Source organism: Winogradskyella pulchriflava (assembly GCF_042434315.1).
Taxonomy (GTDB): Bacteria; Bacteroidota; Bacteroidia; order Flavobacteriales; family Flavobacteriaceae; genus Winogradskyella; species Winogradskyella pulchriflava.
This window is the reverse complement of sequence record NZ_JBHLTQ010000003.1, coordinates 173014-288356: the sequence shown is the minus strand read 5'-3', so window position 1 is coordinate 288356 and position 115343 is coordinate 173014. Positions and strand designations below refer to the sequence as shown.

Annotated in this window: 100 protein-coding genes (2 of these 100 only partly in view); 51 read left to right on the top strand and 49 right to left on the bottom strand. The window is 33.4% G+C overall.

Annotation, left to right across the window (positions count from 1 at the left end):
• Nucleotides 1-1281, top strand: the 3' portion of a protein-coding gene (locus ACFFGA_RS07455; RefSeq protein ID WP_386061897.1) for a serine hydrolase domain-containing protein. Its footprint begins 1677 nt before the window's first position; only the last 1281 of its 2958 coding nucleotides appear in the window; its start codon lies off the left edge, out of view; its stop codon occupies nt 1279-1281.
• A 102-nt stretch (nt 1282-1383) separates the two neighbouring features.
• Nucleotides 1384-2523: an N-acetyl-alpha-D-glucosaminyl L-malate synthase BshA gene (gene bshA / locus ACFFGA_RS07450; RefSeq protein WP_386061894.1), complete on the top strand. Its 1140-nt coding sequence runs from the start codon at nt 1384-1386 to the stop codon at nt 2521-2523.
• On the opposite strand, the gene ACFFGA_RS07445 is transcribed toward bshA, so the two are convergent.
• From ACFFGA_RS07445 to ACFFGA_RS07435, 3 genes are all read right to left on the bottom strand, one after another.
• Complete coding sequence (locus ACFFGA_RS07445; protein ID WP_386061892.1) at nt 2516-2866, bottom strand: ribose-5-phosphate isomerase; 351 nt, start codon at nt 2864-2866, stop codon at nt 2516-2518. The genes bshA and ACFFGA_RS07445 overlap by 8 nt on opposite strands.
• A gap of 1 nt (nt 2867) precedes the next feature.
• Entirely contained in the window at nt 2868-3650 is a 783-nt protein-coding gene (locus tag ACFFGA_RS07440; RefSeq protein WP_386061889.1) for an alpha/beta hydrolase, read from the bottom strand.
• A gap of 112 nt (nt 3651-3762) precedes the next feature.
• Nucleotides 3763-4131: a DUF2200 domain-containing protein gene (locus ACFFGA_RS07435; RefSeq protein ID WP_386061886.1), complete on the bottom strand. Its 369-nt coding sequence runs from the start codon at nt 4129-4131 to the stop codon at nt 3763-3765.
• A 238-nt stretch (nt 4132-4369) separates the two neighbouring features.
• On the opposite strand from ACFFGA_RS07435, the gene ACFFGA_RS07430 reads away from it, so the two are divergent.
• The 3 genes from ACFFGA_RS07430 to ACFFGA_RS07420 are packed head-to-tail and all read left to right on the top strand — an operon-like array spanning nt 4370 to nt 7725.
• Nucleotides 4370-5758, top strand: a complete 1389-nt coding sequence (locus ACFFGA_RS07430) for an alanine/glycine:cation symporter family protein (RefSeq protein ID WP_386061883.1) — start codon at nt 4370-4372, stop codon at nt 5756-5758.
• Nucleotides 5748-6005, top strand: a complete 258-nt coding sequence (locus tag ACFFGA_RS07425) for a DUF4212 domain-containing protein (protein ID WP_386061880.1) — start codon at nt 5748-5750, stop codon at nt 6003-6005. The genes ACFFGA_RS07430 and ACFFGA_RS07425 overlap by 11 nt, the downstream gene beginning before the upstream one ends.
• Nucleotides 5995-7725: a sodium:solute symporter family protein gene (locus ACFFGA_RS07420; protein ID WP_386061877.1), complete on the top strand. Its 1731-nt coding sequence runs from the start codon at nt 5995-5997 to the stop codon at nt 7723-7725. The genes ACFFGA_RS07425 and ACFFGA_RS07420 overlap by 11 nt, the downstream gene beginning before the upstream one ends.
• A gap of 15 nt (nt 7726-7740) precedes the next feature.
• Here ACFFGA_RS07420 and ACFFGA_RS07415 read toward each other — a convergent pair whose 3' ends face one another.
• Nucleotides 7741-8652 carry an AraC family transcriptional regulator gene (locus tag ACFFGA_RS07415; protein ID WP_386061874.1) on the bottom strand — a complete coding sequence of 304 codons (912 nt, stop codon included), beginning with the start codon at nt 8650-8652 and terminating at the stop codon, nt 7741-7743.
• Between the two features lie 173 nt (nt 8653-8825).
• Here ACFFGA_RS07415 and ACFFGA_RS07410 point away from each other — a divergent pair, with 173 nt between their 5' ends.
• From ACFFGA_RS07410 to ACFFGA_RS07395, 4 genes are all read left to right on the top strand, one after another.
• Nucleotides 8826-10325: an aldehyde dehydrogenase family protein gene (locus ACFFGA_RS07410; RefSeq protein WP_386061871.1), complete on the top strand. Its 1500-nt coding sequence runs from the start codon at nt 8826-8828 to the stop codon at nt 10323-10325.
• A gap of 72 nt (nt 10326-10397) precedes the next feature.
• The gene (locus ACFFGA_RS07405) at nt 10398-10754 is read left to right on the top strand and encodes a DUF779 domain-containing protein (RefSeq protein ID WP_386061868.1); all 357 of its coding nucleotides are present in this window, start codon (nt 10398-10400) and stop codon (nt 10752-10754) included.
• 35 nt (nt 10755-10789) lie between these two features.
• Nucleotides 10790-12697, top strand: coding sequence for an acetate--CoA ligase (acs, locus tag ACFFGA_RS07400; protein ID WP_386061865.1), 1908 nt, complete (start codon nt 10790-10792; stop codon nt 12695-12697).
• A gap of 21 nt (nt 12698-12718) precedes the next feature.
• Nucleotides 12719-13120 (top strand): hypothetical protein, encoded by a 402-nt coding sequence (locus ACFFGA_RS07395; protein WP_386061862.1) that lies wholly within the window; start codon nt 12719-12721, stop codon nt 13118-13120.
• A 17-nt stretch (nt 13121-13137) separates the two neighbouring features.
• On the opposite strand, the gene ACFFGA_RS07390 is transcribed toward ACFFGA_RS07395, so the two are convergent.
• Entirely contained in the window at nt 13138-13299 is a 162-nt protein-coding gene (locus tag ACFFGA_RS07390; RefSeq protein ID WP_386061860.1) for a hypothetical protein, read from the bottom strand.
• A gap of 126 nt (nt 13300-13425) precedes the next feature.
• Here ACFFGA_RS07390 and ACFFGA_RS07385 point away from each other — a divergent pair, with 126 nt between their 5' ends.
• Entirely contained in the window at nt 13426-14082 is a 657-nt protein-coding gene (locus ACFFGA_RS07385; RefSeq protein WP_386061857.1) for an HAD family hydrolase, read from the top strand.
• Here the strand turns inward: ACFFGA_RS07385 and ACFFGA_RS07380 are convergent.
• Nucleotides 14079-15563 carry a helix-turn-helix domain-containing protein gene (locus ACFFGA_RS07380; RefSeq protein ID WP_386061854.1) on the bottom strand — a complete coding sequence of 495 codons (1485 nt, stop codon included), beginning with the start codon at nt 15561-15563 and terminating at the stop codon, nt 14079-14081. The genes ACFFGA_RS07385 and ACFFGA_RS07380 overlap by 4 nt on opposite strands.
• A gap of 119 nt (nt 15564-15682) precedes the next feature.
• On the opposite strand from ACFFGA_RS07380, the gene aceB reads away from it, so the two are divergent.
• The gene (gene aceB, locus ACFFGA_RS07375; protein ID WP_386061851.1) at nt 15683-17281 is read left to right on the top strand and encodes a malate synthase A; all 1599 of its coding nucleotides are present in this window, start codon (nt 15683-15685) and stop codon (nt 17279-17281) included.
• An 84-nt stretch (nt 17282-17365) separates the two neighbouring features.
• Nucleotides 17366-18997, top strand: coding sequence for an isocitrate lyase (locus ACFFGA_RS07370; RefSeq protein ID WP_386061848.1), 1632 nt, complete (start codon nt 17366-17368; stop codon nt 18995-18997).
• Between the two features lie 117 nt (nt 18998-19114).
• Here the strand turns inward: ACFFGA_RS07370 and ACFFGA_RS07365 are convergent, their stop codons facing one another.
• The 5 genes from ACFFGA_RS07365 to prfB form a co-directional block, all read right to left on the bottom strand.
• Nucleotides 19115-21643, bottom strand: a complete 2529-nt coding sequence (locus tag ACFFGA_RS07365; RefSeq protein WP_386061845.1) for a TonB-dependent receptor — start codon at nt 21641-21643, stop codon at nt 19115-19117.
• A 105-nt stretch (nt 21644-21748) separates the two neighbouring features.
• Complete coding sequence (locus ACFFGA_RS07360; protein ID WP_386061842.1) at nt 21749-22207, bottom strand: hypothetical protein; 459 nt, start codon at nt 22205-22207, stop codon at nt 21749-21751.
• Between the two features lie 12 nt (nt 22208-22219).
• Nucleotides 22220-22561 (bottom strand): arsenate reductase (glutaredoxin), encoded by a 342-nt coding sequence (gene arsC, locus ACFFGA_RS07355; protein WP_386061839.1) that lies wholly within the window; start codon nt 22559-22561, stop codon nt 22220-22222.
• A 3-nt stretch (nt 22562-22564) separates the two neighbouring features.
• Nucleotides 22565-23098 (bottom strand): HAD family hydrolase, encoded by a 534-nt coding sequence (locus ACFFGA_RS07350; protein WP_386061837.1) that lies wholly within the window; start codon nt 23096-23098, stop codon nt 22565-22567.
• A gap of 85 nt (nt 23099-23183) precedes the next feature.
• Nucleotides 23184-24294, bottom strand: a protein-coding gene (gene prfB / locus ACFFGA_RS07345) for a peptide chain release factor 2 (protein ID WP_386061834.1) whose coding sequence is annotated in 2 segments (ribosomal slippage) — nt 23184-24230 and nt 24232-24294 — 1110 coding nt in all. Because the reading frame shifts where the segments join, the coding sequence is not laid out codon by codon here.
• A gap of 103 nt (nt 24295-24397) precedes the next feature.
• On the opposite strand from prfB, the gene ACFFGA_RS07340 reads away from it, so the two are divergent.
• From ACFFGA_RS07340 to ACFFGA_RS07325, 4 genes are all read left to right on the top strand, one after another.
• Complete coding sequence (locus ACFFGA_RS07340) at nt 24398-26800, top strand: zinc-dependent metalloprotease (RefSeq protein ID WP_386061831.1); 2403 nt, start codon at nt 24398-24400, stop codon at nt 26798-26800.
• Between the two features lie 3 nt (nt 26801-26803).
• Nucleotides 26804-27823 carry a threonine aldolase family protein gene (locus ACFFGA_RS07335; protein WP_386061828.1) on the top strand — a complete coding sequence of 340 codons (1020 nt, stop codon included), beginning with the start codon at nt 26804-26806 and terminating at the stop codon, nt 27821-27823.
• Nucleotides 27824-27910: 87 nt separating this feature from the next.
• Nucleotides 27911-28942 (top strand): glycosyltransferase family 2 protein, encoded by a 1032-nt coding sequence (locus ACFFGA_RS07330; protein WP_386061825.1) that lies wholly within the window; start codon nt 27911-27913, stop codon nt 28940-28942.
• 9 nt (nt 28943-28951) lie between these two features.
• A complete protein-coding gene (locus ACFFGA_RS07325) occupies nt 28952-29962 on the top strand; it encodes a glycosyltransferase (protein WP_386061822.1) in 1011 nt (336 codons plus the stop codon).
• A 199-nt stretch (nt 29963-30161) separates the two neighbouring features.
• On the opposite strand, the gene ACFFGA_RS07320 is transcribed toward ACFFGA_RS07325, so the two are convergent.
• Both ACFFGA_RS07320 and ACFFGA_RS07315 read right to left on the bottom strand, forming a co-directional pair.
• Nucleotides 30162-31352: a hypothetical protein gene (locus ACFFGA_RS07320; RefSeq protein ID WP_386061819.1), complete on the bottom strand. Its 1191-nt coding sequence runs from the start codon at nt 31350-31352 to the stop codon at nt 30162-30164.
• Nucleotides 31353-31635: 283 nt separating this feature from the next.
• Complete coding sequence (locus ACFFGA_RS07315; RefSeq protein ID WP_386062417.1) at nt 31636-31959, bottom strand: YbaB/EbfC family nucleoid-associated protein; 324 nt, start codon at nt 31957-31959, stop codon at nt 31636-31638.
• Between the two features lie 77 nt (nt 31960-32036).
• Here ACFFGA_RS07315 and ACFFGA_RS07310 point away from each other — a divergent pair, with 77 nt between their 5' ends.
• The 3 genes from ACFFGA_RS07310 to capB all read left to right on the top strand — a co-directional run bounded on the left by ACFFGA_RS07310 (nt 32037) and on the right by capB (nt 36682).
• Nucleotides 32037-34103 (top strand): S9 family peptidase, encoded by a 2067-nt coding sequence (locus tag ACFFGA_RS07310; protein ID WP_386061816.1) that lies wholly within the window; start codon nt 32037-32039, stop codon nt 34101-34103.
• Between the two features lie 71 nt (nt 34104-34174).
• Entirely contained in the window at nt 34175-35212 is a 1038-nt protein-coding gene (capA, locus tag ACFFGA_RS07305; RefSeq protein ID WP_386061813.1) for a cysteate synthase, read from the top strand.
• A gap of 210 nt (nt 35213-35422) precedes the next feature.
• Nucleotides 35423-36682: a cysteate-C-fatty acyltransferase gene (gene capB, locus ACFFGA_RS07300; protein ID WP_386061810.1), complete on the top strand. Its 1260-nt coding sequence runs from the start codon at nt 35423-35425 to the stop codon at nt 36680-36682.
• Between the two features lie 47 nt (nt 36683-36729).
• On the opposite strand, the gene ACFFGA_RS07295 is transcribed toward capB, so the two are convergent.
• Complete coding sequence (locus tag ACFFGA_RS07295; protein WP_386061807.1) at nt 36730-37851, bottom strand: GTP cyclohydrolase; 1122 nt, start codon at nt 37849-37851, stop codon at nt 36730-36732.
• Nucleotides 37852-37859: 8 nt separating this feature from the next.
• Nucleotides 37860-38831, bottom strand: coding sequence for a transporter (locus ACFFGA_RS07290; RefSeq protein ID WP_386061804.1), 972 nt, complete (start codon nt 38829-38831; stop codon nt 37860-37862).
• Between the two features lie 125 nt (nt 38832-38956).
• Here ACFFGA_RS07290 and ACFFGA_RS07285 point away from each other — a divergent pair, with 125 nt between their 5' ends.
• The 4 genes from ACFFGA_RS07285 to ACFFGA_RS07270 all read left to right on the top strand — a co-directional run bounded on the left by ACFFGA_RS07285 (nt 38957) and on the right by ACFFGA_RS07270 (nt 44553).
• Entirely contained in the window at nt 38957-39229 is a 273-nt protein-coding gene (locus ACFFGA_RS07285) for a DUF4834 family protein (RefSeq protein WP_386061801.1), read from the top strand.
• A 74-nt stretch (nt 39230-39303) separates the two neighbouring features.
• Nucleotides 39304-41718 (top strand): YfhO family protein, encoded by a 2415-nt coding sequence (locus tag ACFFGA_RS07280; protein WP_386061799.1) that lies wholly within the window; start codon nt 39304-39306, stop codon nt 41716-41718.
• Between the two features lie 30 nt (nt 41719-41748).
• A complete protein-coding gene (locus ACFFGA_RS07275) occupies nt 41749-43041 on the top strand; it encodes a glycosyltransferase (protein WP_386061796.1) in 1293 nt (430 codons plus the stop codon).
• A 51-nt stretch (nt 43042-43092) separates the two neighbouring features.
• On the top strand, nt 43093-44553 hold the full coding sequence (locus tag ACFFGA_RS07270; RefSeq protein WP_386061793.1) for an oligosaccharide flippase family protein: 1461 nt from the start codon (nt 43093-43095) through the stop codon (nt 44551-44553).
• Nucleotides 44554-44719: 166 nt separating this feature from the next.
• On the opposite strand, the gene ACFFGA_RS07265 is transcribed toward ACFFGA_RS07270, so the two are convergent.
• Both ACFFGA_RS07265 and ACFFGA_RS07260 read right to left on the bottom strand, forming a co-directional pair.
• Nucleotides 44720-46042, bottom strand: a complete 1323-nt coding sequence (locus ACFFGA_RS07265) for a hypothetical protein (protein ID WP_386061791.1) — start codon at nt 46040-46042, stop codon at nt 44720-44722.
• A gap of 174 nt (nt 46043-46216) precedes the next feature.
• Nucleotides 46217-46900, bottom strand: a complete 684-nt coding sequence (locus tag ACFFGA_RS07260) for a hypothetical protein (protein WP_386061788.1) — start codon at nt 46898-46900, stop codon at nt 46217-46219.
• A gap of 212 nt (nt 46901-47112) precedes the next feature.
• Here ACFFGA_RS07260 and ACFFGA_RS07255 point away from each other — a divergent pair, with 212 nt between their 5' ends.
• Nucleotides 47113-48183: a DUF3667 domain-containing protein gene (locus ACFFGA_RS07255; RefSeq protein WP_386061785.1), complete on the top strand. Its 1071-nt coding sequence runs from the start codon at nt 47113-47115 to the stop codon at nt 48181-48183.
• 3 nt (nt 48184-48186) lie between these two features.
• Here the strand turns inward: ACFFGA_RS07255 and ACFFGA_RS07250 are convergent, their stop codons facing one another.
• Genes ACFFGA_RS07250 through uvrA form a run of 3 tightly spaced genes read right to left on the bottom strand, consistent with a single transcriptional unit; the run spans nt 48187 to nt 52246 of the window.
• Nucleotides 48187-48759, bottom strand: coding sequence for a hypothetical protein (locus ACFFGA_RS07250; RefSeq protein ID WP_386061782.1), 573 nt, complete (start codon nt 48757-48759; stop codon nt 48187-48189).
• Between the two features lie 18 nt (nt 48760-48777).
• Nucleotides 48778-49455, bottom strand: a complete 678-nt coding sequence (locus ACFFGA_RS07245) for a hypothetical protein (protein ID WP_386061779.1) — start codon at nt 49453-49455, stop codon at nt 48778-48780.
• A gap of 1 nt (nt 49456) precedes the next feature.
• Complete coding sequence (gene uvrA, locus ACFFGA_RS07240) at nt 49457-52246, bottom strand: excinuclease ABC subunit UvrA (RefSeq protein ID WP_386061776.1); 2790 nt, start codon at nt 52244-52246, stop codon at nt 49457-49459.
• A gap of 234 nt (nt 52247-52480) precedes the next feature.
• Between uvrA and ACFFGA_RS07235 the strand changes: the two genes are divergently transcribed.
• Nucleotides 52481-53065: an RNA polymerase sigma factor gene (locus ACFFGA_RS07235; protein WP_386061773.1), complete on the top strand. Its 585-nt coding sequence runs from the start codon at nt 52481-52483 to the stop codon at nt 53063-53065.
• 57 nt (nt 53066-53122) lie between these two features.
• Complete coding sequence (locus tag ACFFGA_RS07230) at nt 53123-53266, top strand: hypothetical protein (protein ID WP_386061770.1); 144 nt, start codon at nt 53123-53125, stop codon at nt 53264-53266.
• Nucleotides 53267-53295: 29 nt separating this feature from the next.
• Here ACFFGA_RS07230 and ACFFGA_RS07225 read toward each other — a convergent pair whose 3' ends face one another.
• On the bottom strand, nt 53296-53847 hold the full coding sequence (locus ACFFGA_RS07225) for a hypothetical protein (RefSeq protein WP_386061768.1): 552 nt from the start codon (nt 53845-53847) through the stop codon (nt 53296-53298).
• Between the two features lie 47 nt (nt 53848-53894).
• Entirely contained in the window at nt 53895-54551 is a 657-nt protein-coding gene (locus ACFFGA_RS07220; protein WP_386061765.1) for an endonuclease III domain-containing protein, read from the bottom strand.
• Between the two features lie 35 nt (nt 54552-54586).
• On the opposite strand from ACFFGA_RS07220, the gene bcp reads away from it, so the two are divergent.
• On the top strand, nt 54587-55042 hold the full coding sequence (bcp, locus tag ACFFGA_RS07215; protein ID WP_386061763.1) for a thioredoxin-dependent thiol peroxidase: 456 nt from the start codon (nt 54587-54589) through the stop codon (nt 55040-55042).
• Between the two features lie 68 nt (nt 55043-55110).
• On the opposite strand, the gene ACFFGA_RS07210 is transcribed toward bcp, so the two are convergent.
• Nucleotides 55111-56565, bottom strand: coding sequence for a TonB-dependent receptor (locus ACFFGA_RS07210; RefSeq protein WP_386061760.1), 1455 nt, complete (start codon nt 56563-56565; stop codon nt 55111-55113).
• Between the two features lie 89 nt (nt 56566-56654).
• On the opposite strand from ACFFGA_RS07210, the gene ACFFGA_RS07205 reads away from it, so the two are divergent.
• Together ACFFGA_RS07205 and ACFFGA_RS07200 are read left to right on the top strand one after the other, a co-directional pair.
• Nucleotides 56655-57416, top strand: coding sequence for an MBL fold metallo-hydrolase (locus tag ACFFGA_RS07205; protein WP_386061757.1), 762 nt, complete (start codon nt 56655-56657; stop codon nt 57414-57416).
• Between the two features lie 3 nt (nt 57417-57419).
• The gene (locus ACFFGA_RS07200; RefSeq protein WP_386061756.1) at nt 57420-57926 is read left to right on the top strand and encodes a thioredoxin domain-containing protein; all 507 of its coding nucleotides are present in this window, start codon (nt 57420-57422) and stop codon (nt 57924-57926) included.
• On the opposite strand, the gene ACFFGA_RS07195 is transcribed toward ACFFGA_RS07200, so the two are convergent.
• The 5 genes from ACFFGA_RS07195 to ACFFGA_RS07175 all read right to left on the bottom strand — a co-directional run bounded on the left by ACFFGA_RS07195 (nt 57923) and on the right by ACFFGA_RS07175 (nt 63319).
• Entirely contained in the window at nt 57923-58567 is a 645-nt protein-coding gene (locus ACFFGA_RS07195) for an alpha/beta hydrolase (RefSeq protein WP_386061754.1), read from the bottom strand. The two genes, ACFFGA_RS07200 and ACFFGA_RS07195, sit on opposite strands and share 4 nt — an antisense overlap.
• Before the next feature lie 4 nt (nt 58568-58571).
• Nucleotides 58572-58904: a magnetosome magnetite crystal formation protein family gene (locus tag ACFFGA_RS07190; RefSeq protein ID WP_386061751.1), complete on the bottom strand. Its 333-nt coding sequence runs from the start codon at nt 58902-58904 to the stop codon at nt 58572-58574.
• Nucleotides 58904-60157 carry a dihydroorotase gene (locus ACFFGA_RS07185; RefSeq protein ID WP_386061748.1) on the bottom strand — a complete coding sequence of 418 codons (1254 nt, stop codon included), beginning with the start codon at nt 60155-60157 and terminating at the stop codon, nt 58904-58906. The genes ACFFGA_RS07190 and ACFFGA_RS07185 overlap by 1 nt, the downstream gene beginning before the upstream one ends.
• Before the next feature lie 89 nt (nt 60158-60246).
• A complete protein-coding gene (locus ACFFGA_RS07180; RefSeq protein ID WP_386061745.1) occupies nt 60247-62172 on the bottom strand; it encodes a vWA domain-containing protein in 1926 nt (641 codons plus the stop codon).
• A 139-nt stretch (nt 62173-62311) separates the two neighbouring features.
• Nucleotides 62312-63319, bottom strand: coding sequence for a glycosyltransferase family 2 protein (locus ACFFGA_RS07175; RefSeq protein WP_386061742.1), 1008 nt, complete (start codon nt 63317-63319; stop codon nt 62312-62314).
• Between the two features lie 84 nt (nt 63320-63403).
• On the opposite strand from ACFFGA_RS07175, the gene ACFFGA_RS07170 reads away from it, so the two are divergent.
• Nucleotides 63404-65296, top strand: coding sequence for a M61 family metallopeptidase (locus ACFFGA_RS07170; RefSeq protein WP_386061739.1), 1893 nt, complete (start codon nt 63404-63406; stop codon nt 65294-65296).
• Between the two features lie 91 nt (nt 65297-65387).
• Here ACFFGA_RS07170 and ACFFGA_RS07165 read toward each other — a convergent pair whose 3' ends face one another.
• Nucleotides 65388-66875 (bottom strand): S10 family peptidase, encoded by a 1488-nt coding sequence (locus ACFFGA_RS07165; protein WP_386061736.1) that lies wholly within the window; start codon nt 66873-66875, stop codon nt 65388-65390.
• 207 nt (nt 66876-67082) lie between these two features.
• Nucleotides 67083-67853, bottom strand: a complete 771-nt coding sequence (locus ACFFGA_RS07160) for a TIGR02757 family protein (protein ID WP_386061733.1) — start codon at nt 67851-67853, stop codon at nt 67083-67085.
• Between the two features lie 164 nt (nt 67854-68017).
• Here ACFFGA_RS07160 and ACFFGA_RS07155 point away from each other — a divergent pair, with 164 nt between their 5' ends.
• Nucleotides 68018-69358, top strand: coding sequence for a serine hydrolase (locus ACFFGA_RS07155; protein WP_386061730.1), 1341 nt, complete (start codon nt 68018-68020; stop codon nt 69356-69358).
• A gap of 204 nt (nt 69359-69562) precedes the next feature.
• Here the strand turns inward: ACFFGA_RS07155 and ACFFGA_RS07150 are convergent, their stop codons facing one another.
• The 4 genes from ACFFGA_RS07150 to ACFFGA_RS07135 form a co-directional block, all read right to left on the bottom strand.
• Nucleotides 69563-69943 carry a RidA family protein gene (locus ACFFGA_RS07150; RefSeq protein WP_386061727.1) on the bottom strand — a complete coding sequence of 127 codons (381 nt, stop codon included), beginning with the start codon at nt 69941-69943 and terminating at the stop codon, nt 69563-69565.
• Nucleotides 69944-70202: 259 nt separating this feature from the next.
• Nucleotides 70203-71060, bottom strand: a complete 858-nt coding sequence (locus ACFFGA_RS07145; RefSeq protein ID WP_386061724.1) for an OmpA/MotB family protein — start codon at nt 71058-71060, stop codon at nt 70203-70205.
• Nucleotides 71061-71165: 105 nt separating this feature from the next.
• Nucleotides 71166-72158: a glycosyltransferase family 2 protein gene (locus tag ACFFGA_RS07140; protein ID WP_386061721.1), complete on the bottom strand. Its 993-nt coding sequence runs from the start codon at nt 72156-72158 to the stop codon at nt 71166-71168.
• A complete protein-coding gene (locus ACFFGA_RS07135; RefSeq protein ID WP_386061718.1) occupies nt 72159-72608 on the bottom strand; it encodes a type I restriction enzyme HsdR N-terminal domain-containing protein in 450 nt (149 codons plus the stop codon). It lies immediately after the preceding gene.
• A gap of 144 nt (nt 72609-72752) precedes the next feature.
• Between ACFFGA_RS07135 and holA the strand changes: the two genes are divergently transcribed.
• Nucleotides 72753-73760: a DNA polymerase III subunit delta gene (gene holA, locus ACFFGA_RS07130; RefSeq protein ID WP_386061716.1), complete on the top strand. Its 1008-nt coding sequence runs from the start codon at nt 72753-72755 to the stop codon at nt 73758-73760.
• 20 nt (nt 73761-73780) lie between these two features.
• Here the strand turns inward: holA and ACFFGA_RS07125 are convergent, their stop codons facing one another.
• Both ACFFGA_RS07125 and ACFFGA_RS07120 read right to left on the bottom strand, forming a co-directional pair.
• Nucleotides 73781-74872 carry a T9SS type A sorting domain-containing protein gene (locus ACFFGA_RS07125; RefSeq protein WP_386061713.1) on the bottom strand — a complete coding sequence of 364 codons (1092 nt, stop codon included), beginning with the start codon at nt 74870-74872 and terminating at the stop codon, nt 73781-73783.
• Nucleotides 74873-74976: 104 nt separating this feature from the next.
• Nucleotides 74977-75501 carry a GNAT family N-acetyltransferase gene (locus ACFFGA_RS07120; protein WP_386061711.1) on the bottom strand — a complete coding sequence of 175 codons (525 nt, stop codon included), beginning with the start codon at nt 75499-75501 and terminating at the stop codon, nt 74977-74979.
• Between the two features lie 398 nt (nt 75502-75899).
• Here ACFFGA_RS07120 and ACFFGA_RS07115 point away from each other — a divergent pair, with 398 nt between their 5' ends.
• The 3 genes from ACFFGA_RS07115 to ACFFGA_RS07105 all read left to right on the top strand — a co-directional run bounded on the left by ACFFGA_RS07115 (nt 75900) and on the right by ACFFGA_RS07105 (nt 77232).
• Complete coding sequence (locus tag ACFFGA_RS07115; protein WP_386061708.1) at nt 75900-76376, top strand: Hsp20/alpha crystallin family protein; 477 nt, start codon at nt 75900-75902, stop codon at nt 76374-76376.
• A gap of 95 nt (nt 76377-76471) precedes the next feature.
• Complete coding sequence (locus ACFFGA_RS07110; RefSeq protein ID WP_386061706.1) at nt 76472-76744, top strand: YodC family protein; 273 nt, start codon at nt 76472-76474, stop codon at nt 76742-76744.
• Nucleotides 76744-77232 carry a hypothetical protein gene (locus ACFFGA_RS07105; protein ID WP_386061704.1) on the top strand — a complete coding sequence of 163 codons (489 nt, stop codon included), beginning with the start codon at nt 76744-76746 and terminating at the stop codon, nt 77230-77232. Before ACFFGA_RS07110 ends, ACFFGA_RS07105 begins: the two co-directional genes overlap by 1 nt.
• Before the next feature lie 45 nt (nt 77233-77277).
• Here the strand turns inward: ACFFGA_RS07105 and ACFFGA_RS07100 are convergent, their stop codons facing one another.
• The 6 genes from ACFFGA_RS07100 to ACFFGA_RS07075 form a co-directional block, all read right to left on the bottom strand.
• Nucleotides 77278-77760, bottom strand: a complete 483-nt coding sequence (locus ACFFGA_RS07100; protein WP_386061701.1) for a VOC family protein — start codon at nt 77758-77760, stop codon at nt 77278-77280.
• A 12-nt stretch (nt 77761-77772) separates the two neighbouring features.
• On the bottom strand, nt 77773-78105 hold the full coding sequence (locus ACFFGA_RS07095) for a DoxX family membrane protein (protein ID WP_386062415.1): 333 nt from the start codon (nt 78103-78105) through the stop codon (nt 77773-77775).
• A 49-nt stretch (nt 78106-78154) separates the two neighbouring features.
• Entirely contained in the window at nt 78155-78661 is a 507-nt protein-coding gene (locus ACFFGA_RS07090) for an SRPBCC family protein (RefSeq protein WP_386061698.1), read from the bottom strand.
• Nucleotides 78662-78717: 56 nt separating this feature from the next.
• Nucleotides 78718-79152 (bottom strand): SRPBCC family protein, encoded by a 435-nt coding sequence (locus ACFFGA_RS07085; RefSeq protein ID WP_386061695.1) that lies wholly within the window; start codon nt 79150-79152, stop codon nt 78718-78720.
• Nucleotides 79142-79474, bottom strand: a complete 333-nt coding sequence (locus ACFFGA_RS07080) for a metalloregulator ArsR/SmtB family transcription factor (RefSeq protein ID WP_386061692.1) — start codon at nt 79472-79474, stop codon at nt 79142-79144. Before ACFFGA_RS07080 ends, ACFFGA_RS07085 begins: the two co-directional genes overlap by 11 nt.
• 191 nt (nt 79475-79665) lie before the next feature.
• A complete protein-coding gene (locus tag ACFFGA_RS07075) occupies nt 79666-80235 on the bottom strand; it encodes a non-canonical purine NTP diphosphatase (RefSeq protein ID WP_386061690.1) in 570 nt (189 codons plus the stop codon).
• A 167-nt stretch (nt 80236-80402) separates the two neighbouring features.
• On the opposite strand from ACFFGA_RS07075, the gene ACFFGA_RS07070 reads away from it, so the two are divergent.
• On the top strand, nt 80403-80702 hold the full coding sequence (locus ACFFGA_RS07070) for an HPF/RaiA family ribosome-associated protein (RefSeq protein WP_386061687.1): 300 nt from the start codon (nt 80403-80405) through the stop codon (nt 80700-80702).
• Between the two features lie 56 nt (nt 80703-80758).
• Here the strand turns inward: ACFFGA_RS07070 and rlmH are convergent, their stop codons facing one another.
• The gene (rlmH, locus tag ACFFGA_RS07065) at nt 80759-81232 is read right to left on the bottom strand and encodes a 23S rRNA (pseudouridine(1915)-N(3))-methyltransferase RlmH (RefSeq protein WP_386061685.1); all 474 of its coding nucleotides are present in this window, start codon (nt 81230-81232) and stop codon (nt 80759-80761) included.
• 114 nt (nt 81233-81346) lie between these two features.
• Between rlmH and nadC the strand changes: the two genes are divergently transcribed.
• The 8 genes from nadC to priA all read left to right on the top strand — a co-directional run bounded on the left by nadC (nt 81347) and on the right by priA (nt 90131).
• On the top strand, nt 81347-82204 hold the full coding sequence (nadC, locus tag ACFFGA_RS07060) for a carboxylating nicotinate-nucleotide diphosphorylase (protein WP_386061682.1): 858 nt from the start codon (nt 81347-81349) through the stop codon (nt 82202-82204).
• A gap of 1 nt (nt 82205) precedes the next feature.
• Nucleotides 82206-83168 carry a YihY/virulence factor BrkB family protein gene (locus ACFFGA_RS07055; RefSeq protein WP_386061679.1) on the top strand — a complete coding sequence of 321 codons (963 nt, stop codon included), beginning with the start codon at nt 82206-82208 and terminating at the stop codon, nt 83166-83168.
• Nucleotides 83169-83344: 176 nt separating this feature from the next.
• Nucleotides 83345-85027: a hypothetical protein gene (locus tag ACFFGA_RS07050; RefSeq protein WP_386061678.1), complete on the top strand. Its 1683-nt coding sequence runs from the start codon at nt 83345-83347 to the stop codon at nt 85025-85027.
• Between the two features lie 60 nt (nt 85028-85087).
• The gene (locus ACFFGA_RS07045) at nt 85088-85639 is read left to right on the top strand and encodes a Riean_0653 family protein (protein ID WP_386061676.1); all 552 of its coding nucleotides are present in this window, start codon (nt 85088-85090) and stop codon (nt 85637-85639) included.
• A gap of 49 nt (nt 85640-85688) precedes the next feature.
• Nucleotides 85689-86285 (top strand): hypothetical protein, encoded by a 597-nt coding sequence (locus ACFFGA_RS07040; protein ID WP_386061674.1) that lies wholly within the window; start codon nt 85689-85691, stop codon nt 86283-86285.
• A gap of 51 nt (nt 86286-86336) precedes the next feature.
• The gene (locus ACFFGA_RS07035; RefSeq protein ID WP_386061672.1) at nt 86337-86885 is read left to right on the top strand and encodes a hypothetical protein; all 549 of its coding nucleotides are present in this window, start codon (nt 86337-86339) and stop codon (nt 86883-86885) included.
• 147 nt (nt 86886-87032) lie between these two features.
• On the top strand, nt 87033-87590 hold the full coding sequence (locus tag ACFFGA_RS07030; RefSeq protein ID WP_386061670.1) for a hypothetical protein: 558 nt from the start codon (nt 87033-87035) through the stop codon (nt 87588-87590).
• Nucleotides 87591-87677: 87 nt separating this feature from the next.
• On the top strand, nt 87678-90131 hold the full coding sequence (gene priA / locus ACFFGA_RS07025) for a replication restart helicase PriA (protein WP_386061669.1): 2454 nt from the start codon (nt 87678-87680) through the stop codon (nt 90129-90131).
• 78 nt (nt 90132-90209) lie between these two features.
• Here the strand turns inward: priA and ACFFGA_RS07020 are convergent, their stop codons facing one another.
• Complete coding sequence (locus ACFFGA_RS07020) at nt 90210-90905, bottom strand: LytR/AlgR family response regulator transcription factor (RefSeq protein ID WP_386061667.1); 696 nt, start codon at nt 90903-90905, stop codon at nt 90210-90212.
• A gap of 202 nt (nt 90906-91107) precedes the next feature.
• On the opposite strand from ACFFGA_RS07020, the gene rpsF reads away from it, so the two are divergent.
• The 4 genes from rpsF (at nt 91108) to ACFFGA_RS07000 (ending at nt 92769) form a co-directional block, all read left to right on the top strand.
• Nucleotides 91108-91446, top strand: a complete 339-nt coding sequence (gene rpsF / locus ACFFGA_RS07015; protein WP_386061665.1) for a 30S ribosomal protein S6 — start codon at nt 91108-91110, stop codon at nt 91444-91446.
• Nucleotides 91446-91745 (top strand): 30S ribosomal protein S18, encoded by a 300-nt coding sequence (gene rpsR, locus ACFFGA_RS07010; RefSeq protein ID WP_386062412.1) that lies wholly within the window; start codon nt 91446-91448, stop codon nt 91743-91745. Before rpsF ends, rpsR begins: the two co-directional genes overlap by 1 nt.
• Before the next feature lie 12 nt (nt 91746-91757).
• A complete protein-coding gene (rplI, locus tag ACFFGA_RS07005; protein WP_386061663.1) occupies nt 91758-92219 on the top strand; it encodes a 50S ribosomal protein L9 in 462 nt (153 codons plus the stop codon).
• Between the two features lie 70 nt (nt 92220-92289).
• Nucleotides 92290-92769 carry a DUF6495 family protein gene (locus ACFFGA_RS07000; RefSeq protein ID WP_386061661.1) on the top strand — a complete coding sequence of 160 codons (480 nt, stop codon included), beginning with the start codon at nt 92290-92292 and terminating at the stop codon, nt 92767-92769.
• A 128-nt stretch (nt 92770-92897) separates the two neighbouring features.
• Here the strand turns inward: ACFFGA_RS07000 and ACFFGA_RS06995 are convergent, their stop codons facing one another.
• Nucleotides 92898-94139, bottom strand: coding sequence for an ABC transporter permease (locus ACFFGA_RS06995; protein WP_386061660.1), 1242 nt, complete (start codon nt 94137-94139; stop codon nt 92898-92900).
• Between the two features lie 317 nt (nt 94140-94456).
• Between ACFFGA_RS06995 and hisS the strand changes: the two genes are divergently transcribed.
• Both hisS and ACFFGA_RS06985 read left to right on the top strand, forming a co-directional pair.
• The gene (gene hisS, locus ACFFGA_RS06990; RefSeq protein ID WP_386061658.1) at nt 94457-96130 is read left to right on the top strand and encodes a histidine--tRNA ligase; all 1674 of its coding nucleotides are present in this window, start codon (nt 94457-94459) and stop codon (nt 96128-96130) included.
• A gap of 136 nt (nt 96131-96266) precedes the next feature.
• Entirely contained in the window at nt 96267-96824 is a 558-nt protein-coding gene (locus ACFFGA_RS06985; RefSeq protein ID WP_386061655.1) for a lipocalin family protein, read from the top strand.
• Nucleotides 96825-96912: 88 nt separating this feature from the next.
• On the opposite strand, the gene ACFFGA_RS06980 is transcribed toward ACFFGA_RS06985, so the two are convergent.
• Together ACFFGA_RS06980 and ACFFGA_RS06975 are read right to left on the bottom strand one after the other, a co-directional pair.
• Entirely contained in the window at nt 96913-103317 is a 6405-nt protein-coding gene (locus ACFFGA_RS06980; RefSeq protein WP_386061652.1) for a DUF8202 domain-containing protein, read from the bottom strand.
• A gap of 192 nt (nt 103318-103509) precedes the next feature.
• Nucleotides 103510-108243, bottom strand: a complete 4734-nt coding sequence (locus tag ACFFGA_RS06975; RefSeq protein WP_386061649.1) for a M14 family zinc carboxypeptidase — start codon at nt 108241-108243, stop codon at nt 103510-103512.
• A 450-nt stretch (nt 108244-108693) separates the two neighbouring features.
• On the opposite strand from ACFFGA_RS06975, the gene ACFFGA_RS06970 reads away from it, so the two are divergent.
• Entirely contained in the window at nt 108694-113343 is a 4650-nt protein-coding gene (locus ACFFGA_RS06970; RefSeq protein ID WP_386061646.1) for a PKD domain-containing protein, read from the top strand.
• Nucleotides 113344-113748: 405 nt separating this feature from the next.
• On the opposite strand, the gene ACFFGA_RS06965 is transcribed toward ACFFGA_RS06970, so the two are convergent.
• Nucleotides 113749-114486, bottom strand: a complete 738-nt coding sequence (locus tag ACFFGA_RS06965) for an SOS response-associated peptidase (protein WP_386061643.1) — start codon at nt 114484-114486, stop codon at nt 113749-113751.
• 19 nt (nt 114487-114505) lie between these two features.
• Nucleotides 114506-115343: the final stretch of a DNA polymerase III subunit alpha gene (locus ACFFGA_RS06960; RefSeq protein ID WP_386061640.1), read on the bottom strand. 2159 nt of this gene lie beyond the right edge of the window; the window shows 838 of its 2997 coding nt (coding positions 2160-2997); its start codon lies beyond the right edge, outside the window; the stop codon is at nt 114506-114508.

Here is a 115343-nt window from a genome sequence, read left to right as displayed (position 1 = left end):
AAAGGTAAATTACCAGTTAGTACTGGTCCCTTTTTTCCTGTAGGAACTGGCGAAACTTATAATTCAATTTTAAGTTTAAGCTATGGTTTGCCAGAACGAGTTGGTATAGATTCTAAATTATTGAGTAGAATTGATTCTGTAGCACACCACGCAGTAAACCAAAGAATGACACCAGGTATTCAGCTTTTGGTAGCAAGAAAAGGCAAGGTGATTTATAATAAAAATTTTGGGTATCACACCTATGAAAAGAAGAACAAAATAGATTTTGATGATGTATTTGATGTAGCCTCGCTTACTAAAATTTTAGCAACACTCCCTATATTGATGGAATTAGAACAACAAGGTTCCGTGTCACTAGATTCTAAATTAGGAGATTTAATTCCTGAGTATAAGAAGTCTAACAAAAAAAATATCACCTTAAAGAGAATGTTGTCGCACTATGCACAGCTAAAACCATGGATTCCATTTTATTATGCTACTCTAGATTCTGTCACCAAAAAGCCAGACCCTAAATATTACAGAACTAAAAAGGAAGGAGATTTTAATGTAGAAGTTACCAATACTCTTTTTATGCGTAGCGACTATCAAGATTCAATTCAGGAAATCATTAAGGAAAGTGAGCTTTTATCAAGATTGCGTTACCGTTATAGCGATTTGCCATATTATATCCTCAAGGACTATTTAGAAGGTTTTTATGATAAATCTTTAGATGAAATCACACAAGACCGTTATTATAAAGCGCTTGGAGCAAATTACACCACGTATAATCCACGGCGAAAATTTAGCCTAAAAGACATTGTGCCAACCGAAGTTGACAACTATTTCAGGTATAAAAAAGTACATGGTTATGTTCATGATATGGGTGCTGCAATGCAAGGTGGTATAGGTGGACATGCAGGAATTTTTAGTAATGCTAATGATGTTGCCAAAATAATGCAGATGTATCTTCAAAAAGGATTTTATGGTGGACGACGCTACTTTAAATCTGAAACTATTAATAAGTTTAACACCTGCTATTATTGCGAAAGTGATAATAGACGAGGTATTGGTTTTGATAAACCACAATTAGGTGAAGACGGACCAACTTGTGGTTGTATATCCATGACTAGTTTTGGTCATTCAGGTTTTACAGGAACTTATGCTTGGGCAGATCCTGAAGAAGAAATTGTCTATGTGTTTTTAGCGAATAGAACTTATCCAGAAGCTGGAAAAAATTTATTGCTAAGAGAAAATATAAGAACCGAAATACAGCGCCTAATCTACGAAGCCATCATTGACTAAAGGGCTTATAGTTGTAAGTTAAAAAGTCTTAAAGTTAAAAAAGAAACCAACAAAAGGTATAACTTTATACGCTCAAAACCTTAAAACACTTATAGAGTAAGTATGAAAATTGGAATTGTTTGTTATCCGACGTTTGGTGGTAGTGGTGTCGTAGCCACAGAATTAGGTATAGAACTTTCCAAAAGAGGTCATGAGATACATTTTATCACCTATAGCCAACCCGTTCGGTTAGAGTTACTGAGTAACAATATTCACTTTCACGAGGTTCACGTACCAGAGTATCCATTATTTATGTATCAACCTTATGAATTAGCGTTGTCTAGCAAATTGGTGGATATGGTAAAATTACATGGCATTCAATTATTGCATGTGCATTATGCTATTCCACATGCTTATGCCGCATATATGGCTCAGCAAATGCTTATGGATGAAGGAATCCTTATTCCAATCGTTACCACGTTGCATGGCACAGATATTACGCTTGTTGGTAGCCATCCGTTTTATAAACCTGCCGTAACATTTAGTATCAATAAATCTGATGCGGTAACTTCGGTTTCTGAAAGCCTAAAGAACGATACCATGCGCCTTTTTGATATTAAAAAGGAGATTCATGTGGTTCCAAATTTTATCGACTTAGAAAAACATCTGCATAGTTTTACAGATTGTCAGCGCGAAATGATGGCAGATGACGAAGAACGCATAATTACACATATTAGTAACTTTAGAAAAGTGAAGCAAATTCCTGATGTTATAAAAATCTTTTATAATATTCAGAAGAAATTACCAGCAAAACTAATGATGGTTGGTGAAGGGCCAGAAAAGGAAGGTGCTGAACGTTTGGTTGAAGAACTAGGAATTTCTGACCGCGTTGTTTTCTTTGGAAACAGTAACGAAATTGATAGAATTCTTTGCTTTAGCGATCTTTTCTTATTGCCTTCACAAACTGAAAGTTTCGGTTTGGCAGCATTGGAAGCTATGGCAAGTAGCACACCTGTAATCTCAACAAATACAGGCGGTTTATCTGAAGTAAATACAGATGGTTTTTCAGGTTATTTAAGCGATGTTAATGCGATTGAAGATATGTCTGAGAACGCCATTAAAATTTTATCTGATGTTAACGTACTGAATCAATTTAAGGCAAACGCTAAAAAGCAATCTCAAAAATTTGATTTGCATAATATTGTACCAATGTATGAAGATATTTATGAGGAAACTCTAAAAAATTTCTTGGTGACTAATTAAACCAAACTGCGTAGCGCGCTCTTCTTAATTCTAGCGCAATTTCTTTTTCAGCAATAAGCGCTTCTTCTCTGGTGAAAAACGGATCAATGTGATTGTATAGGCTGGGACGAAGATACAAGCCGTATTTTTCAACAATATTCGACGATATTTTATGACCCTTTTTATTTCTATGTCCTGTTTTATGTTGCATAAAACGTTCTTTTGGTGTTTTGCTCGTCATGCCTACATATAAGCATTCTAACACTCCATTAAATTGCGGATTGGCTGCTCTAAACATAGCATTTTCAGTATATACGCGTTTTGATAACTCAACAACATAAATACGATAAAGGATTTTTGGCATTTTATTTAAACTGGGATAAAAATGTTTTAACAACATTCCACGTTTCTGCTGAACTACCTTCAATACGGTCTTCATCTAACATTGAAGAGCCATGCACACCATTTTCAGCAATATAGGTTTCATGACCATGTTCTTCAGCTAACTTCATTTGGTTTTGTGAACGTTCGCTTTGCATTTCTGTGGCTGGCTTTAACAATAGCACCGGAATTTCTAATGATTCTATAAACTCATCTGGCTGACAGCCTTCCAAGGGTTGCCCTGATGCAGGTGAAAATGCCAAAACACCATCAACACTATTTTGATTGTTACTTGCAAGTTTTAGAGCTAAAGTAGCACTGTAACTACTTCCCCAAAGTATGGTTTTTCCAGTATAACCTAGGTTTTTTACGTAGTATAGGGCAGCAACCATATCTGGATACGCATCACAATAACCATAGTCGTTTTTAGAAATTTCCGCTACTGTTCTGTTATAGCCTCCGTAATAATATTGTCCACCAACACGCTGGTCTATGGTTAAAATGTTAAAGCCTTCGGCTTTCAACACTGGAATAATAGATTTGTATTCTGCTTTTGTATTAGAACCACCTTGATGAAATATCAATAGGGTTGGAGCATTTTTGTCTTTTACATATAAATCACCATAAACCTTAATACTGTCACTGGCATAAAAGTGAATTTCATTTGCGGTTTTAGTTTCAGTGTTAAGCTGAGTAGTGGTATTATTTTCTTTACAAGAAGTTGTTAGGAGTAACAAGGAGCAGCTAATTATAAAAATAGTTTTCATAATGATTGTGGTTGCATGATTATGCTAAAGGTAAATGTTATAAGAAATGATTTACCAAAAATTAGGAGGCATTTAACACAATTGAAATAGAAGAGGTAAGGGTTTTTGGGAATTATTTAGCAGATCGTAAAATTTTATCCATCTTACGACCTCTGGCCAGTTCATCTATAAGCTTGTCTAAATATCTTACCTCACGTGTTAATGTGTTCTCTATGTCTTCTATTCTGTAGCCACAAATAACACCAGTAATAAGGTGAGCATTAGGATTAAGTTTAGCATTTTTAAAGAATTCCTCAAAAGTTACGTTTTCTTCCATCAACGCATTTACTTTCTCGGCATCATAGCCTGTAAGCCATTCAATAACTTCACTCAATTCTTCTTTAGTTCTTCCTTTTTTTTCAACTTTAGTAACGTAATGAGGATATACTGAAGCAAATTTCATTTTTGCAATGCGTTCATCATGATGGCTAGTTGTACTCATTTTAAGATTTTAATAATTAGTGATTTTTTGTTGCTCTAAGTTAGGAAATAATAATGAATTATGCTGATGAAGTGGCTCTGTGGTTTTTGGAAAACATAGAGGACAAAAAAAAGCTAAAACATTTAAATTATTTATCAAGCTTCCAGTAATTATTAAAATTAACTGCTTAAAATCTCATTTTTAAATTAATTGTAAACAATTAAGCATAAGTTTAAAGGGTTTAGTACATTTATAATCTATGGAAATGCTTAACCAGCTGCTTAAAGATTTTTCATCCCTTGCTTGGGGTTTACCTTTGCTTATTTTGCTTATAGGTGGTGGTTTGTATTTGCTTGTTCGTTCTCAGTTTTTACCCTTCAGACATATTGGCCATGCCATAAGTGTATTAAGAGGTAAGTATGATGACCCAAATGATCCTGGTCAGATTTCACATTTTCAGGCATTGATGACTGCGTTATCCTCAACTGTAGGAATGGGCAATATTGCAGGTGTCGCAGTGGCAATATCTATTGGTGGTCCTGGTGCTGTATTTTGGATGTGGGTTAGTGCAATTATAGGTATGTCAACCAAATTTTTTACATGTACACTTGCTATTCTTTATCGTGGAAAAGATAGTGCAGGAGAAATACAAGGTGGTCCAATGTATTTTATAACTGAAGGATTAGGGAAATCGTGGAGACCTTTAGCTGTATTCTTTAGTTTTTGCGGGCTTATAGGTGCTTTACCAGTATTTAACGTCAATCAATTAACCCAAGCTTTAAATGATATACTATTAATTCCTAATGGAGTAGAAGTTGGGTTGTATAGCAATCTAATTATAGGAATTCTTTTAGTGAGTATCACCGCATTAGTTATTCTTGGTGGTATTAAACGTATAAGTAATGTTGCATCGCGTTTAGTGCCAAGTATGGTGGTGTTATATTTTATTTTAGTGATTATTATTCTGGTTGCACATAGCAATGTGTTGCCTTACTATTTAAAACTGATTTTTACAGATGCTTTTGCAGCAAATTATTATCCCAAAAATGATACCTTTTTGGGAGGAGTTTTAGGAGCTCTTATTTTACATGGCATAAAACGTGGAGCATTTTCAAACGAAGCTGGTATTGGGACAGCACCAATGGCACATGGAGCTGCAAAAACGGATGAGCCTATACGAGAAGGGTTAGTTGCCATGCTAGGACCTGCAATAGATGCGCTTGTTGTTTGTACATTAACGGCTTTGGCTATTTTAGTTACAGGCGTTTGGGAAACAACTTCAGATAATGGAGTCAGTCTTACGGCTTCTGCTTTTGCTGATGTGATGCCAAATTATGGCAAATATGCATTACTAGTTTGTATTGCCGTATTTAGTATGAGCTCGTTATTTTCATATTCGTATTACGGTACTAAATGTATGTCGTTCCTCTTTGGCGCAGATAAAAAACATTATTACAATTATTTCTATATTTTAAGCATATTAATTGGTGCTACAACAAGCTTAAGTATGATGATTAACCTCATTGATGGTGTATTTGCTTTAATGGCTATACCTACAATGTTTGCTACGATAATATTAGCACCTAAGGTTATTATAGAATTAAAAGCTTACTCGAAACGACATAAACTTATTAAACATGAAAATTAGTGATAACGCAAAAGCCTATTGGCGAGAGAATATAAAGTATGTTCTAATCTTATTGACGATATGGTTTATCGTCTCTTATGGAGCAGGAATTTTATTTAAAGAAGAATTAAATATCATTAAAATTGGCGGTTTTAAATTAGCATTTTGGTTTGCACAACAAGGCTCTATGTATGTGTTTGTAATTCTCATATTTGTATATGTAAAGTTGATGAATAATCTAGATAAAAAATATGGCTATGATGAATAAGATATTCTTAGTAGCACAGTTAGATGTACAAACATGGACCTATATTTTAGTCGGAATTACCTTCACGATTTATATAGGTATAGCCATTTGGTCTAGAGCAGGCTCAACCAAAGATTTTTACGTTGCTGGTGGTGGAGTGTCACCATTAGCTAATGGTATGGCAACGGCTGCCGATTGGATGAGTGCGGCGTCATTTATTTCTATGGCTGGTATTATTTCTTTTGCTGGCTATGATGGTGCTGTTTATCTTATGGGCTGGACAGGTGGTTATGTACTTTTAGCTTTACTACTTGCTCCATACTTACGTAAGTTTGGAAAGTTTACAGTTCCAGATTTTATAGGTGATCGTTATTATTCTAAAACTGCAAGAATTGTTGCTGTGTTTTGTGCTTTGTTGGTGTCCTTTACTTATGTAGCTGGTCAGATGCGCGGAGTAGGTATTGTATTTTCTCGATTTTTGGAAGTAGATATCAATACTGGAGTGATTGTAGGAATGCTCATTGTATTATTTTATGCTGTTCTGGGAGGAATGAAAGGTATCACATACACGCAAGTTGCGCAATATTGCGTTTTAATATTTGCCTTTATGGTGCCTGCAATTTTTATTTCTATTCAAATGACAGGAAATCCAATTCCACAATTAGGTTTTGGATCTGAGTTAAATGATGGTTCAGGAACTTATTTATTAGATAAATTAGATGGCTTAAGCACAGAGCTTGGTTTTTCTGAATATACCGAAGGCTCAAAATCAATGATTGATATATTTGCTATTACGTTAGCATTAATGGTTGGTACGGCAGGTTTACCGCATGTTATTGTTAGATTTTTTACGGTGAAGCGTGTTAAAGATGCGAGAAAATCAGCAGGAATAGCTTTATTATTTATTGTCATTTTATATACAACAGCACCTGCTGTAGCAGCTTTTGCAAGAACAAATATGATAGAAACAGTTTCTAAGCAATCCTATGCCAATGTGCCAGAATGGTTTAGAAAATGGGAAACAACAGGTTTAATAAAATTTGACGACAAGAATAATGATGGACTAATAAGTTATGTTGCTGATGAAACTAAAAATGAATTAACTGTAGATAGGGATATTATGGTATTGGCAAATCCAGAAATTGCTAAACTGCCTAATTGGGTAATTGCTTTAGTTGCTGCTGGTGGATTAGCCGCAGCATTATCAACAGCCGCAGGTCTGTTGTTGGTTATTTCTGCTTCTGTATCTCACGATTTAATCAAGAAAATCATAAAACCTTCAATTTCTGAAAAGGGAGAATTAGTGGCTGCACGTTTGTCTGCTGTTGGTGCAGTTTGCGTTGCAGGTTATTTTGGTATCAACCCTCCAGGATTTGTAGCAGCAGTCGTAGCCTTGGCATTTGGTTTAGCTGCTGCGTCCTTTTTTCCAGCTATTATTCTAGGTATTTTTTATAAACGCATGAATAAAGAAGGTGCTATTGCCGGAATGATTGTTGGTATAGTTAGTATGCTACTATATATGATGAAATATAAGTTGGGTTGGTTTGACGATGTATTACCAGATAAAAGTCAATGGTGGTTCGGAATTTCACCAGAAGGTTTTGGTACTATCGCGATGCTACTTAATTTCATAGTGTCGATAACTATAATGAAGTTCACAAAAGCGCCACCTCAAGAGGTTCAGGATATAGTTGAGCATATAAGAATTCCTAGTGGAGCAGGAGAAGCTGTTCAACATTAAATTTAGAACTAAGCTTTAAGCAAGTGAAGCTTTAAATTGTTGAGGAGTTATCATTTCCATTTTTTTAAATTGTCTATTGAAATAACTCGTGTTATTGAAACCAGACTTATACGCAATTTCAGACATTCTCAAATTTTTACATTCTTTAATTAACTTTTTAGAAAACTTAATTTTCTCAGAATTTATATAATCAATAGGTGAGATTCCTAATGTGTTTTTAAACTGCTTATGAAAATGAGATGTGCTCATATGAGCCTTTTTTGCTAATAAATCCACTGAAATGTCTTTATTGGTTAAATTGTTTTTTATGTACTTGATAACTGTCCCAATTCTGGTATCATTAAAAATATGGGTATCATTTATAATTAAAGATTTTGCTTTGGTTTGTAATAATCTTACAATTAATTCTTGTATCATTAAATCTAGCAAGACATCCTTAGACTTATTACTATTAGTAAAGGTATAGGTCAAACGCTCTATTAAATGATTAACATCAACGTTGTTTATGAGATGTGATGCGGTTTCATCTAATTTCCAATTATTATTTTCATTTTCTATAGCTACACTATGGTTAAACTTTTCAACTACTTCTTCAATTTTAAAAGCATCAATTCCTAATGCTAGACATTGGGTCGGTTGGTCTTTGGTTGCTAACGGAAAATCAATAATCATTTCTTTATTTGTTGGCATTACAACAGATTCTCCAGGAAAAAAATCAAAAGCATCAAAGCCTTCTAAGTGCATTACTTTTTTTCCTGTAAGCATGCTTGCTATAATAGGAAAATCGAAAGTTAAAGATACCTTTTCTGCAAAAGCATGGGTTTCATAAATATTAAGTTCTGCATACTCAGCATTATAAGTCGTTCTGTTTTCTACTAATGTAGTGAGCTTTCTATTACTTCTTTTATGATTTAATAATGCTTTCATATTCAATATTACAAAAAATTAAAGTTTAATTTTTCTTAATAATAGTTAATAAGAGATATGTTCAAAAGTATAATAAATATGTTCAATTTATTTAGGATTTGATAAAATAACTTTATCAAAATTATAGAATGTATAAAAATAATACTAATTAAATAAGTAAACAGCAATTTATTATGAGTTACTCAAAACCACAATTTAAAGAGAAATACTCCAATTTTATAAATGGAAAATTTGTACCACCTGTTGGTGGAAATTATTTTGATAATACATCACCTGTTGATGGAAGTCTTATAGCTAAATATCCACGATCCCAAAAAGAAGATGTAGAAAATGCTGTCGATGCAGCAAACGCTGCTAAAGAGGCTTGGGGAAATACATCTGCAACCGAACGTGCAACATTATTAAATAAAGTCGCAGATATTATTGAAGAAAACCTGGAAGAGTTTGCACTTGTAGAAACTTGTGATAATGGTAAACCAATAAGAGAAACGCTTAACGCTGATATACCATTATGTGTAGATCATTGGCGTTATTTTGCGGCTTGTATAAGAGCAGAAGAGGGTAGTGCAACTGAATTAGACCAGAACACTTTATCCATGAATATTAAAGAACCGCTTGGCGTGGTCGGACAAATTATTCCATGGAATTTTCCTTTATTAATGCTATCGTGGAAATTACCTCCAGCTTTAGCAACTGGTAATTGTGTAGTTTTAAAGCCAGCAGAACAAACACCCTCTTCTGCAACGTTGTTAATGGAAAAAATTGCAGATGTTTTTCCGCCAGGTGTCATTAATATTATCCATGGATTTGGCCCAGAAGCCGGTAAACCGTTAGCATCGAGTTCTAAAGTAGATAAAGTTGCTTTTACTGGTGAAACTACAACTGGTCAACTAATTATGCAATATGCCTCGAAGAACCTTAATCCGGTGACAATGGAATTAGGTGGTAAATCACCAAATATTTTCTTTAATAGTGTTATGGATGAGGATGATGCGTTTTTAGATAAAGCTATTGAAGGTGCTGTTTTATTTGCTTTTAATCAAGGTGAAGTTTGTACTTGTCCATCAAGAATTTTAGTGCAAGAGGATATTTATGATGCGTTTATGGAGCGTGTTATTGCTAGAACAGAAGCTATCATTCAAGATAATCCTTATGATACCAATACAATGGTAGGAGCACAGGCATCAAATGACCAGTATGAAAAAATTCAGTCCTATTTTAAAATAGGTACTGATGAAGGTGCTAAAGTTTTAACTGGTGGTGAAGCCAATAAATTAAGTGGAGATTTAGCTAATGGTTATTATATAAAACCAACTTTATTAGAAGGTCATAACAAAATGAGAGTATTTCAAGAAGAAATTTTTGGACCAGTAGCTTGTGTTACTAAGTTTAAAGATGAAGCTGAAGCACTAGAAATTGCAAACGATACTTTATATGGTTTAGGAGCAGGTGTTTGGACAAGGGATGCTCATCAACTTTATCAAATACCAAGAGCTATAAAAGCAGGTCGTGTTTGGGTTAATTGTTATCACGCTTATCCTGCACACGCACCTTTTGGTGGCTATAAAAAGTCTGGATTCGGTAGAGAAAATCACCTAATGATGATGAGTCATTACAGACAAACCAAAAATATGTTAATTTCTTATGATAAGAACAAATTAGGGTTCTTTTAGAAATTGATTAATAGCAGTAAGGCTGAATTATTTTTATTTATAGTTCAGCCTTATTAATATATTTAAATTATTATGACACGAGTAGATATTACAGAAAGAGCAGCAGAAATAGTAAAACAATTAAAAGCCAGGCATGGGGATTTAATTTTTCATCAAAGTGGAGGCTGTTGTGATGGTTCTGCTCCAATGCTTTTTGAAAAAGGTGATATGTATTTAGACGAAAGCGATATACTTTTAGGAGAAGTTGAAGGTGTTAAATTTTATATGAACCAAGACCAGTTTGAGTATTGGAAACATACTCACTTAACCATAGATGTTACAGAAGGTCGTGGAGCAAGCTTTTCTTTAGAAATACCTCTAGGTCTTCGGTTTTTGATTCATTCTCGTTTATTAACTGAAGCAGAATCTTCTTTTTTTAATTCAAAATAACTACCTTTTTAAACTGAAAATAACTAAGCAAAAAAATGAGTAATTACCACATAAAACAGTTTGAAGAATACTTTCAGGTTTATCGAAAATCCGTTAGAAATCCTGAACAATTTTGGGAAGAAATAGCAGAAGAGCATTTTGTATGGAGGAAAAAATGGACTAATGTTCTAAGTTGGGATTTTAAAAAACCAGAAGTTAAATGGTATGAAGGTGCCAAGCTTAATATTACAGAGAATTGCTTAGATAGACACCTTAGAACACGAGGTGATAAAACTGCCATTCTTTTTGAACCTAATGACCCAAATGAACCAGCTGAGCATATAAGCTATATACAATTGCACGAACGTGTTTGTAAATTTGCTAATGTTTTAAAGGAAAAAGGCATTAAGAAAGGCGATCGTGTTTGTATTTACTTACCGATGATTCCAGAATTGGCTGTATCTCTATTAGCATGTGCCAGAATAGGAGCCATACATTCTGTGGTTTTTGCAGGTTTTTCTGCAACAGCGTTATCAACACGTATTAATGATAGTGATTGCAAAATGGTAATTACTGCCGATGGTTCTTATCGTGGTGCAAAAACTATCGATTTAAAAGGTATTGTTGACGAGGCGCTAAATGATACTCCAGGTGTAGAATCTGTTTTGGTAGCAAAACGAATTAACTCTGACATCAACATGAAAGAAGGTCGTGATTTTTGGTTACAAACGCTTTTAGACGAAGCTTATCAAGATTGCGATATCGAAATTATGGATGCTGAAGATCCGCTATTTATACTTTATACTTCTGGTTCTACTGGTATGCCAAAAGGCATGATGCATACTTGTGGAGGTTATATGGTTTATACAGCTTATACCTTTAAAAATGTATTTCAATATACCGAAAAAGATGTGTATTGGTGTACAGCAGATATTGGTTGGATTACAGGTCATAGTTATATTGTTTATGGACCATTATGTAATGGAGCAACCACTGTAATGTTTGAAGGAGTTCCTAGTTATCCAGATTTTGGTCGTTTTTGGGAAATCGTAGAAAAGCATAAAGTAAATCAGTTTTACACAGCTCCAACTGCAATTAGAGCATTGGCAAAGGAAGGAGTAGAACATTTAGAAAAACACGATTTATCTTCCATAAAAGTTCTCGGAACTGTTGGTGAGCCTATAAATGAAGAAGCATGGCATTGGTACGATGATAACGTTGGAAAGAAAAAAGCGCCAATTGTAGATACGTGGTGGCAAACGGAAACAGGAGGTATTATGATTACTCCAATAGCTTTTGCAACTCCGACTAAACCAACGTATGCAACTTTACCTTTTATTGGAATTCAACCAGCGTTAATGGACGAAAATGGAAAAGAAATTAAAGGAAACCAAGTTGATGGTCGCTTATGCGTAAAATTCCCTTGGCCAAGTATGGCGAGAACCATATGGGGAAATCATCAGCGCTATAAAGACACTTACTTTTCGGCTTATGAAAATATGTATTTTACTGGAGATGGTGCCTTGCGAGATGAAGTTGGGTATTATAGAATTACAGGTAGAGTAGATGATGTGATTATCGTTTCTGGACATAATTTAGGAACTGCGCCAATTGAAGATGCTATAAACGAACATCCGGCAGTTTCAGAAAGCGCCATCGTTGGTTTTCCTCACGATGTTAAAGGAAATGCACTTTATGGTTACGTCACCTTAAAAGAAACAGGAGAAAGTAGAAACCACGATAACCTACGTAAAGAAATCAATCAATTAATTACTGAGCAGATTGGGCCTATTGCTAAACTAGATAAAATTCAGTTTACAAATGGATTGCCTAAAACACGAAGTGGTAAAATAATGCGTCGTATTCTGCGTAAAATAGCATGTAACGAAACGGATCAGTTGGGAGATACAAGTACATTGCTAAATCCTGAAGTTGTTGAGGAAATTATTGATAATGTAATATAACCATTTCGCAGTCAATTAAATATGAAGTCATACGAAACTATAAATGAGCTTAGTGAAGGTCTTTATCATAATATTAAAAATGAAGCAGATATAAAAAGTAGAATTGAAGATGCTGTGCAGAGAATTCATTTGGAAATTTCAAAAGACTTTAGTTCTTTGTTTGGAAAGGAATTGAGCCTTGAAGGTTTTCACGTCTATGTTGATGACGAATCGTATAGGCAAAGTGCTACAGGATTAATTTTATATGAAACTATTTTCAATCATAAAGAATTCAAAATCAGAGTTGAATGCTTAATTGATCATGGAAGAATTTGGATTAAAGTAAAAGGTGGAAAAGATATATCAGATTTCACCAAAATTGTATCACGAATAGAAAAAGTTCAATCAATAGAAGGACTGAGTGAATTAAGAGAGATAAAATAAGAACGGACTAAAATATATTAAAACCCTTTCTCTTTTTTAATCTTAGCCAATTCAACAATAGCCTTCAAACGTGCTTTACGTTCAGCGTCTTTTGTCTTTATCTTATTTTTTTTCTGAGCAATTAATTTGCTATGCTTGGCTTTGTTAGCTGTGTTTTTTTCGCGTCCTTTTTTTGCCATTATTTTATTATTTCTATGATGTAAAATTAAGTTAAATTATTTTTTAACTTAAATATAATCAGATTGCCACGTCCTATGTTTTCACAATGACATATACTTTTTATATTCGCATAAAATTAAAAAGTTATGCTCAAAGCAGTATTATTTGATATGGATGGTGTTATTGTGGACACAGAACCACTGCATCGTAAAGCTTATTTCAATATGTTTAATGATGTGAATATTAAAGTTAATGAGGAATTATATGCGTCATTTACTGGGCAGTCCACAATCAATATATGTAAAAGACTAGTAGATCATTTCAAGTTGGAAGATTCACCAGAATACCTAGTGAGCCTAAAGCGAAAACACTATAAGTTTTTATTTGAAAATGATGACGAACTCGCATTAATAGATGGTGTTTTAGAGCGAATAAAGGACTATCATGCTAATAACGTTACTTTAGTTGTTGCATCATCTGCTTCTATGAATGGCATTAACCAAATCTTTGAACGTTTTAATCTCAATCAATATTTTAGTGCAAAGTTTAGTGGTGCAGATTTAAAGAAGTCTAAGCCACATCCAGAAATTTTTATCAAAGCCGCTGAATCTACTGGTTTTGATAAATCTGAATGTATGGTAATTGAAGATTCTACAAATGGCATAAAAGCTGCTAGTGCAGCTGGTATTTACTGCGTAGGTTTTAAGAGTGAGCATTCCACAGGGCAAGATTATTCTTTAGCAAATACTATAGTTTCTAGCTTTGAGGAGGTTGCATACGCTAAGATTGCTCATCAAATTTAAGATGACTCGCTGTACTTTTTCTGAATCTGTCGCACAACATTTGCGATGTTTTCATCTTTTTGTTGAGACGATATAATTATTGGTGGCACCACCCTTTCATTGCAATCACTTATGGTACAGCGCTCGCACGTAACACCAACTTTTTTGTTAGGAATCGATTTACTTTCAGCGAAATTAATTTTACGTCTAAATTGAGTATTAATTTTAATACCAATGCTAACACTTCTGAAGCTGTTAGATTTAAAAGGGTCTGCTGTGGCTGAGGACAGAACTAGATAACTTTTATCTTCTTCAGGATAATTGGATATTTGAAAATCGAACTCATGAGGCTTATTGCTATTACTTATTTGGTCTAGTACCTTTAACGAAACCCAACGTCTGCAATAATGTTCCTCAGTTTCGTTAGCGTGAGGAGATTGTTGTTTAAATAGGTGTAATTCTTTATTCAATTTAAAATGGCTTGAACCTTTTTGATGTGAAAACCTTAAAAAGAATAAACTTTTAAGATTAAAATGCTTGGGTAAAACATTAGTTAAGCGTTGGTATATTGACTCAGGTGAAGCATTGTAATTATTAATAATGCGTTCAAAATCTCTGGCTTTAAATGATTTTTTTGAGAATAAAGATTTTAAGTCTGTAACCAATCGTTCCTTTGGTATAATTAAAGCGCCTGCAAAATATGATGCATAAAAATTATTGAGCACTTGATCAAAATTTTCAAATTTAATCCAAGAAAATGTATAAAGACGCTCAGTTATTTTTAAATAGTTATAGGCGATTTCCTTGGCGTATATAAAGGTTTTTTGAGCATCATCTATATTTTTGGCAAGTAAAAGTGTTTTGGTTTTGGGTACAAAAACGGAACGTAAATTGTCCAACTCTGTATGTGATGCTAATTCGGATGTGTTAATTGTGTAGTTATACTCTTCCACTAAAATTTCTTCCAATTCATTTGATTTTAGAGGTTGAGTCAAATCCACCTGATACGTTTTTGCAAAAGCTATAACAGATTGCTCTAAATCATCAAAATAATTATTGTTAGCTTCTTGAAACGACCTTAAAGATGCTAAATAAAAACTTTCTTTACTAAAGCTGTAATTCTTTGCAATTTCAATAATCGTACTGATAAACGCTGTCACTTTAGACGGTGCATTAGATATAATATCAATCATTGTACTTTCTTGTATGCCGAATAATTCCAAAGGAATTTCTTTAAGCAACTTAGATTGTAAAATTTCACCAATTGGCGCTAAGTTTTTGTCTAATTTCAATGACACCATTTCATCATAAGGCACATCCAGATGCTCAGATAATGCTGCAATTTTATCTGGTTTCGGATATTTTTTTCCTTTTTCTATTTCATTAAGATAGGATTTTGAAAGTCCAGATAATTTTGAAAGTCCAAATAACGAAAGCTCTCTGTCTACGCGGATTTGCTTTAGTTTTAACCCAAATATTAATTTGATATAATCTTGTTCCATAAAAACAAATATAATACAATTTGCGAACTTTTATAAAAAGCGAAAAAAAATATTTAGCGAACGTTCGCTTGTTTTTTTGAAAAATAGATTGTAACATTGTGTCATCAAAATATTATAAAATGGAAATATTAGCAACAACACAACAAAAAATGAAATTTTCGCCTGAGGTGACCAATTTCTACCCAGAACTTTTAACGGAAGAAGCTATAGAGTTTCTTACCGTATTACACCAGGAATTCAATGCATCTCGTTTATCGTTGTTAGAACAAAGAGAGCAGCAACAACTTTTGTTTGACAAAGGTGGTTTTCCATCGTTTCCCTCCGAGACAAAAGCCATTAGAGAGTCCGAATGGGTTGCTGCTGAAATCCCTAATGATTTATTGGATCGACGTGTGGAGATAACTGGTCCTGTAGATCGTAAAATGGTCATAAATGCTCTAAATTCTAATGCTAAAACTTTTATGGCAGATTTTGAAGATAGCAATGCTCCAAGTTGGAAAAACACATTAGAGGGTCAACAAAATTTAATAGATGCTAATAATAAAACCATTGCGTTGGTTGATGAAGCTAGAGGTAAACATTATAAACTTAACGATAAGACAGCTGTTCTTTTAGTAAGACCAAGAGGTTTACATTTAAATGAGCGCCATCTGTTTGTGAACGGACAGGAAATGTCAGGAAGTTTATTCGATTTTGGATTGTACGTATTTCACAATAGCAAACCATTGATTGCTAAAGGTTCTGCACCCTATTTCTATTTGCCAAAATTAGAACATTATTTAGAGGCACGATGGTGGAATGAAGTTTTTGAATATGCTCAAAACTATCTAAATATTCCAAAGGGAACTTTTAAGGCCACTTTGCTAATAGAAACTATAACGGCAAGTTTTCAATTAGATGAATTTATATATGAGCTTAAAGATCATATTGTTGGTTTAAACTGTGGGAGATGGGATTATATCTTTTCGTACATCAAAAAGTTTAGAAATCATGCTGGATTTGTAGTCCCAAATAGAGATCAAGTTAATATGACTACACCATTCATGGCAGCATATTCTAATTTGGTGATTCAGCGTTGTCACAAAAGAGGTATACATGCCATGGGAGGAATGGCAGCGCAAATTCCGATTAAAAACAATCCTGAAGCCAATAAAGCGGCACTCGAAAAAGTAAGAGTAGATAAAGAACGTGAAGCAAAAAATGGTCATGATGGTACTTGGGTTGCACATCCTGCATTAGTGGAAGTGGCTATGAAGGAATTTGACAAATATATGCCAACTCCAAATCAGATTTTCAATAAGTGTGAAGACATTGAAGTTACCGAAGCCGATTTAGTTGAATTGCCACAAGGAACAATTACAGAAAAAGGTATTCGGAAAAATATTAATGTAGGTATTCTTTATCTCGAAGCTTGGTTAAGAGGACATGGAGCTGTAGCGCTTTATAATTTAATGGAAGATGCAGCAACAGCTGAAATATCTAGAACTCAAGTCTGGCAATGGTTGAAAAATGAAGTTTTTTTAGAGGATGGAAGAATTTTTAACCAACAATTATTTGATGAATTGTTTGACGATGAAGTGGAAAAAATAATAACTGAAGTAGGAGAATCTAAAATTATAAATACCAAGTTTTCTGAAGCGATTACACTTTTTAAACGCTTGGTAACACAAACAGAATTTGAGGAATTCTTAACGCTTTCCGCTTATAAATATATTTAAAAAAAATGTCTCGCAACTACTGGAATAGATTACGAGACCTAATTATCAAAATTTGGAATAAACATTAATAATCAAAACAAAATTATGAAAAATTTACCACAAAGTAACTATCGTTCTGCATTACAAACCGTAAGAGATCTTAAGCAAAAGTATGGACAAACTTGGAATGCAATTAACCCAGAAAATGCAGCTAGAATGATTGCTCAAAACCAATTTAGAACTGGTTTGGATATTGCAAAATACACAGCAGCTATTATGCGAAAAGATATGGCTGAGTATGATGCAGATGCTACAAATTACACACAGTCTTTAGGATGTTGGCATGGGTTTGTGGCGCAACAAAAAATGATTGCTGTTAAAAAGCACCACAAAACAACTAGCAAACGCTATTTATATCTTTCAGGATGGATGGTTGCGGCATTGCGTTCAGAATTTGGACCTTTGCCAGATCAGTCAATGCACGAGAAAACAGCTGTTCCTAGCTTAATAGAAGAAATTTACGATTTCTTGCGTCAAGCAGATGCCATTGCCTTGAATGATTTATTTAGACGACTTGAAAACGGTGAAAATGTACAACATGAAATCGATAATTTTGAAACACATATTGTTCCGATAATTGCAGATATTGATGCTGGTTTCGGAAATGAAGAAGCAACTTATTTATTAGCTAAAAAGATGATTCAGGCTGGCGCATGTGCTATTCAAATTGAAAATCAAGTTTCGGATGCTAAACAATGCGGACATCAGGATGGAAAGGTAACTGTACCTCATGAAGATTTTATAGCAAAATTAAATGCTGTGAGATATGCTTTCTTAGAATTAGGAGTTGAAGACGGGATTATAGTCGCTAGAACTGATTCTGAAGGTGCTGGCTTAACTCAAAAGTTACCTGTAAGTCAAGAACCTGGTGATTTAGCTTCTCAATATTTAGCTTATGTTGATGCAGAAGAAGTGGCTATTGAAAATGCAAAAGAAGATGATGTTTTACTGAAAAGAGATGGTAAATTAGTGCGTCCGGTAAGATTAGCAAACGGTTTATACAAATTTAAGGACGGTTCTAATATCGATAGAGTTGTACTAGATTGTGTAACAAGTTTACAAAATGGTGCCGATTTACTTTGGATTGAAACACCAACTCCAAACGTAAAACAAATTGCGCATATGGTTAACAGGATTAGGGGAGTAGTACCTAATGCTAAATTGGTTTATAATAATTCTCCATCATTTAACTGGACGTTGAATTTCCGAAATCAAGTTTATGACGAAATGCTTGCAGAAGGTGAAAATATGACAGCTTATGATAGAAATAATTTAATGGATGCTCAATATGACAATTCAGAATTATGCCATAGAGCAGATCAAAAAATTAAAACGTTCCAAATAGATGGAGCAAAAGAAGCAGGTATTTTTCATCACTTAATAACATTGCCAACGTATCACACAACAGCATTGCACATGAATGATTTAACCGAAGGTTACTTTGGAGAAGAAGGCATGTTGGCCTATGTAAAGGGAGTACAGAGACAAGAAATAAGAAAAAGTGTGTCTTGTGTTAAACACCAAAGAATGGCAGGCTCTGATCTTGGTGATGATCATAAAACATTTTTTGCAGGAGAGAAAGCTTTAAAAGCAGGAGGTGAGAATAATACTTCTAAACAATTTGAAATGGACGCAAAGAGTACTATAGTAAAGAAAAAACTTAGTGTAGTGGCGTAATCTAAATTACAATTTGTTTCATATAATTGAGACATAATTCATTTAAGTTAACTATTGTAGATAAAAAAAATCCTCAGTAATAACTGAGGATTTTTTAGTTTATTTTAGTGAAAGGTTCTATCCTTCAAATTCAAAGTCTTCATCTCCATTACCTTCATTTGCTCTTCCTGAGCCTTCACGTTTTTTCAATTGCTGATTGAATCTATAGATTAATGATAAATTTATTTGTCGTTGTCTCCATTGATTTTCGCTATAACGCTCAAAGAATTCTGTTGTAGTTGTAGCTTGTCTTTTTCTTGAATTCAGTAAATCACGTACGTTTAAAGATACGGTAAGATTATTATCAAATACCTCTTTGCTAAATGCCAAATCAATAGACATAATACCATCTGTATCTGACTGTGCATCTTGCCTAGCACCTCTATAGTTCGCATTAGTTTGCCAGTCAATTTTCCCAGGTAAAGTTATTTTTGAGCTAAATCGAGCAAACCAACTTGTGTTTTTTGTACTATAATCAACACCATTAAATTCTCCATCGGTTTCAAACTGGAAAAAGTTAAAACTAGTGTTTAAGCGTAACCACTTATTAGGATTATATAACATGCCTAATTCAGCTCCAGTACGTTTGTTAGATGACAAATTAATAGGTATAGTTCTAATGATGTCTATTCCATCTGTTGTTTGCTGTCCTGTATTTTCTTCAACGCGCTCAAACGAGTCTGTTTCATGCTGATAGTATATAGAACTTGTTAGTGTAAATTTATTCCAACGTTTTAAATACCCTAAATCGAATGTACTTGAAAAGGCAGGTTCTAAATTAGGGTTACCCTGAAATACATTAGTTCTACTTGAACGCGATGGAAATGGATTAACAAACCATCCACGTGGCCGATTAATTCTTCTATTAAAACCTAGAGTTATACTTTCTTCATTATCTGAATCTACACCGCTTAAATTGTATATTAAGTTTACTGTTGGAAATAACCCTAAATAATTATTGTCAAAATCTGTATCAATTGGAAAACCAAAGGCTTCAACTAATTCTTCGTCGGTTAAACGCGAATCAATTTCTCCTTTTAATTGAGTATGCTCTAATCGTAAACCAAGTAAAAACGAAAATTTACCAAATTTTGTACCATACTGACTGTAAACAGCATTAACATTTTCGTTATAGTCAAAAATATTGGAAATAGTATCATTAACTACCAAATTACCAGTATCAAGGTCTTCTTGATCTAAACGATAATCTGTAACCTGATTCTCTAAATTACTTCTAAAACCAGCCTCAAATCTTGAGTCTTCTCCAATAGGTAATACATAATCAGCTTGAATTAAATACTCCTTTTGATCTTCATTGGTAATTTCTTGTTCAATCTGGAAAGGCTCAGGATCTATTTGATCTGTTATTATGTAATTTTCATTTAAATAAGTTGAACCTTCTTCTGCATCATTTTCAAATTGAAAATCTGCTGTTAATTTATGGTCGCTATCATCTCCAAATCTTTTAACATAATTCAATGAGATTTGATAGCTATTATCTTGTTCAACTTCTTTTTCACGTCTTAGAGTTTCTTCAACAATAGAACCGTTATTAAAGCGCTCGCTCTCATTTAATGATAAATCCGCGTCGCTACCAAGTCTATAAAAAATACTTCCTGTGATTGAAGACGATTCATTTAGAAAATATTCCATACCGAGGTTAGCATTATAATTTCGGTTAAGTCGCTCTACATCCTGAGTTTCTCGAATTCTTCTATATTCTGGTTCAACAGTTGATCCATCAATAACTCTATCGAAATAAGTAACATCGTTAAAACTGTTCCTTGGAGCGTCAAAATAGCGCCAGCCGAAATTAGAAAACAGATTGTACTTTTCTGTTCTGTAATTTAGATTTGCAGAGAGTCCAATATTATCTGGATTTCCTGCAGTTAAATTAATTGAACCATTAAAACCTAAAGTTTCTTTTTGACGTAAAATAATATTTAAAATTCCTGCAGTTCCTTCTGCATCATATCTTGCAGATGGAGATGTGATAACTTCTACACGCTCTATTGCTTCAGCTGGTAATTGACTTAATATATTTGAATCACCAAAACCTGCCATTGCAGAAGGCTTTCCATTTATTAAGATTCTAACATTTTCATTACCACGAAGACTAATTGCACCTTCAATATCTACAGTTACTGACGGTACATTGTTTAAAGCGTCACTTACAGTTCCACCAGCTGTAGTTAAATCTTTACCTATATTATATACTTTTTTATCGAGTTTTATCTCTACCGTTGTACGTTCTGCTACAACCTCAACTTCGCTGAGAGATTCAATATCTAAAGCAAGAGCTACTGTTCCAAGATTTATATCTTCAGTAATATTTTTATCAAAGTAGTTTTTAGTTTTGTAAGAGATATATTCTACAGAAATATCATAAGTTCCTGCAGGTAACTCTACTTTAAAATTACCTTTTGAATCAGTAATACCTCCATCAACAATTTTATTGTCTGGTTTAGTTTTAAAAGTAATAGTAGCATATTCTAAAGGAATATTGGTGTCTTGCTCAACTACAGTACCTTCAACTTTGATATCATTTTGAGAAAATGATAGGTTAAAAAAAGAGAGTAAAATTAAAAAAGGTAAACTTATTTTCATGTGGTCTTATTTAAGGTCACAAAAATAAACTTACCTATATTGTATTCGGTTAATCTTTTGTTAAATGGAAATATTTTAACAGTAAATTGTCAAAGTTTTAAAGCATTAGTCTTTGTTTTTTCTTCGTTTCTTTTTTTTCTTTTCTTTTTTAACTTCACTTTCGTCAAAATTACCTTTAATCATTTCCTTAATCTTTGTCATATCACCTTCAGAAATGAGTTCTTTGAGTTCAACAAAATGCGTGTCATCTAACTCTTTTATAGCTTGTTCACGATCAAAATGATGTTCAAAATTTGTTTTGAATATTGCCATTTTGGCATCGTAATAAGTATCTAGATTTTGTCTTATAATTTCTTTCTGAAAATCATCTGCTTCTAAGGTAGAAAGGAAATTAGCAACAAACTCGTCTCTACGTTCTTTCATTAACCTATTACGTTTTTCTATATCTTTTTCTGTAGGTTGTCTATTTGTTTGAGGAATGCGGTCATTCATATTGCGACCTATTTGCCCAAAGGCACTAAAGCCGATAAACAAGGCAATAATTATAAGTGCTGATTTTTTCATATGTCTAATTATTTAGATAATGTTTTTAATAGATTCTGGAGGCCTTCCTATAGTTGCCTTTTTGCCATTAACTACAATTGGTCTCTCTATTAATTTAGGATGCGATATCATTGCTTCAATAATATCTTTATCAGAAAGTGTTTTACCTTTGTAGTCAGATTTCCAAATGGCTTCGTTTTTCCGTACCAAATCTAAGGGTTTTATACTTAATTTGGAAATAATAGCCTCTAAATCAGCTACTGTAAGTTTGTCTTCTAGGTATTTCACTACGTCAAACTCTTGATTAGATTCTTCTAGAATTGCTAATCCTTGTCGAGATTTTGAACACCTTGGATTGTGATATATTTTAATCATAATTTATATATGAATTGAATATGTTTTTAGTTGATCTTTCAATACTTCTGGAGACTCAAAATGTATGCCATTAATACCTAATTGGTTCGCTGCTTTGATATTTCTTAGGTTATCATCAATAAAAATTGAATGTTCTGGCTTAATATTAAAACGATCTAAGGTGAGTTGGTAAATTTCAGGAAATGGTTTCCTAGTTTTCTCTTCACCCGACACTAAAATACCATCAAACCAATGTAAAAATTCAAAACGATCTAACGCAATAGGAAAGGTTTCTGCACTCCAGTTGGTTAAAGCGACTACCTTGTATTTAGGATTGTCAATAAAACTTTTTAAAATTGAAACTGTTCCTTCAATTGCTTCACCCAACATTTCAACCCATCTACCATAAAACATTCGGATTAAGTCTTCATACTCTGGAAACAGTTTAACGCGTTCTTCAGTGGCTTTTTGCAAGGGATAACCAGCATCTTGGTTTTCGTTCCAATCATTAGTACAAATGTTATCAAAGAACCATTTCATTTTTTTTTCGGTCTCCATTAAATACGTCTAAATAAACATATTCGGGATTCCAGTCTATTAAGACTCCTCCTAAATCGAATATTATGGTATCTATATTTTTCATTTATAGCTTACTAGTATTTTCTTCTTTTTGTCCCATCATCATTAAATAGGCTTTTAAGAACGGTTCTAAATCACCATCCATAACAGCATCAACATTTCCTGTTTCGTGTGCACTTCGTACATCCTTTACTAATTTATATGGATGCATTACGTAATTACGGATTTGACTTCCCCATTCAATTTTCATTTTTCCAGCTTCAATATCTTCACGCTGTGCCATTTGTTTTTGCAACTCTATTTCATACAATTGCGACTTTAACATTAGCATAGCTCTTGCTCTGTTATCGTGCTGAGAACGTGTTTCTGAACATTGAATTTGAATACCTGTTGGTTTGTGTAACAACTGAACTTTAGTTTCTACTTTGTTTACATTTTGTCCACCAGCTCCACTAGAACGAGCCGTTGTAATTTCTATATCTGCAGGATTTATTTCTATCTCAATAGTATCATCTACTAAAGGATAAACATAAACAGAAGCAAAACTTGTATGGCGTTTTGCATTACTATCAAAAGGTGAAATTCGTACCAGTCTGTGTACTCCATTTTCGCCTTTGAGCCAACCAAAAGCATAAGCACCTTCAATTTCTAATGTTACTGTTTTTATACCAGCAACATCACCTTCTTGAAAGTTGAGTTCTTTTACTTTAAATCCACTTTTTTCTGCATACATAAGGTACATACGCATCAGCATACTTGCCCAATCGCAAGATTCTGTTCCACCAGCACCAGCTGTAATTTGAAGTACAGCACTTAAACTGTCTCCTTCTTCAGAAAGCATGTTTTTGAACTCTAATTTTTCAATAGCATTAACTGCGGCTTCAAAACGATTTTCTACATTTTCCATTGGAGCTTCGTCCTCTTTATAGAACTCGTAAATGACTTCTAAATCTTCAAAAAGTGTTTTAGCTTCATTAAAATCATTAATCCAGCTCTTTTTTTCACGAAGCGACTTCATAACCAATTCGGCAGATTTAGAGTCATTCCAAAAATTTGGGTCGAAAGTTTGTTCTTCTTCGTTAGCGATTTCTATGAGCTTAGCATCTAAGTCAAAGATATTGTCTAAGTGCGTCTAGACGGGAATTAAGATCTTTTATTTGATCTGATGTTATCATAAATTGTAGTAATTTCTGCAAATATAAGGTGCGATATTAAAGTGCCATAATTTTGAAACGGTTTTTTAGAATTTCCGTAGTTTTATGATTCAATATTTTTAACATGAAAAAATTATACTTTGTATTTGGCTTTTTGTTTTTAAGCTATCAATTTCAGGCACAGATTCTAGATAAAAAAGACCTTAAAACTTTTAATGGTTATTTCGACTTTTATTATGAAGAATCAACCGATAAAATTTATTTAAAAGTTGAAAAACTAAATGAAGAGTTTCTCTATGTAAATTCTTTAGCATCTGGTGTTGGTAGTAATGATATTGGGCTTGATAGAGGACAATTAGGGCAAGAGCGTCTAGTTTATTTTAAGAAAGCAGGAAATAAATTGTTGCTAATTCAGCCTAATTTAAAATATAGAGCTAATACTGAAAATGAGTTAGAACGAAAGAGTATAGAGCAAGCCTTTGCAAAATCTGTTTTATTCGGGTTTAAAATTCTTTCAGAAAAAGATGGTGAATATATGGTTGATTTTACACCATTTTTAATGGAAGACACTCATGGTGTTGCAAACCGTTTAAAAAGAGGAAAAGAAGGAACTTATAAAGTTGATGCCTCCAAAAGTGCTTTAGCATTAGAACGTACAAAAGCTTTTCCTGAAAATGTAGAATTTGAAGCTTTATTAACTTTTAAAGGCGAACCAACAGGAAGAAATTTAAGAAGCGTAACACCAACATCTTCTTTGGTGACTGTTATTCAGCATCATTCATTTATAAAATTGCCAGATAATAAGTATAAACCTAGAGCTTTTGATACACGCAGTGGTGCTATTTCAATGTCTTATATGGATTATGCGACTCCAATTCAAGAGGATATTAAAAAACGATTTATTATTCGTCATCGCTTAGAAAAGAAAAATCCAAACACTGAAGTTAGTGAAGCTGTAGAACCAATTATTTATTATCTCGATCCTGGTACTCCAGAACCTGTGCGTTCCGCTTTATTAGATGGAGCGCGATGGTGGAATGAAGCCTATGAAGCTATTGGATTTAAAGATGCCTTTCAGGTAAAAATGTTGCCTGAAGATGCAGATCCTATGGATTGCAGATACAATGTAATTCAATGGGTTCATAGAAGCACTAGAGGTTGGAGTTATGGTGCAAGTGTTGTTGACCCAAGAACTGGAGAAATTATAAAAGGTCATGTAAGTTTAGGGAGTTTAAGAATACGTCAAGATTTTATGATTGCTCAAGCATTAATGAATAAGCCGTTTGCCGAAAGTGATGATAATTACCAACCAATGTTAGAAATGGCTTTGGCAAGAATAAGACAATTAAGTGCACATGAAGTTGGACATACCATTGGTTTTGCACACAATTTTGCTGCAAGTACTAATAATAGAGCTTCAGTTATGGACTATCCTCATCCTCAAATCACAGTTAAAAATGGTAAAATAGACTTCAGTAATGCTTATGCTGTAGGAATTGGAGATTGGGATAAAGTAACTGTGGCTTATAGTTATTCTGAATTTAACGATAACACAAACGAAAAAGAGGCCTTAAATAATATTCTGAAGAAAGCACAAGATGATGGTTTACGTTTTATAACGGATTCTGATGCCAGAGCTGCAGGTGGAGCACACGCTTTAGCACATTTGTGGGATAATGGAAAAACGCCAGCTGAAGAATTGAATGCTGTGTTGCAATTACGTGAACAAGCAATAGAAAATTTTTCGAAAGATAATATAAGGAGTTACGAGCCGTATTCGGTTTTAGAAGATGTGTTTGTACCTTTATATTTCTATCATCGTTATCAAGTTGAAGCTGCTACTAAAGTTATTGGAGGTTTAGATTATAATTATGCTGTAAAAGGAGATGGTCAATTAATTACAAAATCTGTTAATGCTAAACTTCAATCTGAAACTTTAGAAGCTATTTTAAAAGCCCTTTCTACGAAAACTTTAGCAATTCCTAAGGATAAGTTAGAATTATTTCCGCCAAGAGCCTTTGGTTATAATCGAAGTAGAGAATCCTTTAAAGGAAAAACAGGAGTTGCGTTTGACCCTTTAAGTGCAGCTAACACAGTTAGTGATATGACTTTAAAATATTTACTGCATCCGCAACGTGCCAATCGTTTAGTATTACAAAAGAGTTTAGATGATGGTCAGTTGAGTTTAGAAGATGTCATTGATGCACTTGTAAAGCAGACTTTCGGAAAAACAGAAAAAGATGCATATTTATCAGAAATACAACAACAAATCAATGTTAATGTTTTAAAGTATTTGATGAATTTGGCAACTAATGATGAAAGTTATTTTCAAACTAAAGCCATTGCCAATAAAGCGATAAGAGATATAGCTCAGAAAAATATGGGAATGAATGCTGTTCAGTATCAATACAATTTAATGATTAAAGAATTTTACGAGCATCCTGAAAAATTTAAAATAGAAACTTCACCAAAAATTCCAGATGGTTCACCAATCGGTAGTGATGTTTGTAATTATAATTCAAATTAAAATATGATTATAGATTTAAGAAGCGATACAGTTACTAAACCAACAAAAGCTATGTTAGAAGCCATGTTAACAGCAGAAGTTGGCGATGATGTATATAAAGAAGATCCAACCGTGAATGCTCTAGAACAGCGACTGGCAGATATGTTTGGTATGGATGAAGCCTTGTTTTTTCCTACGGGAAGTATGGCAAATCAAGCTGCACTAAAATTGCATACCAATCCTGGAGAACAAGTTATTTGCGATAAGTATGCACATATCTATAATTATGAAGGAGGTGGTGCATCATTTAATAGTGGTATTTCTTGTAAGTTAATTGATGGTCACAGAGGTATGTTTACTGCAGCGCAAGCCGAAGCATCTATAAACCCACCAGACTTTTACCACAGTCCGTTAACATCTTTAATTGCTATTGAAAACACCACAAACAAAGGAGGTGGAGCTTGTTGGGATTTTGAAGAATTAAAGACTATTAGAAAAGTAGCAGATAAACATAATTTAGGCTATCATTTAGATGGAGCTCGAATTTGGAATGCTCTAATTGCAAAAGGGGAAAGCCCAAAACAGTATGGAGAGTTGTTTGATACGATTTCAGTTTGTTTAAGTAAAGGTTTGGGTTGTCCTATGGGTTCAGTGCTCTTGGGAAATAAGGAATTAATGAAAGGAGCCTTAAGGGTAAGGAAAATTTTAGGTGGTGGTATGCGACAAGTAGGTTATTTGGCAGCAGCAGGATTGTATGCTTTAGACCATCATATTGATCGATTAAAAGAAGACCATAAAAAAGCTGTTGAAATAGGTGAGGTGCTTTCAAACTTAAAAACAATTAAGAAAGTTGAACCTATTGAAACCAACATCATCATCTTTGAATTGAACGATGGAGTAGATGAAACACAATTCTTAAATAGTTTAAAAGAGAAAAGTATTTATATTATCGGTATGGGAAGCAATAAGCTGCGAATGGTAACACATTTAGATTATACAGATGATATGCATGAAAAGTTGCTGAGTTCACTGAAAGTATTATGATTTTAAGGGGATATCTATAACATATTAACGAGTATATTTAGAGTTAATGTGTATTACTTTTACTTTCGCCTTACCTAAATTTTAACCATGAAGCTTAGCATTTTAATTCCAGTGTATAATGTCGAAGAGCACATCGGCAATTGTTTAGATAGTGTAATTAATCAAGATATTCCAACTGAAGATTATGAGATAATTATTATAAATGATGGTTCTACGGATAGTTCGTATGAGATTGCTAAGGACTATGCTAATAAGCACAGTAATATAAGGCTTTACTCTCATGATAACATTGGTCTTTATGCTACTCGTAATAAGTTGTTGGAATTAGCAAAGGGGAAATATATATACAATCTCGATTCTGATGATTACATCGTTCATAATTCATTTGGTAAAATTATAAACACAGCTATTGAAACTGATGTTGACGTTTTAGGCTTTGATTACATTTCTACACCAAGAAAAGATATGCATGCATCCACTAAGGATGATAATATGCTTAATGTAGAAATAGAAAGTGGCAATCATTTTTTGGCAAATAATGCCTATCATGCCAATACGGTTTGGTGGTATATCATCAAAAGAGATTTTATGAAGAAACATGGATTAATCTTTGATGAAAATAATCCATTAGGAGATGGGCCATTTACTCTTAGAATACTTCATATGGCTGAACGAATGTTATATCTACCTGTAGATATACATCGTTATGTAATTGTTCCGACGTCTATTATGAATAGTAATGAACGGAAACATTTAACTAAGATGCTTAATAATTATATGGTGATTTTTGATCGTTATAATCTATTAGCTACGGATATTGCTAAAAAAAACGATCCAGAATTGGCAGATGTCATCCACAAAGTAGAACATTGGAGAGATGTTAATGTATATGTTATGTTTTATACATTAATTAAATCAGGAATATCGATTAGTGAAATAAATAACATTCTTCAAAAACTAAAAGAGATAGATGCCTACCCAATAAAAAACTTTATCGGAGAACGTTATAATTCCTTTAAACACAAAGCACTAATTTATATTTTTAACCATAAAATTTTATTTTATACTATATTGTTTCCTTGTAGACTACTTTACAGGTTTAGACTGTTAAACTTTTAAGGCACACTAATGAAGCTAAGTATAATTATTCCACTTTATAATTCTGGACATTTTCTTAATAAATGTATAGAAAGTCTACTAAATCAAGACCTAGACTCAAAAGATTATGAAATTCTAATAATCAATGATGGTTCTACGGATAACAGTTTGGAAGTCGCCTTAAAATTTGAAGAAAAGTATTCTAATATTAACGTACATACCAAAACAAATGGAGGTGTAGGGAGTGCAAGAAATTTGGGATTGTCTTTGTCTAAAGGCGATTATATTTACTTTATTGATCCAGATGATTTTATAGCACCAAACGTTTTGAAGTCTATTCTTGATGCTGCACAAAATAATTCGCTGGATATTCTAACCTTTTTATCGAGGAAGATAACGGATTCAAAATTATTTAATGTTACACCAGAAACTGAAAACATAGCGCTTTCTAAAATATCCACAGGTATAGATTACATAGCTGAAAATCGTTTTCAGAATGAAGTATGGTGGTACGTTATCAAAAGATCTTTTATTACGAATTCTAATATTAAGTTTATTGAAGACCGTTGGATGGAAGACGCTATAATTACCGCTCAGTTATTTATTGCAGCGGAGAGAATGGCAAAATTGTCTTTAGATGCTCACAGACATTTAATTGTTGAAGGTTCTGCTATGACAAGTAAAGAACCGCTTCACTACTTAAAAGTAATTGATGATAACAGAAACGCAGCAATTGTTTTTGAAGCTTTAATTGAAGATTTAGAATCAGAAAACGCGAATCCAAATTGTATTAAACGACTTAGGACAAGGCAGCAATCTTTTGTGTTCTTTATGATGGTCAGGATGCTTAAATCCACAATAAAGCTTAATGAAGTTAAGAAGGTAATTAATGATCTTTCTAAAACTAGTGCTTATCCTATGAATGCTTTTGTGGGTGAGGATTATAGTGGCATTTCCTATTCTATATTAGTAAAACTGTTTAATAAGAAAGGCTTGTTTTTTATCTTATTTAGATTGCTCAACCCTCTTTTAAGAAAGTAGATAAAACTATTCTCTATTCAAAATTGTGTTATATACACCTTAGTCTAACTTTTATTTGCGATTTAGACTTCTAATAGCTCATCAAAATAAAATACGTATCATATTAAAATTAAAAAAGGAGACAGTTACTGTCTCCTTTTTTTTAATCATTAATACTAAAATAGTTTTTAGTGTTAGGGATTATGTTTTTAATGGCAGATTACCACCACCAGCACCAGTGGTGAGGCGGTTCGTACTCACATAGCTCTCCACCTTGAGTACTGTGTCCACTAACAACTTCTACAACACCGCGTCTATATCCAGGACCGATATTTAGGTAGCAGTTAGTCTTAATTTTTGTATAGTAGCAGTTACCAACATAAATGTATACATAACTACCAAAAGTTCCATTAGAGTTAGAACCGTTTATTGTAAAGTTCTCGTTAGCTCCTACAACAGAATCAAATATCTTAGTAGCATAGCAAGTATTTTCATAACGTTGGTAAACTCTTACTCTGTAATCGTGATGCCAATCCCAGTTTAATGTTAAATCTGTAACTTTACCAATACAGTCATCACACTCTTCTTCAGCAAGTTCTAATCTAAAGTTGAAATCCATAGTGTATAATTTCTCACCAGTAGAAAGATCTGTTATCCAACCCCAAGTACTTAAACCTAAAGCTCCAATATTAGAATCATAGTTAGCACCACCTGGACCAATATGAGCTCCAAAATTTGGTGTATTAGGATCATTAGGATCTGGCATTTGAATTAATCCAAATGTACCAGTCATATCACAATCACCACCATTAGCAGTTAATGTACTTCTAGAGCCATCTATAACATAAAAACTCATGTCTTCTGAATTAGATGCATTACCAGCAGTACCTTCTTTTTTGTGGCCACCACCAATTGCTTCCCATTCAGCCCATGTCTTTTTGTCCATAAACCAAACGTCAACATCTACTACACATGTACCAGAAACTGTAGTTCCAACTAAATGAGCAGTACCATCTGTATACTCAGTAAAAACCATGTTGTCACCATTTACAGTGCTGTAGTATGATGAAGGACTATCATAATCAGTTCCAGTAATTGACCACCACATGTTAGATACTGGTTGTCCATCATTACTGTTAGGAGCTCTGTCAGCATCAACAACATTGTAAACTTTAGCTACATTTGGTGTATTTGTCATAGCTGCAATTGTAAGACCGTCACCTTTAATAATTTCACTGTCGGCAGTAAAAATAAGTTCTTTGTCTTCTTCGCCATCAGAGACTACGATACCATTTTCAAATCGTAATGCGTCTTGAGTTGGACCTTGCTGTTCTTCTTCAACAGAGTCACTTTTACACGATGCGAAAATGACAAGCATCGCTAGTAAGAATAATTTTGAGAATTGTTTCATAATAATAAATAATTAGGTTAATAGCATTAATAATGTAACAAATATAATTTTTAACAATTCTTTTTGTTTTTTTTTTAGACCAAATGCCAATCTTTCAGTTCTAAATAAAAGACTGTACAGTTGGTCGTTAAAAATAGTATTTGTTGGATAATTGTTTAGGGCTAACAAACTGATGTATAACAGATATGCCTAACAAATTCTAAAAATGAGGCAGGTAAAAAATTACTATTTAAAAATAGTATATATTGTTAATTAAGGAGTAAGAAAGAGGTTAGGTGATAACCTACTTAAACATATCCATGCCAGGTATATTTGGCATACCTTCTTTGGCAACAGCAGCGATTTCTGTTTCGTGTACATTTGAAGCTTTTTCAATAGCCTTATTAAGGGTCAATATCAAGTAGTCTTCAAGCATTTCTTTGTCTTGTAGTAATTCGTCATCAATAGAGATGGATTTAATAGTTCTATTTGCAGTAATAGTAACTTTAAGCTTGTCGTCATTACTTTTTTCGTCAATTAAAACGGTGTTTAGGCGTTCTTTAGTTTCTTCTACTTTTTTTTGGGCTTCTTTAAGTTTATTCATCATACCCATCATATCTCCAAACATAATTGTGTCTTTTAAATTATTACGCTTCAAAATTACTAAATTGCGCATCTTTTTAGAATAAATTTTTCATAAAACAAATGACAAAGATTTCAGAAGGAAAGCCACCAGTGGCAAAAAAGATTCCGCATAAGTTTGAAAAACATGGTGATATTAGGGTGGATAATTATTTCTGGATGAAAGACAGAGAGCATCCAGAAGTTATAAATTATCTGAATGCAGAAAACGAATATTGTGATGCGCAAATGGCACATACAAAGGATTTTCAAAAGGATTTGTTTGAAGAAATGAAAGCTAGGATAAAAGAAGATGATTCTTCTGTACCCTATAAATATAATGGTTATTGGTACATTACTAGGTTTGAAAAAGGTAAAGGTTATCCAATATATACACGTAAGAAGGATTCATTAGATAATCCTGAAGAGTTGTTGTTTGACTGTAACAAAATGGCTGAAGGTCATAATTATTTTAAACTTGTAGGAATTAGTATTAGTCCAGATAATAAGCTGGTTTCGTATGGAGTTGATGTTACAGGAAGAAGGAACTATACAATTCATATTAAAAATTTAAAAACTGGTGTTGTAGCAAAGGACAGGGTGTTGAATACTACAGGTTCTTCGAGTTGGGCAAACGATAATAAAACCTTGTTTTATGCTAAAAAGGATGAGGTGACATTAAGAGCTTATCAAATTTACAAGCATAGATTAGGTCAAAAGGAGAAAGAAGATGAATTAATCTTTCAAGAAGGGGACGACACTTTTGGTGTAGCTGTTTATAAATCCAAATCTAGAAAATATATTATCATAGCGTGTTATAGTACGCTTACCAATGAGTATCATATTCTTAACGCAGACAAACCTAACGAAAAATTTGAAGTGTTTCAGCCACGTGTAAGAGGCTTAGAGTATAGCATATCGCATTACAAAGAGCATTTTTACATATTAACCAATAAGGATAAAGCAACCAACTTTAAATTAATGAAATGTGCTGAAAACCACAGAGTTATAGAGGATTGGGAAGAAGTTGTTTCGCATAGAGAGGATACACTTCTCGAAAACATCGATATTTTCAAAGACTACCTGGTCATAAGTGAACGTAGAAATGGACTAAATGAAATACGCATTAAGCGATGGGACGAAACGCAAGACTACTATTTGCCTTTTGATAATGAAACCTATACAGCTTATACTGGCACTAATGTAGAGTTCGATACTGAGGTTTTAAGATATGGCTATAATTCCTTAACAACTCCAACCTCTGTTATTGAATTTAATATGCGTACTAAAACAAAAACGGTTTTAAAAGAACAGGAAATTTTAGGAGGAAAATTCAATAAAGAAAACTACGCATCAGAACGTATATGGGCCACAGCAAATGATGGCACAAAAATACCAATGTCTGTTGTATATAAAAAAGGAATTAAAAAAGATGGAACCAATCCATTATTACAGTACGCTTATGGCAGTTATGGTTCTACAGTTGATCCTTATTTTTCTTCAATTAGATTAAGTCTTTTAGATAGAGGGTTTATCTATGTTATTGCTCATATTCGTGGTGGAGAATATTTAGGTCGCCAATGGTATGAAGACGGTAAGTTATTAAATAAGAAGAATACATTTACAGATTTTATTGCATGCTCAATCCATTTAATTAAAGAGCGTTATACATCCTCAAAACATTTGTATGCCATGGGAGGTAGTGCAGGAGGTTTATTAATGGGTGCTATAATCAACCAAGCACCAGAATTGTATAATGGTATTATTGCAGCAGTTCCTTTTGTTGATGTTGTTACAACCATGCTAGATGATTCCATTCCATTAACAACTGGCGAATATGATGAATGGGGAAATCCAAACGATAAATTATTCTATGATTATATAAAATCGTATTCTCCTTACGATAATGTTGAGGCAAAAGACTACCCAAATATGTTAGTTACAACAGGTCTTAATGATTCTCAGGTGCAATATTGGGAACCGGCAAAATGGGTTGCAAAATTAAGGGACATGAAAACGGATTTTAATAAATTATATCTTAAAACTAACATGGATGCAGGTCATGGCGGTGCTTCAGGAAGGTTTGAAAGCTTAAAAGAGGATGCAGAAGAGTTTGCTTTTCTTTTCGATCTTGAAGGTATTTCAAGCTAATTAAAAAAAAAATGTTACTTTTGCGAGGTTTTAGGTGTCTAATAAATAATGACTACCGAAAAATTTCATTTATGAACAACAACAAAAATGTATTTGATAATGTGCTTCAACTTATAGGAAGTACTCCACTTATCAAATTAAACAGAATGACAGCTGATTTTAACGGCGATTTTTATGCTAAAGTAGAAGCATTTAATCCAGGTCATTCTTCAAAAGATAGAATTGCATTACATATTATTGAAGAAGCTGAGCGCCAAGGCATTTTAAAGCCAGGCGACACTATTATTGAAACTACTTCTGGTAACACAGGTTTTAGTATTGCAATGGTAAGTATCATTAAAGGTTATGAATGTATTCTTGCGGTAAGTTCAAAATCATCTCCAGATAAAATAGACATGTTAAAGTCTATGGGAGCTAAGGTTTATGTTTGCCCAGCACATGTTAACGCAGATGACCCTAGGTCTTATTATCAAGTCGCTAAGCGTTTGCACGAAGAGAATAATGGCTCTATTTATATTAATCAATATTTTAATGAGTTAAATATTGATGCCCATTACAATACAACAGGTCCAGAAATTTGGAACCAGACTAATGGTGAAATAACGCATTTAGTTGCTTGTAGTGGTACTGGCGGAACAATTTCGGGTATTTCTAAATATTTGAAAGAACAAAATCCAAACGTAAAAGTCATTGGCGTTGATGCTTATGGCTCTGTATTGAAAAAATATCATGAAACTCGTGAGTTTGATGATAAAGAAATTTATCCATACCGAATTGAAGGTTTAGGTAAGAATTTAATTCCTACTGCTACGGATTTTGACTTAATAGATAAGTTTGTAAAAGTCACTGATGAAGAAAGTGCACATACTGCACGAGAAATTGCTAGTACTGAAGGTCTTTTTGTAGGTTATACAAGTGGTGCTGCAATGCAAGCGATTAAACAGCTAAGTGAAGAAGGTGAATTTAAGCCAACAGATAAAATAGTTGTTGTTTTCCCAGATCACGGATCTCGTTATATGAGTAAAGTTTATAGTGATAAATGGATGAATGACCAAGGTTTCTTTGATAGTAAAACTAAGGTTCACACAACAATAGAATATATAAAATAATATACCCAACCATAAATAAAGCCTATCATAATAACTATGGTAGGTTTTTTTGTGTTTAAAACTTAGTGAATAGTTAGATTGAATATTATTATGTGGTGATAATATTATTAATTAATTTTGCAGATACTAACAAAACTAAATTAACAAAAATTAAGAGTCAATTCTGTGTTTTAATAAACATAGAATAACGATTAATGGCAATCGTAAAGTATGAAGGATTTATTTGAAAAGATTTACAGGGATAAAGGGCCATTAGGAAAATGGGCTGCGCAGGCTGAAGGCTATTTTGTATTTCCTAAACTTGAAGGTGAGATTTCTAATAGAATGAAATTTCAAGGAAAAGAAGTAATAACCTGGAGTATTAATGATTACTTAGGGCTGGCTAATCATCCTGAGGTAAGAAAAGTTGATGCTGAGGCTGCTGCAAGATATGGTTCTGCTTATCCAATGGGTGCTCGAATGATGTCTGGGCATACAGATTTACATGAGCAATTACAAAATGAGTTAGCGGAATTTGTTAGCAAAGAAGCGGCTTATCTTTTAAATTTTGGATACCAAGGTATGGTTTCTACCATAGATGCATTAGTTGCTAAGGACGATATTATTGTTTACGATGTTGATGCTCATGCCTGTATAATTGATGGTGTGCGTTTGCACATGGGTAAACGCTTTACGTATAAGCATAATGATGTAGAAAGCTTAGAGAAAAACCTTGAGCGTGCTACGAAGATGGCAGAACAAACAGGTGGAGGAATTTTAGTGATTTCTGAAGGTGTTTTTGGTATGCGTGGTGAGCAAGGTCGTTTAAAAGAAATCGTTGACCTTAAGAAAAAATTCAATTTCAGATTATTTGTTGATGATGCTCATGGCTTTGGTACATTAGGTAAAACTGGTGCTGGTGCAGGTGAGGAGCAAGGTGTGCAAGATGGTATAGATGTTTATTTTGCCACTTTTGCAAAGTCTATGGCAAGTACAGGTGCATTTATTGCTGGTGACCAGGAAATTATAGATTATCTAAAATACAATTTACGTTCGCAAATGTTTGCCAAATCATTGCAAATGCAATTGGTTGTTGGTGCATTAAAACGTTTAGATATGTTACGTACAATGCCTGAGTTAAAGCAAAATCTTTGGACTATTGTAGATGCGTTACAATCTGGATTAAAAGAGCGTGGTTTTGATATTGGAACTACCCAAAGTTGTGTGACTCCTGTATATCTTAAAGGTAGTATTCCTGAGGCAATGGCATTAGTGAAGGATCTTCGTGAAAATCATGGAATATTCTGTTCTATAGTAGTTTACCCTGTAATACCTAAAGGGTTAATTTTACTTAGAATGATACCTACAGCAACACATACTTTAGAAGATGTAAGAGAAACATTGGATGCGTTTGATGCTATTAGAGAAAGACTTTTAAATGGTACATACAAGAGAATGTCTGCAGCTTTAATTGCTGCTATGGGAGAATAACTTTCCTAAATATATTAAAACATAAAGCCACTTAATAGTGGCTTTTTTTATGCAATAGCTTTTTTAAATGTACAACGCCTTTTATGAGTTACTGGCTTAAAGTTTTTCCAGAGTTGTTGTATAGCAATATTATCATCTAGTTCTGGACCTCTAATACAAAGTTCAATACCTTTTTCTTTAAAGGTATTATAGAATTCCTGAAAAATTATAGCAGTAACACCTTTGTTTTGATACTCAGGTAAAACACCAATAAGATAAAACGTAACGGTTTTGGCTTTTTTCTTAGCATTTAGCAAATGCCTAAAGCCAAACGGAAAAAGTTTACCATTCATCTTTTGTAATGCCTTTGCATAAGAAGGTGTTACAATACCAAACCCTACTAAATTATCATCCTTATCCAAAACAAACTTCACGTATTCAGGGTTAAGAAAGCCAATAAACTTTTTCTTAAAATATTCGCGTTGCTCTTGGTTGATTTCAACAAAAGAAGATAAAACAGAGTGTGATTTAGAAAACACATCAAACATCTCGTCTGCATATCGCATTATCTCTTTGTTATCGGTAAAGTTTAATTCGCGTAGTTGGTAACGTTTCTTTACCATTGTCTGTATACGTGTAAAATACTCTGGTAAAATATTTTTAAACTCCATTTTGTTTTCAGAGTAAGTTTTACCAATGTCATAACCTAGTGCTTTAAAATGTTCAGCATAATAGGGATGATTGTGCCAAGTAATCATACTACCAATTTCATTAAAACCTTCTGTCAATATGCCAACTTTATCCAAATTAGAAAAACCAACAGGACCTTCTACATAGTCGAGACCTTTTTCTTTTCCAATCTCATGTACTTTTTCTAGAAGACGCTTGGTGACTTCTACATCATCAATAACATCAAACCATCCAAAACGCATTTTATTTTCATTTTGGCCATTGACTTCCAGCCAGTTAACGATGGCTGCTATGCGTCCTACAATCTTATTCTCTTTATAGGCTAGGAAGTAACGTGCTTCTGCGTCTTTAAAAACAGGATTTACGGATTTGTCAAGGGTTCTTACCTCTTCAGAAATAATAGGAGGAACCCAAGATGAAGATCCTTTGTAGAGACTAAAAGGAAACTTAACGAAAGTTTTTAATTCTTTTTTTGATGTGGCTTCTTTAATTGTAATCATGCAGCGTATTATAAACCGTCAGAATCAAAATCCTCTGTTTTCTTTTTCTTATCCTTTTTTCGTTTCTTTTTAAATTTTCCAGTATTGCCATTACCATTATCAATTTTCTTGTCCTTATGGAAGTCTAAACGGTACGAAACTCCAAAGGCAATGTTGAATACCGATGGAGTATCTTTAGTGTTAAAGGCTATGTTGGCATCTAATTGAAAATCTTTAGTCCATAAGTAGGCGCCACCAAATCTAAAAATATTGTCTGCATAAAAATCACTGTTAATACCTTGAGCTTCACCAAAAACAACCCATTGAGGTGTAAAAGAGTGTGTTAGTGTAAAAACATATTGAAAATCTGAAAAATCTGTACCTATTCTATCCTTTATTAAATTCATTACAAATACCCAACCACCATTAAAGTTGTTTTGAGTAGCGATCATCACTTTTGGGCTAAATCCTTCAATGTCTGGTGCAGTATAAGGATTATTTTTAGAGTCTATATTTGCACCAACATAAACTGACACAGCTGGTATTAAAGATTTCCATTGAAATTTTCTGTTAGCATGGTAACTGTATAAATTCGGTTTTGCTTCCTCAGCATTTTTATAAGGGTCGTACACCAGATATTTAGCTCCAAATGTAAAATTTCTAAAATTGGAACGCTTATCTTCAATAGGTATAGCTGCATTGTTGTAGGTTATCTTGTCATTTTGATAAATACCGTCCAATGAAAGTTCTAGTTGCTCAAATAACAAACCGTAACGGATAGAAAAATCTAAGCCAAAACCAGCAACTTCGTAGTTTAGAGGTGTGTGCTCTTCCTTTACGGTAAAAGCACCAGCTTCAATCTGTGCTACATTAGTACCAACAGAAAAGGCGCTTTCAGAAACACCAGGACGATTAGAGTTGATAACTTCAGTATATTGAGCGTAAGTTGAAGTGTAGGCTAGTAGTGTTAGTAAAACAAAAAATGATTTGAGTGTACGCATTTGTGTATAGTTTAAATTCAAATATAGATATTTTATACTTTTTTTAAGGAATTATAACGGATTATAAATTGTGATAATTGTATTTTTGAATATTATTTACTATTATATTACAAACAGCTTCGGCAATGGGATTATTAAGAACCATATTAATTATTTTACTGGTTTGGTTTGGCTTCAAGATTTTAGCACGACTATTTGCACCGTTTTTATTACGGTTTGTAGCAAAAAAAGCTGAACAGAAATTTGGACAGCAATTTGGAGGTTTCCAAAACCAGTCACAACAGCGTACAGAACAAAAAAGACGCGAAGGAGAGACGGTTATCGACAAAATGCCTAACCAAAATAAAACATCTAACGAAAAAGTTGGAGAATACATTGATTACGAAGAAATTGATTGATATAGTTGCAGAGTCATAAGTCATCTTATCAAAAAAATAACTACTTTTCAGAATCAATTATTTAGCAGATTTTCATGTCATTTTCATTTAAACGTTTTTTACCTCATATTCTAGTTTTAATAGGGTTTGTGGTTTTGTCATTAGCATATTTCAGTCCGGTTTTACAAGGCAAAAAGATTTTTCAGAGCGATATTATGCACTACATTGGCATGGCGCAACAGCAAAAGGAGTTTGCTAAAGCCACAGGTGAAGAAACGTATTGGACTAACAGTGCTTTTGGCGGAATGCCTACATATCAGTTAGGTGCTAAATACCCACACAATTACATAAAAAAGCTTGATTTAACACTGCGTTTTCTGCCAAGACCAGCTGATTATCTATTTCTTTATTTTATAGGGTTTTATATTTTGCTACTTTCTTTAAAAGTTGATTTTAAGCTGGCAGCTCTGGGCGCATTAGCCTTTGGCTTTTCTACTTATCTCATTATAATACTTGGTGTTGGTCATAATTCAAAAGCGCATGCTATAGCCTATATGCCAATGGTTTTGGCAGGCATTATACTCACATTTAGAAAAAAATATATCCTTGGTTTTTTACTTACAACTGTAGCTTTAGGTTTAGAGATTGTTGCTAACCATTTTCAGATGACGTATTATCTGCTATTGTTAGTTATTATTCTAGGAATTGCCTACTTAATTGATGCCTACAGAAAAAAACTGTTATCACATTTCTTTAAATCCGTAGGTTTATTGGTGGTTGCGGCTATCATTGCTGTTGGCTTAAATGCCACTAATATCATGGCTACTCAAGAGTACGTTAAAGAAAGTACTCGAGGTAAAAGTGAATTAACCATTAATCCTGATGGCTCACCAAAAGAAGCTTCTTCTGGTTTGAGTAAGGAGTATATCACAGAGTATAGTTATGGACTTGCGGAAACATTTAACCTGTACATTCCTAAGTTTATGGGTGGTGGTAATTCCGAAGATGTTGGTAAAGACTCTGAAACCTATAAGGCTTATTTAAATCTTGGTGCTTCACCAATAGATGCTTTAGAAGCCTCAAGAAACGCACCAATGTATTGGGGAGATCAACCCATTGTAGAAGCTCCGGCTTATGTAGGTGCTGTAATCATCTTTCTTTTTGTTTTGGGTTTATTCTTAGTAAAGGGAAGACTAAAATGGTGGCTTGTTGCTGGTACTATTTTGTCACTTTTGTTATCGTATGGGAAGAATCTTGGGTTCTTAACAGATTTTTTTATTGATTATGTGCCATTGTATAACAAATTTAGAGCAGTTAGTTCTATACAAGTTATTTTAGAACTGTGTATTCCTGTACTAGGTATTTTTGCTTTGGTAAGGTTGTTTAATGATTTTCAAAATGAAGAATATAAACTAAAAGCCTTAAAATATACAGTGGCAATCACAGCTGGTTTGGCATTGGTGTTTTTATTGTTTAAATCCGTTTTATTTGATTTTGAAGGTTTACGAGACGATCAATATATTGAAGCCTATGGACGAGAGTTTATCAATTCTATTATTGAAGACAGAAAAGCTTTATTTACAACAGATACCATAAGAACATTAATTTTGGTCTTACTTTCTGCCGGAACAGTATTTCTATTTTTAAAGAAAAAACTTTCAGAAACATTGGTAGTTGTTGTTTTTGCAGCTTTAGTGCTTTTTGATTTAGTTAGTGTTGATAGGCAATATGTAAACAATGATAATTTTGTGTCAGCTCTAAGTGTAGATAAACCTTATCAAGCCAATGCTGCTGATAAAGAAATTTTAAAAGACAAAGGACATTTTAGGGTTTTGGACATGACTAGTAGTCCTCCCGGCAAGGCATCGTATTTTCACAATTCATTATTTGGTTATCATGCTGCGAAACTCGGTAGATATAATGAGTTAATGGAGTTTCATATTTATAAGAACAATATGAATGTCTTAAACATGCTCAATACTAAATATATCATTGCTGAGGATCAAGGACAGGTTTTTCCTTATACTAATACAGAAGCTAATGGTAATGCTTGGTTTGTTTCTAAATTAAGAAAAGTTAAAAATCCAGAAGAGGAAATCATGGCTTTGGATAGCTTGGATACAAAAACAGAAGCTGTATCAAGAATGTATAGAGACTTAAAAAATCAAACATTTAATGTTGATTCTACAGCTTCAATTCAATTAAAAGAATTCAAGCCCAATTATCTAAAGTATGAATCAAATAACTCAAACGATGGTTTTGCAGTCTTTTCTGAAATTTATTATGGTAATGGGTGGAATGCTTATTTAGATGGCGAGTTAACGCAACACATTTGTGTTAATTATGTACTACGTGGTATGCCTATTCCAAAAGGTAATCATACGATAGAGTTTAAATTTGAACCAAAAGTAGTAGAAACAGGAAGTAAAATTGCTTTAGCGAGTTCTGCTGTTTTTGGAATACTATTACTACTAGGAATTTTATATACTTTTAAAAAGAAAACGGACTGATTTAAACTCCTTTCCTCCGGGAAGGTCGGGATGAGCTTAAAGAGAAAAATATTAATAATCACTTACTATTGGCCACCAGCTGGTGGTCCTGGAGTACAACGCTGGTTAAAATTTGTAAAATATTTGCCAGAATTTAATATTGAGCCAATTGTTTATTGCCCAGAAAACCCAAGCTATCCTATTAGAGATGAAAGTTTGGTTAATGAAATCCCCAAAGATATCACCACTATAAAACAACCTATTAAAGAACCTTATGCACTGGCAAGTTTGTTTTCTAAACGAGGCACAAAGCAAATAAGTTCTGGTGTTATTCCCAAAGCTAAAAAGCAATCGATGGTTGAAAAACTGATGCTTTATATTCGAGGGAATTATTTTATTCCAGATGCTCGAAAAAACTGGGTAAACCCTTCGGTTTCGTTTCTTTCAAGCTATATAAAAGAGCACCAAATTGAGACTATAATTACTACTGGTCCACCACATAGTTTACATTTAATAGGACTACAATTAAAAGCGAGACTTGGAGTAAAGTGGATAGCAGATTTTAGAGACCCTTGGACTACTATTGGTTATCATAAGGACTTAAAACTCACCAAATCATCAAAAGCAAAACACAAATCACTAGAATCTAAAGTCCTAAACACAACAGATCACATAATTGTGACGAGCAATCATACCAAAAACGAGTTTCAGACCAAAACAAATCAACCTGTTACTGTAATTACCAATGGATACGATTCGCATTCTGTTAGTGTAGAAGGTAAGGACGAAAAATTCACACTATCTCATATAGGCTCGTTGTTGTCCGAAAGAAATCCTTTGGTTTTATGGAACGTACTTTCGGAACTGATTAACGAAAATGAAACATTTTCAAAAGCATTTCAATTGAACTTGGTTGGTGTGGTGAGTGATGATGTTATAGAGTCAATCAATCTAAATGGATTAAAAAAACATTTGAATATTGTTGGCTACGTAAGCCATGACGAAGCGCTTCAGTTTCAAATGAAATCTCAACTTTTATTATTGATAGAAATTGATTCCGAAGACACAAAAGCTATTATACCAGGAAAAGTATTTGAATACCTAATTTCTGAAACGCCAATTTTAGCTATAGGTCCAAAAGACTCTGATGTAGAGCAAATTATAAAATCTACCAACACAGGAAAGTATTTCAACTATAATGAGAAAGCCGAATTAAAAACACAGATTTTAACGTATTTTGAGGCTTATCAAAATAAACAGTTAGTAACCAGTCCAATTGGTATTCAACCTTATAGCAGAAAGGCACTCACAAAAAAACTTAGCGAGCTTATTATAAATTTCTAATTCGTAAAGGTTTTTGGAGTTTGATATTTTATAGTTGTAATTTGTAGCACTATGGGCATTGTATTAAATCAATCTTTCAAAAACACAATAAGTACGTACTTAGGTTTTGGTATTGGTGCTATTAATACACTGTTTCTCTACACCAACTTTCTCACGGACGATTACTATGGATTGGTAGCATTTTTGCTTTCTGCAGCAAATATAATGATGCCGTTTATGGCATTTGGAGTTCATAATGCTATTATTAAGTTTTATTCGTCTTTCAAGTCCAAAAGTACCATCAATAGTTTTTTAATATTGATGTTGTTTTTACCCTTAGCCTTTATAATTCCAACAGCAATTATCGGATATTTTTCCTATGAAACGATTGGTTCATTACTCTCAAGAGAAAACCCAATAGTTGGAGATTATGTATGGCACATTTTTATAATTGCTATTGCAATGGCTTATTTTGAGATTTTCTACGCGTGGTCTAAAGTACAGTTGCAAACTGTTTTTGGTAATGTGATGAAAGAAATATTTCATCGTGTTTGCATTATGGTTTTATTATTTGCGGTTTACCTTGATTGGCTCAATGCAGATCAATTTATTTTAGCACTGGTTGGTGTTTATGTTTTGCGAATGATTATAATGAAAATGTATGCTTATTCGGTAAGATTTCCAAAGTTTAAATTTCAAAAAATTGAAAAGCTACCATCGATACTAAAGTATGCAGGACTTATGATTATTGCTGGTTCTGTGGCTATGCTCATTCTAGATATAGACAAGTTTATGATTGGTTTAATGCTTGAGGATATTGAACAAGTAGCTTATTATAGTGTTGCCATATTTATTGCTACAGTTATAGCTGTACCACAACGTGCCATGCATCAAATTATGATGCCTTTAACCGCAAAGTATCTAAATGAAAATGATACAGTGGCTTTAGAGGATTTATACAAGCGTAGTTCTATGAGTTTGCTTGTGGTAAGTGGTTTTATCTTCCTTTTAATTATCCTGAATATCAACCAACTTTATGAAATTTTACCAGAAGAGTTTACAGGTGGACTTTTTGTTGTTCTTATAATTAGTCTGGCTAAGCTTTATGATAATAGTTTGGGTAATAATAATGCTATTTTATTCAATAGCGATTATTACAGAATGGTATTGATTTTTGGTGTGTTACTGGCAATTATAGCAATTATCCTGAATTTTGTTTTTATACCAGTTTATGGAATTGACGGCTCAGCTTTTGCGACTTTTTTGGCTGTTGTTGTATACAATACTGTGAAAATTATTTTTGTAAAGAAGAAGTTTAATATACAGCCTTTCTCAAGTTCATCTTTAAAGATTGTTTTGGTTTTAATTGTTTTGTCTGCTGTGATGTATTTTTGGGAATTCCCTTTTAATCCTATTGCAAATATTGTACTCAAGTCTTTTTTAATAGGAATTTTATATTTTGCTTTAATCTACAAATTGAATGTTTCTGATGATATTAATTCGCAGATTAAAAAGTATTTAAGGTTGAAGTAAACTTAACTGTTTTAATGTGAAATATAAGTTTAGAAAACTTCCTAATTATGAATACAAAAAAGATTCCCACTTTCGTAGGAATTATTAATGAGAAATCCCGTAAGGTGCTCTGAGGCATACATCATACGGGACTTCTACTAACCAACCAAAAAAATCATTTTATCTTTTATCCTCTAGATCGTCTTGTGCTAGACCTTGTAGAACTTTGGTTACTTTTTCTACTTGTTGTAGGTCTTTTCGATACTGAAGATGTTTTTCTCTTTGTTTGAACTGTACTTCTTGAATTACTTCTTTGTGTGTTTGTTCTGCTATATGTACGAGTTTGAGTCGCGTTTGGTTTTCTTACCGAAGTACTTTTTGTTCTATTTATTTTATTAGACACAGAACCTCTAGTTCTGGTCACATTATTATCTGTTTTTCTCGCAGGTTTAACAGTAGCTGTACGTGTTGAACTTGACGGTGTTGTTACTCTATTATTAGACCTTGCAGTTCTACTTGGAGTCGAAACTCTAGTGTTAGAACGTGCTGTTGTAGCTTCACCATTACGGCTTATAGTCGTTCTTGATGTACCTGCATTAGTATTACGGGTAGATCTTGTTGTTGAACGTGCTGTTGTAGCTTCGCTATTACGGCTTATAGTGGTTCTAGATGTACTGGCATTAGCATTACGAGTCGATCTTGTTGTTGAACGTGTTGTTGTGTTTTCAGCAAGTCGTGTAGATCTTGTTCTTGTAATTTCAGCATTTCTAGTAGAAACAGTTCTTTGTATGGCACGCTCTCTACTATTTCTTGGAGTCTGTACATATCTGTTACTATTGTTGCGAGTTGTAACTTTGTTGCTCCCACGTCTTCCGTTAACATTATAATATCTTACATTATTTGTATAAGGTCTGTAGTAGATATGTCTTACAGGTGTATAATATTGTCTGTATGGGTTTACATTAACTACACAGAAGTTAACTGGTGGAATAATGTAAAACCTGTGCCATGGTCTGTAAACATAAGCTCTGTTATAGATGTTGATATAACCATCATATCTCCAATATACATTGTTTCTATAATAAACATTTAAGCCACCAATTCTGCTAATTCTGTTAAAACTGTTATATGTGATAAAAATGTTACCTATTTGGTTTACCCTTCCGTAGTAATCATAATATATTGGTGTGTTTTCAATTTGAATAATCGCACCAAAGCTATCATATTGTACATATGGGTGGTAATCATAACCAGAGTTAAAGCTTAGAGTAAAACCAGGAGTGTCAATATTTACATTTACATCTGGACCGTAATTTGGTATATAGAAGTCAAACTGACCATCTCTATAAACAGAGAATTCAATACCTCCTTCGTTAAATATGAAAGAATTACTATAACCTCTCACATAGTTATTAATTGAAGCATCAGCTTCTGTTGATGTTGTGGTGGTTGCGAATGCAGTGGTGCTCATAGCGACTAAACTTGCAAAGAAAAATAGAATCCGTTTCATAGTTAAAGGGTTTTAAAATTAAATTCATTTAGTGTTAAACAAACAGCGTGCCAAAAAAGTTAACTATCTGATTTTCATAATTTTCACATTAAATATAAAACCCTGAAGCATCTGGGGAAATGTTCAGGGTTCTCGACCATTTTATCAAATGGTCTTTATAAATCAATCAAAATCTCAATTCTTTATTTTCTTCTTCTTTTTTATTTTACCATTCTTTTTGTAATAGTAATATTCATCATCGTTCCAATCATCATCCCAATCATCGTAGTGTGAGTGATAATTAAAATGATCTACAGTACAGCCAGTAACTCCACAAAAGCCGCAACCTTGGTTGCTGAAGTTTACCTGTCCTCTTGTACCAATGACGTCTCCATGTCTATTGTATAGAATTTGCAATCCGCCAACTTGTTTAAGTTGGTTTCCTCTGTAACTCATATAAACTGTACCAGCACGTTTAATTCTACCATGTCTGTCGTAATTGATAAATACATTGCCAATACGTCTTACACGACCAAGATTATCATGCAATACCAAAATACCTCTTTCGCTTTGGCGATATTGAGTTCCTGGAGCACCGTAAGTTCTGTTTGTGCTTCGTCTAGTTCTTGTATTAGGGCGTTTGTAGTAGTAATTGTCATTGTCTGGTATTGTAGAAAATACTTCGGTATTAAAATCGAAGCTACCATCAGCAAAGATTAAGAATTCTACACCACGCTCTACAAACAAAATAGGTTGTGCATAACGATAGCGTGATGTAAGATCTAAATCTGTACTTTGTGTTGCAGAAACGTTTTCTGCTGCGGTTACAGATGTTAATCCCATTAACATTCCTGTAAAAAGTAAAACTAATTTTTTCATAGTTGTAAAATTTAGATTGTGCCTACTCATATTTAGCTTTTCGGCTTACGCTATTTGATAAGTGGTTTTCAATTAGCGTGCCAAGAAATGTAATGTATTAGTTAACAGGTGATTGGTGGTTTATTTAAATTGTTTTTTATTAATCCATCTGCTAATAAATTTATAACTGTATTAGAAATTTCATTATTTTTAATGCAGACTAACCAACAGAAATGAAAGCCAAACAAAATACATGTCAAAATTGTGACCAACCTTATGATGATGGGTTTCGGTTTTGTCCGCATTGTGGGCAAAAGACGAATGATGAACTAACACTTGGTGTGTTGTTTTATAACACCATTAGTAATTACTTTTCGTTTGATGCACGCTTTTTCAAAAGCTTTATCCCTTTAATGACTAAGCCAGGTTATTTGGCTAAGGAATTCATAAAAGGTAAGCGGTTGTTATACCTTCATCCTGCTCAGATGTACCTATTTGTAGCCGTTATTTTCTTCTTTATTTTTAATATCTATGTTAGAGAGGGTAGAGAAGTGTTGGACAAAAATATGCAAGGAGTACTTGATAGCAGATATGAAAGAATCCAAGCTATGGATAGTTTAAAAGCTAAAGATTCTATTGAAGTTAATAGGTATCTAGATCCAATAAAAAACAAAGAACTAGTTTATGGATTAGATGAAGACGATATAAAAGTTGTAGATTCTTTATCTAAAATTAAGATTCCGAAAAAAGACTTGAATACTTCATTTTCTTTCAATGAAAAGGAAATGGATTCCTTAATTGCATTGGGAAAAACTGATGAAGAACTTTACAGTTACATGGGTATGAGTGATGATGCTGGGTACTTTGAAAGAAAGTTCTATGCTCAAGGTTTAAAGTTTTATAAAACTATGGGATTGGGTCAAATCTATCAAACCTTTATTGATAGTATTCCGCTGGCTATGTTCTTTTTGTTACCAATATTTGCACTTTTATTAAAGCTGTTCTTTTACAATAAAGGTAGATACGCGCATCATTTGGTATTTAGTTTTTATTATTTTTCTTTTCTATTTGTGGTCTTTAGTTTGGTTTTTGGGCTGAATAGGCTTTTGCCAATACCAGATTGGATAGATTGGCTTATTGCAATGTCAACGTTCTTTTACCTACTTATTGCCATTATTAAATTTTATGGGCAAAATTGGTTTTTAAGTTTTATAAAAAGTGGACTGGTTAGCTTTTTGTTCTTATTGTTTGTGTTGCCTTTATCAGTTTCAATTTTAGGCGTTATTGCGTTCTTCTTTTATTAAAACTTATTCGTTAGTCCAAATAGGAACATCTAAAAACTTTGATAAATTATTGGCATCATCTATTATTGATTTTAGATTAGAATGATCAATAATGTGAACGCGCTCAGAGTCTTTAAGAACTAAGTTTAATTCAAAACTATTGAATGGTGCAAGTGCTTCAGACGTTATTTCACCTAAAATTTGTATAGCTGCTATGTTGTTTAAATCCACTTTATCATCTCTTAGAAATTTGATATTAATAAAACCTTTATAGTAATAGTTTAGGTTTTTACTGAACACAATAGATTTTAAATAGTCTTTAAGAAAATAAAAAAATCCGAACAAGAAAACCAAGGAAGCACCAAGTAGTAACAGACCAATTATAGAAATGGGACTGTCTATAAAGAATAAGTGTTTTCCTGTATAAAAGCAACCTACTGAGAGTAATAAGTACATAGATGTGTACATGGCAAACTTTAATGTAGGCACAAATTTAAATGCATTGGTTTCTTGTTTAGCTTTGTGTGTTTTAAAACTAGCACCACCAGAATACATAAACTCAGTAGATGTGTATTTTTTGATTTCTCTTAAATCCATTATTAACTTAAATAAGAATTAATCTTTCCAATCAATGGAAGTCGAATCTCCTTGTGATTTGGCGTGCCAAATTGGAATATTCAGAAAATCGCTTAATATGTGCGCATCATTGATGATAGATTTTAGATTGCCATGATCTACAACGTTTCTTCGTGTATTATCATCTAGTACTAGATTTAACTCAAAGCTGCCATAAGATCCATCATCATCTCTAATTGTTTCTCCAATGATTTGTATGGCAATGATATTATTGAGTCTTATCTGGTTTACGAGATTCACATGATGCGGTTTAAATTTATAACTCTTGTAATAGAAGCCTAAATGCCTATCAAATACTCTAGGTTTGAACAAATAAAACATCATGTAAGAGCCAAAAAACGTAAATATTAATCCAAAAGTCAAACTAAAGAAATTAATTAGTGAAGGTGAGGCTACTTGACCTGTACTATCAAACAAATTATAAATAACAAATCCTAAACCGATACCAAAAAAGAGCAATACAAATAATATACCTCCAGTTGAAGGTCTATATATAATTTTAGATGAAGATTTTTCAACAAGTACATGGGTTTGAAAATTTGAACCTCCTGGTTTCAACGGTTGTACTGAAACTCTAGAACTCATATCACTTACATTCTCAAGATTGTTTTCCCTAGCTTCAATAACTTCTTGGTGAAATCCCTTTGGCAAATCCATACTATAATTTCTCTTTAAGATATTTACCAGTTACAGAATTCTTATTTTCAACAATTTCTTCGGGTGTACCAAAAGCCACTAATTGTCCACCATGTTTTCCACCTTCAGGCCCTAAATCAATAATGTAATCCGCACATTTAATCAAATCGATATTGTGTTCTATAACTATAATAGAATGACCCTTTGCTATTAATGCTTGAAAGGATTTTAACAACTTCTGTATATCGTGAAAATGCAATCCGGTTGTAGGTTCATCAAAAATAAAGAGTGCATTATCACTTTTACTACCTTTGCCTAAAAATGTCGCGAGCTTAATACGTTGTGCTTCACCACCAGAAAGAGTAGAAGAGGACTGTCCTAAAGTTACGTAACCCAAGCCAACATCTTGTAAGGGTTGTAATTTATTCTTTATTTTCGTTTGCTTATGGGTTTTAAAGAACGTTATGGCATCATCAATAGTCATATTGAGGATATCATCGATAGACTTACCTTCAAACACGACTTCTAAAACTTCTTTCTTAAAACGTTTGCCATTACAGGTATCACAAGTTAAATGCACATCTGCCATAAATTGCATTTCTATGGTCACTTCTCCTTCACCTTTACAAGTTTCGCATCGTCCTCCATCTACATTAAAACTAAAATGTTTGGCTTGGTAGTTTCTAATCTTGCTTAATTTTTGAGAAGCAAATAAAGACCTAATATCGTCATAAGCTTTAATATAAGTAACAGGATTAGAGCGTGATGAACGACCAATAGGATTTTGGTCTACAAACTCAACATGCTGCACATTGCTATGGTTTCCTTTTATCTCGGTAAATTGACCAGCCTTATCACTAAAACCAGTAAGTTTCTTCTGGATTGCCGGAAATAATATCTTTTTTACCAAAGTACTCTTACCACTACCAGACACACCAGTTATTACGGTTAGCATTTCTAAAGGAAACTTTACATCTATGTTTTTTAGATTGTTTTCGCGTGCACCAATAATTTCAATGGCATATTTAGAGGTTCTTCGTTTTTCCGGAACTTTGATTTCTAACTGACCGTTAAGGTATTTGGCGGTTAGTGTATCTGAAGCCAAAATATCATTAAAATTACCTGTAGCCACAATTTCTCCACCAAATGTACCAGCTTCAGGCCCTATATCAATAATCTCATCAGCAGCTTTCATTATATCTTCATCGTGCTCAACTACAATAACTGTATTACCTAAATCACGTAATGATTTTAATACAGAAATTAAACGTTCAGTGTCTTTTGGATGTAGGCCAATACTTGGTTCATCCAAAATATACATAGAGCCTACAAGACTACTTCCTAATGATGTTGCCAAATTAATACGTTGACTTTCTCCACCAGAAAGCGTGTTAGATCTTCTGTTTAAGGTTAGATAATTTAAACCTACGTTAGACAAAAACTCTAAACGTGTATTTATCTCAGTCAACAAGCGTTTGGCAATTTTTGTTTCATAGTCGTTAAGAACTAAAGCCTTAAAAAACTCTGATAATTCATTAAGTGGTAAATCCACTAAATCGGTAATCGTTGCACCATTTATTTTTACGTAACTAGCCTCTTTACGTAAGCGCTTGCCTTTACAGACATTACATTTGGTCTTGCCACGATAGCGTGAGAGCATTACACGATTTTGAATTTTGTAGGCTTTAGATTCTAGCTCAGCAAAGAAACTATCTAATCCTTCAAAATATTCATTTCCAGACCATATTAAAGCTTTATAATTGTCGCTTAATTCAAAATAGGGCTTATGTATAGGAAAATCGAATTTATGGGAATTGTTCACTAATTGGTCTCTATACCAACTCATACTTTCTCCTCTCCAAGGAAAAATAGCATTTTCGTAAACTGAAAGTGCTGTATTTGGAATCACTAAATCTTCATCAATACCAATAACATTACCATAGCCTTCGCACTTAGGGCAAGCACCATAAGGATTATTAAAACTAAATAAATGCGCATTGGGTTCTAGGAACGTCATGTCATCTATTTCAAACTTGTTATTGAACTGTACTTGTTTTTTATCTGATAATGATTCAATGATACAAGAGCCAACTCCTTCAAAAAAAGCAGTTTCTATGGCATCAGCCAATCTATTAAGGAAATCTTCATCATCCTTGTAGACAATCCTGTCTACAACTAGAAATAAATTTTTATCAGAGGTAATGTTTTCTTTTAAAGCATCATCAATGCGCAGCACGTCATTTTTCACTTTAATTCTGGCATAACCTTGTTGTTGTAGCGTTTGTAGTTTGTTTTCTACAGTTCTGCCTTCCTCTAGTGTTATTGGTGATAAGAGTAGAAGTTTGCTGCCTTCTTCAAATTTTGAAATGTATTCTATAACATCTGTAACCGTATGTTTTTTTACTTCATCTCCAGAAATAGGAGAGTAAGTTTTTCCGATTCTTGCAAATAACAATTTTAAATAATCGTAAATCTCTGTTGTGGTTCCTACTGTAGAGCGTGGATTGGTAGAGTTTACTTTTTGTTCTATGGCAATAGCTGGCGCAATACCTTTTATGTAATCTACTTTAGGTTTGTTTAGTCTGCCCAAAAACTGCCTTGCATAACTCGATAGACTTTCTACATAGCGTCTTTGTCCCTCTGCATATAAGGTGTCAAAGGCTAAACTCGATTTTCCAGAACCAGATAATCCTGTAATTACTACTAATTTATTTCTGGGAATAACGACATCAACATTTTTTAGATTATGCAGTTTTGCACCTTTTATGATGATATTTTTTTTTGGACTTACGTCTAAAACAGTAGTGTTCATAGGATTTTAAAGAATATAATCTTGCAAAGATACTATATCTTATTCATCTATTAAAGGAACATTTTTTCCGATAAAATGTTAAAATTTGGTAGTTTTTTTTGCATTTTCGGAATGATTGTTGTTATATTTACCACATAATCATTTAAAACACAACTGCGTATAACATAATATTACTTTAAGAAAAGCTAAAACCCCAAGCTAAGAATCTAGATTCTGGCTACTAAGAGTAATATTATGAAAAAAGAACTTATCCAAGACGCAGAGTTGGTTAGCAACTACATAAAAGGAGACGAAAGTGCGCTATCGGTATTGATAGAAAGGCACAAGCAGAAAATCTACAGTTTTATTTATTCTAAGGTTTACGATAGAGATATTACTGAAGATGTTTTTCAAGATACCTTTATTAAGGTCATTAGAACCTTAAAAAGAGGTAAATACAACGAAGAAGGTAAATTTTTACCTTGGGTAATGCGTATTGCTCATAATTTGGTTATTGATCACTTTAGAAAGAACAGTCGTATGCCTAAGTTTGATAATGCTGGTGAATTTAGCATTTTTTCTGTATTGAGCGACTCGAGCTTAAATGCTGAAAAAAATATGATTAAAGACCAGGTAGAGTCTGATGTTAGACGCATAATTGAAGAACTTCCAGAAGACCAAAAACAGGTGCTTTTAATGCGTATGTACCAAGATATGAGCTTTAAGGAAATATCAGAACGTACAGGTGTTAGTATCAATACTGCACTAGGAAGAATGCGCTATGCTCTAATAAATATGCGAAAGGTTATTGAACAAAATAATATAGTTTTAACAAATTGATACAATAATGCACTTAGAGTTGCGTTTTAACCATATAATAACCTGTAAATTATTAATATGGAAAAAATTTACTCTAATGCTTCCCCAAAAAAAGACAACCTAAAACCAAAAGATGAGACTGTGAGTTTCCTTTTGGATTATTCTAAGGCTTTAAGTGTTATAAATTATAATAAATTGAAGTTTGAAGCACTTCTAAATTAAGTTGAAGAAAAATCCTGATTTATTTAAAGTCAGGATTTTTTTGTAAACAACAGTTCTTCGTAATTCTGGGTGGTTAAATATTCTTGCTTTAACTTCTTGAGGTAAGAAATAATTTGCGACCTCATAGGATGTTTACTTAATAAGCAGTTTTTTATATCCTCATCATAAACGGTTAAGAGAATATACCAGTGCCCTTTGCGTGTTGTGTATTTTCCTTCAAACAATGGGTCGTTTCCATTACTGCTACGTCTTAGATCAGTAATTACTAGTGGTAACGCTAATTTTTCATCGGTACGTTCTACTTCAGTGTAAGACAGGTAGAAAGTTTTGCCTTCAAGTTGAAATGGCGTGTTTAAGCCAACGTCTTTATGATTTAAATTATACTTTTTATTAATGTAGTTATAGAATTCATCAGCATCCTTTGGATCTTTAAAGATAAATGATATTTCTCTGGATAACTTGCGTTGAAACTTTTTTGCTCTTGTTATTTTATAGTCTTCATTCTTAAATTTTGGAGCAATTTTATACGGAATACAAGACGTCAGAACGATTAGTGAAACAAGAATTAATACTCTTTTCATTGATTGATGATTTCAAGAAAAGCATCAATAATTGTACCAGTTAAGACTTATTTTTTCTTTTTGTAATAATCATCCAAAACAGATTTTCTACCAATTGTTTTGGTAATAATATCCTTTTCTAAATCCCAACCACGTGCTGGAGAATATTCTCTACCATACCATATAATTTGAAGGTGAAGATCATTCCAAAGTTCTTTAGGGAAAATTCGTTTAGCATCTTTTTCAGTCTGCACTACATTTTTTCCGTTGGTTAAGTTCCAACGGTACATTAGCCTATGGATATGTGTATCTACAGGAAATGCTGGTATTCCAAAGGCTTGAGACAGAACTACTGCTGCAGTTTTGTGTCCAACTGCTGGTAATGCTTCAAGTTCTTCGTACGTTTTTGGTACTTGTCCGTTGTGTTTGTCAATTAAAATATGAGACAGACCATGAATACCTTTGCTCTTCATTGGAGATAAGCCAACAGGTTTTATAATTTCCCTAATTTCTTCAACGCTGAGCTTAATCATATCGTAAGGATTATCAGCACGCTCAAAAAGAAGAGGTGTTATTTGGTTTACCCTAACATCTGTACTTTGAGCAGACATTAAAACTGCTATAAGCAATGTATAAGGATCTTTATGGTCTAATGGAATCGGTATTTCTGGATAGAGTTTATTTAATGTATTTATTACAAAATCTACCTTTTCTTGTTTTGTCATGTTGTATTTTTACATCAACAAATTTAATAAACAATATGAAGACATTAAAGACAGGTGATAAAGTACCAAACTTTTCAGTAAATGACCAAGATGGAAATTTAATCTCTTTATCCGATTATAAAGGAAAAAAACTAGTGGTTTTCTTCTATCCTAAGGCTAGTACACCAACATGTACTGTTGAAGCTTGTAATCTTGGTGAGAACTACAAAGCGTTACAGGACGCTGGGTATGAAATTTTAGGAGTTAGTGCTGATTCTGAAAAACGACAATCAAATTTTAAGAAAAAGTATAAATTTCCTTACCCTTTATTGGCTGATACAGATAAAGAAGTTATTAATGCTTTTGGTGTTTGGGGACCAAAAAAGTTTATGGGTAGAGAATTTGATGGCATTCACAGAATGACCTTTATTATCAATGAAGAAGGTATTGTTGAGCGTGTAATAGACAAAGTGAAAGCTAAAATACACACTGATCAGATTTTAAATGCATAAAAAAACGACCTTTTCTGGACTACGTTGAGTAGGCTTGAAAAGGTCGCTCTAATTTATTGTTTGTTGCTTTAATTTTTGTGGATCACTTCTTCAGATTCACAACCAAACAAGCTCTTTTCTTTAATTAATTTTGCAACACCTTCTGGTAACATTTGTTCCCAGCCGTTTTCTCCAGATGCTATCATTTTTAGCACTGTTCTAGAGAATACAGATAGGTTAGAGGTGTCAAAATCAGTGATGTCAACAACTTTTCCGTTGTATTTAAAGAACTTGTAAAGTTCTTTCATGCGTGGATGTACTTTAAGGTTTTCACTATTAGTTAAGCTACCATCGTCATTTTGCATTGGATATAGATAAACACGCAAGTCCTTGAAGAATAATTTTCCGAAGGCCTCAAGAATACCACCACTTAAATGACGGTAATATTTCTCATCAAAAATATCCACCAAGTTGTTTACTCCCATCGCTAAGCCCATTCTAGCTTTTGTATATTGAGAGAAATACTCAACCAATTTGTAATATTCTTGGAAGTTAGAGATGAGTACTGTTTGTCCTAAAGAACACAATAGTTTAGCACGATCCATAAAATCCTGCTCATCAATTTTCCCTTCAGCTCTTAAGTTAGAAAGGGTAATTTCAAAGATAACTTGTGTTTTTTCCTTTTCAACCTTATTTTCTTTAATGAACATTTCGTAAGATTTCTCAAACATGTCCATATTTACTTTGGTAACTGGTCTAAAACTACCTCTAAGCGTTAAAATGTTTTTTTTGTAAAGTACACGAGCAGGTAATACGTTGTTACCATCTGGTGCAAACATAACCGCATCTGTCATTCCGTTTTTAACAAGTTGTAAACTCATTAATCGGTTATCTACATCTTTAAAAACAGGACCTGAGAAATTTATAGTATCAATTTCTAGTTGATCCTTGTCTAAATGGTCGTATAAATAGCGTAGTAATTTACGCGGTTGATTGTATTTATAGAAAGCACCGTAAATAAGGTTTGTTCCAAGTTTTCCTAATGTTTCTTGTTGCAAACGTGCATCCGTTTCTTTAAAACGAATATGTAGCACAATATCATTATAGGCTTGGTCTGGACCAACTTGGTACTTAATACCAACCCATCCATGGCCTTTATATTTTTTTGCAAAATCTATAGTTGCAACCGTATTAGCGTACGAGAAGAATATTTTATTAGGATGCTTGTCTCTAGTAATACGCTCTTCCATTAAACCCACTTCGTGGTTTAGCATTTTTCTAAGCCTAGCCTCAGTTACATAACGTTTATCATCTTCAATACCATAAATAGCATCGCTAAAATCTTTATCGTAAGCAGACATTGCTTTAGCAATTGTGCCAGAAGCACCACCAGCCCTAAAAAAATGACGAACAGTTTCTTGTCCTGCGCCTATCTCGGCAAATGTGCCGTAAATGTCAGCATTAAGATTTATACGTAAGGCTTTGTCTTTGAGAGAGGGAATATTTTCAAATTCCGTGTCGCCTTTATACGTTATGTCCTTCATAGAATATGGGTTTAAGTAGCATTACAAAGGTATTAATTTACTATTGCAAACAAAAAAATAAACTTACTTTTGTTTTAAACAAAATAGTATTGAAAATTACGTTTTTAGGCACTGGAACTTCGCAAGGAATCCCAATAATAGGAAGCACTCATCCTGTGTGTTTAAGTGAGAATGAAAAAGATAAAAGATTACGTGTTTCTGTTTTAGTAGAATGGGATGATTACTGTTATGTTATTGATTGTGGCCCAGATTTTAGACAGCAAATGCTCAATGCCAAGGTTTCGAAAATTGATGGAATTGTTTTTACGCACGAACATGCTGACCATACCATGGGACTCGACGATATTAGACCATTCTTCTTTAGACAAGGGGATATTGACCTCTATGCACACAAACGTGTTTTTAAAGCTTTGAAAAAGCGTTTTGATTATATATTTACAACAAAAACTAAATATCCTGGTGTGCCCAATGTCGTAACTCATGTAGTAAAAAACAAACCGTTTAAATTGGGTAATCTCTTTGTAACTCCAATTGATGGACTTCATCATAAGCTTCAGGTGTTTGGCTATCGGTTTAGTGATTTTGCTTATCTAACAGATATGAAAACTGTGCCTGATGCCGAAATTGAAAAACTTCAAAACCTTGAGGTTCTTGTGGTTAATGCGTTAAGGGAAAAACCACATATTTCGCATTTTAATTTAGAAGAAGCACTAGCTTTTATTGAGAAAGTAAACCCAAAACGTGCCTATTTAACACATATTAGCCATCATTTGGGCTTTCATGACGATGTACAACAAAAATTACCTAAAAACGTTTTTTTAGCATACGATAACTTACAAATTACCATTTAAGATATGAAGAGTAGAATTTTTATGTATTTATTTATTTTTTCAGTGCTACTGATTATTTTTCAATATGTTAACTCAAAAAATATCATTGATAAGTACGAGGTAGATATTAGAAAGTATAAAACAACAATGGATGCTCAAGAAAAAACTATTGCAGCCTTAGAAGAGCAAAATTTTGAACTCAACTATTTTAATATTGATAGAAACGACAATGCATTAGATTATTTTATTGCTCAAGGCTATGATGCAGATAAATTGATTTCGGCAATCACTGAAGGGTTGTATAATATGAATGATTATGAAGGTGAAGAACACCCAATTGTGCCTTTTGTGTCTATGACCGATTCTAAATTACTGATTAATAAAATTAGAATTTTAAATCATAGATGGATTGTTGCCAACTTTACCGATGGTGTACATTGGGGCGAAATTTTTGTCACTTATGAAATTGATGAGAATAATGATTTAAAGTATAAGCTAGTAGAATACTTTATGTACCCGAAATTCAATTAAATATACTTTACCAACCAATCCTTAAAATCATAAAAATTCTGCGGAGCCACGCCATGACCTACAGGATATTCTTTGTACTCATGATTTATCTCTAAAGCTTTTAGGAAATCTGGTGTTTTTCTAGCCCAATCTACAGGTATCACTTGGTCAACAGAGCCATGCGAACAGAAAAAATTCAAATGGGAAACCTCATCACTTTCTATTGTGTCTGGTAAGATTTCTTCACTAATATAACCGCTAAGCGCAACAACGTTCTTTACTTTGTTTGGGTAATTTAGGGCTACAGCATAACTTAAAATAGTACCTTGACTAAAACCCAAAAGTGTAACGTTATCTGAATTTACAGGATAAGTAGCACAAGCATAATCTATAAAGTTAGCAATCTTATCAACCGATTGTTTGGCTTGTTCATTGTCGTTCCATTTTCCTTTTTCAGCATCAAAATTAATGGCATACCATGCATTGCCATAAGGTTGCATAGCATAAGGTGCTCTTAAAGAAATGATGAAGAGTTCTTCTGGTAATTCTGAAGCAAATGAAAATAAATCATTTTCATCGCTACCATAACCATGGCACATTATTAACAATGGTGCATTCTCTTTTAGTACAGAAGGTCTGGTTATGTAGTGTAAATTATTCATTTAATTACTGTCCGATAGATTTAAATAGGTTTTGAAAAATGTCTCCTAAAAGCGGAATTTTGTTTGCTTTGCCAGTAATAGCACTATAAATACCGTATAAATACAGTACAGAGAAAAATATCCAGAAAGACATGCTTACCATCATACTATCTAGACTACTTACCACAAAGGCTATCATAATGTAAAGTAAGCCTAAACCTAGAGCTTGCCTAATGTGAAAAGAAGTAAATGTGTTTTTTTTATCTTGATTCATAAAAAAGGCAATCAATGTACCAAATAAAGTTAAATAAGCAACTAAACCTAAGGTTTTGCCTTCTTCTATAGTCTTCTGATTCATTATTTTAAAGCAATTTTATTATTAGCAATTATGCCATAAGTTTCACCTTTTAAGTCTAAGCCTAAAAAGGCGCTGTTTTTTGATCGCGAAGTGATATTAGATTTACCAAACTGATATTCTGAATCTGGATTAAACAGACTTAAATTCGCTACTTCACCTTCATTAGTGGTTGTCTCTTTAATGCCAAATCTAGATTTTCCTTGAGTTAATAAAGCCACTGTTTTTTTCGTGGTAAATAGCGTTTGAAGTGCTCCAAATGCAGATTCTAACCCAATTGTTCCGTATTTGGCAAAATCAAATTCTACTTTTTTATCTTCAATATCTATTGGATTGTGGTCTGTGGTAACCATATCAATTGTACCATCTTTTAAGCCTTCAATTAAAGCATCACAATCTTGTTGCGTTCGTAATGGTGGTAACACTTTGTATCTGGTGTCAAAACCATTTAAACTTTCATCTGTTAAGAGTAAATTATGGATAGCCACACTACAAGTTACATCAAGCTTTTTTGCTTTGGCAGCTCTTATCAGTTCTACTGATTTTGCTGTTGATATTGTCGGAATATGAAGTTTACCTTCTGTATATTCTAGCAAGAATAAATCTCTTGCTACTTGCAATTCTTCTGCTAAGGCTGGATTTCCTTTTAAGCCTAAACGTGTACTATTAATATGTTCATTAACCACACCATGACCTGAAATTTTTGATTCTTGAGGAAACGAGCATACCAAACCATCAAAATTACTAGCGTACTGCAAGGCAATTTTCATAAGGTTAGGATTAGAAATGGGTTTTTGGTAATCATAGAATGCTACAGCTCCAGCATTCTTCATATCAAAAAGTTCCGCTAAGTCTTCACTTTTGCTAGATTGTGTCAATGCACCAATAGGATAGAGGCTAGTGGCTTTGTTTTGAGCTTTAGATTTTACAAACGTAATATCTGCATAACTATCTATTACAGGATTAGAATTTGGATTCAGCGCAACAGCTGTAAAACCAGATTGTGCAGCAGTTTTTAATCCGTTGTCAATGGTTTCTCGCTCTTCATAGCCTGGTTCTCCAAAAGACACACTACTATCAAACCAACCTTGAGAAACATGGAGGTTGTCTAATTTTATTTCTCTGTAATTATTAGGATTGGAAATGCGTTTAGAAATCTTGGCAATGCGGCCTTTTTCAATTAAAATATCAACCGTTTCATTGTGAAAATCACTTTTAGAATCAACGATAGTGGCAGATTTTATGAGTGCGTTCATTTTTTTCCTATGTTATAGGTTATTGAGTTATTAAGACAGTACACATTAACTTAATAACTAATATCTTAATGTCAAATTACAGTGTAATCTTATTTCAAATATTTTAAGAGCAATATCTCTACTACTAAAAACACCAGTGCAAAAATAACAAACCATTTCCATAGCGCATTAACATTTGTGTTACTTTTTATATTATCAATAGTACTAGCCAAGCTATTATTTATAGATACATTACTAACAGATTGTAAATCATAGTAACTAAGATTGCTTTCCGTTCTGTTATGGTTAAAACTAAGATTTTGTAAGATTTGTGTCTTGTTCTTAACGTTTAGTATTCCTGCTGTTTCAGGGTAATCTTCAGTTTCTAACACAACAGTTTTACTATAGGTTTTTTGAAGCGGGATTACCGACGTTTCACCAGAGGATAAGGTTAAAATATCATCTTGATCTAATGTTGCATTTATAGCAATACTGTTGGGTTGACCAATGGTATAATAGAGTTGAGGCAATTTTAAACTCTGCTTACCAATATTATAAAGCACAGGAACAATTAAAGGTGAATTTTTAAAATTTGTATTCGCTTTATTTAATGCTGAAGCAAACACATAGGCATTATCAATTCCACTTAAAAAGGCTGAACCATCTTCAAAGGATAAAACGGCATTACTATTTGAGGTAAAACGATAAGCTGTTTCAACTTTAGGATACTGAAAGTTGGTCACTTTAGAATAAAACGCATTAGCTAAAAGCGGATGATTATAATTAATAGAAGTAATTCGTTTTGGGTTGGTGCTTAAAGTACTTAAAGCTGAAGTCTTGATATCTTTAAACAAAAGTGAATAGGTACTTAATTCAGCATCACTTGAAGGAATAATTACAACATGTCCACCATCCATCCAAAACTTATAAAGCGCATTTCTTAAGGCATTAGAAATGGTTTTCAATTCGTTAATAATAATTAAATTTTGGTCTGGAATTAAACTAAAATTTAAAGCATTTAGCTTAAAACTTTGATACTCAAATTCATCATCTGTGTAGATGCGTTTTAAGAAGTTATCTTCAGCAGTTTCATTAATAGCCAATACTTTGATTTTTGGTCTTGTATTAACATTAAAATAAAACGTGTTATCGTATTGTAAGCCTGCATCATCAATTACAAGCTTGCCATTAATAACGGCATTGTTTGGAATGCTAAATGTAGTTTCGGCTTCATTATTAATATCTACAGCACTTTTTGCCAATAAGGCATCATCGTTAAACAATGATATTGTAACATTCTCAACGGCTTCACCTTGGTTAGAGAGTTTCACCTTTAAAATTAAGGTTTCTGCTGTTGTGTTCTCTACATAGACGCTATCAATGCTTACATTTGCTACTAAAGAAGATTTAGGTTGCACCAAATTTAACTGCACAATGCTATCAGTTTCAAAGCTTAAAGGGTTGTCTTTCTGTTGAAAATCCGATACTAAAATTAAATTTTTGGTTGCTGTAGTATTTTTAGAAAACAGCTCTTGTCCTTTTAGAAAAGCAGCATCATAATTAAGTTGGGTTGGAGAATATTCTAATTGAATTAAATCATTCTTTAATGCTTTAAGGCTAGTGTTTCTGAAGGTTTTAGTATTAGTAAACAAACTTATTTGCTCATCTTCTGGTAATGTATTGATGATATCCTGAATGGCTTCATTTAAAAGCGTACCATTTTTACCATTAGCTTGCATGCTATAAGAATTGTCTAAATAAATAACCGTTTCCTGAACTTCATTAAAGTTTTCAGTATTTGGAATATAAGGCTGCGCAAAAGCAATAATAGCACATGCCAATAGCAGCATACGAGAAAGGAGTGTCAACCACTTCTTTAATTGCGAACTTTTGCGTGTTTGCATTTCCACTGCCTTTAGAAACTTTACATTGGTAAATTGTACTTTCTGAAAGCGACGTAGCTGAAATAAATGAATAAGAATAGGAATGACCAGTAAAAATAAGGCGTAAAGTAATTCTGGGTGTTTAAAATGCATTCCTGATTTTAAAATTATTTAATTAGAGTGAATTAAAAAGCTAAACTCAATGTGCCAGTATTTACATATTAAGCTTTTAAATCTTAAACATCAAATATAGAAAATGCAAAACGATAACAGTATTTAGCTTTTGAGAAATTTAACAGAAAAAGAAATAATCAATCATAGATTGCATTTGCTGTTCTTTAAAATACGTCCTAATCTCTTCCTGTTCGTTAGCATTGGCAACGGTAACAATACTCTGAGGTTTATGAAGTTGTTCCAAATAATTGAAATTATAAAGTTCTTGTTCGTAAATGTGTTTACCTATTTTTTTCTCATTATCGCAAATCCAGTAAAACGGAATTTTATTTTCAATCAATAGTTTAGCAACCGTTTTTCCTTTATTGCCAGCTCCCCAAATGGTTAATGGTCGGTTGGAGTCATAATCAAGCTCTAAAAAGTAATGTACTTTTATATCCAAAAAGTAATTAATGGCATAATGCTCGTGAGTTCTTGAGGTTCGTGTACTATAATCGCGCCATTGAAGTAACACTTCGTTACAAGGAATGCATTTAAAACCCGCTCTATAAAAACGAAAAGTAAGATCGTAATCTTCTGGATAGCGATTAGGTTTAAAACCTTCACATGCTATAAAATCATCACGATGTAGCATCCAACATGGAGAAGGAATCACACATTCTTTATAGATTTCAGAATAATTGCTACCTGTTTTGGTCAAAGCATTTATCCAACGTTCATAACGTGCATAGCCATCGCTAACACCATCAGCCCTAAAGTATTTTACCTGACCAACAGCAAGATGATGTTTTCCGTGTTTTAGAAGATTGTTAACCATCACTTCAAGTCGGTTGGGTGTCATAATATCATCACTGTCCATTCTGGTGATATAGTCGCCATGACACAGACTAAAAGCGGTCTGTAGTGCATTAATTATACCTTGTCCTTTGTTTTTAAAAAGTCTAATTCGCGTATCTTTTTGGGAATAATCTTCAACAATACTATTAGATTTATCAGTGGACGAATCATCAATAACAATCGCTTCCCAATTGGTGTAAGTCTGGTTTATAATTGAATCGATACATTCATTAATAAACGCTTCGGTATTCTTAAATGGAACTAATATGCTTACGAGTGGTTGCGACATGGCACGAATTTAACAAAACCTTTAGAAATTAAGTAGTAACAGATTGTAGATTTGTGCGTCAAAGAAAAAACTAAACACAAAAACATGAAGAATTATTTAGCCATTCTTGGCTTAAGTGTAATTTTGGTAGGCTGTGGTTCAGCAAAACCAAAAGTAGATGATTTAGCTGTAAGTAATCCTATTGAGACTGCTTTAGATTTAACAGCAGTTGTAGATGATAAAGTACCAGTTACTATAAATCCTGGTCGTTTTACTACAGAAACCGTAACTTATAGATTGCCAAGAGTAGTTCAAGGAACATATTCAGTTAGTGATTTTGGTAGATACGTCGATGATTTTAAAGCCTTGGATTATAAAGGAAATGAGCTAGAAGTGTCTAAGGTAGATACAAATACTTGGACCATTTCTGATGCTACTAAACTAGATAAGCTTGTGTATTATGTAAATGATACGTTTGATATTGAATCTTCTGGTGGTATAGGCGGAGAAAATCCATTTTCACCTGCTGGAACTAATATTGAAGAAGATAATTATGTACTTAACTTACACGGTTTTATTGGTTATTTTGATTCTTTAAAGAACAACCAATATGCTTTAGATGTTACTGCGCCAGCAACATTTGTAAGAACTTCGGCTTTAGAAGATAAAGGCATGAAATCTAGTGCAGATGGAAAATCTATTACAAGCAGCTATTTCGCACAACGTTATTTTGATATTACCGATAACCCAATGATGTATGGTAAATTGGATGTTGAAGAATTTATGGTTGGAGATATCAAGATTGTATTAAGTGTATATTCTCCAAACAAAGTACATACAGCTGCAAGCCAAAAGGAAACCGTTTATAAAATGATGCAGGCTCAGAAGGAATATCTTGGTGATGTTAATAGTACTGCGCGTTACGATATTTACCTGTATTTGTCAGATGGTAGCGATACTGCTCCAAAAGGTATGGGAGCTTTAGAGCATCATACATCTACGGTAGTTGTTTTACCAGAATCTTCAAGTAAGGAAGGGTTGGCTGCGTCAATTATAGATGTGGTTGCACATGAGTTTTTTCATATTGTAACTCCATTATCTGTACATTCTGAAGATGTTCACTATTTTGATTATAACAAACCAACATTTTCTAAGCATTTATGGATGTACGAAGGTGTAACAGAATATTTTGCACAACATTTTCAAGTTTATGAAGGGTTGATAGAACCAGACGCATTTTACAACACTATTAAGAGTAAAATAGATACTTCTAAGCGTATGGATGATGCTATGAGCTTCACAATAATGAGCGAAAATGTTTTAGAAGAGCCTTATGCATCTAACTATTATAACGTTTATATGAAAGGCGCTTTAATAGGTATGTGTATTGATATTTTAATGCGAAAAGAAAGCGATGGAAACCGTAGTATGCTGTCTTTAATGAAAGAATTATCGGCTAAATATGGTAAAGAAAAACCATTTGAAGACGACAAAATTATTGCTGAGATTACTGCAATGACTTACCCAAGTGTTGGTGAATTTTTAAAGACTCATGTAGAAGGAGATATACCAATTAATTACAACGAATTTTTTGAAATGGTTGGTTTAACAATGGGTGAATCTGAAGTGCCAACAAATTACATTTTCGCAGGTGGACAAAACATTATTTTTGATGGAGACCAAGCGAAAGGCACTATTTTCTTTTCACCAATGGCTTTAAAGAATTCATTTTGGGCATCTCAAGGTGTGCAAGCAGGTGATGTTATTAAGAAAGTAAATGGAGCAGAATTAACACTTCAAAATGCACAACAAGTTATAGGAGGTATGTTCTCATGGCAAGAAGGTCAGGAATTTAGTATGGATTTAGAACGTAATGGTGAAACTATAATTTTAAAAGGAACATTGACAAAAGCTACAGCGAAGAGCGAATCTATAATTGAAGATCCTAATGCAACTGAAGCACAAAAAGAAGTTAGAGTTGCTTGGTTAAAAGGCTAAGATTATTATCTATTGATATTATTTAAGGCTTCCATTTTGGAAGCCTTTTTTATTTTTCATCCTGAACTTGTTTCAGGATATAATTATTAAACTAATACTTAGCGGACTTCCCTCTAGGTAGAGAACTTTCAATAAATTCCCTTAAATCATCATTAGCTTTAATTAAATCCTCATTACGTAAATACATCATGTGTCCACTTCGATAACCCTTAAACGAAAAACGGTCTTTCATCTTTCCGCTTGGGTCAACTTGCCATTGCGAGTATTTTGCCGAGAAATACGTCGTAGCACCATCATAATAACCAGATTGGGTTAATACTTTAAGGTATGGATTTTGTGCCATAGCTTGCCTTAAATCTTCTCGGGTATCATCATTAGTTCTGTCCCAGTTACCAACATTGCCAAACACATTGTATTTTACATCGGTTTTAAAGCCTAATTCATTCTGAATGTAATAGTTAATCGCAGGAGTAAATGAATGCAGCCAAGAGGTAAGTTCAGCGCTGTAATCCGGACTTGTGCCAGTTTCAACCTTGTCAATTCCGATATATCTAGAGTCTAATCTTCCTATTGTTTCACCTGTTTTATCACGTAACAATTCTTTCCAAAAAAAGCGATTAGGAACATCGAGGTTTTGTTGTAAAATCACTTTGGTGGATAAGCCTGAATAGTAACTCATCTGTTTTGCAATAGCATTCTTTTCTGTTTCGCCAATAAAACCACCTTTGGCAAGAGCTGGCATTAAATCATTGATGGCAAAGTTTTCTGCTTCAGGTAAAATTTCTAATAAATCTTTGGATTGCAATTCTGGCGCTAACATTTTATGATACCAAGCAGCAGCAGTATAGTACGGTAAATTTAAACTCGACGACAAAGGACCACCAACACGCAACACTTTATAATCCGCAGGTGAGACCAATATAACACCATTGAGATACATCCATTGGCTGTTTTGAAGCTCTAAGGATAAACCCATAACTCGTGTGCCACCATAGCTTTCGCCAATAATATATTTTGGAGATTCCCAACGGTTATGACGCGTGGTAAAAGTATTCATCCAACCAGCTAGGTATTTGATATCTGCATTAACACCAAAAAAGAGTTTATCGTCTGGCATTTTTCCGTCTTTACCTGCTACTTTTCTTGAGTAACCTGTATTTACTGGATTTATAAACACAATGTCAGCCACATCCAAAATAGAATTTGGATTATCCTTTACTCCATAAGGTTGTACAGGATGACCTTCATCATCAATTTTTAAAATCTTTGGACCAGTATAGGCAATGTGCATCCAAACGGAAGCAGAACCAGGACCACCATTAAAGGAATAAATAATTGGTCTGTTGTTGCCTTTACTGTCATTAGTGCGTTTGTAATAGGTATAATATAATGATGCTATAATGTTGCCTTCACTGTCCCAAACCGGTTGAAAACCCGTTTCTGCTTTGTAATTAATTTGCTTTCCTTTTATGGTTACCGTACCATTACTTACGTATGATGTGTCTGTGGGAATTTTTAAATCTTGGGAAAAACTAAGGCTTATAAAAGCTAGTAGAAGTAATGTTAGTTTTAGTTTCATGTTTTTAATCTGTTTTTTTGAGATACCAGATGCTGAAACGAGTTCAGCATGACAACGGTTTTTAAAATAAATGTCCAATACCTTTGGCTTGTCATCCTGAACTTGTTTCAGGATCTTTTATAAAAATTAAAGATATAAATAATACTTGTTATTCTTAATTATATATAAATTCACTGTTAAGAATAAGGTTCCTGTCTTCACAGGAATTTAAAACCCTTCAAAAACTCCCAAACCAAATAATGCAAAATCATATTTTACAGGATCACTTGGGTCTAATTTTCTAAGGTTAGTGTCCAATTCCGCTAGGGCTTTACCATCATTTTGTTTGCGTTTTAGTAAACCTAGTTTCCGCGCCACATTGCCAGAATGTACATCCAAAGGACAGCTGAGTTGAGCAGGCGAGAGACTTTTCCAAATGCCAAAATCTACACCAGCATTGTCATTGCGTACCATCCAACGGAGATACATATTAATACGTTTGGCTGCTGAATTTTTAAGCGGATCACTCACATGCTTTTTACTACGCTCTAAATGTGGTATGTCAAAAAACAACTTTTTGAACTCATGAATACTATGTTGCAAAGAATTTTGCGCAGCATATTTTGAAAAAACCATTTCTAAGCTTTGATGTGTTTTGTAAATATGTTGCAGACTCTTCATAAACTGCTTTAAATCTTCACTATTAAATGTTCTGTGAACAAAACCATCAAAACGGTCTAGGTCTGCATCTTGGTGTTGGGTTACAAACTCAAAAGGGGAGTGGTCTAGCAAATCCATCATGCGATTGGCATTGTTGATAATACTTTTACGATTTCCCCAAGCTATAGTTGCGGTTAAGAAAGCTGCAATCTCAATATCCTCTTTTTTAGAAAATTCATGAGGCACTTGTATAGGATCGCTGTCAATAAACTTTGGGTTATTGTATAGTTTTACTTTTTCGTCTAGGAAATCTTTAAGTTCTGCTTTTTTGAGTTTCAATGCTAAGAATAGTTTTAGCAAAAATAAGCCATCTTTTGTTTAAGATTACGTAGTTCTACGTATAGCTATTATCTTTATAAAAAGTTAACTTGCTTAACGTTTGATATATATGTCATTAAAACAACGTCATATCATAGCTTTAGCAACAATTAAAACAAAATAAAATGGAACGATTCTATTATGTAATTTTAGCAATATTCTTTTTTAATATTCTTCAAAGTCAAAATATTGAAAAATCCATTGATAGTTTAATGGCAATCCAATCTTGGAATGACAAACCTGGTGTTGAAATATTCATCAAAAAGAAATCTGAAGTACTTTATCAAAAAGCTTTTGGAAATTCCGATATAGAATCAAATATTAAACTTGAAATAAACTCGGTTTATGATATAGGCAGTGTTAGTAAAGAGTTTACAGCTATTAGTATTTTACAATTAGCCGAAAGAGGACAACTTGAGCTAACTGATGATGTTAGAAAATTCATACCAGAATTTCCAACTCAAGATAACATTATCACTATTGAAAATTTACTAACCCATACTTCAGGAATAAAAAGACATACAAATATAAGTTGGGCTGAAAATGAGGCTAGTAAGCAGTTTGAAAATAGCATTAACGTAATTAACTATTTTAAACAGGATTCATTAGATTTCGTACCTAATACGAAGCACTCGTATGTAAATATGAATTATATACTACTGGGTTATATTATAGAAAAAGTTTCTGGAAAAACATATGAAGAATATATTAGAAATAATATTTTCGAACCATTAAATATGTCAAATACTTTCTTTGGTAAAGATGGTCAAAGCATAGTTAACAAACCGAAAGGTTATGAAACGAAAAATAATGACTTCGTTCTACACAGACCACATTCATATAGTCAATCCAAAGGACCAGGTGGCATTCATAGTACCGCTGCAGATTTAGCAAAATGGTATGAGGGACTCACTCAATTTAAAATTATTTCAAAAGAATCACTTTATAAAGCATGGCAACCATATAATGTAAATAATGAACAGCTATCAAATTATGGATATGGTTTTTATACCGATAAAAAGTTCGGGAAGCTTTCTGTATTTCACAATGGTTTCATCTTTGGGTATTCAACTTCCGACCTATATTTTCCAGAAGATGATTTATTAATTTTAGTATTTTCTAATATTAGTGATATAAATAGTATCAATACGAATAAAATTGCATTTGATGTTGCATCTGTAATTTACGAAGACTCAAAGGTTAAGCTAGATGCAGAATTACTTGATTCTTACGTAGGAAATTATAAAATGGATAAAGGATTCATAGTAACTATATCTCGTAAAGGTTTGGTACTTTTTATTTCCTTTGCTGGTGGACCTGCAGATGAACTATCTGCTAATACAAAAACCAAATTTAGGGTAAAGGACTTTCCTGCCAAGGCTGAATTCATCCCATCCAATGATGGTGGAAAGATGAAGATATTCCTTTCAAATGGAGCTGAACAATATTATGGGACAAAAGAATAAATACTGTTGCCAATAACGTGCTAAACATATACAAATACGCTAAGCATACTTGTAATTTTCAACAATAAACACAATCCTCAAAAAAATATTTAATTAAAGTATTAGGGAAATTACCAACTCAGTTGTTATATATAAAAGGCAACATAGTTTTTAGTTGTATTGATTAATAGAGTTAAGCGGCTTGTTTAAGAACAGGTCGCTTTTCTATTTTACAGCAATCATACTAATTTCAACATTTACAAACTTAGGCAAGTTGGCCACTTCAACGGTTTCTCTGGCTGGTGCTGTGGCTTCATTAAAATACTCTCCATAAACGGCATTGATTTTTGCAAAGTTGTTCATGTCGCTAATAAAAATGGATGTTTTTATGACATTTTCAAAAGTCAAATCTGCAGCAGCTAAAACGGCTTTCATGTTTTCCATTACTTGCTTGGTTTCCGCTTCAATGGTATCTGTAATCAGTTCCATGGTTTCTGGATGCAAGGCAATCTGTCCAGAAGTGTATAATGTGTTTCCAGATAAAACGGCTTGGTTATAGGGACCAATTGGCGCAGGAGCATGAGGTGTGTTTATTATTTTTTTCATGTTTACTTACTGCGAAAGCAGGAATCTTTTTAGAGGTTAGACAATACACCAAATTTAAAAGAATTATTTCAAGAATGGTTACCAATAGATATAAAAAAAGAGACTGTCTAAAAAGTCTTAATTTGTCACACTGAACTTGTTTCAGTGTCTAGATTAATATCTAGGATATCAATTATTATAGATTCTGAAACTAATTCAGAATGACAGTAAGATTTACTTTTTAGACAGCCTCTTGCTATTATTTAAATAGCTACAAGACTTAGTTTCCTGCAGACAAGTTTTTCATTTCTTGTTCAACCATTTCGTAAAACTGATCGATTTTTGGCAATACAACAATACGTGTACGTCTGTTTTTTGCTCTATTTTCAGCAGTGTCATTTTCTACTAATGGCACGTAAGAACTACGACCAGCAGCAATTAACTGTTGAGAGTTTACTCCTAAACTTTCTAAAACTCTAACTACTGAAGTTGCACGTTTTACACTTAAATCCCAGTTGTCTAATAATGGAGGCTTGTTATAAGGTACATTATCTGTATGAGACTCAACCATAGCTTCAAAGTTTGGTTTGCTGTTGATGACTTTAGCAACTTTAGCTAAAATCTCGTTAGCTCTTGTCGTTACGTTGTAACTTCCACTCTGAAATAATAATTTGTCAGCGATAGAGATAAACACCACACCTTTTTCTACATTAATCTCAATGTCTGGATCGTTGATACCAACTTCTTTTTTAAGACTTGTAACAATAGCTAAGGTTACACTATCTTTTTTAGTTAAAGCATCTTGTAATCTTGTGATTTTTAAATCGCGTTCTTTTAAGCTTTCTAAAGACTTTTCAAGGTTTTCAGCACCTTTTTGCGTTAGCGTTGTTAGGTTACCTTTAGTATCAATTAAATCTTGATTTGCTTTACGTAAATCTGCCAATTGATCTTTCATGGTTTCTACACGTGCATTGGCAGCTGCAGCATCAGAAAGACATTTATTTAATTTAACTGTCGCAGAATTCAACAAATCTTGGGTTTCTTGGTGTTCTGCTTCAAGTGCTAGATAATCTTTCTTAGACACACAAGATGCCAACACCATCATTGAACAAACACTTAATAACATTAGTTTTTTCATAATTTGAAATATAGTTTTAATTGTTAATTATAACATATCAAAATTATGTAAAAGAAAAGTGCATTATACATGGATTAACAAAAATTTTAACAGTTTTATAAACAATTAAAATTTTGTTCGCTTTTTTATGAAGTAAGACCAGACAATAGACTTGGTTTTATAGTAGTTAGAGCGTTTTGGTAATTGTTTGCGCTTCTTTAAAGTTCTGCCTAAGTTCATATAGAAAGCACCATGAGCTTTAAGAATGGCATAGAAATACTGTGGTTTTAACTGTAACAGAAACCGAAATGCTGCAATACCATCGAGTTTCATCCTCACTACTGTTCTTATAAATACATTGGAATCTGTATGTTTTACTAAGGTAAATAGGCTATTTCTAAAATTAAGGTATGTTTTTTTAGGACTGGTATTGCTCAACGTGGCACCACCAACATGATATACTGTAGAATGACCAACATATTTGGTGTTGTGGTTGGTGTTAAAAGCGCGCCAGCATAAATCAATTTCCTCCATATGCGCAAAATAGGTTTCGTCAAATCCGTTCAGGCTTTTAAAAGTTGCGTTTTTAATAAAAAAACATGCACCAGAAGCCCAAAAAATATCCATAACATCATTGTATTGACCTTTGTCTTCTTCGATAGTATCAAAGATGCGACCACGACAATAAGGGTAACCGTATTTGTCTATAAATCCACCAGCAGCACCAGCATATTCAAAATGCGTTTTGTTTTTAAAGTCTAAAATTTTAGGTTGAATAATTGCCGTTTTTGTATCCGCATTAAACACGTCTATGATAGGCTGAAGCCAATTTTCGGTAACTTCAATATCGCTATTCAAAAGGCAGAGTAGTGGTTCTTCAATATATCTAAAAGCATCGTTATAGCCTTTGGCATAGCCACCATTTTCTGTATTCTGAATTATGGTAACGGTTGGGAAATGCTCAGAAACAAAAGCAACAGATCCATCCGTTGATGCATTATCGGCAACATAGATTTTTGCGTCGTTAGAATAGTTTATAACTGATGGTAAAAACTGTTTGAGCAAGGCTTTACCATTCCAGTTTAAAATAACGACTGCTATATCTTTAGTTTGATACATTTATTCTGTGGTATAATTAGGAATGTCCTTTAAAAACGCATAACGTTCCTTTTCCATATCCATTTGGCAATAATAATGATTTATCCCATTGGTTACCATTAAAAACTCAGCATTTAAGCTTAAATTGTATCGTGCAATTTGGTCAAAAGTGGTTTGGGTGATGGCAATATTATGCGATTTGCATTCTACAATTAAATATATGCTACCATCAGGATTAAAGATTACAATATCATAGCGTTTTTTTAATCCGTTAATGGTCAGTTCCTTTTCAACATTGATTAAGGATTTAGGATAGTTTTTTTCGTTAATGAGATAATGTACACAGTGTTGTCGTACCCATTCTTCGGGTTGAAGTATGATGAATTTTTTCCGAATGACATCAAAGATAGAAACTTTATTTTCTGTACTTTTGAAACGGTAATCAAACTTTGGAAAGTTGAGTTTTTGCACGTGCTTTGAAACTGTAATTTTTTCAAAGTTAAAGTAGATTAACGCAAATCACAATCTTTAAATCCCAAAATCCAAAAAAATGAGTGTTTAGCTAACAGAAACCTATTGGAATTTGGAATTTAGTTTATTGGAATATTAAGAATTTTGGACGAAGTAAAACAATTAGTTACTGCAATAAAAAAAGGTGATATTAAGCCTATCTATTTCTTAATGGGTGAGGAGGCGTATTATATAGATAAGATTTCCGATTTTATTGAGGATAATATTTTGGATGAAGCTGAAAAAGGCTTTAACCAAATGGTGCTTTACGGTCGTGATATAACTATTGATGATATTGTGAGCAATGCCAAGCGCTATCCTATGATGGCTGAGCGACAAGTGGTTATTGTAAAAGAGGCACAAGACTTAAGCAGAACCATTGAAAAGCTCGACCAGTATGCTAAAAATCCTCAACCTACAACGGTTTTGGTCATTAACTACAAGTACAAAAAACTAGACAAAAGAAAAGGACTTTACAAAGCACTGAATGCCAATGGTAGCGTAGTTTTTGAAAGTAAAAAGCTATACGACAACAAAATACCAGATTGGATAAGACGTGTGCTTAAAGGTCAGGGTTATGATATTTCGCCAAAGGCTGCCCAAATGCTTACAGAATTCTTAGGAACTGATTTGAGTAAAATTAGTAATGAGCTCAATAAGCTTAAAATTATTCTGCCTAAAGGCACACAAATTACACCAGAGCATATTGAAGAAAACATTGGTATTAGTAAAGACTTCAATAATTTTGAATTGCGTAAAGCCATAGGTGAGCGCAATGTGGTTAAAGCTTATCAAATAGTTAAATATTTTGGAGATAACCCAAAAGACAACCCAATGATTGTTACTGTAGCTTTGTTGTTCAATTTCTTTTCACAGTTGTTGCATTTGCATGGTATGTCTGATAAATCTCCCAGAAGTGTTGCTTCAGCATTAAAAGTGAACCCTTATTTTGTAAATGAGTATTTAACAGCAGTTCGTAATTACCCGATGAAAAAAGTGAGTTCCGTTATAGCGATATTGCGCGAATTTGATGGTAAGATTAAAGGTGTTGGCTCTAACGCTGTACCACAAAGAGATTTGCTAAAAGAAATGTTGGTGCGGATTTTAGGATAGATTCTCTGTGTCTTCTTATGCTATTCAACAACCAATCGCTTGGTTACCGATTTTTTTGTTGAAGTTTCTTCAATTTTTATGAGATATACACCAGAACGTAAATCGGAAATATCAATGTGTTGCTTATTTGATTGCTTCACCAATTGACCAGTGATATTATAAATTTTGGTTTTTAGTGCATCATGACTCAGTGTGATTGCTTTTTTTGCAGGATTGGGATAGAAGGATATGTCAATACTGTCAACTTCAGGAGTACTTAAGGTAGACGTATTGAAACTATAGAGTCCAGAAGCAAAAGACGAATTTTCTTCTGCTGAAACATAGTATTCATCAGCATTAATAGAGATGACACCTTCTACTTGAGGTGAATAATTTTCTGGTACAGCAATAGAAGTTTTAGCGATAGTTCCATTAGAAAACAAACCCGAATTAAAACCACTTAGTAGAATTAAAAATGCTCCGTTGGCATCATAGCCTATAAGCGCAACAGAATTACTTAAAGCATTGTATGTAGCTCCAGAGATAAAACCTTGAGGATTAAAACTATCTATCATAGAAATACTATGCGTACCTGGTGTTTTTGGTAATTCGTAAATGTTGGTATGACCATTAAGCCAGTTTTTAGTAAAGATATAAAGCTTATCATTAAAATGAATTAGGCCTTCAGCATCAAAATTAGTGGCTAGAGGACTAGGTGTAAAATCGGTTTGATTGCTATAGCTAAAATTAATAACATCTGCAGTTACAGAGGTACTTGCAAAATAGTCAGCAATAGTGATACGATAGACTTTTAAATTGGTACGATGCCCTTGATAGTTGCCAAAATCACCAATATATATGTAAGTGTCGTCATGCGTTAAATCTTCCCAATCTGTATTGCTGGCATTTGTAACGGTTACAGTTCTGGTTACAGCACCAGTAGTTGTATCCACATCAAACAATTCATTTGTTGTTGCGGAATCGTTGTGTGTTATCAAGGTATTGTTAAGATAGAGTAGGCCTGAGGTTTCATTTACTGTAGCATCAAGCGCAGTTTCTAATGTGAATTGTTGTGCACTAATTCCCAAAACCGAACATAAAAAAATGACATTGAAGCAAACAGACTTTATCATAAAAACATTTTTAGTAGCCTTTAAATGTAGTCAATATCTCTATTTAGAAAATAAAAAAGTATGTGATTCACACTTATTTAGGGTGAAATGTAAGTTTCTTGATATTAAAAATCGAGTAAGCGATGATAGTGTAATAATTCTTCGTCATTGTTTGGAAGGCTACCTGTTCCAATTAATATAAAACCCAAACGCTCCAATAAGGTTCTGGAAGCCCTATTTTCTTCCAAGGTGTAAGCACTTAACTCTGTTAATCCATAATTATATTTACCAACGTGCATTAGTTTATTTGCTGCTTCAAAGGCATAACCTTTACCACGATGCGCTGGTAAAAAAGCAAAACCAATATCAGGATCATCTTTTCCTTCTCTATGATACAAACCACAAGTACCAAGTTTTATATGGTCTGCTTTTCTAATGATAACGTTGTTGGTGTAACCATATTTTTGCAGTTGGGGGAATGCCTTAGCTGTGATATAAGCTTCAGCCTCTTTAACGGTTCTTACATTTCGGTCACCAATAAACTGAATCCATTTGGGAGTGTTCATTAATTCTAAAATAAAAGGAGCATCTTCAATACTAACAGGTCTGATGTCCAATCGTTGCGTATGGAATGCGCCAAAGTTTTTCAAATGCTTTAGGATTTAGTTTTTTAGTAAGCTTATTATGCACTTAAAACTAATTTAGGAAAAGAAAATGAGTTAAAGGAAATTTAGAGGATAAATACCATGAACAATTACTTTTAGACCGAAATGAAATAAGTATTTATTCAAATACTTATTGTTCCTATAACCATTGAATATTATATCTTTTTTGACAGTTGAATCTCAAATATTTAAAATGTCAATTTGACATTTATTTAATAAAAAGTGTAATAATTCTGAAATTTTGACATTTTTTATTGCTGTTTTAGTAGAAAATTTATGCAAAAATGTGATTTGTTTATTTTGGTATTTTAATTGCAATCTATTATATAAATCAAAAGAAATGATTTACAACTTGAATTATGTTTAACTTAAATTTTTAAATTATGAGCAATTTAGTAAATGTTCCTAAAAATGGAAGTTTAGCAAACTCAAATTCAAACGTAAACTTCCCAACTTGGCCTTCATGGCTAGATGAGTTATTTAATAGAGATTTATCGACTGTATTTACTTCAAATTTTAATACAGGAATTACTTTACCAAAAGTAAATATTAAAGAAACAGCAGATGCCTTTTTGGTGGAAATGGCAGTTCCTGGTTTAAAAAAGTCAGATTTCCATCTTGAAATTGACAATCAGGAATTATCAATATCTACGGAGAAAAAGGAAGAGAATGAACAAAAAGAAGAAAATTACACTCGAAGAGAGTTTGGTTACTCTTCGTTCAAACGAACCTTTACACTACCAGAAAGCGTTAATGATGAAGAAATAAATGCTAATTATAAAGATGGCATTTTAAGCATTTTTTTACCTAAAAAAGAAGAGGCAAAACAAAAGCCTGCCAGAAGCATTAAAATTTCATAATTGTAGCATTAGATTCTTAACCAAGTTGTTAGTATAGGACTGTATTTCAGTCTTGTACTAACAATTGATTTTTAACTATTTAATTAAATATTGTTATGTTAAGAAAATTTAAACCTGGTGATTGGGTAAAAGTTAAAGGAAAACTTACAGCGCCTAAAATGCAAGTTATCAAGTATATACCAAAAAAGGATCCAATACTTGGTTTAGTTGATAATGACAGTTATTTGGAATGTGTTTGGTATAAAAATGGTGAGCGAAAATCTGACATATTTCACCAAAATAAATTGATTAAGATGGTTGCAACTGGCGGTTTATTTGAAACATTTTTAATGAATCCAAAATTAAGATTAACTCAAAATTTAAAGTGATGAAAAAATATGTTTTATTATTCATGGCTGGCTTATTAAGTTTTAGTTGTAGTGGACAGAATGAGGAAACAAAAAAAACAGAGGCAATAGATGATAAAGCAAAGACAGCGGAGCAACCAAAAGGTTCTTGGAAAGTTGATAAAGAATTTGACGAAAATGGAAATTTAATAAGGTATGACAGTATTTATTCTTGGTCTTCTAGTAATAATTTCAATGAGCTCTCGTCTGTAGAGCGAGATAGCTTGTTACAGTCTTTTAAATCAAGGTTTTTTACGAGTTTTTCGGGATTTGAAAACCAAGGTTTTGAAGATATTTTTTCTCAGGATTCACTTTTTGCAAAGCGCTTTTTTAATGATGATTTTTTTAGAAGTGATTTTGGCAATGACTTTTTGAATATTGATAAAATAAGACAGCAAATGATTGAAAGGCAGAAGAAGTTTTTAGAAAAATATCAGTCAGAATTTATTAAACCAGAAGACGAAAACTAAAAAGTTTTCGTCTTTTTTTGTTCAGTATCACTATTTCATGTAAGGTTAAAACTCAGCTATGATTATTTTTTTCATGCCCATCATTTTTTTAAAAGCACCTGGTTTTTTGTTGAGTTCTTCCCAATTTTCTGGACATACTTGCCAGCTCAATCCATATTTATCCTTGAGCCATCCGCAAACGCTTTCTTCTCCACCATTGGCAGTAAGTGTATTCCAGTAGTAGTCTATTTCTGCTTGGTCTTTACATGGTATCATAAACGAAACAGATTCATTGAATTTAAATATAGGACCAGCATTGATGCCGATAAAGCGCATTCCTAAAATTTCAAATTCAACTGTAAGGACCTTACCAGCAAAGTCTTTTTGAAATTCTGCTAGTCCATCAGCTTCTGTTTTAGGGTAATAAGTCGTCTTTAAAATTTTACCGTCAGGGAAAACAGTCGTGTAATATTCTGATGCTTCTTTTGCGTTTCCGTCAAACCAAAGGTTTGGGATTATTTTCTGTGTATGTTTTAAAGATGTATCCATTGTTTTTTGTTGTTATTTAATTAGTACTGCATACTTTTCTCTATTTTCATAGATTACCCAAAGGTTTATGACAAGTAACACCAACACAAGAGGTAAACCAGATGGTACAGAAATGATGTTTGTTAAAAGTATGCCAATCATTACTGGAAAAATAACGATGGCACCAAGCGCTCTCGTTTTGGGAATAGCAAATAATAAGCCACCAAGAACTTCTGCAAAACCTACCAAAGACATAAGCCAACTTATCTCCATAAATGCACTCATTAATTTTACCATATTTTCAGGTAAATCTTCAGGAACTGGCATGTAATTGAAAAATTTATTCAATCCTGCATTGATCAACATTAGTCCAAATAACAGGCTTAGAACGAAAATTATTTTCTTTTTCATCTCTTTATTTGGTTAAGGTTAGTAATAATTCATCTAATTTTTCAAGCGTTGCCATCATACCTTCTTCCATGCCCATATTAATAACGGTTTCAAGGTCGCTTAACGAATCATAAGTTACCACAGTTGTGACAGTAGAGTTCTCGCCTTTGTTGTTAAAAGTCACTTTCCAATTGGCTGTAGGAAGCTCTTGATTTATGACACCTTCGCTATCGCTAAACGCATCAATTGTACGATAATAATCAATAGGGTTTATATCGTAATACTCAGTGTAACCCCAATATTCAGTACCTTCTGGGTCAACCATGGCATAGTGCCAATGTCCACCATTACGAAAATCCATAGATTTTGTTTTAGTGGTAAATGGTTTTGGTGCAAACCATTGATCTAATAATTCGTGTTTGGTGTAGCAGTCCCAAACTAATTGTCTTTCTGCTCTAAACTCACGAACAATAGTGAGCGTATTATTTTCCTTATCTACAAGGAAGTCGAATTGCAAATTACCTTTATTCATACCGTTTGTCTTTGTTTTATTTATAGTGATTTTTTGAGCTTATTTATTCTATTTTTTCAACTATTGATTTCTAAAAACTTTTTAAGAGAGATATTAATAGCTTGATTCCATCCGTTTTCAAAATTATGAACAGCCAATTCAGGAATATCGGAAGGGAACGAATCCACACCTGTATGTGTCAATTTCAGTTTTGTGCCATTATCTTCTTCGAATAATTCAAAGGTTACGTACGACATTCCGCTATAACCATCATATTTCCATGAGTACGTCAGTTTCTTTTTCGGAACAACTTCTGTTATTTCGCACAAGTGTTTCCATTGCTTTTCACCTGGTTCTCCACCCCAAAACTCAAACTTAAACCCAACAACGGTCTTGAATTCTTCTACATCAAAATACCATTGTTTCATTAATTCTTTTTCTGTTAGGGCTTTCCATACCAATGCTAAATCAGCATCAAAAACACGTTCTACTATTACGCTACTATTGCTCATTTTTGTCGTTTTTAAGTTTTGATAATAAATTGTCCAATTGATCAAAACGATTTTCCCAAATTTTCCTGAACTGCTCCAGCCATTTATCGATTTCTTTCATTTTATCGATTTTTAGCTCGTAGTAAATTTCACGACCTTGTTGGTTTGCTTCTACGAGGTCACATTCATTTAAGATTTGAATGTGTTTTGAAATTGTTGGTCTTGCAGCATCAAAGTTTTCGGCAATTGCACCTGCAGTCATTGCCTGTGATGTTAACAATACCAGTATTGCTCTTCTAGTTGGGTCTGAAATGGCTTGAAAAATGTCTCGTCTTAATTTCATGTTCTAATCTTTATTTTATTTATGTCACCTGTATCATCCTTTTCAATTATGCCGTTCATTACAGAAATAAATCACATAGATAATCTTTTGTGAAGTCATTTGACTACAAATATATATGAAGTCATTTAGCTACACAAATAATTTTAGTTTTTTTTAGGAATGAAATGTGGATTTGTCAATTAAATGGCTATTTATTTAAAAAACGATATGAGCTTTTCCACGGCTTTACCTCGATGACCAATTTTGTTTTTTAGTTCTAAATCCATTTCAGCAAAAGTCTGCTCAAAACCTTTTGGTTTAAAAATAGGATCGTAACCAAAACCTTTATCTCCATGTTTTTTATTGGTAATTTCACCTTCACAGATTCCGGTAAAAGTTTCAATTTTTCCATTGATATGCAACGCTATTACGGTCTTAAATTGTGCTTTGCGAGAAGTTTTTCCATCTAGTTCAGATAATAATTTAGACATATTGTCTTCAGCATTTCGTTGTGGGCCAGCATAACGTGCCGAAAACACACCTGGTTCTCCGTTTAGCGATTCAACCTCCAAACCTGTGTCGTCGGCAAAACAATCATAACCGTAATTGGTTTTAATATATTCTGCTTTTTGTATAGCATTGCCTTCAATGGTTGGCTGCGTTTCTGGTATGTCTTCAATACAAAGTATATCTGCTAAACTTAATAGTTTTATATGGTTTGGTATTAAAGCCTGAACTTCTTTGAGTTTATTGAGATTATTGGTAGCGAAAACAAGTTGCATGAAGCATAAAATTTTAGATATCCAAATATACACTATGTATAGTTTATTGGAAATTAATATGTGTGACAGCATCAAAATTTAATTCTTTTTTATGATAAATATCAGAAGTGAAATGACTCAAATTTTGTATCTTAGAGAAACGATTAATTTTTAAAACAAGATAGATTATGACGGTAAATTTTCAGTATGTTAATACAGATGTTAGTGATACATTATCAGCTTTCACAACAAAAAAATTAGAAAAATTAGCAGATAAGTTTGAATTTCTAATTTCTGCTCAGGTATATATTAAACACGATGATAATAAGCACGATGCTGGTAAGATTTGTAATATAGAATTAAGTTTACCAGGTCCAAGAATTTTTGCTACGTCTAATGAGCCAACTTATGAGATAGCTGTTAATGAAACGATTAACGATTTAACACGCCAACTTAAAAAGCGTAAAAAAGTTTATAAAGTGTATTAATTAGTTTGTAATCAAAGTCTCAGTTTTATGTAATTTTATAGAACTGAGACTTTGTGTTACCTATGATGGTAAGGCTCATTTCTTAAAATAGTAAACCCTCTGTACAATTGTTCAATAAAGAATAAGCGTACCATTTGGTGAGAAAATGTCATTTTAGACAATCCTAGTTTTCCGTTAGCCCTGTTGTAAAGCGCGTTAGAAAATCCGTATGGTCCACCTATAACAAATATTAGGGTTTTAATACCAGAGTTCATGTGTTTTTGCAGGTAAGATGAAAATGCAACAGAGTCCATTTGTTTTCCGTTTTCATCTAGTAGAATTAGTATGTCAGAAGTTTGGGTTTTTGCTAAAATAAGTTCGCCTTCTTTATCTTTTTGTTGAGCTTCAGAAAGGTGTTTTACGTTTTTTATATCTGGTATAATTTCAAAATCAAACTTAATATAAAAGCTTAAACGCTTTGTATAGTCTTCAATTAGCGTAATTAAATTGCTATTGTCGGTTTTGCCAATGGCTATGAGTTTTATTTGCATGTTCAAATTTACGATTTACAAATTACGATTTTCGATTTTTCTGATTACAATTCGTAAATCTAAAATCGCATATCGTCAATCTATTTCCTATTTTTACACTAAATAAGTTTTTAAATGATTTCACAAGAACAATTTAACATAGAAATAGAAGGGATAATTGCCAATGCTATAAGAGAAGATGTTGGTGATGGAGATCATAGCTCTTTGGCATGCATACCAGCTTCTGCTCAAGGCAAAGCTAAACTTTTAGTAAAAGACAAAGGTATTATTGCTGGTGTAGAGTTTGCAAAGCAAGTGTTTGCCTATGTTGATGCCAATATGAAAGTAGAAACCTTAATTGCAGATGGCAGCAAAGTAAAGTATGGAGACATTGTATTTTATGTAGAAGGTGCTTCACAATCTATTCTTAGGGCAGAACGATTAGTCCTAAATGCGATGCAACGTATGAGTGCTATTGCAACAAAAACAAGACAGTTTGTTGACTTACTAGAAGGTACAGGAACTAAAATTTTAGATACACGAAAAACTACTCCAGGTATTAGAGCTTTAGAGAAATGGGCTGTAAAAATTGGAGGAGGTGAAAATCATAGATTTGCTCTGTATGACATGATAATGTTAAAGGATAACCACATTGATTTTGCTGGTGGTGTCTCTAAAGCGATTAGCCTTACAAAGCAATATCTAAAAGATACTAACAGAGATTTAAAAATCATAGTTGAAGCTCGTAACCTTGAGGAAATTAAAGAAATTCTAGATTGTGGTGGTGTTTACCGCATTCTTATAGATAACTTTAATTATGAGGATACGCGCAAAGCAGTTAAACTTATTGGTGACCAATGTTTAACGGAATCTTCAGGTGGAATTAATGAACATACCTTAAGAAAATATGCAGAGTGCGGAGTCGATTTTATATCATCTGGCGCATTAACACATTCCGTATATAATATGGATTTAAGCTTGAAAGCGGTATAATATGTCAAAGCATATTGAAGATAAATTAGATAAAATACCTGTAGTTAATTTAGTTGTTCGCTTTTTTAAGCAGATTAAATTGCCAGGTTTTGAAGGTTTATCTGTCTATGATTTACTTGAGCTTTATGCCATGGGAATTGTAAAAGGTGCATTAACTACCAGAGCTAGTGCTATTGCCTTTAGTTTCTTTACGGCTATTTTTCCTTTTTTGTTATTTGTAATTATCTTAATTCCGTACATACCCATTGATAACTTTCCTTCGGAGTTTGAGTCATTTTTAACAGACTTTTTGCCACCACAAACATCAGAATTTTTCTTTTCAAATATCTTTGAAAATATTAGTGGAAGTGGAGGAGCAGGCTTACTGTCTTCTGTATTTTTATTATCAATGCTTTTAATGGCAAATGGTGTCAATGCAGTGTTTTCTGGTTTTGAAAATTCGTATCATGAACAGCTTACCAGAAATGTATTTCAGCAGTACATGTACGCACTAGGTATTGCATTGATTTTAGCTATTTTGGTTTTGTTAACCGTTGCAGTTTTTGGTTATTTTCAGATATACGTAATAGCACCTTTGTACGAAGGTATTACAGGACAAGATGCGCTAAATAGTGATTCTGGCTTAGGCTGGATTATATTTGCCAAATACATGTTTTTTGTCATTATGGTATATCTTGCCACTGCAACCTTGTACTACTTTGGTACTAAGGAAGGACGAAACACACGTTTCTTTTCAGTAGGTGCATTATTAACTACCTTGCTCATTATTTTAACGTCTTATCTGTTTGGCATTTATATTGATAATTTTTCTAAGTACAATGAGTTGTACGGCTCTATTGGTGCACTATTAATTTTACTTTTATACTTATGGCTAAACTCTAACATATTGCTTTTAGGGTATGAGTTAAATGCTTCACTTCAGTTCTTAAAGAAGTACCCAGGTGCTAAGAAAGAGGTTTTGTGATTTTTAGAGGTTGTTATTTAGTGAGTTAGGTTTTAAATTATAAAACTGGATTGACTAGTATTTCTGCAGTTTGTCGTAAATAATTGCCTGTCTCTTATTATTTGAATTTCTTAACAAAAAGAATATTTTCTAAGTATACTAAGTTGAAATTTAAATAATTAACCACTAAATTTATTATGAAAACCAACCACCCACTAATTACATTTTGTTTTATTTTTTTAATGTCTTTTTGCTATGTCAATTCTCAGAATTTTTCTGAAAAAGTCGAAGCAATTTCCTCCAATTTTGAAACTGTAGAAGCATCTAAAGCACAATTCAGTCAGGATATAAAAGTTATTTCTTCTGGTTATGTTGTTTTAACACTAACAGAAGTAGATTCTAAAGGAGAAACTGAAACGGTCAATTATGAGTTTAGCTTTTCTGATGTAGATGTTAACACAGTAAGGGCTATTACTAAAAAAGATGTTATACTAGTTCAGTTATTGATTAATGGAAAGCAAAAGCTAATCAAAAAATCGGAAGATGGTGGTGATAAAGTGAGTTATATAGATGAGCTTTATTTGTATGCTAAGGATATAGATAATGGAAGAAATATTGCAGACGCTATCAAGGATATAATTCCGCTAAATGAAACAATAGAGAAAAATAAGCTTTCGCTTACGTCTTATTCAGACCATCTTCAATGGCTTATGGATAATGTTGTGGAAGTAGATTACTCAAAAAAGCAATACGTACAAAAAATAACAAATGATTCAAAGCTAAATGGTTATGCTAAGTTAGAGACTATTATAAACGAAAAAAGTAAATCATCAAATGAAGATTTTGAATTCAATTTTGCGGTATTGAATCCCAATAGTATAGATTTTAAAATTAGAAATGATGAATTCTACATTGAAGTTGCTACTAGAAGAAATATAAAGAATATTAAAACTTATGAGAACGATGTGCAAAACAACTTCGTTAATAAAATTGAATTTTATGCCAACAGTATAGAGAACGGTAAGGATATTTATAAGGTTTTGAAAGCTATAATTCCATTGGCAGAAGAAGCTTTTTCCAATTCAAAACCAAATATAGGGACGAAGTCTCAGGCTATTAGTTACCTCAATGGCATCATGGGACAAGTAACATCAGAAGAAAAAGCATTTACACAATCTGTAAAAGATGATTGTGTTACAGATGTAGAAGTAAACATAGTTACCAGTAAGGGTAATGAAGATAATACTTACACTTTTAACTTTATAGACATCAATAGCGATAATATAGATTACGATTCACAAAAAGACATACTCTACGTTGAGTTGCACACTAATCAAAAAAGTAAGTTTATAAAGCATGTAGAAAATGGCGAATTACAAAATTATGATGACGAATTTAAAATCTATGTAAACTCTATAGAAGAAGCCATGATTGCCAAAGAGGCATTTCAAAATATTATTAAAGAGTGTTTGGACTCAGTTAAAACTGTAGAAGGACTTTCTGAAACGCAAGGACTGCAAAAGTTGTCTGAAATAGTAGGTATAGTTAAAATTAACGAAGACACTTATGAACAAACCATAGAACTTATAGACGAAGAAGCAAAAACTATTAGGTTGACTCAAATATTTTCAAACGATAAAAAGAGTGAAGAGGTTATCTATGAATTTGGATTAAAGGATATAAATTCTAAAAGCGTAGTAATGACAACTTCAGGAAAAAATGTACTTGTAGAAATGAGTACTAAATATTTTGAAAAGATTATAAAAACCTATAAAGATGGCGAAATAAAAAGCTATGGAAATAAAATTGTTATTGAAGCATCTAGTATAGAAAATGCACGAGAGATAGTTGCTATAATGGCAGATATAACTAAGGATTAAGACTTATCATAAAATCAAAATAAATTTTTTAGCTATTAATCAATTCTTAAACTTTAAATTATGAAAAAAATACTCTTTTTATTAATGACTGTTACACTTCTATTTGCATGTAGCAGCAGTAGTGACGATTCCGATGGGTTTGGTAACTTAAATGGCACATATATTAGTGCCAGAGTAAATGGAGATTCGTTTTTGGCAAACGGAGAAGAGTTTGGAGCAGCCACAATTAGCGCTTCAATGTCAAGTTCAGGCTCATTTTTCTCATTCGGTATTGCAGGTGTTGATCTCAATGGAAGCTTAAGTGGACAAGGAGATGGCATAGTGCTTGGTTTTACAGGGCTTGATTTTGACCTTGTTGTAGATGGTTTTGAAATAGATAACCAAGTAGAAAGTGATTTTATATTCGTAGGAGCTTACGGTTCATCATCTATGGAAGAAGATGACATTGAGTTTGTAGAAGATTCTGGTTATCTCAAGGTTACTGATATAGATAAGAATGCACAAGTTATATCTGGAGAGTTTAGATTTGATGTTTATAACGCAACCAATGGGCAAACCATAGAAATTAGACAAGGTGTTTTCAATGAGATTGAATACACAATCCAAAATTGATACTTACTTAAAAATATTCAGCTATTAATTAATTCTTAAACTTTAAATTATGAAAAAAATCATTTTCGTATTTTTCATTACTGCCCTGTGCTTTGCCTGTAGTAGTGACGACGACAACTCTAGTGAATTTGATGGGTCTTTAGAATCCATTGAAGACTTTTTTAACCCAGAATTAGTACAAGCCTTACAAGATTTAGGGTTTGTGTTAAACATAGGCAACAATCCACCAGATATTGAAGGTACATATTTGCTAAGTCCTTTTGAACTGCAAGCATCAAATATTCCATCTGATATTATAGGTACTGTTATAAGTGATTATACAGCTACTTTCACCAACCAAAACTCAGGAGACTTAAGAGTAGATTTTTTAGGTGAAGGTGGATCGCAAACTGATGTAGGAACAGGTTCTTTTGTTGCTGGTGATGGAGCGCAATTTACAGTGCTTTTAAAACTAACATCTCAAATAGGTTCTGTACCTGTAGAAACCGCGTATGCAATTTCTGGAACAATGACAGAAAATGGAATTGACGATATGCAAATCGGTGGATTAATGTTAGATGATAATGGTGATCCAGAAGGTGTGTATATAGAAAACAATCAAGGCCGCGTGTTTTTTGATTCTGACGCATTCTCGCCAAGACAATAATTGGTTTAAAACCAACAAGCTATGTATGTAAAAAAACTAATTTTTTTATTAATGACTAGTGCACTTCTTTTTACTTGTAGTAGCGGAGGAGATAATTCTGATGATATGCAAGATGATGATGATGGTAATCAAGAAATTGTTGTAACAGCAAATGTAAATGGTGATGAGTTTGAAGTATCATTTGAAAATGCAATTGTAGATCTTAGCTATGCCTTTTTTAGTAATCAGTTGAGGTTTATATGCGTAACAGATACAGAATTTATGATAGATAATGAAGCCATCACTATCACGGTTTTTTTTGATGATATTGACGATTTAGTAGAAGGTGTGGAATGGGATAGCGCAGAGTTAGATTTTGTAAACACTAGCATTAGAGGTATTTATCAAGCGCAAGATGATGCTTCTGGAGAAGCTGTTAATTCAACAACCGATGATACTCTAAATGCATATTTAAAAATCACAAGTCTTGATATGGATACTATGCTGATATCTGGTGAATTTAATTTTGTTGCTCAGGATGAAGTGGATGGAGAATTAAAGACCTATACAATTTCTAACGGAGTCTTTACTGATGTAAAGTTTCAGGATGATACAGAATAAAACATAAAACTATTTCTGCTAGTTACATTTTGTAACTGTCAATTTTGATAATTATGATGAGACTTACGATGTAACCAGTTGAATTTTGAATGACATTCATTATAACATTGAATAATTTAAGATTATTAATACAAAAACATATTAATTATGAAAAATTTATTATCTGTACCGATATTGATTTTTTTAATATTGGTAACTTTTGGTTGCAGTAGTGACTCTAGTAGTGATGATGTGGATAGTGAACCAGGTGTGGCGAATTTAAGTGCACTAATAAATGGCAATTTACTTTCTTTACAAAACAGTACGGAATCGGATGCTCAAAGTGTCACTGGTGGATACTATGTAAGCAATAATATTTTTACGTTTTCTATAGCTAGTGGTGGAACATTTAATTATGGAATAGAAGGTGTAGCTTTTAGTGTTGGTGGAGAAGATTTTTCTATAATTGAAGATGGGTTTGAAATGACATTAACTAACAATAGTGGACTTTCATTTTACGGTGGCTATAGTTTAATTGTAGATGGAGAGGAAACAGCTATCGGTCCTTTTACAACACAATCAGCGTATCTTAAAATTAACTCAATTAATAAAAACACCAAAATTGTTTCTGGTGAATTTGCGTTTACACTTGTTAATAACCAAACCAACGAACAGTATGTTATTTCCAATGGTGTGTTTAACAATGTTGAATATACCACTGAATAATAATTGAATAATCTAAATAGATAAGTTAATAAAAAAACCATCTCCAATTGAGATGGTTTTTTTATTCAAACACCTTACTTTTGGTCTATGGTATATTTTATAGATGTCATACTGCCAATTCCTCTTCAAAAAGCCTTTACGTACCACATTACAGAGGCTGAAGCACAATTCCTTAAACCTGGAATGCGTGTGGCTGTACCTTTTGGCAAGAGTAAAATATATACGGCTTTGGTCTATAAAACTCATAACAATCCACCAACAGTATATGAAGCCAAAACCATTCATCAAATTTTAGATGAAAAACCTATAATTACAGAAATGCAGCTAAAGCACTGGGAGTGGATAGCCAGTTATTATATGTGTAGTATTGGTGAAGTCATGCGAGCTGCGATGCCAAATGCTTTTTTGTTAGAAAGTGAAACCATAATCTCTAAAAACGAAAAAGCAGAGGTCAATGATTCTGAGTTAAAAGACGATGAATTTTTAATTTATGAAGCGCTACAACATCAAACATCTCTAAAGATACAAGACGTGGTTTCTATTTTAGATAGAAAACGTGTGCTGCCTGTAATTAATGGATTGGTTGAAAAAGGTGTTTTAAATCTTCAAGAAGAACTTTACGAAAAGTATCAACCCAAATTGGTGCGCTATATAAAATTGCATCAAAATCATAAATCTCAGGAAAAACTTCAGGAGTTGTTAGAGTTGTTGAGTAGAGCACCAAAACAACGCGAAGTTATATTAGCTTTGTTTACAATGGAAGCATCTTCCAAAGCTCCAATTAAAGTTTCTGAATTAATAGAAAGAAGTGGTGCTTCATCATCTATTGTTAAGACTTTAATAGATAAAGCAATTTTAGAAGAATACCATATTAGAACTGATCGCATTCAGTTTGAAGGAGATGGCGATGCTGATATAAAAACATTAAACAATCCACAACAACAAGCATTTGAGGCCATTGAAACTGCTTTTGAAAATAAATCAGTGGTGTTATTGCATGGCGTTACATCTTCTGGAAAAACGGAGATTTATGTACAACGCATTCAAAAGGAATTAGAACGCGGAAAACAGGTGCTGTACTTGCTGCCAGAAATAGCGCTGACAACACAATTGGTACAACGCCTGCAAGATTATTTTGGTGATAAAGTCGCAGTGTTCCATAGTCGTTATTCAGGGAACGAACGTGTTGAAGTTTGGAATAATTTGCTCAATAATTCTGAAAAAGCTCAGGTTGTAATTGGTGCACGTTCATCTTTATTATTGCCATTCAACAATTTAGGATTAATCATTGTAGATGAAGAGCATGAGCAATCCTACAAACAATTTGATCCAGCTCCACGTTACCACGCCAGAGATGCGGCTATTGTATTGGCTAATTTGCATAAGGCAAAAATACTTTTGGGTTCTGCTACACCAAGTTTGGAAAGCTATTTTAATGCAATTCAAGGTAAATATGGTTTGGTTGAATTAAACACACGTTACAATAATGTATTAATGCCAGATATAGAATTGGTTGATTTGGCAGATAAATATAAGCGTAAACGCATGAAAGGTCATTTTAGCGACCGACTCATTGAAGAAATGACCGAAACCTTAGAACAAGGTTTTCAGATTATATTGTTTCAAAATAGAAGAGGGTTTTCTCCAATTGTAGAATGTACTACTTGTGGCACATCACCTCAGTGCCCTAATTGTGATGTAAGTTTAACCTATCACCAATATAGAGATCAATTACGTTGTCATTATTGTGGCTATAATTCTGTAATGCTTAAAAATTGCCAGGCTTGTGGCAATGCCACTTTAGACACTAAAGGCTTTGGTACAGAGCAAATAGAAGAAGAGGTGAAAGTTTTATTTCCTGAAAAGAAAGTGGCTCGTATGGACTTAGATACAACACGTGGTAAATATGGATTCGAAAAAATTATTACAAGTTTTGAGCAACGCGAAATAGATATCTTAGTTGGTACGCAAATGCTAACCAAAGGTTTAGATTTTAGATACGTAAAATTGGTTGGCATTATGAATGCGGATAATTTGCTTAATTTTCCAGATTTTAGGGCTCACGAACGTAGTTATCAACTCATGGCACAAGTTTCGGGTAGGGCAGGACGTACCGATTTACGTGGAAAAGTTTTAATTCAAACCTATAATCCACATCATAATATCTTACAGCAAGTTTCTACAAATGCTTATAAAGAAATGTATGCTGAGCAAATGAATGACAGATATAATTATAAATATCCACCAATTTACAGGCTGATTAAAATCACGCTTAAACACAAGGACTATAACCGTGTTAATTTAGCTGCAGATTGGTATGCAAAGTCTTTGCGACAAGTTTTTAAAGCTAATGTTTTGGGTCCCGAATTTCCACCAGTATCACGAATAAGAAATTTGTTTATAAAAAATATACTAGTAAAAATTCCTCAAAATCAATCTTTAACTAAGACTAAAGACGCAATTTTAAAAGTAGATAATAGTTTTAATGCTGTAAAAGACTTTAGATCCGTAAGAGTGGTTTTGAATGTAGATAACTACTAAATAAAAATCCTGAGTTGTTCTACTCAGGATTTTCATAAAATATAAATAATGTAATGCTTTACATGATAAAATAATGTTTTACATATTATTCAAAGCATCTACCAATTGTGTCTTTTTATTTCGACTCAACGGAATTTCATAAGCACCAACTTCAACATTTTTACTATTAAATCGGTCTATTTTGTCTAAGTTCACAATATATGATTTGTGAATTCTTAAGAATTTGCCCTCTGGCAGTTCGTGTTCAAAAGCTTTCATAGTAGATAATACTACAAGGCTGTTCTCTTCTGTTACAACTTTTACATAGTCGCCTAAAGCTTCAATCCACTTAATATCCTTAATATAAACTTTACGTTTTTTAAGGTTACTCTTTACAAAGATGTGTTCACCATCAGTTTCGTTAAAGTCTAGTTTTAATTTGTGTTGCTCAATAGCTTTTTCTACGGCAGTATTAAAACGTTCTTTAGTGATTGGTTTTTGAAGATAGTCGGTAGCATCGTAATTAAATGCTTTAAAAGCATATTCGGTTTTACCTGTAACAAAAATAATTTGGGGTTTGTTGTTGAGTACATCTAAGAGTTCAAAACCGTTTAATACCGGCATCTCTATATCTAAGAAGATAAGATCTACTTTGTGGGTATTAAGACCGTTTTTTGTTTCTAACGCACTGCTGTATTCTGCAATAAGGTTAAGCGAAGAATGATTCTCGATTAACTTTACTATAGAAAGACGCTGAATCGCAGAATCATCAACAACTACACAGTTTAAAGTCATAACATTAATATTTTATTAGGTTAAGATATCGACAATAGTACGATAAATTCGGTTAAAAAACAAATTTTACCGACAAACTGTAAAATTTAACACTTTCTTTAGGCGTTTTTTTATTTGTAATTTTTGAAGGTAAAAACGTTGCCAGAATTAGAATTAATGCTTATTTTTGCAGCCGTTTTATTAACAAACAAATAAATTTATTATGAATCATTATGAAACTGTTTTCATCTTAAATCCCGTTTTATCTGAAGATCAGATAAAGGAGACAGTAAAGAAATATGAGGATTTTCTCGTTTCTAAAGGTGCTAAGATGATTGCCAAAGAAGATTGGGGCTTAAAAAAATTAGCTTATCCAATCCAAAACAAAAAAAGTGGATTTTACCACTTATTTGAGTACCAAGTAGCTGGAGAAGCTATTGAGCCTTTAGAGCTGGAGTTTAGACGTGATGAGCGTTTTATGCGTTACTTAACTGTGAAATTAGACAAACATGCTATTTCATGGGCTGAGAGAAGAAGAGAAAGAAACAAACAAAAAGCGTAATTATGTCATCAATAGAACAACAAGCAAAAGGAAAAAAGGACGGAGAAATTAGATATCTTACTCCTTTAAATATAGAGACTTCAAAAACTAAGAAGTATTGCCGTTTTAAAAAGTCTGGTATTAAGTACGTAGATTACAAAGATCCAGATTTCTTATTAAGTTTTGTAAACGAACAAGGTAAATTGTTACCAAGACGTTTAACAGGAACTTCTTTAAAGTACCAAAGAAAAGTATCTGTGGCTGTAAAAAGAGCTAGACATTTAGCCTTAATGCCATATGTTGCTGATTTATTAAAATAAAATATCATAACAATGGAACTTATATTAAAACAAGACGTTGAAAATTTAGGATTTAAAGACGATATTGTAACAGTTAAGAACGGTTATGGTAGAAACTTTTTAATTCCTCAAGGACAAGCCGTTATGGCTACAACTTCTGCAAAGAAAGTATTAGCAGAAACCTTAAAGCAAAGAGCTTATAAAGAAAAATCTATTATTGCAGATGCAGAAAAAACTGCTGAGGCTATAAAAGGATTAGATATTAAAATCACTTCAAAAGCTGGTACAGGTGCAACTGCTGGAGATAAATTATTTGGTTCTATTACCAATATGGATTTAGCTGCTGCCCTTAAAAACGAAGGTCACGATGTTGATAAGAAGTATATTTCTATCAATGGAGGTAACATTAAGCGTTTAGGCCAGTACGAAGCTGTTATAAGATTACACAGATCAGTTACTGTAGATTTAACTTTCGAAGTTATTGCAGAAGCTTAATCTTATTTACATTATCATTAAAAGCCGTTTAGTTTTCTAAGCGGTTTTTTTATTCAATTTTTTTTAAACAATGAAATACGCAAGATTAACTAAAGAACAGTTTGAAGAATTACACCAGGAATTCATTAATTTTTTAGCCACACAATCAATTACAGCAGATGAATGGGAAGATATTAAGAAAAATAAACCCGAAGCTGCAGAGCAAGAATTAGATGTTTTTAGCGATTTAGTTTGGTACGGTGTGCTTAGCAAAGTGGAATATTTAGAGCATATCTCACCTAATCAAATCCATTTATTTAAATGTAAAGAAAAGCAAATGCGTTTAATTGCTTTAAAAATTGAGAACAAGGCCATTGACTTTACAACTAAAGAAGGGTTTCAATGGTTAAGAGATAATTTACTGTCAGATAGTATTGAATTTTATAATGCTAAAAAAGACTACTCAGACGATAAGCATTTAGATATTTTTAAAATGATACAGTCTGGTGCAAACATTACAAAAGGAGAATTGTTTCAGTATTTTGAAAAGTTGATAGGGCAGGATAAGTAACTAGTTAATAGCGTGTAGTAATTAGTAAATAGTTGATAGTTGAAAGTTGATAGTAGTTGAAATTTAGTTTTATACTTTCACTTAACACTTAACACTTAACACTTAACACTTAACACTTAACACCTAAATCACTCATACCTCAACGATTCAATAGGGTCTAGTTTAGCCGCTTTAGTTGCAGGATATAGACCAGAAATTATAGCGACAATAAAGGCAATACTTGTGGCCCAAATCATAGCAACCCAAGGTGTAGAAAATTCTAAATCAAATCCTTTAGCAACTCCCCAACCAATTAAAATTCCGAGTATTATTCCTATGATTCCACCAAGTTGACCTATGATTATTGTTTCCATAAAAAACTGAAAAGCAATGGTTTTGCTCTTTGCACCTAAAGCTTTACGTACACCAATTTCTCTGGTACGTTCACTTACGGAAACCAACATAATATTCATCAAAGCAATGGTAGAACCAAAGATGGTAATGATACTTATTATCCAAGCTGCGATATATAAAACTTGTGTGTTTTCTGCCGCACGATTTAATAAATCATCACTACGTTCAATACCAAAATCATTCTCCTCAACCGGATTTAAACCTCTCACATTCCTGAAGGTTAAAATGGCATCTTCTTGTGCGCCTTCCAGCATATCTTTTTTGTCAACTTTTACGCTAAGTGTATAATTAATATTGGGATTGGTAAATATAGATCGTGCTTTTTGTATGGGTATAATTGCTCTTAAATCCTGATTATTTCCAAAGGTAGAACCCTTTTCTTTTAATACACCAATAACTTTAAATTTTGAACCTCTAACACTTATGGTTTTATCAATTGGGTTTTCTTCAGGAAATAAAGCTTTTTGCAAATCGCTACCAATAACACAAACCGCATTACTGTTTTCTATATCAAAAACATTTAGCGAACGTCCGTTTTCAACCTCTAAACCAGAATTTTCAATAAAATTCTCATTAGCACCAACAATTCTTACTTCAGGATCTGTTTTTGTATTTTCATATTTTACCTCTGCAGTAAATGTTCCCATAAACGAAACAGCAACCTTTGTAAACGGATAATCGTAATTGTCTTCAAAATCCTTTACATTCCTGTAATTAATAACCGGATTTATTTTTTGACGCTCTCTGCTACTTTGGCGTTGTGTGGTAAATTCGTAACGTTGAAAGTTAAAAGTATTGGCTCCCATTGAAGAAAAACTTCCGGAAATAGTGTTTTCTAGTGCAGAAACACCACTTAAAATCCCAACCAAAGCCATAATACCAATAGCGATAATTAAAACGGTTAAAATGGTACGTAGCAATTGACTTTTAATGGCTCCAAATGCAATTTTAATATTCTCTCTAGCTAGTGAAAACATAGTTTAATTTAAAGTTAGTTGGGTTGTTTACAACCATAAGACGTTACAAACACCATAAAGTTACTATAAAATTGAAATTACTTAGGTATGCCTCTAAAAATTATAATATTTTTGTGACAAATTGTAAATTTTATAAAGCTGTCACATTGAGCATTGGTTGAGATAAAATATATTTTTATCGAAAGCACCTTGCATAGCAAGTCGAAGTGCTTATGTACCCTTTTATACATATTTCGAAAGTGCTCAGTATGACAATTAGATTCAATTTTTAGAAGTATTTTTAATTTAAAAAGATTCCTGTTTTTACAGGAAATGTTATGGCACAAAAACCAAGTATTCCTAAAGGTACAAGAGATTTTAATGCAGAAGAAGTTGCAAAGCGTTCCTATATTATGGAAACAATTAAGGAGCAGTTTCAGCGCTATGGATTTCAACCTATAGAAACTCCAAGCTTTGAAAACTCTGAAACCTTAATGGGAAAATATGGAGATGAAGGAGATCGCTTGATTTTTAAAATTTTGAATAGTGGTGAATATATTGAAAAGTTTAATTCTAATTTAGTTTACATAATAAAACCCTTAATTCAGTATTTTAATTTAGGTGTTAATAGAAAAAAAGAAGATGAAGGGTTTAATTTGAAAGCTTATTTTAAAGAATTATATAAAGATTTTTCGAAAGAAGTAAAAAATAGAAATAGTAATTTTTTTATTGAAGAAAAATTACCAGAAGAAAAATTCATAATTGATTTATTAGAAATAATTGATTATCAATATGATAAAATTGAAGATTTTGGTTTTGTCGTTGAAGAGAATATTGAATATGCTGTTTCTATAGTTTTTTCAGATTTCTACTTTGCTTTAAAATCTAATTATCTAACAGCTTATATATCAGAAAAAGCTCTGCGCTACGACCTCACAGTCCCATTCGCACGCTACGTCGTACAGCACCAAAATGAGATAGAGTTTCCTTTTAAACGTTACCAAATACAACCGGTTTGGCGTGCAGACCGTCCGCAAAAAGGGCGTTTTAGAGAGTTTTACCAGTGTGATGCTGATGTTGTAGGTTCTAAATCCTTATTCCAAGAAGTAGAATTTGTACAATTGTATGATGCGGTTTTTACGGCTTTAAAATTAGAAGGTGTTACGATAAAAATTAATAACCGTAAAATTTTATCTGGTATTGCCGAAGTTATTGGAGCACAAGACAAACTCATAGATTTTACAGTTGCTTTAGATAAACTCGACAAAATAGGAGAGGAGAAGGTAAAAGAAGAAATGCTTAACAAAGGTATTTCTGAAGAAGGGATTTCTAAATTACAGCCTTTATTTTCTATGACTGGAAGTTTTGGTTCACAAATAGGACAGTTAAAATCTATATTAAGTTCTTCTGAAGAAGGTAAAAAAGGTGTTCAGGAGTTGGAATTTATTGAAGAATCAATATTCAAACTTGGATTAAAAACAGCCAAACTGCAGTTAGATGTCACCTTAGCTCGTGGACTTAACTATTACACAGGCGCAATATTTGAAGTTTCAGCTCCCGATGGAGTGAAAATGGGCTCTATAGGTGGAGGTGGACGCTATGATGACCTTACAAGTATTTTTGGTAAACCTGATACTAGTGGAGTAGGGATTAGTTTTGGTTTAGATAGAATTTACTTGGTTTTAGAAGAATTAAGTTTGTTTCCTGATACAATTACTGAAGCAACAAAAGTACTGTTTATAAGTTTTGGTGATGCCGAAGCTATGGCTTCATTACAAGCAGTTTCTAAATTAAGAGAAAATGGTGTAAAAGCCGAAATATATCCTGATGCAGTTACATCTGGCAAGCAAATGAAAAAGCAAATGACTTATGCTAATCGTCGTAATATTCCGTATGTGGTGTTGGTTGGTGAGGAAGAATTAAATGCTAAGACTTTTGCATTGAAGCATATGGAAACTGGTGAGCAGCAAACAGTTGAGTTTAAAGGCTTACTAAAACAATTACAGTCATAAGCTTTCTTTTTTTTATTGATTTTTTATCAGAAATCACCGTCAGTAACAGTTATTTAAGTTTTTGTTTTTTTTGAGTAAGATTTGTGTTTGTAATATAATACGTAATTTGTTCTTTCAAATTTTAAAACAAAAACAAATGAAAAAACAATTAAAATTATTAGTACTCCTAGTTTTAAGTTTAACAGTATTTAGTAGTTGTAGTGACGATGACAGCGACTCTAACTCCACAAGTGGCGAACTATTGGGCGTTTGGGAAATGGTAGAAATGGAATACACAGGTACTTCTGTTACTGCGGTTCAGGGCCAGGATTTCACTACAAGTTATGATGGAGTAGGGTCTAACATGGATACAACAATGGAGATTACCGAAAACCCTAATAATTTATTGTTTTCAGGATCCTATGATATAGACTTAACTTTCAGCTTTGTTGGTCAAACACAAAACCAAACGGTTTCTTTAGATGATGTAGAATCTGTTTCAACATGGACTAGATCAGGAAATACTTTAACAATTGACGGCGATTTTGCAACTATTGAAGGAGTTGATCTTGGTGAAGTGCAAACCCAAGATTATACAATAGAAGAGTTAACGGATAATACACTTGTTTTAACTAGTTCTATAAATCAAGTGGTTACTAATCAGGGTGTGGATAATGATGTTTCTATAGAGATTTATATGAGATTTACCAGATAGTTATAATCTTATAAAAATATTAATAAATAAAAAGCCCTGATTTCTCAGGGCTTTTTCTAGGTTAAGATTTAAGATTTGGGGCAAAAAATTATTTTACTAAAACTTTCTTAGTCGATACTGAACCGCTTGCAGTATATAACTTAATAATATAAGTTCCAGTACTTAAATTCTTAACGTCGTATTCAGAGTAACCGCTCTCTGAAATGTTTTCAATAGTGTAAACTGATTGTCCAATTATATTGAACAATTCAATAGAAGTTACGTCTATTAGGTTTGGGTTTATTAATACAATTTTCTTTTTGTCATTAGAATATAATACATCAAGACTTTCGTTTGTATCATCATCAACTCCAAGTAATTGAGCTTCTGTGGCAAATGTAATTTCAAAACGATCTAGGTATTCACCTGCGTTTAAAAAGATTTCATAATCACTTGCTCTTAAGTCGTGGTATATATCTAAATCAATATCATGCACATAAATATTTAAATCATCTGGTACATTTTCTAATTCATCTATAGTAATAGAATTTAATCCATCTTCATTTACTATAATTCCTAGTGGGTAAACAGCTGTAATTTCAGCATCATTACTTCCTTGAATAATATATTTTTCATTGTTAATCATCCAGAACATGTCGTCTGTTTGATTGTCATTTAATTTGGCATCATAAGCCCAATCCACATCTGTTGTTGTGTTTTCATCAATAGTCAATAATAACTGTCTGTGTAATTGCATAGAATAGCTAGCATTAAAACCAATTCTAAACCTCATTCTATCATCAGTTACTGTTTCATCATTATTGTCCTGAGTATTTGCAACATTAGCATTTCTTAAAAATACGGAGCTAGAGCCACCTTCTTTTTGGAAAGCACGTTGATCGTTTTCGAAAGTTATAGGTCCTGTACTTATTCCAGTTACAAAGAAACCTTGACCTACAGGAATATATTGACCTGGTGTTTTTGTACCCACACCAACTTGGGCAACATCTGGATCTGGTGCAGGTGCTGGTACACCTCCAGAAAGATTGTACATGGCATATCCACCTTGATATTCTTGTAGTATATGTGAACCTCCTCCCCAATGCTCCCAAAAGTAGAGTGTACCTGTTGTCGTCGTATTGTCAGCAATAAACTCGTCAGCATCTATGGCAGATGCATAAGGGTTACCAACTAAATAGTCATTACCAGCAGTGATCGTTAAGGTTATATCACCATTATTTGGTTTTCCTAAGAACACATAGTTTTGGTCTGTTAATATAGAGCCAGTTCCTGGACCTTTCATAGTAAATCCTTCACCAGCATCAATATTTCCAGATCTTCTTACATGTTGCCATGCCGAGTAATCGTCTGAGGTTAAGTTGGCAAATTTCCAGATCCAGTAATCAGCAATCCTTATTGGAGTAGTGGCAGCTCCATCGTAACCAGATGAGGCAAAATTAACAGGATTTGTACCATCTAACATTACATCTTGTACTGTGTAACGGTAGTCGTTTTTATCCATATCGGTTTCTCCTACAGGCGAAGACCAATAATTATAAGTATAGGTGTCAGCAGTTCCTTGTTGATCTTTTTCTAAAACTCCACTTCCTATGACATCTAAGTCACTATCATCCTCTTGAATCAATTGAGATTCTCCTTCTAAATCTATTTTCCCGGTTAATCTTAAGTAATGGGAAACTGTTAATCCATTTCCTGTTTCTGATATATTATCGCCAGTTAATGTTAATTCATTGGCGTCAACGTATAGGGCAAGTACTTTTCTGTTATCAGCTTTTGCAGCTGGTAAGCTAGAGTTGTCTATAGTTATGTTGTGAGATGTTCTTACAATATTCCAATCAACGGTTGTATTTGAGTCTGCTATAGAAGTTGAACCTGGGATATATTGCTCACTTCCGTTTGCCCAAGTAGTGTTGGTGTTCCAATCACCATCTTGTGTGGATATATACGGAAGTGGTGCTGTTTGTCTTGCTACAGTGTTTAAGTTTCTTAAGGCTCCTTGATTTCCATTGCCAGAAGCATCATCTGTATTAGTGTAAGTATAAACAGACATTGGATAATATGCTGCTAGTTCACTCCATGGAATAGCATCAATCTCATGTTTAGTGATAGATGTAGGCAACTCTTTTCCTATAACTTGACCAGCGTTATCCTCTATTTCCTGATTCATTATAAAACGTAGTTGACCCTCAGATAAGTTAGTGTTCCATACACGTACCTCATCAATATAACCCATAAAATGTTGAGTGGTAGAGCCTTTACCTGCTGCACCGATTACGAAAGAATGATCGGTTGCAACTGGTGCTGATCTAGTTTCTGTGGCATCTAATACACCATCAATGTATAAACGCATTGTGGTACCATCATAAATTGCAGCAATATGATGCCATTCATCGTCTGGGATGCTTGCAGATGTTACTACAGTTTGCAAACTACCGTTTCTCCAATACATTTGTATTCTATTATCAGTCAATATTCTTAAATCATATCCCTCATACAGTGGAGTGAATGAAGTTGGTCTTTTTGAAATAATAGATTTTGTACCGCTATCAGCAGCATCACGTTTTATCCAAGCTGATATTGTGAAGCCTGAAGGATCTAAATCTAATTTATCTTCTACGTCTATATAATCAACTGAACCATCAAAATAAATAGATCGTTCAACTATAATTTGTGGAGCGTATCCAAAGGTTATATATTTTGTGCCATCAAAATCATATGTAGCCTCTAAATTTCCGTTACCATCAGATGTCATTACTCGATAATCTGCTGTAGGGTCAAATACTCCTGTGCTAGAGATAAACATATAATAGTTCCCTGGAGGTGTTATATTTCTTACAGCGTCCTCTTGGAGGCGTACTTTAACTTCTGGAATATCACCACCGTTTTCAACAACTTTCCAAACACGTTGCATAGCTGTAAAAGTTACATTTGTGGTAAGGGCTGGTGTAATTCCTGCACTCATATTTACTGTAATTGTAGATGCGGCAAGATTTAGGTCTGCACCATTATTTCCCCACATTAAAAATTCTTTATCATTAAATGTTACAGGATTAATAGATTTATTGTCACTATTGGTATCATAGATTTCATCTAATCCCATAGTTAAAACCCCTTGAGTTCTACCTGTACCATCTGTAGCATCATTAACGCTTCTTGATTGTTTTTGATTGAGCTCTGAGGCATCATCTCTACCAATACCAGCTATATCATAATTGTATCCTGTATTAGCAGATTGATCCCATATAACTGTACCATCACTATTTACATAATCCTGTGATGTACCATTAACACCTAATGTTATGCCATACTTAATAGCCAAATATGATTGTATTCTATTTCTAGCTTGAGTTAAATCGGCATCATTATTAGTTGCAGAATAGGTAATAACTTCTGCTATGCGTCCATCAAAACTACCATTCCAGTATTGACTTCTTCCTAACCAATATTTAGTGTCGTTAACCGATGAAAAATCTGGTATATCATTAGAAATATTCCCTATACTATTGGCATTAAGGTACATTTCTATTTCTGTTACACTGGCATTATCTCTTATATTTATTAGACTAATTTGGTTGTAATCATTTGAACCTGATGAATCAGCTTTTCCATATCCTGGGCCACCTGATGTTCCACTAGTAACACCAATGCAATATGTGAAATATTCTCCTGATAAACGATTAGTATAAGCACCATATCCAAAGCCTGTTACGTCCTCAGTTTGTATGTCATTTGTAGTTGGATCTGAACTTGTAAAAGTATCTAATGGAATCATACTCGTGGTTATAGTAGGATCCGGAATTATTACTACAAACATATCATTACTGTTAAAACCTGCTGTGCCAGCCAAATGATCTCTAGAGCCGTCAGAAACTATATAAGTCATATCACTACTTGCTGTAGTGTTATCATTTTCAAATTCAACAACTGGATTAAAGTTTATGTTTCTGGTAGTATTATTTCTATATACAGGTTCTTGTCCTGTAGCTGTAACCTCTGCACTGTTTCCTTTACCATTATCAACCCATTGGCTTACTAAAGATCCGTCTGAAGCTTCACTTACTCCGTTAATCATATCTGCTTTTAGCCAAAGGTCTAAGTTAGCAGTAACACCACCTGGTGCTACGGTTGGAACACAGTAATCGGTACCCCTAATCAAAATGTTGTCTATATATACTTCGTCGTCATCAGCACTTGCATCACAGCGTATCCTAAATTTTGATATTGCAGATGGAGGAAAATTATAATCACTGCTTTTTAATGTTACAGTTTTACTATAAAAAATCGCAGAATTTGATGTTTCGAAATCAGCATTTTTTTGTGATACTTGACCGCTTTCGTACACTTGAACTGTAGTCCATGTAGCACCATTATCATCACTGTATTCTATCATAAAATCTTCAAATGTATTCTTCGTTGAACCGCTATAAGACGAATCCATACTGTCTGGTGCAAAGAAGAATTTAAAATCTACTTTATCGTAATTAGAAAGGTTGAAAGCCGGCGAATCAAAAGAAGATGCAGTTCCTGATGGGTCGTCATCTCTAACACGTAAACTATAGTTTCCTCCATAAGACCATGTTGGGTCATTAACTCTTGATGCATCCACACCACCTGAAGTCCATCCGTCTAAACCTGTTTCAAAATCTGCTGAATGAATAACTTCTGCATAGCCACAAGGAGGTGGTGTGTATCCTGTTCCTCTAATGTCAAAGTTATAAGGGTTTTCATCAGAATCATTGTTTGCTATACTAACTGAAGCAGTTCTTATACCATCAGCACTAGGGTCAAAAGTAATTTGGAAAGTTGTGGATGCACCACTACCAATACTTCCTGAAGGTATAGTTGTTAAAGTGAAATCTGCTGCGTGTGCTCCAGATATAGAAACATATGGTGAACCTCCTGTTAATAATAGACTAATAGTACCTGTATTTTGTATAGTAAAAGAATTAGCCGAAGTTCCAGATGCTGTTACTACACTTCCAAAGTCAGTATAATCAGATAAGGATGGAGTGGTATCTCCGTCGTTTATGGTTATACTATTACCTTGAATATTTATTTCTGGTGCAATTGCATATCCATTTCCTTGTATATTAAAGTTATAAGGGTTTTCGTCACTATCATCATTGGCAATAGAAACCGAAGCAGTTCTTAGGCCATTTGCACTTGGATCAAAAGTAATTTGAAATGTTGTTGATCCTCCAGATGCAATAGAGCTCGCTGGTGTTGTAGTAAGTGTAAAGTCACTTGCATGAGTTCCGGTAATATTTACATATGGAGAACTACCTGTTAAATTTAAGTTGGCTGAGCCAGTATTTTGAATTGTAAATGTATGGGTTTGTGTACCACCTAATGTGGCTACATTTCCAAAATCGGTATCGTCACTTGCATCAGGAGTGGTATCTCCATCAACTATTGTTGTACCATTTCCAGTTATATTTATTTCTGGTTGTGGTGCCCCAGAAACAATGTTTACTGTATAGTCCTCTACTTCACCATACCCAAAAGATTCACATTCAGTAGGAATGGCATTATATTTCATGGAAACCCTCATTCTTGTGTTTCCCAAAGTAGCACCAACTGGTATTGTAAAATTACTAGAAATTGGTGATGCCGTTGTTGCAGATTGTGAAAATACCAATTCACCAGCGTCACTAAAATCCGAATCTTGGTTGTAATCAATCCAGATTGCATAACCTTCAGCGTAGGTTGTACCTGTCCATGTTGGTGTTATTGTAAACGTGTAATTGGTTGATCTGGTTAAATTTGTAGAAATTCCAGTAAAATCAGAATAACCGGTACTGGTTGTGCCCACTCCTGAGGAGTTATCTATAGCAGCCAATTGAACTCTACTAATGTATTCGTCATTGGTACTGTTTCCGTTAGATGAACAATAAGGAAGTGATGTAGTAAGACTTACATTATCAATAGCAAAGTCACTTCTATAATCTGTTCCAGTGGTTGCGTTGAATCTTAACTTAACTGTTTGACCAATGTAGGCAGATAAATCAATTACGTCAGTATTCCATGTATTCCCTAAATTACCTGAATATGTTCTTAATGTTGTGGGATATGTAGATCCATTATCGGTACTTATGTCAATATTCAAGGTGCCCATATCTACACCATACATATGATAACTATAATTAAAGTAAGCATTGGTCACAGAAGTTAAATTAAAACAAGGGCTTTCAAAATTAGCTACCTTATTAGGGTATCCAACGCCGTTAGTAGATGATTCTACATACATGTACCATGTATCACCGTTACCTGAACCAGGGCCTGTACTTCCTGAAGGTGTTCCTCCTGAGTCTCTAATCCAATTAAGATCATCGCCTGAGTCTTGTGTCCAAGATCCTGTGTTTGATTCAAAATTTTCAGAATAAGGGTAGCTCGATATCGTGGTGCCACATGTTTGTGAGAAACCTAGTGATGTAAATATAACAGTACATACTAATAGTACATACCTTTTTAAGGTTTGAGTAAAAGTTTTCATAAGCGGTTAAGTTTAGTTTGGGACTAAATTTAGGCTCAAACATAATGCTTATATCCATAAAACGCAAATATATTCGATGAAATGCATTTTTGTTTTTAAAAAAGTCCAAAAAAATCGATGAATAACCCTTTTAGAGGTGTCAAAAAAAAGCCGAAGACTAGCTTCGGCTTTAAATTATATAAGTAATACTATTTAGTTAATAGTTACTTTTTTAGTTAAGTTAGAAACATTATTACTAATCTGGACTATATATATTCCAGCACTCAACTGAGATGTATTTATAGTATTTTTAATACTATTTGTTTCTAATGCGTTTTTACTAATCTGTCTTCCTTGAATATCAAATAGAGTAGCAGTAGAAGGTCTTTGTAATTGACCTTTAATTATTATTTCATTTGCTTTGTTATCAGAATACACTTGTAAAGTGTCTAATTCAGATTCATCAGACGATAATGTTGATTCTGCAAATCTTAAATAAAAACGACCAGTACCTGAAAGGTTTGTTGAAGGAGTAAACGTATAATCAGAAGTATTTAAAAGTGTATAGGTGTTGGTCAATACGTCTTCCAAATATATATTGAAACTGATGTTAGAATTATTTAACCCTATAGTAATTTGTTCTCCTTGATTTGCATTAACACCAAGCGGAATTACAGGTGAGTTGTCAATATCATTATAGCCTATAGCTTGTATTGCCATTTCTCTTCCAGAATTATCATTAACTAATTCGGAATAGATTGAAAAATCAGTTGGTATTCCATCAAAATGCGCTGCATCGTAACCGATATCTAAATTTAAAGTTGCAGTATTGGTAAAGTAAATATCTGTACTAAAGTTTTGAGTACTAGAGTTCATTACTATTGTGCCATATTCTGGTTGAGATGAGTTTCTTCCAGAAATAAAATCATCAGAACTTCCTGAAGCTTGCATAGAAGGTGTAAATGAAATCGTTCCACCACCATCTTTTGAAGACACAAAGAAACCTTGTCCAGGTGCTATTAACGTATTAGGGTTGATAGATGCATAGGCTAAATTCCAGATTGTCCAATAACTTCCATTAGAATTGTCCGCATCATAACCATATACAGCAGCACTTTCAGAATCTAACTGAGCTATATTTGCTGTTAAAAAGTCTTCTAATTTTATGTAAGAAGGGTATGGGTTACCTATTAAATTCCATATTTCAAAAGCTGAACCAGTTTTTGATATAGGCACATTTAGAGTTCCTGTTGTAGGAGATCCCGTAAAAGTAAACGTACTATTATCTGTTGAAGCCGCTCTATAACCTTTTCCAGCATCAAGCGTACTTGTTTCAGTGTTAGAATAAGTGATGTAATCACTGGCAGTTTTATCAAAAGGACCAAATAAGTATAGTGTTTCTCCGGTATTTGAAACAATATTTGAATTATTTGATACAAAATCTACAAAAGTTTCTCCACTAAAAGGTGTAGCAATTAAGTCATTTCTGTTAGCACTTGAGTTAACATGTCTGTTGTATTTTAGATTATCAGAGGAATTACCACTCAAAATTAAACTAGAAAATTCATTCGAGTCTGAATTGAATACAAATTCTCCGCTGTTGGTAATATCGCCGTTAACAGTAACAGCATTTTCCTTATTAACATTAACCGTTGCTCCTGAAGCTACTGTAAAATTGTTAACACTAATGTTTGAATTGATAGTATATGTGCCATCTAAGATTAGTATGTTTTCCGAACCAGTTAAATCTGTTGGAGCACTAGGATACCAAGTAGAGTTAGTGTACAAAAGGCCGTTATATAAAAAGACATTATAGTCTTCTACTTCACCATCACTGAAGTTTTCACATGGATCGTTTTGTATTGAATTACTACCACTATAGTATTTCATTATAACTCTCATTCTTGTGCTTCCTGTAACAGCTGAAATTGGTACATCAAAACTATCCGAAACTGGAGTGGTTTGATTAGCTCCATCTTCCAAAATTTTCTCAGAGGCATCAAAAGTACCATCCTTGTTATAATCAATCCAAACAGAAATTGCTTCATTATATCCATTTCCTGGCCATGTTTTAGTTACGGAAATGGTATTTCCTGTACTACCAATTTGCATTGGTTCAAAAATATCAGAGTTGGTAAAATCACTATATCCACTTCCTGGTGTGCCAGAAGTGTTGTTGTTAACACCATTTACGTTTACATTACCAATATATTCGTATTGTGTTGTGCTACCACTAGCCGTGCAATAACTGACATCAGTCGTTGTAAAGTTTAAAGAGCTGCTATATGTAGAAGTTGAAGCAACACATCTGCTTCTTACTTGTACTTCATAATCTGTAGTTATGTTTAAACCTGTTAAAGTATAAGTAGAACCAGCAAAGTCTGTAACCTCTGTCCAACTTGGTGCGCCAGATTCTCTATATCTTAAATCGTAAGTTGCAGAAGGAATATTATCCCATGTAATTTCTGCTGTAGAATCCGTTATCGTGTTTGCTGCTAGGTTTGTCGGCACCGTAGTTTCACAAGGAATCTGTAAACTAATAATTTTAAAATCATCAATAAAATAACCGTCATTAGTTGTAGTGTAGCTTTCATTTACATTTAAGGCATCTGTTCTAAATCTAAATCTAATTTTTACATCATTAGAGTTTAATAAAGAAGAATAGCTGTCATCTATAACAAATTCTTCCATTACCCAATTATCCATTCTATCACCATCGTAGATGTTACCACTACTTCCGGATTGAAAAGTTGAATATGAACTATTCTTATTATCATGATTGGTTGTTGAGCTTGTCGCTTCTGGTTTAGTATATTTACCACTCAAAGATATCCAGCTAGAGCCTCCGTTTGGTGAACCTAAAACTTCTACATAATCATAGTTTCTTTCAATATCCCATTTAGCATAAAACTGAATCAATACTTCATTAGAATTTGAAAAATCATAACTATTTGTAGTTGTTAATGTTTTTGTAGCGTTAGTAGAATATGTTCCTGTGTTAATTGCACTACTACCAGAATAAGCATCTGATGTAGTTGTTGCCCAACCTCCAGATTGTGTCCAGCCAGTTAATCCGTCTGTATCTGGTGTATTACTGAATAATACTGTTGGTTGGTAATATTTTACATAATTAGCTTCGTAAATAACACCATCGTCGTTAGAGAACTTAACGTTGTATTCTATCTTTTCGTTTGGTGAAATAGAAGGATCTAAATCGATAAGTGCTGTTACCTCAGTTTGGTTTCTGTACGAATTTGTTGTTGTATTAATTTGTATACCACTTGCGGTTACCGATACAGGAGAGGCTGTAGTTATATTTGCAGAGATTGGTGTTACAGTTACTGTAAAGTCACTTGGAGTTTGTCCTACACGTTCTATACCAAAATCTAATGGTACGTTAGATGTTGTAGTAATATTACTTTGCGTTAAATCATGTAGTTTCGCATACTTACCACCATAATAAGCTGTACCTAATGAAATACGCATAGATTTTTTGGCTATAGGTACAATATTAGAACGACTAGGCCAAAAACCATCACCACTACCACCATGCTCTGGTGTAGTTGCAATAATAGATTGTCCATGAGCATTAAGACCAGTAGAACCATTATTATCTGGTAAACCACCTACCATCCAATCATCAGGTAATCCGTTTGATTCATAAAATATAGTAGCACCATAAAGGTATCTATTGTATCTGGTCATTTCTTCGTGCCATCTGTAATATTCATCTTCTCTATCTGTATTGGCATTTGGATCACCACCATAAGGATGTGGTACAGAATTGGCATAAGAGTGATTCCATACAGCAGACTGAAAATTTCTGTTTGTTATAAAATCTACCATAATCTGTGTTTCTGGCTCTGACTCTGGGCTTGGCCCTCTGTAAGTACCACTTGTGGATGAGCCAGAAGACCCTGTGTCATTTAATCCCCAGTAATAATCAAAATTTCTATTTAAATCTACACCTCTGCTAGGATTTGTAGTAGTGCCGTAAGGTCTTAGGTTTTTACGTTGCATACCACCACCTGATGGGTCCGTAACTTCATTGTAGCGCAAACCATCTGGATTTACTACAGGAACAAAGTAAAGTTCATTGTTATCTACCAATTCTTTAATCCCTGGGTCTGTATTATAGTTTTCAAGTAGATACCACATAAAATAAATATTGTTCATTAATGCGCTTACTTCTCTTGAGTGTATCATCGATGTAAATAACATTTGAGGCTTTGTACCTTCTGGTGTACTACTTTGGTTTCCTGTTATACGCACATACCAAATGGTTTCAGGATCCCATCTTGTACTTCCTGTGCCAGAGTATGTAGATGGACCATTATTTTGTGGGTTAGGATAATTATTGGTTGGATTACCCCAAGTTTTTTGTCCTGTTGAAGAGGCATTTGCTTTTTGGGATATAATATCAAGCCCATTTGTTTGAGAGTAAGTGTACATGGCATCTAGTTGAGATTTCATTTCACTCAACGTAAGACATCCACCCATACTAAGAGCGTTTACATCCGGAAAATTTTGTGGCTCTACAAAATCTATTTCACTACTACCAGAGTATTGAAGTATGTTATTTTGAATAACACTAGATATAGACTTAGACATTATAGTATTAGAACTGTTATCTGCTCTAGGAGCTCTAGATCTTCTGTGAACCGTATTCTGAGCTCTATTTGCATAAAACTCTGAAACGTCATCTACCTCTACAGTATAAGGAATATTTGCATTTTGTAAGTTATTGAGTTCTGTTTCGCTCAATTCTATGACGATGTTTTCTCCCTCATGTTCTACACCACAACTTAGCTCAATACCTTGTGAGGCTATAGTGTTAATTTGTTGTTGGCTTGGGTTTGAGATTTTTATTCTTGAGTATTTTTCTTGTGCATAAGAATTGAACACTACAAAAAATAAAAGTGTGATAAAGTAGGTAGTTTTTCTCATTAGTTTGGGGTTTAATGAATTTAATTAGGTGGCTAATATATTAATAAATCTGAATAATCATCTATAAAATGCAAAAAAAATCGATAAAGTGCATAATTTAAGTAAGCTTGCCTTTCGTCGATGTCTTTAATTTTTAGCGAATAAAGTTTGGTTTTTATAATTACTATTATAAATATTGAATGTTTTAAGTTGTTTATTTTGTGTTAATTAGATAAAGAAATCACTTAATAACAGATTTGTGATACGTTTTGTCGAATATTGAAGTTAACATTTGTACTTATACTTTATTTGTACGACTTTTATTAAGCTATTAATTAATCAACCCTCAACATTTGTACTCTATTTTGTTTATAGTATAATATTAGGCTGTGCCATTTACTTGGTAGTAGCCTTTTTGTATTTATAAATAGTTAGTGGTTCAATGTTGAACTAAAACTATTTTTTATGAATATGAAAACTAAATTTACAAACTATTTTAAGTATTGGTGTTTTATACCAATCTTACTTTTATCACTGTCACTAAGTGCACAAGAACCTTGTGAAAATAGAATTGTGCAACTTGAAACAATCTCATCTGAAGGTGCTTCTTTTGGGGCAGGTGTCACTTATAGTATAGCTCAAAGCTTCATTCCACCAGTTAATGTTACAGAAATAGATGGTATTACATTAAATATTTCTTCTACTGCACCAGATGTTATTACCTTAAATCTTTACGAAGGAGATCATACTGATGGACTAGATCCAGTTATTGCATCATTAACACATTCAGTTGACAATGCTCTATATTTCGAAGATGTTCAGTTTCAATTTACCAATACAGTTAATATTATACCAGGTAATAGTTATTATTTTTCAATAGTTAGCTCTAATAATGATATTGGAGCTACACTTGCTGATTACCAATCTTATTCAGATGGGGAAGGTTTTTTTATTGCTCCCGACTCTGGGCCATTTCATTTTGATCATGGTTATGATCTTTACTTTTCAATTTACAAGTGCGAAGAAGTACAACAAGAACCTTGTGAAGAACGTCTCCCACAATTAGAATCTCTCGAAACTAATTCTTACGCTTCTCCTGCTGGTTTAAACCAAACGGCCTACGGACAATCATTTATTGTGCCAGTAGGTGTAACCGAAATAGATGGGATTACGCAAAAGTTTAATTACCTTATACCAAACACGGAGTATACCATGAGTCTATACGAAGGTATAGCTACAGGTGCTTTAGCACCAGTAATCGCATCTACAATTTATACAACTCCTGCTACTCCTCCAAGTGCTCCGTATGATGTCCATTTTCAGTTTTCCACTACCGTAAGTGTTGTGCCAGGAAATAGTTACTATTTTTTATTGAGCCCTGCTATTATAGATAATGGTGGTACTTATGCTACTGCTTTTTCAACTAATGATCCTTATCCAGATGGCACTCTTGTTAGGTCGCTAGATGACGGCACTGTTCAATCTGTTGTGGGTGCTTGGGATTATTATTTTTCAATTTATAAATGTGACGAGTCAATTCCCACTTTAGAAGATTTATGTAATGCAGATACAGATGCTCCTGTTTTAAAAGAAATTATAGCTACTTATCCACTTACGGACTTAAGTGATGCTAATGGTAATAACAATACAGAGATTATACCTGGTGTTAGCATTTCAGATACAGATGGTCTATGTTTAGACAATGCAATTGTAGATAATTTTGATGATTTAAATGCTGTAATAACCGATCCTGATGTGTTAAGTATCATAGCTGGTTTCGATGCCACTCCTATTGAAGATAATTTTGATCCAACTAATTTTGGTGTATCACTCGATTTTAACTTATCATATATACCTCAAGTAACCGCTGATTCAGATTCAGGTGTAGCATTTGAAGTAAATGGCGCTTTAGTGCAACCACAACAAAATGGCATAGTTAGCTTAGGGGTTGCTGAAAACCCTTATCTAGAGTTTTTAGGTATTGTGTATAACGTTATCACAGAACAAGTAGGAATATATTTAGAAAGTGGTGATATCCTTTATGCAGAAACTAATGTGCCGTTAAATGAATGGCATAATGTTGAGGTAAAATATATTGGAGGTATTGGAAGAGTTTTCTTAGATGGTGAGTTGATCTTATGGGTAGATACAAATGCAATAGATACAGAAGCAATAGATGTTAACCTATTTGATGTTAGCCATTTAACTTTAGAAGGAGCTTTAAACTTTTTAGCAAGTTATGCTAGTTTAGGTGATGGCTACGAATTCTGCTTAAAAAATGTGGAACTATATAAATGTGTTCCAGGTGCTACGGAAGTACCAGCCGTTACGGAAGAATGTTCTGTGTCCTTAGTACCACCAACAGCTTTTGATAATTGTTTAGGTACTATAGTAGGTACTACAACAGACCCAGTTGAATATACTCAAGGCGGAGACTATGTTGTAAACTGGTCTTTTGACGATGGTAATGGTAATGTATTAGAGTTAACTCAAGATGTAACCGTAACCACTTCACCAGAAACAGACTCAGACGGAGATGGCGTCTGTGATGAATTTGATATCTGCCCAGGTTTTGATGATAATGTAGATTTAGATGGTAATGGCATACCAGATGGCTGTGATATTGTGATACCAGTAGTGGATAACTGTCCTAATGATATGGTTAATTTAGCCTTATTAGGAGATGCAACTTTATCTGGTTCTGTAGCAGCTGGTACTGGTCGTGGTACTCCATTGGCTATTTTATACGATCCTTTAATAGAAGATTATCGTGTTAGAACTAAATGGAATGAGTATGGTGTAAGTTACCAACAAGACCTAGGGACACCAGATGCCGATAATGGCTTTTTCTGGCGTGTAGATTGGGCAGCACCAAAAGCAATGAATTATATTACAATTGGTGGTATGTATCCAAACCAACCACAACCAAATGCCTTATGGAGAGTTAGTTATCTGTTTGAAGGAGAATGGACAACTCTAGATGAAGGCCAAGGAGGCTGGTTAGTTAATGGAATTTATGAATATGATGGTACAAGTTTACCACCTATCACTGCAGATGCCATGCGCATACAAGTTTTTAGTGATGGCACTAATCCTATATCTAGTATTCATCTTAGAGGTCGTGGAGGTATTTCTACAAAAATCAATGACAGTGCAACAACGCCAAAGGCAACACTATTTATGTATTTGCCACAAGCAGGAGCTCCAGTAGCTGATTTTGTTTCAACATCAGATATGCTTGAGGTTGATTTTGATGCTAGCACATCTACAGATGATGTAAGTGTTGTTGGGTATCAGTGGGATTTTGGAGATGGTACAACTTCAAACGCTGGTCCTAATACAACACATACATATTCAAGTGCAGGAACCTATTTAGTTAAACTAGTTGTTATTGATGGTGACGGTTTAATAGGTTGTTTTAGTAAAAATGTTACAGTAAGTGACGGATCGGTAACTAATGTACCTGATGAAAATATCAATTTAGCATTATTAGATGATGCAACATTATCAGGTTCTGTACCAACAGGTGCTGGTCGTGGAACACCATTGGCTATACTGTACGATCCATTAATAAATGATTATCGTACAAGAACAGCTTGGAATGAATATGGAGTGTCTTATAACCAGAATCTTGGACGACCAGTTGCAGACGAAGGTTTCTTTTGGCGTGTAGATTGGGCAGCACCAAAAGCTGTTAACTATGTAACTATTGGAGGTACATATCCTAATCAACCACAGCCAAATGCTTTATGGAAAGTGGAATATATGAGTAATGGTCAATGGACAACGTTAGAAGAAGGCCAAGGTGGCTGGATAGATAGTGGTATTTACGAATGGGATGGCACAGCAGGTGCACCAATTATAGCAGATGCTATGCGTGTACAGGTGTATAGTGATGGTAACTCAGATTTGGTAAGCATCCATTTAAGAGGTCGAGGTGGTATTTCTAATAACATCAATGATAGTGCTACAACGCCTAAGGCGACCTTGTTTATGTATTTACCTCCTACGGTAGATCCAGGATTCCCAACTGCGGATTTCGATTTTACTACAAACGGATTAGTAGTTGATTTTGATGCCAGTGCATCAACAGACGATCAATTCATTGAGGATTATACAATTGATTACGGAGATGGTGTTGTTGAAAATTATTCAGGTTCTCCAACTACTTTTTCTCATACTTACGCTAGCTCAGGAACTTATGCTGTCACTTTAACTGTTGTAGATGGTGATGGTAACCTTGATTCCATCACTAAGCAAGTTACTGTATCTGACGGTTCTACTACAAATGAGCCAGATGAGAACACCAACTTAGCATTGCTAGATGATGCAACGGTATCTGGTTCTGTGCCAGTTGGTAGTGGACGTGGTACACCACAAGCTATTTTATACGATCCATTAATTGATAATTACAGATTAGTAACAGATTGGAATGAGTATGGAGTTCCTTACCTAGCAAACCTTGGAACACCAACTGCTGATAATGGTTTTAAATGGCAAGTAGATTGGGCATCACCAAAAACAGTTAACTATGTAACTTTTGGTGGTACTTATGATAGTCAACCACAGTATGGTGCATCATGGCGTATTAGCTATCTTAACAATGGTGAATGGATTACTCTAGACGAAGGTTACGCAGGATGGATAAATAGCGGTATTTTTGAATGGGATGGAAGAGATGAGCCAGCTATTGTAGCAGAAGCTATGCGTGTACAAGTTTATAGTAACGAGAATGACCTTATTAGTATTCACTTAAGAGGTAGAGGAGGTATTTCTAATAATATTGATGATAGTGATACTGAGACTAAGGCAACATTGATTCAATATTTACAGCCAACAGTTCCTCCATCTGCACGTACTGTAGAGCCTGCTAATACAATGAGAATTTCACCAAACCCTTCTTCAGGAAGAGCTTTAGTTAGCTTTAATGATGTTACAGAAGTCGAAATGATTGAGATTTTTGATTTAACAGGAAGAAAAGTACAAGAGATAAAAGGTGGAAAAATAGATAAAGAAGGTAAACGAATTTCCGTTCATGCTTTACCTCAAGGTATCTATAATGTTATTGCTACCACAAACTCTGGTGAAAAACACCAGACGAAGTTAATTATTAAGAAATAAGAAACTTAAGTTATAATAACCAAAAGCCCAGCAAAATTTGCTGGGCTTTTTATTTGTAATATTTATATGTTGAGAATCCTTATTTAAGGAACCTTTGCAATAATAAAAGCCACAATGCCAGTATATTGTTACGTTCTTATGCGTTTATAATTTGAAGCAAAGTGTCATTACAGCGCATAAAAAAAGCCCTACACATGCGTGCTGGGCTTTAATTGCTGTAGCGAGAAGGAGATTTGAACTCCTGACCTCTGGGTTATGAATTTAAAATTAACGTTTTTGAAAACGTTAAATAATTGATATTCAGACTTTTAAAAATTCATTGTATTCTCAATCGTGTTCCAAATCGTGTTCGGTTTGTGTTCACAAATTAATACAGTAAAGATAAAAAAATAAATTATTTATTTGTTATTCTGTTTCGGTGAGTTCTGGATAATGAACCTCATTAATAATTGTCTCATTATTGCTATCTACTTTAGGACTAAATAGATCTTTGCTTACGGAATAAGCCTCCAATTGGTCTTCTGGGAAACTGTAGTGTAGGATATCTTCAATATCTGATTTCTTTAAATCAACTGACAACCAATTATGAGTTAAGTCTTCATCTAAGATTAAAGGTTGTCTGTTTTTTTTATTATGAATTTTGGCAAATAATGGAGATGCGTTCTTAGTTAATATAGTAAAGGTGATATAAGTGTCAATTACCGTATAAAGCCCTGCCAATGCCAAAGGTCTATCTTTTTTGTCCTTAAAGTGAAAAGGGTATTTTTTGCCTTTATGGTCGTGAGGCTCAAAAAAACCAGAAACAGGAATAATGCAACGGTTTTCCATAATCGCCTCTTTATATATAAAATGGTTAAATGCCTTTTCTGATCGCGCATTTAATCCTCCACCATAGCGCACGGCTTCTTTATGATAGTCTTTTATTTCGTCCTTTGTTTTGTAGTTTGGGACTATACCCCAAATACCAGGCGCCAAAACATCTGAACGCTCTTGAGGTATTACAAGCATATTAGGATGTGAAAAGCCGTTGTGATGGTAGGTAGGCTTATCGAAATAAGACTCCATAGAAGGATCTACCAAATTAACGTTAAAATGATTCTCTAATTTTTTGACCTTGTTTGTAGTACTTGTATGGAAACACATATTTTATTTTTTCTTAAAATTAAGAAATCCTGTTGACAGTTTTATGAACAGACTCTGTTGCATTCCGAGGGTCAGGTAAAATTGCCATTTTTTTACTAGATACTACAACCATACTATAAAAACCAAATCTATCCTTGATAGTTCCATAACAAGCATATACACCTAAGCCGTTTATTGGGTATTGGTCAACCACACCACTAAAATGTACTGCGTCAAAATAGTTACCTTTCTTATCTATAAAAGTGCTCAATCTCATTAATTTACCTTGAACTGTTTTGTTGAATCTTGTGGTGACAAGACTACCATAAATAACCACTTTTTTTTCTACATAATCTTTCATATCCTTTGCTAAAATACCATCTATCATTTGCTCATTGACCAAGTTAAAATAATTACACAAAGGAAAGCCTAGTAGTTCCATTTCATCATAGGCATTTTCAATCCAATTGGTTTTTAGTTTAGGTAATTTGAATTGTTTATGTTGAATTTTGAAAAGCGGTGCTTGTTGACTTTTTGTACCCATTGCGTTGAGTTTAAAAATGGCTTGCCATAACAATTCTGTTTTATGTTTTTGTGTAAACCTAAAAGCGTTGATACGAATAAGAATAGTTAGTTGTTCTATGCTAATAGCAATGCGGTCTATAAAATCATCGAGGGATTTGTAGTTACCATGCAATTGGCGCTCTGTAATGATTTTTTGAACGTTATAAGTCTCCAAGTTTTTAAGATAACCAAAACCCAAATAAATGGACTTACCTATAAGCCTATTTGGATGGTCACTTTTGTTAATACAGGGCAAACATATTTTAGCTCCTTGTTTTTTGGCTTCGTGCAAATAATGTTCTGCACTATAAAAG

Excerpts from the sequence above, each read along its gene's own strand:
- bshA (WP_386061894.1), top strand. The coding sequence starts at position 1,384 with ATGAAAATTGGAATTGTTTGTTATCCGACGTTTGGTGGTAGTGGTGTC.
- ACFFGA_RS07445 (WP_386061892.1), bottom strand. The coding sequence starts at position 2,866 with ATGCCAAAAATCCTTTATCGTATTTATGTTGTTGAGTTATCAAAACGC.
- ACFFGA_RS07440 (WP_386061889.1), bottom strand. The coding sequence starts at position 3,650 with ATGAAAACTATTTTTATAATTAGCTGCTCCTTGTTACTCCTAACAACT.
- ACFFGA_RS07435 (WP_386061886.1), bottom strand. The coding sequence starts at position 4,131 with ATGAGTACAACTAGCCATCATGATGAACGCATTGCAAAAATGAAATTT.
- ACFFGA_RS07430 (WP_386061883.1), top strand. The coding sequence starts at position 4,370 with ATGGAAATGCTTAACCAGCTGCTTAAAGATTTTTCATCCCTTGCTTGG.
- ACFFGA_RS07425 (WP_386061880.1), top strand. The coding sequence starts at position 5,748 with ATGAAAATTAGTGATAACGCAAAAGCCTATTGGCGAGAGAATATAAAG.
- ACFFGA_RS07420 (WP_386061877.1), top strand. The coding sequence starts at position 5,995 with ATGATGAATAAGATATTCTTAGTAGCACAGTTAGATGTACAAACATGG.
- ACFFGA_RS07415 (WP_386061874.1), bottom strand. The coding sequence starts at position 8,652 with ATGAAAGCATTATTAAATCATAAAAGAAGTAATAGAAAGCTCACTACA.
- ACFFGA_RS07410 (WP_386061871.1), top strand. The coding sequence starts at position 8,826 with ATGAGTTACTCAAAACCACAATTTAAAGAGAAATACTCCAATTTTATA.
- ACFFGA_RS07405 (WP_386061868.1), top strand. The coding sequence starts at position 10,398 with ATGACACGAGTAGATATTACAGAAAGAGCAGCAGAAATAGTAAAACAA.
- acs (WP_386061865.1), top strand. The coding sequence starts at position 10,790 with ATGAGTAATTACCACATAAAACAGTTTGAAGAATACTTTCAGGTTTAT.
- ACFFGA_RS07395 (WP_386061862.1), top strand. The coding sequence starts at position 12,719 with ATGAAGTCATACGAAACTATAAATGAGCTTAGTGAAGGTCTTTATCAT.
- ACFFGA_RS07390 (WP_386061860.1), bottom strand. The coding sequence starts at position 13,299 with ATGGCAAAAAAAGGACGCGAAAAAAACACAGCTAACAAAGCCAAGCAT.
- ACFFGA_RS07385 (WP_386061857.1), top strand. The coding sequence starts at position 13,426 with ATGCTCAAAGCAGTATTATTTGATATGGATGGTGTTATTGTGGACACA.
- ACFFGA_RS07380 (WP_386061854.1), bottom strand. The coding sequence starts at position 15,563 with ATGGAACAAGATTATATCAAATTAATATTTGGGTTAAAACTAAAGCAA.
- aceB (WP_386061851.1), top strand. The coding sequence starts at position 15,683 with ATGGAAATATTAGCAACAACACAACAAAAAATGAAATTTTCGCCTGAG.
- ACFFGA_RS07370 (WP_386061848.1), top strand. The coding sequence starts at position 17,366 with ATGAAAAATTTACCACAAAGTAACTATCGTTCTGCATTACAAACCGTA.
- ACFFGA_RS07365 (WP_386061845.1), bottom strand. The coding sequence starts at position 21,643 with ATGAAAATAAGTTTACCTTTTTTAATTTTACTCTCTTTTTTTAACCTA.
- ACFFGA_RS07360 (WP_386061842.1), bottom strand. The coding sequence starts at position 22,207 with ATGAAAAAATCAGCACTTATAATTATTGCCTTGTTTATCGGCTTTAGT.
- arsC (WP_386061839.1), bottom strand. The coding sequence starts at position 22,561 with ATGATTAAAATATATCACAATCCAAGGTGTTCAAAATCTCGACAAGGA.
- ACFFGA_RS07350 (WP_386061837.1), bottom strand. The coding sequence starts at position 23,098 with ATGGAGACCGAAAAAAAAATGAAATGGTTCTTTGATAACATTTGTACT.
- ACFFGA_RS07340 (WP_386061831.1), top strand. The coding sequence starts at position 24,398 with ATGAAAAAATTATACTTTGTATTTGGCTTTTTGTTTTTAAGCTATCAA.
- ACFFGA_RS07335 (WP_386061828.1), top strand. The coding sequence starts at position 26,804 with ATGATTATAGATTTAAGAAGCGATACAGTTACTAAACCAACAAAAGCT.
- ACFFGA_RS07330 (WP_386061825.1), top strand. The coding sequence starts at position 27,911 with ATGAAGCTTAGCATTTTAATTCCAGTGTATAATGTCGAAGAGCACATC.
- ACFFGA_RS07325 (WP_386061822.1), top strand. The coding sequence starts at position 28,952 with ATGAAGCTAAGTATAATTATTCCACTTTATAATTCTGGACATTTTCTT.
- ACFFGA_RS07320 (WP_386061819.1), bottom strand. The coding sequence starts at position 31,352 with ATGAAACAATTCTCAAAATTATTCTTACTAGCGATGCTTGTCATTTTC.
- ACFFGA_RS07315 (WP_386062417.1), bottom strand. The coding sequence starts at position 31,959 with ATGTTTGGAGATATGATGGGTATGATGAATAAACTTAAAGAAGCCCAA.
- ACFFGA_RS07310 (WP_386061816.1), top strand. The coding sequence starts at position 32,037 with ATGACAAAGATTTCAGAAGGAAAGCCACCAGTGGCAAAAAAGATTCCG.
- capA (WP_386061813.1), top strand. The coding sequence starts at position 34,175 with ATGAACAACAACAAAAATGTATTTGATAATGTGCTTCAACTTATAGGA.
- capB (WP_386061810.1), top strand. The coding sequence starts at position 35,423 with ATGAAGGATTTATTTGAAAAGATTTACAGGGATAAAGGGCCATTAGGA.
- ACFFGA_RS07295 (WP_386061807.1), bottom strand. The coding sequence starts at position 37,851 with ATGATTACAATTAAAGAAGCCACATCAAAAAAAGAATTAAAAACTTTC.
- ACFFGA_RS07290 (WP_386061804.1), bottom strand. The coding sequence starts at position 38,831 with ATGCGTACACTCAAATCATTTTTTGTTTTACTAACACTACTAGCCTAC.
- ACFFGA_RS07285 (WP_386061801.1), top strand. The coding sequence starts at position 38,957 with ATGGGATTATTAAGAACCATATTAATTATTTTACTGGTTTGGTTTGGC.
- ACFFGA_RS07280 (WP_386061799.1), top strand. The coding sequence starts at position 39,304 with ATGTCATTTTCATTTAAACGTTTTTTACCTCATATTCTAGTTTTAATA.
- ACFFGA_RS07275 (WP_386061796.1), top strand. The coding sequence starts at position 41,749 with ATGAGCTTAAAGAGAAAAATATTAATAATCACTTACTATTGGCCACCA.
- ACFFGA_RS07270 (WP_386061793.1), top strand. The coding sequence starts at position 43,093 with ATGGGCATTGTATTAAATCAATCTTTCAAAAACACAATAAGTACGTAC.
- ACFFGA_RS07265 (WP_386061791.1), bottom strand. The coding sequence starts at position 46,042 with ATGAAACGGATTCTATTTTTCTTTGCAAGTTTAGTCGCTATGAGCACC.
- ACFFGA_RS07260 (WP_386061788.1), bottom strand. The coding sequence starts at position 46,900 with ATGAAAAAATTAGTTTTACTTTTTACAGGAATGTTAATGGGATTAACA.
- ACFFGA_RS07255 (WP_386061785.1), top strand. The coding sequence starts at position 47,113 with ATGAAAGCCAAACAAAATACATGTCAAAATTGTGACCAACCTTATGAT.
- ACFFGA_RS07250 (WP_386061782.1), bottom strand. The coding sequence starts at position 48,759 with ATGGATTTAAGAGAAATCAAAAAATACACATCTACTGAGTTTATGTAT.
- ACFFGA_RS07245 (WP_386061779.1), bottom strand. The coding sequence starts at position 49,455 with ATGGATTTGCCAAAGGGATTTCACCAAGAAGTTATTGAAGCTAGGGAA.
- uvrA (WP_386061776.1), bottom strand. The coding sequence starts at position 52,246 with ATGAACACTACTGTTTTAGACGTAAGTCCAAAAAAAAATATCATCATA.
- ACFFGA_RS07235 (WP_386061773.1), top strand. The coding sequence starts at position 52,481 with ATGAAAAAAGAACTTATCCAAGACGCAGAGTTGGTTAGCAACTACATA.
- ACFFGA_RS07230 (WP_386061770.1), top strand. The coding sequence starts at position 53,123 with ATGGAAAAAATTTACTCTAATGCTTCCCCAAAAAAAGACAACCTAAAA.
- ACFFGA_RS07225 (WP_386061768.1), bottom strand. The coding sequence starts at position 53,847 with ATGAAAAGAGTATTAATTCTTGTTTCACTAATCGTTCTGACGTCTTGT.
- ACFFGA_RS07220 (WP_386061765.1), bottom strand. The coding sequence starts at position 54,551 with ATGACAAAACAAGAAAAGGTAGATTTTGTAATAAATACATTAAATAAA.
- bcp (WP_386061763.1), top strand. The coding sequence starts at position 54,587 with ATGAAGACATTAAAGACAGGTGATAAAGTACCAAACTTTTCAGTAAAT.
- ACFFGA_RS07210 (WP_386061760.1), bottom strand. The coding sequence starts at position 56,565 with ATGAAGGACATAACGTATAAAGGCGACACGGAATTTGAAAATATTCCC.
- ACFFGA_RS07200 (WP_386061756.1), top strand. The coding sequence starts at position 57,420 with ATGAAGAGTAGAATTTTTATGTATTTATTTATTTTTTCAGTGCTACTG.
- ACFFGA_RS07195 (WP_386061754.1), bottom strand. The coding sequence starts at position 58,567 with ATGAATAATTTACACTACATAACCAGACCTTCTGTACTAAAAGAGAAT.
- ACFFGA_RS07190 (WP_386061751.1), bottom strand. The coding sequence starts at position 58,904 with ATGAATCAGAAGACTATAGAAGAAGGCAAAACCTTAGGTTTAGTTGCT.
- ACFFGA_RS07185 (WP_386061748.1), bottom strand. The coding sequence starts at position 60,157 with ATGAACGCACTCATAAAATCTGCCACTATCGTTGATTCTAAAAGTGAT.
- ACFFGA_RS07180 (WP_386061745.1), bottom strand. The coding sequence starts at position 62,172 with ATGCATTTTAAACACCCAGAATTACTTTACGCCTTATTTTTACTGGTC.
- ACFFGA_RS07175 (WP_386061742.1), bottom strand. The coding sequence starts at position 63,319 with ATGTCGCAACCACTCGTAAGCATATTAGTTCCATTTAAGAATACCGAA.
- ACFFGA_RS07170 (WP_386061739.1), top strand. The coding sequence starts at position 63,404 with ATGAAGAATTATTTAGCCATTCTTGGCTTAAGTGTAATTTTGGTAGGC.
- ACFFGA_RS07165 (WP_386061736.1), bottom strand. The coding sequence starts at position 66,875 with ATGAAACTAAAACTAACATTACTTCTACTAGCTTTTATAAGCCTTAGT.
- ACFFGA_RS07155 (WP_386061730.1), top strand. The coding sequence starts at position 68,018 with ATGGAACGATTCTATTATGTAATTTTAGCAATATTCTTTTTTAATATT.
- ACFFGA_RS07150 (WP_386061727.1), bottom strand. The coding sequence starts at position 69,943 with ATGAAAAAAATAATAAACACACCTCATGCTCCTGCGCCAATTGGTCCC.
- ACFFGA_RS07145 (WP_386061724.1), bottom strand. The coding sequence starts at position 71,060 with ATGAAAAAACTAATGTTATTAAGTGTTTGTTCAATGATGGTGTTGGCA.
- ACFFGA_RS07140 (WP_386061721.1), bottom strand. The coding sequence starts at position 72,158 with ATGTATCAAACTAAAGATATAGCAGTCGTTATTTTAAACTGGAATGGT.
- ACFFGA_RS07125 (WP_386061713.1), bottom strand. The coding sequence starts at position 74,872 with ATGATAAAGTCTGTTTGCTTCAATGTCATTTTTTTATGTTCGGTTTTG.
- ACFFGA_RS07115 (WP_386061708.1), top strand. The coding sequence starts at position 75,900 with ATGAGCAATTTAGTAAATGTTCCTAAAAATGGAAGTTTAGCAAACTCA.
- ACFFGA_RS07110 (WP_386061706.1), top strand. The coding sequence starts at position 76,472 with ATGTTAAGAAAATTTAAACCTGGTGATTGGGTAAAAGTTAAAGGAAAA.
- ACFFGA_RS07105 (WP_386061704.1), top strand. The coding sequence starts at position 76,744 with ATGAAAAAATATGTTTTATTATTCATGGCTGGCTTATTAAGTTTTAGT.
- ACFFGA_RS07100 (WP_386061701.1), bottom strand. The coding sequence starts at position 77,760 with ATGGATACATCTTTAAAACATACACAGAAAATAATCCCAAACCTTTGG.
- ACFFGA_RS07095 (WP_386062415.1), bottom strand. The coding sequence starts at position 78,105 with ATGTTGATCAATGCAGGATTGAATAAATTTTTCAATTACATGCCAGTT.
- ACFFGA_RS07090 (WP_386061698.1), bottom strand. The coding sequence starts at position 78,661 with ATGAATAAAGGTAATTTGCAATTCGACTTCCTTGTAGATAAGGAAAAT.
- ACFFGA_RS07085 (WP_386061695.1), bottom strand. The coding sequence starts at position 79,152 with ATGAGCAATAGTAGCGTAATAGTAGAACGTGTTTTTGATGCTGATTTA.
- ACFFGA_RS07080 (WP_386061692.1), bottom strand. The coding sequence starts at position 79,474 with ATGAAATTAAGACGAGACATTTTTCAAGCCATTTCAGACCCAACTAGA.
- ACFFGA_RS07075 (WP_386061690.1), bottom strand. The coding sequence starts at position 80,235 with ATGCAACTTGTTTTCGCTACCAATAATCTCAATAAACTCAAAGAAGTT.
- ACFFGA_RS07070 (WP_386061687.1), top strand. The coding sequence starts at position 80,403 with ATGACGGTAAATTTTCAGTATGTTAATACAGATGTTAGTGATACATTA.
- rlmH (WP_386061685.1), bottom strand. The coding sequence starts at position 81,232 with ATGCAAATAAAACTCATAGCCATTGGCAAAACCGACAATAGCAATTTA.
- nadC (WP_386061682.1), top strand. The coding sequence starts at position 81,347 with ATGATTTCACAAGAACAATTTAACATAGAAATAGAAGGGATAATTGCC.
- ACFFGA_RS07055 (WP_386061679.1), top strand. The coding sequence starts at position 82,206 with ATGTCAAAGCATATTGAAGATAAATTAGATAAAATACCTGTAGTTAAT.
- ACFFGA_RS07050 (WP_386061678.1), top strand. The coding sequence starts at position 83,345 with ATGAAAACCAACCACCCACTAATTACATTTTGTTTTATTTTTTTAATG.
- ACFFGA_RS07045 (WP_386061676.1), top strand. The coding sequence starts at position 85,088 with ATGAAAAAAATACTCTTTTTATTAATGACTGTTACACTTCTATTTGCA.
- ACFFGA_RS07040 (WP_386061674.1), top strand. The coding sequence starts at position 85,689 with ATGAAAAAAATCATTTTCGTATTTTTCATTACTGCCCTGTGCTTTGCC.
- ACFFGA_RS07035 (WP_386061672.1), top strand. The coding sequence starts at position 86,337 with ATGACTAGTGCACTTCTTTTTACTTGTAGTAGCGGAGGAGATAATTCT.
- ACFFGA_RS07030 (WP_386061670.1), top strand. The coding sequence starts at position 87,033 with ATGAAAAATTTATTATCTGTACCGATATTGATTTTTTTAATATTGGTA.
- priA (WP_386061669.1), top strand. The coding sequence starts at position 87,678 with ATGGTATATTTTATAGATGTCATACTGCCAATTCCTCTTCAAAAAGCC.
- ACFFGA_RS07020 (WP_386061667.1), bottom strand. The coding sequence starts at position 90,905 with ATGACTTTAAACTGTGTAGTTGTTGATGATTCTGCGATTCAGCGTCTT.
- rpsF (WP_386061665.1), top strand. The coding sequence starts at position 91,108 with ATGAATCATTATGAAACTGTTTTCATCTTAAATCCCGTTTTATCTGAA.
- rplI (WP_386061663.1), top strand. The coding sequence starts at position 91,758 with ATGGAACTTATATTAAAACAAGACGTTGAAAATTTAGGATTTAAAGAC.
- ACFFGA_RS07000 (WP_386061661.1), top strand. The coding sequence starts at position 92,290 with ATGAAATACGCAAGATTAACTAAAGAACAGTTTGAAGAATTACACCAG.
- ACFFGA_RS06995 (WP_386061660.1), bottom strand. The coding sequence starts at position 94,139 with ATGTTTTCACTAGCTAGAGAGAATATTAAAATTGCATTTGGAGCCATT.
- hisS (WP_386061658.1), top strand. The coding sequence starts at position 94,457 with ATGGCACAAAAACCAAGTATTCCTAAAGGTACAAGAGATTTTAATGCA.
- ACFFGA_RS06985 (WP_386061655.1), top strand. The coding sequence starts at position 96,267 with ATGAAAAAACAATTAAAATTATTAGTACTCCTAGTTTTAAGTTTAACA.
- ACFFGA_RS06980 (WP_386061652.1), bottom strand. The coding sequence starts at position 103,317 with ATGAAAACTTTTACTCAAACCTTAAAAAGGTATGTACTATTAGTATGT.
- ACFFGA_RS06975 (WP_386061649.1), bottom strand. The coding sequence starts at position 108,243 with ATGAGAAAAACTACCTACTTTATCACACTTTTATTTTTTGTAGTGTTC.
- ACFFGA_RS06970 (WP_386061646.1), top strand. The coding sequence starts at position 108,694 with ATGAAAACTAAATTTACAAACTATTTTAAGTATTGGTGTTTTATACCA.
- ACFFGA_RS06965 (WP_386061643.1), bottom strand. The coding sequence starts at position 114,486 with ATGTGTTTCCATACAAGTACTACAAACAAGGTCAAAAAATTAGAGAAT.